Source organism: Comamonas brasiliensis (assembly GCF_018292285.1).
Classification (GTDB): Bacteria; Pseudomonadota; Gammaproteobacteria; order Burkholderiales; family Burkholderiaceae_C; genus Comamonas; species Comamonas brasiliensis.
In genome coordinates this window covers 56,981-168,310 of record NZ_JAANES010000007.1, presented here as the reverse complement: position 1 = coordinate 168,310, position 111,330 = coordinate 56,981, and the positions used below count along the sequence as shown (strand labels likewise).

At 63.5% G+C, this 111,330-nt stretch carries 103 protein-coding genes and 1 riboswitch (2 of these 104 only partly in view); of the genes, 43 read left to right on the top strand and 60 right to left on the bottom strand.

What is annotated here, in order from left to right; genetic code table 11:
- On the top strand, positions 1–94 hold the 3' portion of the coding sequence (locus DJFAAGMI_RS23310; protein ID WP_211459540.1) for an LrgB family protein. Its footprint begins 647 nt before the window's first position; only the last 94 of its 741 coding nucleotides appear in the window; its start codon lies beyond the left edge, outside the window; it ends in the stop codon at positions 92–94.
- 49 nt (positions 95–143) lie between these two features.
- Here the strand turns inward: DJFAAGMI_RS23310 and DJFAAGMI_RS23305 are convergent, their stop codons facing one another.
- Positions 144–986, bottom strand: coding sequence for a DMT family transporter (locus DJFAAGMI_RS23305; protein ID WP_419095627.1), 843 nt, complete (start codon positions 984–986; stop codon positions 144–146).
- Between the two features lie 174 nt (positions 987–1,160).
- On the opposite strand from DJFAAGMI_RS23305, the gene DJFAAGMI_RS23300 reads away from it, so the two are divergent.
- Entirely contained in the window at positions 1,161–2,114 is a 954-nt protein-coding gene (locus DJFAAGMI_RS23300) for a LysR family transcriptional regulator (RefSeq protein ID WP_211459536.1), read from the top strand.
- A 365-nt stretch (positions 2,115–2,479) separates the two neighbouring features.
- Here the strand turns inward: DJFAAGMI_RS23300 and tenA are convergent, their stop codons facing one another.
- Both tenA and DJFAAGMI_RS23290 read right to left on the bottom strand, forming a co-directional pair.
- Positions 2,480–3,151 carry a thiaminase II gene (tenA, locus tag DJFAAGMI_RS23295; RefSeq protein ID WP_211459534.1) on the bottom strand — a complete coding sequence of 224 codons (672 nt, stop codon included), beginning with the start codon at positions 3,149–3,151 and terminating at the stop codon, positions 2,480–2,482.
- A 126-nt stretch (positions 3,152–3,277) separates the two neighbouring features.
- The gene (locus tag DJFAAGMI_RS23290) at positions 3,278–4,243 is read right to left on the bottom strand and encodes a LysR family transcriptional regulator (RefSeq protein ID WP_043008342.1); all 966 of its coding nucleotides are present in this window, start codon (positions 4,241–4,243) and stop codon (positions 3,278–3,280) included.
- 197 nt (positions 4,244–4,440) lie between these two features.
- Here DJFAAGMI_RS23290 and DJFAAGMI_RS23285 point away from each other — a divergent pair, with 197 nt between their 5' ends.
- The 3 genes from DJFAAGMI_RS23285 to DJFAAGMI_RS23275 all read left to right on the top strand — a co-directional run bounded on the left by DJFAAGMI_RS23285 (position 4,441) and on the right by DJFAAGMI_RS23275 (position 8,195).
- Entirely contained in the window at positions 4,441–5,634 is a 1,194-nt protein-coding gene (locus DJFAAGMI_RS23285; RefSeq protein ID WP_211459532.1) for an acyl-CoA dehydrogenase, read from the top strand.
- Between the two features lie 256 nt (positions 5,635–5,890).
- The gene (locus DJFAAGMI_RS23280) at positions 5,891–7,153 is read left to right on the top strand and encodes a CaiB/BaiF CoA transferase family protein (protein WP_211459530.1); all 1,263 of its coding nucleotides are present in this window, start codon (positions 5,891–5,893) and stop codon (positions 7,151–7,153) included.
- A gap of 73 nt (positions 7,154–7,226) precedes the next feature.
- The gene (locus tag DJFAAGMI_RS23275; RefSeq protein ID WP_211459526.1) at positions 7,227–8,195 is read left to right on the top strand and encodes a tripartite tricarboxylate transporter substrate binding protein BugE; all 969 of its coding nucleotides are present in this window, start codon (positions 7,227–7,229) and stop codon (positions 8,193–8,195) included.
- Positions 8,196–8,317: 122 nt separating this feature from the next.
- Here the strand turns inward: DJFAAGMI_RS23275 and DJFAAGMI_RS23270 are convergent, their stop codons facing one another.
- The 4 genes from DJFAAGMI_RS23270 to DJFAAGMI_RS23255 all read right to left on the bottom strand — a co-directional run bounded on the left by DJFAAGMI_RS23270 (position 8,318) and on the right by DJFAAGMI_RS23255 (position 12,049).
- Positions 8,318–9,367: a porin gene (locus tag DJFAAGMI_RS23270; RefSeq protein ID WP_003052664.1), complete on the bottom strand. Its 1,050-nt coding sequence runs from the start codon at positions 9,365–9,367 to the stop codon at positions 8,318–8,320.
- Positions 9,368–9,439: 72 nt separating this feature from the next.
- The gene (locus DJFAAGMI_RS23265) at positions 9,440–10,660 is read right to left on the bottom strand and encodes a sugar transporter (protein ID WP_211459521.1); all 1,221 of its coding nucleotides are present in this window, start codon (positions 10,658–10,660) and stop codon (positions 9,440–9,442) included.
- Positions 10,661–10,737: 77 nt separating this feature from the next.
- Positions 10,738–11,229 carry a DUF2127 domain-containing protein gene (locus tag DJFAAGMI_RS23260; protein WP_211459520.1) on the bottom strand — a complete coding sequence of 164 codons (492 nt, stop codon included), beginning with the start codon at positions 11,227–11,229 and terminating at the stop codon, positions 10,738–10,740.
- Between the two features lie 160 nt (positions 11,230–11,389).
- A complete protein-coding gene (locus DJFAAGMI_RS23255) occupies positions 11,390–12,049 on the bottom strand; it encodes an NAD(P)-dependent oxidoreductase (RefSeq protein ID WP_211459519.1) in 660 nt (219 codons plus the stop codon).
- A 108-nt stretch (positions 12,050–12,157) separates the two neighbouring features.
- Between DJFAAGMI_RS23255 and DJFAAGMI_RS23250 the strand changes: the two genes are divergently transcribed.
- Positions 12,158–13,069 (top strand): LysR family transcriptional regulator, encoded by a 912-nt coding sequence (locus DJFAAGMI_RS23250; RefSeq protein WP_211459518.1) that lies wholly within the window; start codon positions 12,158–12,160, stop codon positions 13,067–13,069.
- 140 nt (positions 13,070–13,209) lie between these two features.
- Here DJFAAGMI_RS23250 and DJFAAGMI_RS23245 read toward each other — a convergent pair whose 3' ends face one another.
- The gene (locus tag DJFAAGMI_RS23245; RefSeq protein WP_003052646.1) at positions 13,210–14,346 is read right to left on the bottom strand and encodes a branched-chain amino acid ABC transporter substrate-binding protein; all 1,137 of its coding nucleotides are present in this window, start codon (positions 14,344–14,346) and stop codon (positions 13,210–13,212) included.
- Between the two features lie 240 nt (positions 14,347–14,586).
- Positions 14,587–15,129, bottom strand: a complete 543-nt coding sequence (locus DJFAAGMI_RS23240; protein ID WP_043006880.1) for a 6,7-dimethyl-8-ribityllumazine synthase — start codon at positions 15,127–15,129, stop codon at positions 14,587–14,589.
- A gap of 90 nt (positions 15,130–15,219) precedes the next feature.
- A riboswitch (FMN riboswitch) is annotated at positions 15,220–15,388 on the bottom strand.
- Positions 15,389–15,636: 248 nt separating this feature from the next.
- Between DJFAAGMI_RS23240 and DJFAAGMI_RS23235 the strand changes: the two genes are divergently transcribed.
- Complete coding sequence (locus tag DJFAAGMI_RS23235) at positions 15,637–16,236, top strand: hypothetical protein (protein WP_249334747.1); 600 nt, start codon at positions 15,637–15,639, stop codon at positions 16,234–16,236.
- An 87-nt stretch (positions 16,237–16,323) separates the two neighbouring features.
- Complete coding sequence (locus DJFAAGMI_RS23230; RefSeq protein ID WP_211459517.1) at positions 16,324–17,007, top strand: DUF4124 domain-containing protein; 684 nt, start codon at positions 16,324–16,326, stop codon at positions 17,005–17,007.
- Between the two features lie 119 nt (positions 17,008–17,126).
- Here the strand turns inward: DJFAAGMI_RS23230 and DJFAAGMI_RS23225 are convergent, their stop codons facing one another.
- The gene (locus tag DJFAAGMI_RS23225; protein WP_419095626.1) at positions 17,127–18,014 is read right to left on the bottom strand and encodes an NAD-dependent epimerase/dehydratase family protein; all 888 of its coding nucleotides are present in this window, start codon (positions 18,012–18,014) and stop codon (positions 17,127–17,129) included.
- 169 nt (positions 18,015–18,183) lie between these two features.
- Here DJFAAGMI_RS23225 and DJFAAGMI_RS23220 point away from each other — a divergent pair, with 169 nt between their 5' ends.
- Both DJFAAGMI_RS23220 and DJFAAGMI_RS23215 read left to right on the top strand, forming a co-directional pair.
- Positions 18,184–19,230 (top strand): CDP-6-deoxy-delta-3,4-glucoseen reductase, encoded by a 1,047-nt coding sequence (locus tag DJFAAGMI_RS23220; protein WP_211459513.1) that lies wholly within the window; start codon positions 18,184–18,186, stop codon positions 19,228–19,230.
- Positions 19,231–19,350: 120 nt separating this feature from the next.
- Complete coding sequence (locus DJFAAGMI_RS23215) at positions 19,351–20,319, top strand: Bug family tripartite tricarboxylate transporter substrate binding protein (RefSeq protein WP_003052626.1); 969 nt, start codon at positions 19,351–19,353, stop codon at positions 20,317–20,319.
- A gap of 114 nt (positions 20,320–20,433) precedes the next feature.
- On the opposite strand, the gene folK is transcribed toward DJFAAGMI_RS23215, so the two are convergent.
- Genes folK through hda form a run of 4 tightly spaced genes read right to left on the bottom strand, consistent with a single transcriptional unit; the run spans position 20,434 to position 23,958 of the window.
- Positions 20,434–20,946, bottom strand: coding sequence for a 2-amino-4-hydroxy-6-hydroxymethyldihydropteridine diphosphokinase (gene folK / locus DJFAAGMI_RS23210; RefSeq protein WP_211459511.1), 513 nt, complete (start codon positions 20,944–20,946; stop codon positions 20,434–20,436).
- Entirely contained in the window at positions 20,939–22,504 is a 1,566-nt protein-coding gene (gene pcnB / locus DJFAAGMI_RS23205) for a polynucleotide adenylyltransferase PcnB (protein ID WP_211459508.1), read from the bottom strand. Before pcnB ends, folK begins: the two co-directional genes overlap by 8 nt.
- On the bottom strand, positions 22,501–23,202 hold the full coding sequence (locus DJFAAGMI_RS23200; RefSeq protein ID WP_043006895.1) for an HAD family hydrolase: 702 nt from the start codon (positions 23,200–23,202) through the stop codon (positions 22,501–22,503). Before DJFAAGMI_RS23200 ends, pcnB begins: the two co-directional genes overlap by 4 nt.
- A 57-nt stretch (positions 23,203–23,259) precedes the next feature.
- A complete protein-coding gene (gene hda / locus DJFAAGMI_RS23195) occupies positions 23,260–23,958 on the bottom strand; it encodes a DnaA regulatory inactivator Hda (protein ID WP_003070849.1) in 699 nt (232 codons plus the stop codon).
- 357 nt (positions 23,959–24,315) lie between these two features.
- Here hda and purM point away from each other — a divergent pair, with 357 nt between their 5' ends.
- Both purM and DJFAAGMI_RS23185 read left to right on the top strand, forming a co-directional pair.
- Complete coding sequence (purM, locus tag DJFAAGMI_RS23190) at positions 24,316–25,368, top strand: phosphoribosylformylglycinamidine cyclo-ligase (protein ID WP_043006897.1); 1,053 nt, start codon at positions 24,316–24,318, stop codon at positions 25,366–25,368.
- 37 nt (positions 25,369–25,405) lie between these two features.
- Positions 25,406–26,464, top strand: a complete 1,059-nt coding sequence (locus DJFAAGMI_RS23185; RefSeq protein ID WP_043006899.1) for an AI-2E family transporter — start codon at positions 25,406–25,408, stop codon at positions 26,462–26,464.
- Between the two features lie 11 nt (positions 26,465–26,475).
- Here the strand turns inward: DJFAAGMI_RS23185 and DJFAAGMI_RS23180 are convergent, their stop codons facing one another.
- Entirely contained in the window at positions 26,476–27,324 is an 849-nt protein-coding gene (locus tag DJFAAGMI_RS23180) for a SirB1 family protein (protein ID WP_043006901.1), read from the bottom strand.
- Positions 27,325–27,428: 104 nt separating this feature from the next.
- Positions 27,429–28,994: a murein biosynthesis integral membrane protein MurJ gene (gene murJ / locus DJFAAGMI_RS23175; RefSeq protein WP_211459506.1), complete on the bottom strand. Its 1,566-nt coding sequence runs from the start codon at positions 28,992–28,994 to the stop codon at positions 27,429–27,431.
- Positions 28,995–29,229: 235 nt separating this feature from the next.
- On the opposite strand from murJ, the gene rpsT reads away from it, so the two are divergent.
- From rpsT to DJFAAGMI_RS23160, 3 genes are all read left to right on the top strand, one after another.
- Positions 29,230–29,523, top strand: coding sequence for a 30S ribosomal protein S20 (rpsT, locus tag DJFAAGMI_RS23170; RefSeq protein WP_003052598.1), 294 nt, complete (start codon positions 29,230–29,232; stop codon positions 29,521–29,523).
- Between the two features lie 324 nt (positions 29,524–29,847).
- Positions 29,848–31,542 (top strand): malate dehydrogenase (quinone), encoded by a 1,695-nt coding sequence (gene mqo / locus DJFAAGMI_RS23165; RefSeq protein WP_211459505.1) that lies wholly within the window; start codon positions 29,848–29,850, stop codon positions 31,540–31,542.
- Between the two features lie 110 nt (positions 31,543–31,652).
- Positions 31,653–33,029, top strand: a complete 1,377-nt coding sequence (locus tag DJFAAGMI_RS23160) for an MATE family efflux transporter (RefSeq protein WP_211459503.1) — start codon at positions 31,653–31,655, stop codon at positions 33,027–33,029.
- A gap of 83 nt (positions 33,030–33,112) precedes the next feature.
- Here DJFAAGMI_RS23160 and DJFAAGMI_RS23155 read toward each other — a convergent pair whose 3' ends face one another.
- A complete protein-coding gene (locus tag DJFAAGMI_RS23155; RefSeq protein WP_003052588.1) occupies positions 33,113–33,439 on the bottom strand; it encodes a DUF3579 domain-containing protein in 327 nt (108 codons plus the stop codon).
- A gap of 236 nt (positions 33,440–33,675) precedes the next feature.
- Here DJFAAGMI_RS23155 and DJFAAGMI_RS23150 point away from each other — a divergent pair, with 236 nt between their 5' ends.
- From DJFAAGMI_RS23150 to DJFAAGMI_RS23135, 4 genes are all read left to right on the top strand, one after another.
- On the top strand, positions 33,676–34,872 hold the full coding sequence (locus DJFAAGMI_RS23150; protein ID WP_211459501.1) for an aspartate aminotransferase family protein: 1,197 nt from the start codon (positions 33,676–33,678) through the stop codon (positions 34,870–34,872).
- Between the two features lie 17 nt (positions 34,873–34,889).
- A complete protein-coding gene (argF, locus tag DJFAAGMI_RS23145; RefSeq protein ID WP_043006915.1) occupies positions 34,890–35,810 on the top strand; it encodes an ornithine carbamoyltransferase in 921 nt (306 codons plus the stop codon).
- A 214-nt stretch (positions 35,811–36,024) separates the two neighbouring features.
- On the top strand, positions 36,025–36,288 hold the full coding sequence (locus tag DJFAAGMI_RS23140) for a hypothetical protein (protein WP_167011224.1): 264 nt from the start codon (positions 36,025–36,027) through the stop codon (positions 36,286–36,288).
- 121 nt (positions 36,289–36,409) lie between these two features.
- The gene (locus DJFAAGMI_RS23135) at positions 36,410–36,775 is read left to right on the top strand and encodes a YkgJ family cysteine cluster protein (RefSeq protein WP_034353569.1); all 366 of its coding nucleotides are present in this window, start codon (positions 36,410–36,412) and stop codon (positions 36,773–36,775) included.
- Between the two features lie 139 nt (positions 36,776–36,914).
- On the opposite strand, the gene DJFAAGMI_RS23130 is transcribed toward DJFAAGMI_RS23135, so the two are convergent.
- Genes DJFAAGMI_RS23130 through DJFAAGMI_RS23120 form a run of 3 tightly spaced genes read right to left on the bottom strand, consistent with a single transcriptional unit; the run spans position 36,915 to position 39,386 of the window.
- Positions 36,915–37,109, bottom strand: a complete 195-nt coding sequence (locus DJFAAGMI_RS23130; RefSeq protein WP_211459499.1) for a hypothetical protein — start codon at positions 37,107–37,109, stop codon at positions 36,915–36,917.
- Positions 37,110–37,122: 13 nt separating this feature from the next.
- Complete coding sequence (gene feoB, locus DJFAAGMI_RS23125) at positions 37,123–39,057, bottom strand: ferrous iron transport protein B (protein WP_211459497.1); 1,935 nt, start codon at positions 39,055–39,057, stop codon at positions 37,123–37,125.
- Positions 39,054–39,386: a FeoA family protein gene (locus tag DJFAAGMI_RS23120; protein WP_019042650.1), complete on the bottom strand. Its 333-nt coding sequence runs from the start codon at positions 39,384–39,386 to the stop codon at positions 39,054–39,056. Before DJFAAGMI_RS23120 ends, feoB begins: the two co-directional genes overlap by 4 nt.
- 258 nt (positions 39,387–39,644) lie before the next feature.
- Between DJFAAGMI_RS23120 and DJFAAGMI_RS23115 the strand changes: the two genes are divergently transcribed.
- Positions 39,645–39,965, top strand: a complete 321-nt coding sequence (locus DJFAAGMI_RS23115; protein WP_211459495.1) for a YkgJ family cysteine cluster protein — start codon at positions 39,645–39,647, stop codon at positions 39,963–39,965.
- A gap of 28 nt (positions 39,966–39,993) precedes the next feature.
- On the opposite strand, the gene DJFAAGMI_RS23110 is transcribed toward DJFAAGMI_RS23115, so the two are convergent.
- Complete coding sequence (locus DJFAAGMI_RS23110; RefSeq protein ID WP_211459752.1) at positions 39,994–40,725, bottom strand: Stp1/IreP family PP2C-type Ser/Thr phosphatase; 732 nt, start codon at positions 40,723–40,725, stop codon at positions 39,994–39,996.
- A gap of 235 nt (positions 40,726–40,960) precedes the next feature.
- On the opposite strand from DJFAAGMI_RS23110, the gene DJFAAGMI_RS23105 reads away from it, so the two are divergent.
- The 5 genes from DJFAAGMI_RS23105 (at position 40,961) to kynU (ending at position 46,113) form a co-directional block, all read left to right on the top strand.
- On the top strand, positions 40,961–41,587 hold the full coding sequence (locus DJFAAGMI_RS23105) for a LysE family translocator (protein ID WP_211459493.1): 627 nt from the start codon (positions 40,961–40,963) through the stop codon (positions 41,585–41,587).
- 10 nt (positions 41,588–41,597) lie between these two features.
- Entirely contained in the window at positions 41,598–42,398 is an 801-nt protein-coding gene (locus DJFAAGMI_RS23100; RefSeq protein WP_211459491.1) for an AraC family transcriptional regulator, read from the top strand.
- Between the two features lie 100 nt (positions 42,399–42,498).
- Positions 42,499–43,878: an amino acid permease gene (locus DJFAAGMI_RS23095; protein WP_211459750.1), complete on the top strand. Its 1,380-nt coding sequence runs from the start codon at positions 42,499–42,501 to the stop codon at positions 43,876–43,878.
- A gap of 131 nt (positions 43,879–44,009) precedes the next feature.
- A complete protein-coding gene (kynB, locus tag DJFAAGMI_RS23090) occupies positions 44,010–44,642 on the top strand; it encodes an arylformamidase (RefSeq protein WP_211459489.1) in 633 nt (210 codons plus the stop codon).
- A 163-nt stretch (positions 44,643–44,805) separates the two neighbouring features.
- Complete coding sequence (gene kynU / locus DJFAAGMI_RS23085) at positions 44,806–46,113, top strand: kynureninase (protein WP_211459479.1); 1,308 nt, start codon at positions 44,806–44,808, stop codon at positions 46,111–46,113.
- Between the two features lie 36 nt (positions 46,114–46,149).
- Here the strand turns inward: kynU and DJFAAGMI_RS23080 are convergent, their stop codons facing one another.
- Positions 46,150–47,559: an L-lactate permease gene (locus DJFAAGMI_RS23080; RefSeq protein WP_211459477.1), complete on the bottom strand. Its 1,410-nt coding sequence runs from the start codon at positions 47,557–47,559 to the stop codon at positions 46,150–46,152.
- A gap of 97 nt (positions 47,560–47,656) precedes the next feature.
- On the opposite strand from DJFAAGMI_RS23080, the gene DJFAAGMI_RS23075 reads away from it, so the two are divergent.
- Positions 47,657–48,229, top strand: a complete 573-nt coding sequence (locus DJFAAGMI_RS23075) for a helix-turn-helix domain-containing protein (protein WP_043006940.1) — start codon at positions 47,657–47,659, stop codon at positions 48,227–48,229.
- A 35-nt stretch (positions 48,230–48,264) separates the two neighbouring features.
- Here the strand turns inward: DJFAAGMI_RS23075 and DJFAAGMI_RS23070 are convergent, their stop codons facing one another.
- Entirely contained in the window at positions 48,265–49,254 is a 990-nt protein-coding gene (locus DJFAAGMI_RS23070) for a DNA-3-methyladenine glycosylase 2 (protein WP_211459475.1), read from the bottom strand.
- A gap of 93 nt (positions 49,255–49,347) precedes the next feature.
- On the bottom strand, positions 49,348–50,226 hold the full coding sequence (locus tag DJFAAGMI_RS23065) for a methylated-DNA--[protein]-cysteine S-methyltransferase (RefSeq protein WP_211459473.1): 879 nt from the start codon (positions 50,224–50,226) through the stop codon (positions 49,348–49,350).
- Between the two features lie 155 nt (positions 50,227–50,381).
- On the opposite strand from DJFAAGMI_RS23065, the gene kynA reads away from it, so the two are divergent.
- Both kynA and DJFAAGMI_RS23055 read left to right on the top strand, forming a co-directional pair.
- A complete protein-coding gene (gene kynA / locus DJFAAGMI_RS23060; RefSeq protein ID WP_043006945.1) occupies positions 50,382–51,257 on the top strand; it encodes a tryptophan 2,3-dioxygenase in 876 nt (291 codons plus the stop codon).
- 110 nt (positions 51,258–51,367) lie between these two features.
- Positions 51,368–52,633 carry an MFS transporter gene (locus tag DJFAAGMI_RS23055; protein ID WP_043006947.1) on the top strand — a complete coding sequence of 422 codons (1,266 nt, stop codon included), beginning with the start codon at positions 51,368–51,370 and terminating at the stop codon, positions 52,631–52,633.
- A gap of 36 nt (positions 52,634–52,669) precedes the next feature.
- On the opposite strand, the gene DJFAAGMI_RS23050 is transcribed toward DJFAAGMI_RS23055, so the two are convergent.
- The 6 genes from DJFAAGMI_RS23050 to DJFAAGMI_RS25205 all read right to left on the bottom strand — a co-directional run bounded on the left by DJFAAGMI_RS23050 (position 52,670) and on the right by DJFAAGMI_RS25205 (position 55,681).
- The gene (locus DJFAAGMI_RS23050; RefSeq protein ID WP_211459471.1) at positions 52,670–53,860 is read right to left on the bottom strand and encodes an FAD-dependent monooxygenase; all 1,191 of its coding nucleotides are present in this window, start codon (positions 53,858–53,860) and stop codon (positions 52,670–52,672) included.
- Positions 53,861–53,979: 119 nt separating this feature from the next.
- Positions 53,980–54,270: an H-NS histone family protein gene (locus DJFAAGMI_RS23045; RefSeq protein WP_003052529.1), complete on the bottom strand. Its 291-nt coding sequence runs from the start codon at positions 54,268–54,270 to the stop codon at positions 53,980–53,982.
- A 34-nt stretch (positions 54,271–54,304) separates the two neighbouring features.
- The gene (locus DJFAAGMI_RS25220) at positions 54,305–54,616 is read right to left on the bottom strand and encodes a transporter associated domain-containing protein (protein ID WP_349305265.1); all 312 of its coding nucleotides are present in this window, start codon (positions 54,614–54,616) and stop codon (positions 54,305–54,307) included.
- Positions 54,616–54,885: a CBS domain-containing protein gene (locus DJFAAGMI_RS25215; protein WP_349305272.1), complete on the bottom strand. Its 270-nt coding sequence runs from the start codon at positions 54,883–54,885 to the stop codon at positions 54,616–54,618. The genes DJFAAGMI_RS25220 and DJFAAGMI_RS25215 overlap by 1 nt, the downstream gene beginning before the upstream one ends.
- Before the next feature lie 226 nt (positions 54,886–55,111).
- A complete protein-coding gene (locus DJFAAGMI_RS25210; RefSeq protein WP_349305264.1) occupies positions 55,112–55,468 on the bottom strand; it encodes a CNNM domain-containing protein in 357 nt (118 codons plus the stop codon).
- Between the two features lie 63 nt (positions 55,469–55,531).
- Entirely contained in the window at positions 55,532–55,681 is a 150-nt protein-coding gene (locus DJFAAGMI_RS25205) for a hypothetical protein (RefSeq protein WP_349305263.1), read from the bottom strand.
- A gap of 24 nt (positions 55,682–55,705) precedes the next feature.
- Between DJFAAGMI_RS25205 and DJFAAGMI_RS23035 the strand changes: the two genes are divergently transcribed.
- The gene (locus DJFAAGMI_RS23035) at positions 55,706–56,560 is read left to right on the top strand and encodes a symmetrical bis(5'-nucleosyl)-tetraphosphatase (RefSeq protein WP_211459469.1); all 855 of its coding nucleotides are present in this window, start codon (positions 55,706–55,708) and stop codon (positions 56,558–56,560) included.
- Between the two features lie 56 nt (positions 56,561–56,616).
- Here DJFAAGMI_RS23035 and DJFAAGMI_RS23030 read toward each other — a convergent pair whose 3' ends face one another.
- The 3 genes from DJFAAGMI_RS23030 to DJFAAGMI_RS23020 form a co-directional block, all read right to left on the bottom strand.
- Positions 56,617–58,038, bottom strand: coding sequence for a DEAD/DEAH box helicase (locus tag DJFAAGMI_RS23030; RefSeq protein ID WP_043006953.1), 1,422 nt, complete (start codon positions 58,036–58,038; stop codon positions 56,617–56,619).
- A 210-nt stretch (positions 58,039–58,248) separates the two neighbouring features.
- Positions 58,249–59,118, bottom strand: a complete 870-nt coding sequence (gene ypfJ / locus DJFAAGMI_RS23025) for a KPN_02809 family neutral zinc metallopeptidase (RefSeq protein ID WP_043006955.1) — start codon at positions 59,116–59,118, stop codon at positions 58,249–58,251.
- 143 nt (positions 59,119–59,261) lie between these two features.
- Complete coding sequence (locus DJFAAGMI_RS23020; protein WP_043006957.1) at positions 59,262–59,582, bottom strand: hypothetical protein; 321 nt, start codon at positions 59,580–59,582, stop codon at positions 59,262–59,264.
- Between the two features lie 156 nt (positions 59,583–59,738).
- Between DJFAAGMI_RS23020 and DJFAAGMI_RS23015 the strand changes: the two genes are divergently transcribed.
- From DJFAAGMI_RS23015 to nadB, 3 genes are all read left to right on the top strand, one after another.
- Positions 59,739–60,698: a delta(1)-pyrroline-2-carboxylate reductase family protein gene (locus DJFAAGMI_RS23015; protein ID WP_211459468.1), complete on the top strand. Its 960-nt coding sequence runs from the start codon at positions 59,739–59,741 to the stop codon at positions 60,696–60,698.
- Positions 60,699–60,902: 204 nt separating this feature from the next.
- Positions 60,903–62,045 (top strand): quinolinate synthase NadA, encoded by a 1,143-nt coding sequence (gene nadA, locus DJFAAGMI_RS23010; RefSeq protein WP_419095625.1) that lies wholly within the window; start codon positions 60,903–60,905, stop codon positions 62,043–62,045.
- Positions 62,046–62,060: 15 nt separating this feature from the next.
- Positions 62,061–63,587 (top strand): L-aspartate oxidase, encoded by a 1,527-nt coding sequence (nadB, locus tag DJFAAGMI_RS23005; protein ID WP_211459463.1) that lies wholly within the window; start codon positions 62,061–62,063, stop codon positions 63,585–63,587.
- 73 nt (positions 63,588–63,660) lie between these two features.
- Here the strand turns inward: nadB and dcd are convergent, their stop codons facing one another.
- The 3 genes from dcd to DJFAAGMI_RS22990 form a co-directional block, all read right to left on the bottom strand.
- Positions 63,661–64,227: a dCTP deaminase gene (gene dcd / locus DJFAAGMI_RS23000; RefSeq protein WP_003052512.1), complete on the bottom strand. Its 567-nt coding sequence runs from the start codon at positions 64,225–64,227 to the stop codon at positions 63,661–63,663.
- 63 nt (positions 64,228–64,290) lie between these two features.
- Positions 64,291–65,583, bottom strand: coding sequence for a guanine deaminase (gene guaD / locus DJFAAGMI_RS22995; protein ID WP_211459461.1), 1,293 nt, complete (start codon positions 65,581–65,583; stop codon positions 64,291–64,293).
- Positions 65,584–65,825: 242 nt separating this feature from the next.
- Positions 65,826–66,722 (bottom strand): LysR family transcriptional regulator, encoded by an 897-nt coding sequence (locus tag DJFAAGMI_RS22990; RefSeq protein WP_211459459.1) that lies wholly within the window; start codon positions 66,720–66,722, stop codon positions 65,826–65,828.
- A gap of 104 nt (positions 66,723–66,826) precedes the next feature.
- On the opposite strand from DJFAAGMI_RS22990, the gene glaH reads away from it, so the two are divergent.
- The 3 genes from glaH (at position 66,827) to DJFAAGMI_RS22975 (ending at position 69,585) form a co-directional block, all read left to right on the top strand.
- Positions 66,827–67,750: a glutarate dioxygenase GlaH gene (gene glaH, locus DJFAAGMI_RS22985; protein ID WP_211459457.1), complete on the top strand. Its 924-nt coding sequence runs from the start codon at positions 66,827–66,829 to the stop codon at positions 67,748–67,750.
- 100 nt (positions 67,751–67,850) lie between these two features.
- A complete protein-coding gene (locus tag DJFAAGMI_RS22980) occupies positions 67,851–69,092 on the top strand; it encodes an alpha-hydroxy acid oxidase (protein ID WP_211459455.1) in 1,242 nt (413 codons plus the stop codon).
- A 52-nt stretch (positions 69,093–69,144) separates the two neighbouring features.
- On the top strand, positions 69,145–69,585 hold the full coding sequence (locus DJFAAGMI_RS22975) for an HIT family protein (protein ID WP_211459453.1): 441 nt from the start codon (positions 69,145–69,147) through the stop codon (positions 69,583–69,585).
- Between the two features lie 79 nt (positions 69,586–69,664).
- Here DJFAAGMI_RS22975 and DJFAAGMI_RS22970 read toward each other — a convergent pair whose 3' ends face one another.
- Genes DJFAAGMI_RS22970 through DJFAAGMI_RS22960 form a run of 3 tightly spaced genes read right to left on the bottom strand, consistent with a single transcriptional unit; the run spans position 69,665 to position 74,347 of the window.
- A complete protein-coding gene (locus DJFAAGMI_RS22970; protein ID WP_211459451.1) occupies positions 69,665–70,975 on the bottom strand; it encodes a cytochrome c in 1,311 nt (436 codons plus the stop codon).
- Entirely contained in the window at positions 70,968–71,537 is a 570-nt protein-coding gene (locus DJFAAGMI_RS22965; protein WP_211459449.1) for a (2Fe-2S)-binding protein, read from the bottom strand. Before DJFAAGMI_RS22965 ends, DJFAAGMI_RS22970 begins: the two co-directional genes overlap by 8 nt.
- Positions 71,537–74,347: a xanthine dehydrogenase family protein molybdopterin-binding subunit gene (locus DJFAAGMI_RS22960; protein WP_211459447.1), complete on the bottom strand. Its 2,811-nt coding sequence runs from the start codon at positions 74,345–74,347 to the stop codon at positions 71,537–71,539. Before DJFAAGMI_RS22960 ends, DJFAAGMI_RS22965 begins: the two co-directional genes overlap by 1 nt.
- 306 nt (positions 74,348–74,653) lie before the next feature.
- On the opposite strand from DJFAAGMI_RS22960, the gene DJFAAGMI_RS22955 reads away from it, so the two are divergent.
- Positions 74,654–75,685: a LacI family DNA-binding transcriptional regulator gene (locus tag DJFAAGMI_RS22955; RefSeq protein WP_211459445.1), complete on the top strand. Its 1,032-nt coding sequence runs from the start codon at positions 74,654–74,656 to the stop codon at positions 75,683–75,685.
- Positions 75,686–75,771: 86 nt separating this feature from the next.
- Here DJFAAGMI_RS22955 and DJFAAGMI_RS22950 read toward each other — a convergent pair whose 3' ends face one another.
- The 12 genes from DJFAAGMI_RS22950 to xdhC all read right to left on the bottom strand — a co-directional run bounded on the left by DJFAAGMI_RS22950 (position 75,772) and on the right by xdhC (position 90,972).
- Positions 75,772–76,818, bottom strand: coding sequence for an adenosine deaminase (locus DJFAAGMI_RS22950; RefSeq protein WP_211459443.1), 1,047 nt, complete (start codon positions 76,816–76,818; stop codon positions 75,772–75,774).
- A 186-nt stretch (positions 76,819–77,004) separates the two neighbouring features.
- The gene (locus DJFAAGMI_RS22945; RefSeq protein WP_211459441.1) at positions 77,005–77,979 is read right to left on the bottom strand and encodes an aromatic ring-hydroxylating dioxygenase subunit alpha; all 975 of its coding nucleotides are present in this window, start codon (positions 77,977–77,979) and stop codon (positions 77,005–77,007) included.
- Positions 77,980–78,160: 181 nt separating this feature from the next.
- Positions 78,161–79,318 carry a BMP family ABC transporter substrate-binding protein gene (locus DJFAAGMI_RS22940; RefSeq protein WP_003052487.1) on the bottom strand — a complete coding sequence of 386 codons (1,158 nt, stop codon included), beginning with the start codon at positions 79,316–79,318 and terminating at the stop codon, positions 78,161–78,163.
- A 194-nt stretch (positions 79,319–79,512) separates the two neighbouring features.
- The gene (locus tag DJFAAGMI_RS22935; RefSeq protein WP_043006985.1) at positions 79,513–80,658 is read right to left on the bottom strand and encodes a BMP family ABC transporter substrate-binding protein; all 1,146 of its coding nucleotides are present in this window, start codon (positions 80,656–80,658) and stop codon (positions 79,513–79,515) included.
- 52 nt (positions 80,659–80,710) lie between these two features.
- Complete coding sequence (locus tag DJFAAGMI_RS22930; RefSeq protein WP_211459440.1) at positions 80,711–81,631, bottom strand: ABC transporter permease; 921 nt, start codon at positions 81,629–81,631, stop codon at positions 80,711–80,713.
- A 3-nt stretch (positions 81,632–81,634) separates the two neighbouring features.
- On the bottom strand, positions 81,635–82,729 hold the full coding sequence (locus DJFAAGMI_RS22925) for an ABC transporter permease (protein WP_211459439.1): 1,095 nt from the start codon (positions 82,727–82,729) through the stop codon (positions 81,635–81,637).
- Positions 82,722–84,281 carry an ABC transporter ATP-binding protein gene (locus tag DJFAAGMI_RS22920; protein WP_211459438.1) on the bottom strand — a complete coding sequence of 520 codons (1,560 nt, stop codon included), beginning with the start codon at positions 84,279–84,281 and terminating at the stop codon, positions 82,722–82,724. Before DJFAAGMI_RS22920 ends, DJFAAGMI_RS22925 begins: the two co-directional genes overlap by 8 nt.
- Before the next feature lie 76 nt (positions 84,282–84,357).
- A complete protein-coding gene (locus tag DJFAAGMI_RS22915) occupies positions 84,358–85,290 on the bottom strand; it encodes a LysR family transcriptional regulator (RefSeq protein ID WP_043006990.1) in 933 nt (310 codons plus the stop codon).
- A gap of 154 nt (positions 85,291–85,444) precedes the next feature.
- Positions 85,445–87,520: a sensor domain-containing diguanylate cyclase gene (locus DJFAAGMI_RS22910; protein WP_211459437.1), complete on the bottom strand. Its 2,076-nt coding sequence runs from the start codon at positions 87,518–87,520 to the stop codon at positions 85,445–85,447.
- Positions 87,521–87,768: 248 nt separating this feature from the next.
- On the bottom strand, positions 87,769–88,407 hold the full coding sequence (locus tag DJFAAGMI_RS22905; RefSeq protein ID WP_211459435.1) for a Crp/Fnr family transcriptional regulator: 639 nt from the start codon (positions 88,405–88,407) through the stop codon (positions 87,769–87,771).
- Between the two features lie 116 nt (positions 88,408–88,523).
- A complete protein-coding gene (locus DJFAAGMI_RS22900) occupies positions 88,524–89,849 on the bottom strand; it encodes a urate hydroxylase PuuD (protein WP_211459434.1) in 1,326 nt (441 codons plus the stop codon).
- 292 nt (positions 89,850–90,141) lie between these two features.
- Positions 90,142–90,972 (bottom strand): xanthine dehydrogenase accessory protein XdhC, encoded by an 831-nt coding sequence (gene xdhC, locus DJFAAGMI_RS22895; protein ID WP_211459433.1) that lies wholly within the window; start codon positions 90,970–90,972, stop codon positions 90,142–90,144.
- A gap of 265 nt (positions 90,973–91,237) precedes the next feature.
- Between xdhC and DJFAAGMI_RS22890 the strand changes: the two genes are divergently transcribed.
- Positions 91,238–91,648, top strand: coding sequence for an energy transducer TonB (locus tag DJFAAGMI_RS22890; RefSeq protein WP_019043604.1), 411 nt, complete (start codon positions 91,238–91,240; stop codon positions 91,646–91,648).
- A gap of 85 nt (positions 91,649–91,733) precedes the next feature.
- Here DJFAAGMI_RS22890 and DJFAAGMI_RS22885 read toward each other — a convergent pair whose 3' ends face one another.
- The 3 genes from DJFAAGMI_RS22885 to DJFAAGMI_RS22875 all read right to left on the bottom strand — a co-directional run bounded on the left by DJFAAGMI_RS22885 (position 91,734) and on the right by DJFAAGMI_RS22875 (position 97,773).
- Positions 91,734–94,886, bottom strand: coding sequence for an efflux RND transporter permease subunit (locus DJFAAGMI_RS22885; protein WP_211459432.1), 3,153 nt, complete (start codon positions 94,884–94,886; stop codon positions 91,734–91,736).
- 3 nt (positions 94,887–94,889) lie between these two features.
- On the bottom strand, positions 94,890–96,167 hold the full coding sequence (locus tag DJFAAGMI_RS22880; RefSeq protein WP_211459431.1) for an efflux RND transporter periplasmic adaptor subunit: 1,278 nt from the start codon (positions 96,165–96,167) through the stop codon (positions 94,890–94,892).
- Positions 96,168–96,279: 112 nt separating this feature from the next.
- Complete coding sequence (locus DJFAAGMI_RS22875; RefSeq protein ID WP_349305262.1) at positions 96,280–97,773, bottom strand: efflux transporter outer membrane subunit; 1,494 nt, start codon at positions 97,771–97,773, stop codon at positions 96,280–96,282.
- 405 nt (positions 97,774–98,178) lie between these two features.
- Here DJFAAGMI_RS22875 and DJFAAGMI_RS22870 point away from each other — a divergent pair, with 405 nt between their 5' ends.
- Together DJFAAGMI_RS22870 and DJFAAGMI_RS22865 are read left to right on the top strand one after the other, a co-directional pair.
- Entirely contained in the window at positions 98,179–98,874 is a 696-nt protein-coding gene (locus tag DJFAAGMI_RS22870; protein ID WP_211459429.1) for a response regulator, read from the top strand.
- Positions 98,867–100,225, top strand: coding sequence for a sensor histidine kinase (locus tag DJFAAGMI_RS22865; protein ID WP_211459427.1), 1,359 nt, complete (start codon positions 98,867–98,869; stop codon positions 100,223–100,225). The genes DJFAAGMI_RS22870 and DJFAAGMI_RS22865 overlap by 8 nt, the downstream gene beginning before the upstream one ends.
- A 140-nt stretch (positions 100,226–100,365) precedes the next feature.
- On the opposite strand, the gene DJFAAGMI_RS22860 is transcribed toward DJFAAGMI_RS22865, so the two are convergent.
- On the bottom strand, positions 100,366–100,950 hold the full coding sequence (locus tag DJFAAGMI_RS22860) for a BPSL1445 family SYLF domain-containing lipoprotein (RefSeq protein ID WP_043374513.1): 585 nt from the start codon (positions 100,948–100,950) through the stop codon (positions 100,366–100,368).
- A 326-nt stretch (positions 100,951–101,276) separates the two neighbouring features.
- On the opposite strand from DJFAAGMI_RS22860, the gene DJFAAGMI_RS22855 reads away from it, so the two are divergent.
- On the top strand, positions 101,277–101,666 hold the full coding sequence (locus DJFAAGMI_RS22855; RefSeq protein ID WP_003052449.1) for a DoxX family protein: 390 nt from the start codon (positions 101,277–101,279) through the stop codon (positions 101,664–101,666).
- A 135-nt stretch (positions 101,667–101,801) separates the two neighbouring features.
- Here DJFAAGMI_RS22855 and uraH read toward each other — a convergent pair whose 3' ends face one another.
- On the bottom strand, positions 101,802–102,152 hold the full coding sequence (uraH, locus tag DJFAAGMI_RS22850; RefSeq protein WP_003070903.1) for a hydroxyisourate hydrolase: 351 nt from the start codon (positions 102,150–102,152) through the stop codon (positions 101,802–101,804).
- A gap of 325 nt (positions 102,153–102,477) precedes the next feature.
- Between uraH and ggt the strand changes: the two genes are divergently transcribed.
- Positions 102,478–104,313 (top strand): gamma-glutamyltransferase, encoded by a 1,836-nt coding sequence (gene ggt / locus DJFAAGMI_RS22845; protein WP_211459419.1) that lies wholly within the window; start codon positions 102,478–102,480, stop codon positions 104,311–104,313.
- 96 nt (positions 104,314–104,409) lie between these two features.
- On the opposite strand, the gene glxR is transcribed toward ggt, so the two are convergent.
- From glxR to gcl, 3 genes are all read right to left on the bottom strand, one after another.
- Complete coding sequence (gene glxR / locus DJFAAGMI_RS22840; RefSeq protein ID WP_003063991.1) at positions 104,410–105,321, bottom strand: 2-hydroxy-3-oxopropionate reductase; 912 nt, start codon at positions 105,319–105,321, stop codon at positions 104,410–104,412.
- Between the two features lie 84 nt (positions 105,322–105,405).
- Entirely contained in the window at positions 105,406–106,209 is an 804-nt protein-coding gene (hyi, locus tag DJFAAGMI_RS22835; protein ID WP_043008768.1) for a hydroxypyruvate isomerase, read from the bottom strand.
- Positions 106,210–106,358: 149 nt separating this feature from the next.
- Entirely contained in the window at positions 106,359–108,149 is a 1,791-nt protein-coding gene (gene gcl, locus DJFAAGMI_RS22830) for a glyoxylate carboligase (protein WP_211459417.1), read from the bottom strand.
- A 109-nt stretch (positions 108,150–108,258) separates the two neighbouring features.
- Between gcl and DJFAAGMI_RS22825 the strand changes: the two genes are divergently transcribed.
- Positions 108,259–109,176: a LysR family transcriptional regulator gene (locus DJFAAGMI_RS22825; protein ID WP_003052436.1), complete on the top strand. Its 918-nt coding sequence runs from the start codon at positions 108,259–108,261 to the stop codon at positions 109,174–109,176.
- Positions 109,177–109,320: 144 nt separating this feature from the next.
- Here DJFAAGMI_RS22825 and DJFAAGMI_RS22820 read toward each other — a convergent pair whose 3' ends face one another.
- Positions 109,321–110,673, bottom strand: a complete 1,353-nt coding sequence (locus DJFAAGMI_RS22820; RefSeq protein ID WP_211459415.1) for a glycerate kinase type-2 family protein — start codon at positions 110,671–110,673, stop codon at positions 109,321–109,323.
- 212 nt (positions 110,674–110,885) lie between these two features.
- Between DJFAAGMI_RS22820 and DJFAAGMI_RS22815 the strand changes: the two genes are divergently transcribed.
- On the top strand, positions 110,886–111,330 hold the 5' portion of the coding sequence (locus tag DJFAAGMI_RS22815; RefSeq protein WP_019043607.1) for a GntR family transcriptional regulator. It continues 233 nt past the right edge of the window; 445 of the gene's 678 nt are visible here — the first part of the coding sequence; the start codon lies at positions 110,886–110,888; the stop codon falls past the right edge of the window.

Here is a 111,330-nt window from a genome sequence, read left to right as displayed (position 1 = left end):
GGCCGGCGCGTTCTCCGCTCTGGCCATGGGCCTGAACGGCGTGGCCACGGCCGTGCTGATGCCACTGGTGCTGGCCATTACCCCCTGGATTTAAAAACAATAGCTACCAGCGCTTTATACATAAGCGCTGGTAGCCATTTTCACTAGGTTTTTCGCTCGCTGCGTCGGTAGGCTGCAAGCGCACCCAGAATCATTGCCATGCCCAGCCACTGCACCGGCTGCGGCCTGGCGCCAAACCAGATCAGGTCCACCAGCAAGGCCATGACAGGGTAGATGAAGGACAGGCCGGCGATCGCCTGCGCCTGCAGTCTTTGAAATGCCGTGTACATCAATGTGTACATCCAGGCCGTATGCACCAGCCCCAGCACCAGCACCGCACCCCAGGCCCTGAGGCCGAAGACCGCCTGGTCGCGCAGTTCCCACACCCAGGGCAGCAAGCTCAAAGATCCCGCCAGCATCTGCAACATGGCAATCTGCGCCGGTGCGATCCGCTTGAGCCGCTGGGTGGCCAAAGTGGCCAAGGCATAAAGCCCGGCCGCCAGCAGCGCCAGCCCGATACCCAGCAATTGCCCTTGCGATGCGCCCTGGCCAGCCAGTCCCAGCAAGCCGCTACTCAGACCCACGCCAACCAACGCCAAAACCAGCCAGGGCAGGCGATTGAGCGGTACCGGCTCACGCTGAAGCAGTGCTGCCAGCAGCAACAACAAAAAGGGCTGCACGTGATAGACCACTGTTGCGATGGCAATGCCGCTGTATTCATAGGCACGGAACAGGCACAGCCAATTGACGATGAGCGCCGCCGCGCCAAGCAGCAGCCAACCCCACTCGCGCCAGCTCAGCCGTGACCACTGACCCGACCACCCGACCCAGGCCGCCAGCCCCAGACCGCCAAGCAAACAGCGCAGCCACACTACCCACAGCACGGGCAGGCCACTTTCCACCACCAGCAGACCGATGGTGCCGGACAGCGCCATGGCCAGCATCATGCGCCAAGTGCCACCAGACGGCGGCGCGGCGGCCAAAGCCGGCCTGGAAGCCGGCGCTTGCAAAGAGGAGGAGATCTGGGAAGTCATGACGGCATCGTCCATCAATCACATTCATGCATCAATACATCCCCATTCCACTTACTATTACCTGCCAATCAACAATCAAGTCGACCCATGAGCACAGAACCCGGTCTGCTCCCTGAAATGCTGGTTTTCGCCAAGGTGGTGGAGCTGCGCAGCTTTGCCGCCGCTGCGCGCCAACTTAATCTGACCACCTCGGCGGTCAGCCGCAGCGTGGGGCGGCTGGAAGCCCATTGGGGCGTGCAGTTGCTGCACCGCACGACCCGCTCCCTGTCCCTGACCGAGCTGGGTGCCGAGGTCTATGCCGCCTGCAGCCAGCTGGCGCAGACGGCCAGCGATATCCACGCCATTGCCGGCCATTACAGCGGCGTGCCGCGCGGCACGGTGCGGCTGACGGCACCGACCATTTTTGGTGAAATCTGGCTCAGTGCCCAGCTGCCTGCGCTGCGCCGCCAATGGCCGGAGCTGGAGATCGCCGTCAGTCTCAGCGACCAGATGCAGGATCTGGCCCAGCAAGGTCTGGATCTGGCCATTCGCCTGACCCGCCCGGAACAGCTGCCACCCCATATGGTGGCGCGCGAGTTGCGCCAGGTGCGCTATATCGCCGTGGCCTCGCCCGCCTACCTCCAGGGCCTGCCCAAGCCGCCCGGCCATCCGCTGGAGCTGGGCCGCCAGCATGGCGTGGCATGCATCACGCTGGGCTATGGCGACTTTCAGAGCCGACTGCAATGGCTGCACGGCCAGGATCGCAGCCCGGTGCCTGCCGTGACCGAAGTCGCCGTTCACGCACCTTTGTCCATGGACAGCAGCACGGGCATCATCAATCTGGCACTGCAGCACCAGGGCATAGGCCTGGTGGCAGACTTTGCCGCCCAGGCCGTGCTGAGCAGTGGCGCGCTGGTACAGGTTCTGCCCGACTGGCAGTTGACGGGCAACTACGCACCGCGCACCGCCTACGCGCTGTACATGCCTTCGCGTCACCTGCCGCTCAAGGTGCGGGCGCTGATCGACCACCTGGTCGAGGCAGGCCGGCGCCAGCGCTTCTGAAGATCCGGCGCTGCCGTCCACACAGGAGCGAGTTCTCCCCACCCGGGCACTACAAGCTTGTGGACAAGACTCGACAGTGAGCGGGATAAGCAGATCAAGCCATTGTTTTCAAATGATTTTCAGGAACCCGCCCATTTTTTAGGCAAACCACACCCTGCAAGACCCGGAACCCTCAAACTCTGCATTTCATAGCAGCTCAGGCAAGTCTGAATTGGGCTGCAGAGCAGTTCTCCCCAACAAATCGCTACAAGCTTGTGGACAACCCCCGGCAACGCCTTGAATAAGCGACCCAAGTCCCTGTCGGCATTGAATAATTCGAGTACTGATTATTTTTTAATCAACACACCATCGGCATCACCTGGCTCTCAGCGCAGCGGCCCTTGCCAATCGGCGAGGCGATAGGCACTGTCCCAGAACAGCCATTCCAGCCGGGCCGCATCCTTGTAAGCCGCATGCATGGCCGCGCGCGTGGTCTCGGTGGCCTCCTCGGCCAGGCGATCCACCGTGGCGCAGACGCCGCGCACTGCCGCATGAAACTCCTCGCTGGCATAGGTATCCACCCAGGCCTGATATGGATTGTCTTTGGCCGAGCGCGCATGAATGTCGCGCCCCACCTCGGCATAGATCCAGAAGCAGGGCAGCAACGCGGCCACGGCCACCGGGTAAGTGGCGCTCCAAGCCGTGGCCAGCAGATAGCTGGTGTAGTGATGGCAGGCCGGCGTCAGCGGCGTGGCCGCAAACTGCTCGGGCGTGATGCCGAAGTCGCGCATGAAGCCGCCATGCAGGGCGCGCTCCACCACCACAGCCTCATTGGCGGCATTGGCAAACTGCACCACGCCTTCGGCGTTATCGGATTTGGCCGCCGCCACGGCCAGCGCGCGGCCATAGGCGACGAGGTAATGCGCATCCTGAATCATGTAGTGGCAAAAACGCTCCCGGCTCAATGTGCCGGCCACCAGTTCCTGGTTGAAGGGCAGCTCCAGGGTGCTTTGAAACAGCGCCTGATTGGCATTCCACAGGCTTTGGCTGAAAGACATGATTCGACTCTCCACTGCAAGAATTCATAGCAGCCAGCGCTTTGCTGACTGGGCAAGCAACCATTCTTGCTGAGATACATGCTTTTGCAGCCCAAAGCCCGGCAGATATCCGGTCAAAGCTGTATTTCAAGGCTGGCGCTCTGGCTTGCGGCCAGCGGCTTCCTGCGCCTTGTGCTGCAGCCACTGACTGAACACCCGCAGCGCCGGCGAGGCTTGCGCTTCGGCCGCCAGCTCGGGAGTGACCAGATAGTAGGCGCGGTTGCCACGCAGCGGCTGCGGGCAGGCGACGATGAGATCGCCACGTGCAATCTCCTGCTCGATCAGCATGGGCGGGATCAGCGCCACGCCCAGCCCCTGGCTGGCGGCCACGGCCAGCATGGAGAAGAGTTCAAGCCGCATGCCGTCGAGTGCCCGCGGCGCATCGACATGCATCGCGTCGAACCACTGGCGCCAGCCCTGTGGACGCGTGCTTTGCTGCAGCAGCGGCAGGCGCGCGATCACCTCGGGGCCCACCGGCAGCCAGGCACGGCCCGGATCGCGCTGCTGGGCCGTGGCCAGCAACTGCGGGCTGCACACGGGCACGACTTCCTCGTCCATCAGCCACTGCGCCTGCACGCCGGGCCAACGTTCCACCTGCCCGGGCGTGCCCGCATAAAGAGCCGCATCGAACACGGTGTCGGCAAACAGAAAAGGCCGGGTCTGCACATCAATGTGAACGGTGATATCGGGGTGCTGCTGGGCCAGCTGCGGCAGGCGTGGCAGCAGCCAGCGGGTGGCAAAAGTAGGCACGGCCGCCAGATTGATGGGGCCGCCCTCGCCCTGGTGGCTCATCAGATCCAGGGTGTCACGCTCCAGCCCCTGCAGCCAGCGCCCGACCTGGGTGGCGTAATGCCGGCCCGCATCGGTGAGCAGCACGCCATGGCGCGTGCGCCTGAACAGGGCCAGCCCCAGAAACTCCTCCAGCGCAATGATCTGGCGCGAGACCGCGCTTTGCGTCAGCGACAGCTCCTGTGCGGCCTTGGTGTAGCTGATATGGCGGGCAGCCGATTCGAAGCAGGCCAGGGCCTGGGTGGAGGGAAGCACTCTGCGCATATTACGTATTCCTTGGGCGCATTCATAAAAAGCAGATCAAAGTCAAAACCTGACCTATTCAACTTATACATGCATTTTTCTCATCCATAGATGATTATTCATCGTTTGCCAGCCTCTATTTCGGCCACCTAAGATGTGTGCAAGCACTCAGGCGAGAAAGCGCCTGCAGCCCGACACCTTGCATTCAGGAGACGAACATGGCCAATGGCTACCAGTGGGACGACTGCTTCCAGCTCGACCAGCAACTGACCGAAGACGAGCGCATGATCCGCGACGCCGCACGCGAGTACTGCCAGGACAAGCTCAAGCCCCGCGTGCAAGCCATGTTCCGCAATGAGTCGGTGGACATCAGCATCTTCCGCGAGATGGGCGAGCTGGGCCTGCTGGGCCCCACCATCCCCACGCAGTACGGCGGTGCAGGCCTGAACTATGTGAGCTACGGTCTGGTGGCGCGCGAGATCGAGCGCGTGGACTCCGGCTACCGCTCCATGGCCTCCGTGCAATCGTCCCTGGTGATGGTGCCCATCAACGAGTTCGGCACCGAAGCCCAGAAGATGAAATACCTGCCCAAGCTGGCCTCGGGCGAATTCATCGGCTGCTTCGGCCTGACCGAGCCCGACCACGGCTCCGACCCTGGCTCCATGGCCACGCGTGCCTACAAGGTTGACGGCGGCTATCGCCTCAAGGGCAACAAGATGTGGATCACCAACAGCCCCGTGGCCGACGTGTTCGTGGTCTGGGCCAAGGAAGTCTCCGAGGACGGCACCGTGGGCCAGATCCGCGGCTTTGTGCTGGAAAAGGGCATGAAGGGTCTGTCCGCCCCCGCCATCCACGGCAAGGTGGGCCTGCGCGCCTCCATCACCGGCGAAATCGTGATGGACGATGTGTTCTGCCCCGAAGAAAACGCCTTCCCCGATGTGCGTGGCCTCAAGGGCCCGTTCACCTGCCTGAACAGCGCCCGCTTCGGTATTGCCTGGGGCGCGCTGGGTGCGGCAGAGGACTGCTGGCACACCGCCCGCCAGTACACGCTGGACCGCAAGCAGTTCGGCCGCCCCCTGGCCGCCAACCAGCTGATCCAGAAGAAGCTGGCCGACATGCAGACCGAAATCACGCTGGGCCTGCAGGCCGCGCTGCGCGTGGGCCGCATGAAGGACGAGCACCAGAACGTGATCGAGATCACCTCGCTGATCAAGCGCAACAACTGCGGCAAGTCGCTGGACATCGCCCGCATGGCACGCGACATGCTGGGCGGCAACGGCATCAGCGACGAGTTCGGCGTGGCCCGCCATCTGGTGAACCTGGAGGTGGTCAACACCTACGAAGGCACGCACGATGTGCATGCACTGATCCTGGGCCGTGCCCAGACCGGTATTGCGGCGTTTGCGAACTGATAGCTCCCCCTGAGCGGCTACGCCTAGGCGGCCCCGCCGCTTCCCCCTCTCTCTTCGGGAGGGGGACGGCAGCTTCGCCGCGAGGCGGCTCTTGCTGGCTGCCCTTACCTCGGGGCGATGCCAACCACCGCTATTCATTTGTTAGCTAGTACCGCTTGATTTGTCTGGGTTTTGAATAGTTTTCAGCTCAGAACCCAGACAAATAAAGCGCAAGCAGCTATTTATTTCATTGTTTCGCTTTACGGGATCATCCGACATGAACGCAAGCTCCACCACTCCCACAGGCGCATTGGCAGGCATCAAGGTGCTGGATCTGTCGCGCGTGCTGGCGGGTCCATGGGCCACGCAGATGCTGGCCGATCTGGGGGCCGATGTAGTCAAGGTGGAGCGCCCTCTCGCCGGCGACGACACACGCCACTGGGGGCCTCCGTTCCTCAGGGACGACGCGGGCAACGATACGCGCGAGGCCAGCTACTTCACGGCCTGCAACCGCAACAAGCGCAGCATCACCGTGGACATGGCGCACCCCGAGGGCCGGGCGCTGCTGCAGCGCATGGCGCAAGAAGCCGATGTGGTGGTGGAGAACTTCAAGACCGGGGGACTTGCGCAATACGGTCTGGACTATGAGAGTCTCAAGGTGCTGAACCCGCGCCTGGTGTACTGCTCCATCACGGGCTTCGGCCAGGACGGCCCCTATGCCGAACGCGCGGGCTATGACCTCATGGTGCAGGCCATGTGCGGACTGATGAGCATCACCGGCCATGCCGATGGCGAGCCCGGCGGCGGCCCCTTGAAAGTGGGCGTGGCCGTGATCGATGTGTTCACGGGGCTGTATGCCAGCAACGCCATCCTGGCCGCGCTCAATGCCCGCGACAACGCGAGAAATGGCAGCGGCCAGGGTCAGTACATCGATATGGCGCTGCTGGATGTGGGCATGGCCGTGCTGGCCAACCAGGCCGCCGGCTTTCTGGCCACCGGCCAGGCGCCGGGCCGCGCCGGCAACACCCATCCCAGCTTGGCGCCGTATCAGGACTTCCCGACGCTGGACGGCAATGTGCTGCTGGCCATCGGCAATGACGGCCAGTTCGCGCGCTTTTGCGCAGCGATCGGCGAGCAAGCCTGGGCGCAGGATGCGCGCTTTGCCACCAATACCGCCCGCGTGCACAACCGCACGGCGCTGCTTGAGCTGATGAAGCCGCAGATGCGCCAGCGCAGCACCGCCGACTGGATTGCGCTGCTGGAGGACAAGGCCGTACCCTGCGGCCCCATCAACACCATCGCCCAGGCTTTTGACGACCCGCAGGTCAAGGCCCGGGGCATACACAAGACATTGCCGTCGAGCGCAGGCCATGGCATCTCTGCCATGGCCACCGTGGCCAGCCCCATGCGGCTGTCCGCCACGCCCGTGACCTACCGCAATGCACCGCCCGCACTGGGTCAGCACACTGATGAGGTGCTGCTGGAGTTGGGGCTGAGCCCTGCCGATCTGACGTTGTTGCGGGAGCGCGGCGCGATCTGACACCCTTTTCACATGGGCAGAGCACGGCATAGATCGGTGCCTGCCTTTCACACATCACACCAAGGAGACAAACATGTTCAAGTTCACCGCCACCGTCGTGGCCGCCCTCGCCGTTTGCGGCGCAGCCCAGGCGCAGAGCAACTACCCCAACAAGCCCATCAGACTGCTGGTGCCCTTTGCCGCCGGCGGCACGACCGACCTGATCGCCCGCATCATTGCCGAGCCTCTGAGCCGTGAACTGGGCCAGTCCGTGGTGGTGGAAAACAAGGGCGGCGGCGGCGGCAGCATCGGCGCCTCCGAAACCGCACGCGCAGCACCCGATGGCTACAACCTCGGCATTGCCACCGTCTCCACCACGGCGACCAATCCGGCCATCAACCCCAAGATTCCCTACAACGTGGCCACCGACTTCACGCCCATCGTGAACATTGCCGCCACGCCCAACATCATTGCGGCCAACCCCAAGTTCGCCGGCAAGGACTACAAGAGCTTCCTGGCCGAGATCAAGAACCAGCCCGCCAAGTACTCCTACGCATCGCCCGGCCTGGGCTCCATCACCCACCTGATGATGGAAATGTTCAAGCTGGAAACCAAGACCGAGATGACCCACGTGCCCTACCGTGGCTCGGGCCCTGCGCTCAACGACACCGTGGCCGGTCAGGTGCCGCTGATTTTCGACAACCTGCCCTCCACTCTGCCCTTTGTGAAGGAAAAGCGTCTCACGGCCCTGGTCGTCGCCGCTCCGCAGCGCATTGCAGCCCTGCCTGATGTGCCGACCTTCAAGGAAGTCGGCCTGCCCCAGGTCAACCGCATGGCGTACTACGGCATCGTCGGCCCCAAGAACCTGCCCAAGGACGTCGTGGCCAAGATCAACGCTGCCGTGCGCAAGGCAGTGCTGGACCCCAACGTGAAGAAGCGCATCGAGGAAAGCGGCTCCATCATCATGGCCGACACCCCCGAAGCCTTTGCCAAGCAGATGGCCGAAGAGCTGGCCGTCTACAAGAACGTGGTGCAGAAGCAGAATCTGAAGATGGACGAATAAGCGTCTTTCGCACATGAAAAAAGTCCTCGCCGGCACATACCGGCGAGGACTTTTTCTTTGCCCCGCCTCATGCACAAGCCAGGTGCTCATGCATGAAACTGGTGCAATGCAAGACCTGTTTCTCAGAAACGGTGGCGGATACCCACCAGGGCGCTGGTGCCGGACTTGTTGGGAATGTCCATGCTCACGCGGTCATACATGGCCACGGCGTAGACATCGGTGCGCTTGGACAGGAAATGGTCGTAGCCCAGGCTGACGGTGGTGCGTGTGCCGCTGACGTTGCCCACTTCCGACTTGGTGCGTGCAGCCGCTGCCTTGAAGGTACCGGGCGTGCCGCTGACGGGGATGTCCAGACCCAGCGAGTAGGTGGTGTTCTCGCGATCCTGGGCGTTGATCTTGGCCTGGCCGTAAGTGGCATAGAGCTTGGCCACGCTGAAGTCGTAGCTGCCGCCCACCATCCAGTTGCTCTTGGTCGGCATCACTGCCAACGATACCGGGTTGTTGATCTGCGCACGCTCGTAGAACGCGGTCAGGCTCAGCGGTCCGCCCGAGTACATCAGGTTCAGGCCCACATTCTTCTTGCCCTTGTTGCCGCTGCTGGTCTGCTCGCCGAACTGGTAATGCACATTGGCCCTGAGACCGCCGAAACTGGGCGTGGAATACAGGATCTGGTTGCTCCAGCCGGTGTTGGAGGCCGTGGTCAGGCTGTCCGTTCCCCAGGCCGCGGTCGTCATATTGGCATGCAGCACCAGCGGCGAGACCGTGAAGGAGTCGCCAAACGGATTGGTCAGCACCGTGGGCAGGAAGTTAGGCGCCAGACCACGGCCCAGGCTTACGCGGCCAAAGCTGCCAGCCAGACCCACATTGGCATCACGCGAGAAAAAGGGGTCGGCATCAAAGCGGCCGGGGGTACCGGTATCGGCACGGAAAAAGCTCGTGATATTGAAGTCGGCCTTGAGGCCGCCGCCCAGATCCTCCACGCCCTTCACACCCCACCAGGAAGTGGTCAGACCGCCGGAGCCGACCGAGGCCACGCGCTGCTGGCCTGCCAGCTTCATGGAGCCGGCATAGCTGTCGATCGTGCCGGTGAGCTGCACGGAGCTCTGGGCCTGGGCCGACAGGCTGGCCGCAGCCAGGGCGATGGTGGTGAAGGTAGCGGCAAACGCTTTCATGGGTGGTTTCCTCTCTAAAAAAGTTTGAGACAAACCACCCATGCAAGAGTCAGGCCAGTTTTGTATACAAAACTAGGGCTTCAAACGAAAGCTGTCGGCCAGCTTCAGCATCATGAACAGCCAGAGCGCACCGCCCAGCGCAATCAGCAGCCCGCCCACCAGACCGATATGCGTCATGCCCCATTGCTGGCTGACGATGCTGCCCAGCAGTGCGCCGCCACCAATACCGATATTGAAAATGCCCGAGAACATGGACATGGCCACGTCGGTGGCATCAGGCGCCAGATTCAGTACCTTGGACTGCATGGACAGCGCAAAGCAGATCATGGCAATGCCCCAGACCGAGCTTTGCAGATACAGGCTCCAGACATGCGTGCTGCTCATGACCAGCAGCAGCAGGCTCAGCGCCAGCACACCGATGGACGCCAGCAGAAAGCCGCGCGGAAAGCGCATGCCGAACCAGCCGAACAGCACGCTGCCCACAATGCCCATGCCGCCATACAGCAGCAGCACGGCCGTGGTCACATCGCCGGCATGGCCGGCAATGTCCTGCACAAAGGGCTCGATGTAGCTGTAGGCCGTGAACTGACCGGTAATCACCACCACCAGCAGCACATAGATACCGACCAGGGCCGGGCGCCTGAACAGCATGGGCACACTGGACAGTGAACCGGCGTTCTCGCTGGGCAGCAGAGGCAAGAGCTTGCCCAGCACCAGCATCACCGCCGCCGCCACCCCACCGATGGCCAGAAACGTCATGCGCCAGCCCAGCCATTCACCCACGATGCGACCCAACGGAATGCCCAGCACCATGGCCACGGAAGTGCCCGTGGCCAGCAGGCTCAGCGCCATGGCCTTCTTGCCCGGCGGCGCCACGCGCACGGCCAGCGAGGCGGTGATGGACCAGAACACCGCATGCGACAGCGCAATACCGATGCGACTGATGACCAAAGACGCATAGCTCCAGGCCACGCCCGAGAGCAGATGGCTGAGCACAAACACCGCGAACACGCCCATCAGCAGCTTGCGCCGCTCCACCTTGCGCGTAAGCAGCATGAAGGGCAGCGAGGCCAGCGCGACCACCCAGGCATAGATGGTGAGCATCAGCCCCACCTGCTCCACCTGCATCTCGAAGCTGGCGCCAATGCTGCTGAGCAGACCGACGGGCACGAACTCGCTGGTGTTGAAGACAAAAGCGCCCAGCGCCAGCGCAATGACGCTGAGCCAGGCCTGGGCGGGGGATCGGGCGGGAGATATCGAGGTAGAGGTCGGAGAGGCTAAGGGCTCTGTCATGAATTCGCAGCTTGCTGCAACGCAGCATAAAGACCGAATTGTGCGCGTCCATGCGTCAAACAGGGCGCGCAGTCCGCTTATTCCGCAGCCATTGCAGGGACGAGGGCCTGCCTGCGCTTCTGAATGAGCCTGGCCAGCAGCACCAGAACCAGTGCAATATTGAAGGCCAGCACCAGCATCGCCTGCCAACTGCTGCGATGCAGCAGATGGAGCAGCTCAAACGGCAGGTACACGGTGCTGGCCAGTACGCCGAACCACTCGCCCCAGGCCCTGTCCCGCCACAGACCCCAGGCCTCGATGAAGCGCACGGCCGCATAGAGACAGCCAAGCAGCACCAGCGTACTGACCGGCGTGACGTTGAGGGCATCTGCGGCCTGCAGCAGCAGGGCCGGATAGCGTTGCAGAGGCGACAGGCCCATATGGCCGATCAACTCCAGCACCAGGCGATGAATATCGTGGTGCAGCAGACTCAGCACGCCCCACAGCCCCAATAGCGCCGCAACGCCTTTGGTGGCCTCGAACACGGCCATGGCCTTAACCGCAGTGCGCAGTGACGACTGTGAACTCATGGGCGTTTCCGTCGCTGAAAGCACCACTATAGAAACAACTGCCGGATAGCGCTTGCGCTCGCCTTATGCAGACACGCACCGCCATCCGCGGCAGCTCAAGTGCCCCCCGGGCGCTTGCACCCAGGTAAAGCTCAGGCCCAAGCTGCCGCAGAATCCAGAATCAATAGGCCACCGTGAAGCGCTCACGCACATGGAGGCCCTGCTCCAGTGCATCGATCAGCGCCACGGCCAGGTCTTGCACCGAAATATCGCCTGGCTGACCGTCAGCCTGCATCAACGGCTCGTCCTTACCCGTGCGGTACTCGGCAGTGCGGCCCCTGGATTGCGCAGCCGAGCCGCCATGAAAGCCCACGGCCGGGCTCAGCATGGTCCAGTCCAGAGCGACTTCCTTTTGCAGCTCGGCAAACATGTCGCGCGCCGCCGAGGCGCCGGGCTTGATGAACGCCGGAAAGTCGGGTGAATCCACCAGTTGCTGGCCATTCACGTACAGGCTGCCGGCGCCGCCCACGACCAGATAGCGCTTGATGCCCGCAGCCTTGACGCCTTGCACGATGGCACGCGAGCCCCGCATGAAATCGTCATAGATATTGGGATTGTTCCAGCCCGCGTTATAGGCGCTGACCACCGCGTCGCAGCCGGTCACGGCGCGCTGCACCTCGTCGGCATTGAGCACATCGGCCTTGACGAACTGCACATGCTCGCGTGCGGCAGCAGCTTCGGGCTTGCGTACCAGGGCCACGACTTCATGACCGCGACGCAGCAGCTCATCCAGCAATCCGGCACCGACAAAACCCGTGGCACCAATCAATGCGACTTTCATTGGAAAACTCCTTGTATCTTCAACAGAGCTAAAGATTAATCGGCATTAATCGCGAGAAAAACCCCTTTCAGCCACCATGACCTTGAAGCAGCACTTCAAAATATCCTCATGGAAGATTTCAGACGCATGGCCATTTTTGCCGCCGTGGTGGAGCGCGGCAGCATGAGCGCGGCCGCCCGCCAGCTCGATATGACGCCCTCGGCCGTCAGCCAGCACATCCGTCAGCTGGAGCAGGAGGCCGGCCTGACACTGCTGCACCGCTCCACGCGCCAGCTGACGCTGACCGATGCCGGCCAGCGCTTCTACACGCATTGCGCCGCCATGTGCGAAGCCGCCAGCCGGGCTCGCGCCGAGCTGGCCGCCGAGCATCAGCGCCCTAGCGGCGAGCTGCGCCTGGCCGCCCCGGCCGGCTTTACCCAACATGCTGCCCCGGCGCTGGGCAAGTGGCTGGCCATGCATCCTGAGCTGCGGCTGCGCCTGCTGATGGACGACGCGCCCATAGATCTGATCCAGGCGCGCGTAGATCTGGCGCTGCGCTTCGGCAATCTGCAGGACTCCAGCTGGGTGGCCCGCCATCTGGGGCGCAGCGCCACCGTGCTCTGCGCCTCGCCAGATTGGATCAAGGCTCATGGCAACACGCCTCGACACCCCGGCGAGCTGGCACAGCTGCCCTGGCTGGAGATGAGCCGCAGCGACGATGCCCAGGCCGACTTTCTCTGGCGGCACCAGGGTACGGCCCAGGAGTTCCGGCTGCAGGTGCGCCCGCTCATGGTCAGCAACCACCGCAGCGCCGTGCAGCAGTTCTGCGAAGCGGGTCTGGGCCTTGCCCTGCTCTCGGCCCATGACGTGGCGGCCAGTCTGGAGTCAGGCAGACTGGTGCGCCTGCTGCCCGACTGGAATATGGGCATGCTGGACATCTGGGCCGTCACCGCCAGCCGCGACACCCTGCCCGCCAAGGTGCGCGAGGCCATCGAGGTGCTGCGCGAGTATTTCGGTCAGCTCCAGGGCATGCAGAACTAGCGCAATCCTCAGGCATGCGAGGACCTGGCAGCCATCCAGGTCTGCCGCCCAGGCGCTGGATGCAAAAAAGCCTGCAAATGCGAAGCACCTGCAGGCTTTGCAAAACAGGCCACACCACATGGCCCTGCGCACTCAAACCATCATTTCAGATCGATAGGCGTCTTGTTGCCGTTCACATAGCGGCTCAGCGTATAGCTGGGGTTCTTCATTTCGCCGTTCTTCTCGAACTGGATCTTGGAGGTCACACCCGAGAAGTCGGACTTCTGCAGGAAGGGGATATAGACCTTGGGGTCCCAGGAGTTGGCACGCTTCATGGCGTCGGCCAGCAGCATGGTGCCGTCATAGAAATAGGGGCTGTAGACCTGGAACTGGCCCGGATACTTGGCGTCATAGCGTTTCTTCCACTCCGTGCCGCCAGGCATCTTGGCAATGGAGGCACCGCCGTCGGCGCAGACCACGTTCTCCAGCGGCTTGGCGCCCGCTGCCACCTTGGCCAGCTCGGTCACGCAAATGCCGTCGCCGCCGAACATCTTGACGTCATTCATGCCCAGTTGGGCCATCTGGCGCAGCATGGGGCCGGCCTGACCGTACATGCCGCCGTAGAAGATGGCATCGGGCTTCTTGGCCTTGATGGAGGTCAGAATGGCCATGAAGTCCGTGGCCTTGTCGTTGGTGAACTCGTTGGCAACGATCTTGATGCCCTGCTTTTCGGCATCCTTCTTGAACACATTGGCCAGACCCTGACCATAAGCCGTGCGGTCGTCGATCACGGCCACGTTCTTGAGCTTGAGGTTCTTGGCCGCATAGGTAGCGAGTGCAGCACCCAGGGCGTTGTCGTTGGCGATCACGCGATAGGTGGTGTTCCAGCCTGGCTTGGTCAGGTCGGGGTTGGTCGCCGCGCCCGTGATCATGGGAATGCCGCAGTCCTGGAAGACCTTGGACGAAGGAATCGCCACGCCGGAATTCACAAAGGCCACGGCACCGGCGACCTTGTCATCGCAGAGCTTCTGCGAAGCGGCCGTGCCCTGCTTGGGATCGGCCACATCGTCTTCGGCCACCAGCACGAACTTGACCTTCTTGCCGCCGATTTCCATGCCCTTGGCGTTCAGGTCCTCGATGGCCATGCGCACGCCGTTTTCATCGTCCTTGCCGAAGTGAGCCTGAGGGCCGGAGGTCGGGCCGATGTGGCCGATCTTGATGATCTGCTCCTGGGCCATCACCCCGCCTGCCATACCTGCTACGACTGTCGCGATACACAACTTGCCAAAATTCTTCATTGCGCACTCCACTCGGTTGAGACAAGACGCAACCTTATGCCCCACGGCAGGCAATTGGCAATGAGGCAATCACATAGGTGCAGGGAGTGCTACACCGGCACAACAATCAGTGTTTTCAGGGATCGGCAAGTGCGCCGGGCTGTGCTGGAAAAAGCCGCCGCCGCCCCATGCTCGCGAAATGGCAGCAGGACCCAAGAAGAACGCCCCAGACTGGGGCGTTCCTTTATCAACAAGTGCCGCTCAGGCTGCCTTGGCCTGCAGGAACGCATCCACCTTGGCATGCTGGTCCAGCGTACTCAGGCAGGCATGGGCCACTTCCACGCCCTTCTTCACGAAGTGCTGGCGGAAGAACTCCACATGATCGCCATGTTCGTGGAAGTCGCGCGGCGTCAGCACGGCGGAGAACACGGGCACTTCGGAGTCCATCTGCACGCGCATCAGCCCGTCGATCACGGCCGTGGTCACGAATTCATGGCGATAGATACCGCCGTTGACGATCAGTGCAGTGGCGATCACTGCATCGAAACGACCGCTTTGTGCCAGCTTCTTGGCCAGCAGCGGGATTTCAAAGGCACCGGGCACGCTGAAATGCGTGATGTTGCCTGCCTGCACGCCTTGTGCCTGAAGCTCGGCCTGGGCGGCATCGCGGGCCTGGTAGACCACTTCGGTGTGCCAGCTGGCACTGATGATGGCAATGCGGCTGCGGCCGGCCACAGCCTTCCAGGGCGTACCGTCGGAAGTCGCGTGAGTGGCAAAGTTCATGGAGATGGGGGTCTGATTCATGGTGGTATTTCCAGAAAATTCCAATGAATCAGGGCGTGCGCAAGAACACCTGCCCATGCGGCAGCGACAGCTGCACCACGGACCAATGCTGCGCGATCTCTTTCATCCGGACTATGACCGTCGGCTCTGGCATCTCACCAGATCTGCTGACCCTGCAGTCTCTGGCGAGACTGCAGGCGCTCGCGGGCTGCTGCAGTCAATGCAAGGCATTGCCGCAGATACCGCCGGTGGGGAATTGCACCCCGCCCTGAGAACGCTGCTTTGCAGTGAACCTGAATTCACCACAAGACGAAGTCATTCTAGCGAGGCTTTGGCTGCGCTTTTGACAAAAGGGTCACTATGGCGTCAATCTGAAAAATCAAGACAAAACTGCCCTAATCTCTCGTCCACAAAGCGAAGCAAGCTCTCATTTGATGAGCACTTGGCATCATGAAGTCAACCCGGAGCAGCCGCCGGACGTTGAGAGCACAAAGCCTTGTTTCCACCCCCACCTCCAACCGACCCGCCATGAAGTCATCCCTGCAGGCAATGATGTCCACCTCCACACGCTGGGCCAGCATGGGGGCTTTGGCGGTGCTGTGCACTGCCTGCGCGGTTCCCGGCGAGTACGACTCCGGCTATGGCGGCGGCTACGGTGGCAGCTATGGCTCCACCACCATCTACAGCACCCAGCCTGCTTATCCAGCCTATCCCGCCTACCCGGTGTACCAGGGTCAGGACCGCAATGACTGGGCGTGGCGCGAACGTGAACGCCGTCAATGGGAGCGCCAGCGCGAGCTGGAACGCGATCGCGCCCAGAACATGCGTGATCGCGAGCAATGGCAGCGTCAGATGGAGCGCGATCGCGCTCAGCAACAGCGCGACCGGGATCAGCAGCGCCGCGACTGGGATCGTCAGCAATCCCAGAATCGCCGCGATCAGGACCAGATGCGCCGCCAGCAGGAACGCGAGCAGCAACAGCAATCGCAGCAGCGCGAGCGTGACCGCATGCAGGCCGAACGCGACCGCCAACAGCAAGACCGCGAACGTGAGCGCGATCAGCGCCAGCAGCAACGCCAGCGCGAAGGCCAGCAGCAAGGCTTTCCTCCTCGCGGTGACTGGCGCTGACCCGATGCTGGGGCACGGCACCGCTTCTGCTTTTCCTGCCGCCACTTCATAATTTGCAGGCACTCAAACGCCTTTGAAGGAGCGGTCATGTCAGAGCCCCTATCTCCCACCGTCATCATGCGCAAGCTGCCGCTGGGCTTGCTGCTGGGCTGGGCGCTGATCGCAGGCACGGCCCAGGCTCAGGTCATGCGCTGTGTCGATGCCAAGACCGGCGAGGTGACCTATACCAACGGCCGCTGCATCTCGGGCGAAATGAGCACGCAGATTCAGGCGGCGCAAAGCGCCGAGGAAATTGCGTCCGAGCGTGCCAATGCCAGCCAGGCGCGGGAGCGCAGCAAGGCCCAGATGGCGCGCGACGATGCCCAGCGCCGTCAGCGCGAAGAGCAGGAGCGCAAGGAGCGAGAAGCCGCCGAGAGAGCCCAGGCCCGGGCCGGCGCCAATCTGGAAAACACGGCCGCCTGCCGCCAGGCCCGAGAGCGCTACAACGCCATACTGGCCGAAGCGAGCCCCGATCCGGCCACCTGGGGAGAGCGCAGCCAGGCGGCCCAGGCCCAGATGGAGATGAGCTGCCTGGGCGCAGCCGCCTACCAGCAGCTGCAGCAAAGCCGGGCGCTGCAGCCCAATGCCATCAACCGCCCGCAGTGGGGCTATGGCTACCCCAACCGCTACCCGCCGGCACGTCCCACGCCATCGCAGCCACCCGCCAAGATCGTCAACTGCAATGTCTTCCGCTGCTATGACAACCGCGGCGGCGTGCATCCGATACCGTAATCCCCCTGAGGCGCTGTGAGCCTTCCCCCTGGGAGCGGCAGCTTCGCTGCGCGGCGGTGCTTGCTTGCTGCCCAATGCCTGACCGCGCCAATTTGGGACGATCCTGCTCTAGGCCCTGCCTAGCCTTGCAGGCCTTCTGTCACCGTGGGATAGCGCAGCCTGAGTCTCAACTCGCGCTTGAGCCGTCGATTCGACAGCCGCCGCGACTCGCTCATGAAGCTCAGCAGACTTGCAGGCAGTTCGGTCTGCGCCTGCTCGCGTGAAATGCGCGGCGGCCTGGCCAGGCCGTAGAGATCGGCCGCCAGATCGAAGTAATCCCCCATCTTCAACTGCGTGTCGTCGCTGGCGTGATAGATGCGCTGCGCCTTGCCGCGCCACAGCGCAAGCAGGCAGGCACGCGCCAGGTCATCGGCATGAATATGGTTGGTATAGACATCGTCTTCGGGCTGCAGCACGGCAGTGCCACGCTGCAGCCGGGTGCGGGGCGTACCGCCCTCCCGATCCGGGGCATAGATGCCGGGAATGCGCAGCAGGCTGGCCCGCAGACCCGAGCGCCCTGCAAAGCGCACCGCGAGCTCGGCATTCACGCGACGCTGAGCTCTGGCAGTCGTCGGCGCGACGGATCGGGTTTCGCTCACCCACTGCCCCTGGCAATCGCCATAAACGCCCGAGGTCGATGCATAGACCAGGCTACGCGGCAGGCTGCGCAGGCGCAGTGCCCGCAGCAGCGCCATGGTACGGGTGTCCAGCCACCAGCGTTCATCCCCGGCAGCCGGTGCCGGAGGCGGCGCCAGGTGCAGCACACGCGTCGCGATACCTGCCAGTCTGCGCAGGCTGGCCGGATCATCCAGATCCCCCCACAAAGGCCTCACGGCCTGGGCATGCAGCAAACCGGCCCGCTCGGGATTGCGGCTCAAGGCCAGAACCTGGACGGCCTGCCTGCCGCGGCCCGAAGCGAGCAGCAATCGGGACACGCGCTGACCCACATCGCCGTAGCCGACGATCAATAGACGTTCACGACGAAAGCGCGCTGGCAGCGCGCCCAATGGGCTTTGGTTTGAGGGCAAAATCGGGACCTGGTGCGTACAAGTTCTAAGGAGCCGCTGGCGTTGCTGCGACAGCAGCAGCGCCGACAAAAAGGCTGCCGGATACGCCTTCAAGGATAACCAAAACGTCATGACCGAGATTGCCCACGCTTCGTTTGAAATTACCGTCCAGCCCAGCGGACGTGCTTTTGCCACTCAGGGCGCTGAAACCATTCTGGCTGCGGCGATTCGTACCGGCGTCGGCCTGCCCTACGGCTGTAAGGACGGTGCTTGCGGCTCCTGCAAGTGCAAGAAGCTCAGCGGCGAAGTCAGCCACGGCACGCACTCGGACAAGGCTTTGAGCGCCGAGGAGGAAGCCAGCGGCTATGTGCTGACCTGCTGCGCCACACCCCACAGCGATGTAGTGCTGGAGTCGCGCCAGGTCACGGACGCCAGCTCCTTCCCCATCAAGAAGATGCCCGTACGCGTGGCTACGCTCGAAAAGAAGTCGCATGACGTGATGCAGGTGCGCCTGCAATTGCCGGCCAGCGAGAAGTTCCAGTACCACGCAGGCCAGTACGTGGAGTTCATACTGCGTGACGGCGCCCGCCGAGCGTATTCCATGGCCACCGCGCCTCATGTACAGGAGACGGCGCCCGGCATCGAGTTGCATATCCGTCACATGCAGGGCGGCAAGTTCACCGACCATGTCTTTGGCGGCATGAAGGAAAAGGAAATCCTGCGTGTGGAGGGCCCGTTCGGCAGCTTCTTCCTGCGCGAGGACTCGGACAAGCCCATCATCCTGCTGGCCTCGGGCACGGGCTTTGCCCCCATCAAGGCACTGATCGAGCATATGCGCCACAAGGGCATCAACCGCCCCATCACGCTGTACTGGGGCGGCCGCCGCCCCTCCGATCTGTACGACGCCAGCTGGATTGCCGAGCACACGGCCACCATGCCCCAGTTCAGGTATGTCCCCGTGATCTCCGACGCCCTGCCCGAGGATGCCTGGACAGGCCGCACCGGCTTTGTCCATCAGGCCGTGCTGGACGACTTTGCCGACCTGTCCGGCTATCAGGTCTATGCCTGCGGTGCCCCCATCGTCGTGGATTCGGCTCGCGCCGCTTATACCAGCGAACGCGCCCTGCCTGCCGAAGAGTTCTACGCTGACGCCTTCACCTCCGAAGCGGACAAATAAGAGCGCTGTTTTTCGCAAACCCCGATGCATTCCATGACGCATTAGGGTTTACGCGCAATTTTCTTGCACAAGTAACCGCCAGCTCCGGAGCCGATGCAATTTTTTGCACAATAGAGCTCTATGAACCGTAGAAACAGCCTTCTCTCGGTCATGGCGGCCGTTGCTGCCTTGGCCTCTCCCCTCTCCCAGGCCCAAGAACCCATCCGTCTGATCGTGCCCTATGCGCCCGGTGGTCCGCTGGACATCACCTCCCGCGCTCTGGCAGAGCGGGTGCGCGATTCTCTGGGCGTCGTCATCATCGACAACAAGGCCGGTGCCGGTGGCAATATCGGCGCCGATGCCATTGCCAAGGCCCAGCCCGACGGCCTGACCATAGGCCTGGCCGCCACGGCCACGCATGCCGTCAACCCCTGGCTCTATACCAAGATGCCCTATGACGCGGGCAAGGACTTTGCCGGCATCACCCAGATGGTGCGCGTGCCCAATGTGTTGGTGATGAATGCCGCCAAGGCCGAGCAGCTCAAGATCCATAGCGTGGCCGATCTGATCACCTACGCCAAGGGCCATCCCGGCAAGCTCAACTACGGCAGCGGCGGCAATGGCTCCGCAGGCCATCTGGCCGGCGAGATGCTCAAGCAAAAGGCCGGCATCTTCGCCCTGCACGTACCCTACCGTGGCGCCAACCCCGCCCAGCTGGCCCTGCTGTCTGGCGAGGTGGACTTCAATATCGACAACCTGGCTGCAGCTGCGCCCAATATCAAGAGCGGCAAGCTGGTGGCACTGGCGGTGACTTCGCTCAACGCCTCGCCGCTGCTGCCCGGTGTGCCCGCGCTGTCCAAGACCTACCCCGGTTTTGCCATCGACACCTGGTGGGGACTGGTTGCCCCGGCCGGCACCCCCAAGCCGGTGCTGGACAAGCTGAGCAAGGCCTTCAATGATGCCCTGCACGCACCGGAAACCAAGACCCGCTTTAACGCCCTGATGGCCGAACCCGTGGGCTCCACGCCTGCAGAATTCGACAAGTTCATGGCCGCCGAGCGCGCCAAGTACCAGCCCATCGTCAAGGCCTCCGGCGCCAAGGTCGACTGACGGGCTCTGGCACGGATAAAAAAAGCCCCGGCAGCCTGACGGCCCCGGGGCTTTTTTAGGTGGTTTCAGCCTCAATCGCTTGCCAGGCAAGCGCAAGAAGCTATCAAATCTGAACTACGCTGACTGCTCTATCCACCAGCCCTGACCCAGGCTGCGTTCTATGCCCTGATCTGCCACGGCCTGCAGCTGTTCGGCGCTCACGCAGCCGGGCGCAATTTCGGCCAGTGGCACCAGCACAAAGGCGCGCTGCCACATGCGCGGGTGGGGAAGAATCAGCTCGGGAGCCTGCGACTGCCTGTCGCCCCATAGCTCGATATCCAGATCCAGCGTGCGCGGTGCATTGCGGTAGGGGCGCTCGCGTCCGGCCTGCAGCTCGATCGCCTGCAGCGCATGCAGCAGACTCAGCGGCTCCTGTTCGGTGCGCAGGAGTGCCACCGCATTCAGATAGTCAGGCCCGGAAGAATCAATGGGTTTGCTGCTGTAGAGCGAGGACACGGCCAGCAGCTCGGTCCGGGCCAGCCCGGCCATCGCCGCCACGGCCCAGGACAGGGTCTGGCGCGCATCGCCCAGATTGGCCCCGAGACCGACGGCAACCGTATCGGCCGCCAGGGCAGGCGGTCTATTCATCGCCACCCGCGGTAGGAGCAGCGCCAGCGGATGGTTTGCGACGACGGCGGCGGCGCTTTTTGGGCGCGGCGGCATCGCCTTCTGCGGCGACCTGATCCAGCGGGCTGTCCTGGTCGCCTTCGGCTTTTTTCTTCGCTACGCGATGCACCTTGGGTGTCGTTTGCTGCTGGGCGCGCTGGCGGGCACGCTGCTCGTCGCGGGCCTGGGCAATCAGGTCATCGCGCTGGGCATCATCGGCCTGCTGGAACTCCTGCCACCAGCTGGCCAGGCTTTCCTCAACCTCGCCGATATCGGCACGCAGGCGCATGAAGTCAAAACCGGCCCGAAAGCGCGGCTGCGCCACCATGGAGTGCGGGGTGGCACCGGTGCGCTTGTCAAAGCGTGGCTGCATGACCCAGATCTCGCGCATATCGGCAGCCAGCTTGCCCCGGCCTGAGACATCGCCGATACGCTGATCGAACACCTCGTCGATCGACTCCTGCAGTGCAGGGAAAGGGTGATAGCTCTTGGCCAGACGCTTTTCCCAGCCCTGCTTGACGTCCTGCCACAGCACGCAGGCCAGCAAGAAGCTGGGCGCCACAGGCTTGCCTTCGGCCACGCGGCGGTCGGTATCCATCAGTGCGGCCTGCACGAAGGGATGGTCGGCGCGCTCCATGACCACGTCCAGCAGCGGATAGATGCCGCGCGACAGACCCAATTCCTTGAGCTGAGCCACCGAGGCCAGCGCGTGACCGGTCTGCAGCAGCTTGAGCATTTCGTCGAACAAGCGGCTTTGCGGCACTTCCTGCAGCAGCGGCTCGCACTCGACCAAAGGCTTGGCGGTCTTGGCTTCGAGCTTGAAGCCCTTGCTGCTGAGCTTGGCGGCAAAGCGCACGGCACGAATGATGCGTACCGGGTCTTCACGGTAGCGCGTGGCCGGATCGCCGATCATGCGCAGCACCTTCTTCTTGGCATCCGCAATGCCGCCGTGATAGTCGACCACGATCTGTGTCTCGGGGTCGTAGTACATGGCGTTGATGGTGAAGTCGCGGCGCGTGGCGTCCTGATCCTGCGGGCCCCAGACGTTGTCGCGCAGAACGCGGCCGCTGGCATCCACGGCATGTTTCAGCCCTGCGAGCTGATTCTTGCTGGTACGTTCATTGCCGCTGACCTGCTCGGCCGCACTGTTGTCCAGAAAGGCCCGGAAGGTGGACACTTCGATGACTTCGTTTTCACGGCCGCGGCCATAGACCACGTGCACGATCCGAAAGCGCTTGCCGATGATGAAGGCGCGGCGAAACAGATTCTTGACCTGCTCGGGCGTGGCATCGGTGGCCACGTCGAAATCCTTGGGGCGCAGGCCCAGCAGCAGGTCGCGCACGGCGCCGCCGACGATATAGGCCTCGTGGCCAGAGCGCTTGAGCGTCTGCACCACGTCGATGGCGCGACGGTCCACCAGGTTCGGGTCTATGCCATGCACCTGAACCGGCACTTCCTCACGCTTGCCGAACTTGGGCTTGCGCGAGCGGGGAGCTGCGGGCGCCTTGCCCAGCAGCTTGTCAATAATGGTCTTGATCATGGTGCTTCGCTAAATAGGTCCACGATGCGCCAGCCGCGTTCCTCGGCCAGGGCACGCAAGCGCGCATCGGGGTTGGTGGCCACCGGGTGATCCACTTTTTCAAGCAGCGGCACATCGTTCATGGAGTCGCTGTAGAAGGTCGCCTCGACGTCCTCCCAGCGCAGGCCGCGCTGGGTCAGCCATTCGGTCATGCGCACGACCTTGCCCTCGCGCATATTGGGAGTGCCGGCGATCTCGCCGGTGAACCAGCCGCTGCCATCACGCACCAGCTCGGTCGCCAGCAGATGATGCACGCCGAAGGCCTGGGCGATGGGACGCGTCACAAACTCGTTGGTGGCCGAAGTGATGACCACGGTATCGCCCGCATCCAGGTGCTGCTGCACCAATGCCAGGGCGGCAGGCTTCATGGCGGGGCGAATCACTTCGTCCATGAAACGCTGGTGCGCAGCCGTGGCCGCTGCCTCGCCGCGCTGAACCACGGCAGCCGTGGCAAAGCGCACATAGTCGGGGATGTTGAGACGGCCGGCCAGATAGTCGTCAAAAAAGGCATCGTTCTGGCGCCCGAACTCCTCGCGGTCGCACCAGCCGATGGCGATGGAGAACTCGCCCCAGCCATGGTCGGAGTCCAGCGGCAGCAGCGTATGGTCCAGGTCAAACAGGGCCAGCCTGGGCTTGATAGCCAATTCAGAAGTCGACATTCAAATCCAACAAAAAATGCTGTGGCATGGCCAAAGCGGGGAGCGTGACCGGAGGCCTCACTCGGTTTCCAGCATGGTCTTGAGCAGCGGGATGGTGATGGCGCGCTTGTTGCGCAAGGCAAAACCGTCCAGCATGTCCAGCAGCTGCATCAGCGAGCCCAGATCGCGAGAAAAGCGCCTGAGCATGTAATCCATCACTTCGTCGCTCAGAAACACGCCACGGGCATCGGCTTCCTGACGCAGCACGGCACGCCGTGCCGACTCGTCGAGCAGATGCAGCTGATAGACATGACCCCAGCCAAGACGGGTGCGCAAGTCCTCACGCATCTTGAGATCGGCGACTGGCAGCTGGCCCGCAGCCAGCACCCAGCGCGGCAGGCCGGTGGCGGGACTGGTGGCATTCACAAACCAGTTGAAGGCACGCGCCTGCTGGAACGGTGTGTAGATATCCACATCGTCCATGAGCACGGCGGCCCAGCGCTCGTCGAACTCGGGCGGGAATGGCGTGGATGCATCCATCCAGCCCACCATCGCGCCTTGCTCGCGCAAAGCTTCTCGCACCGCCTTGAGCAAATGACTCTTGCCGGACCCAGCCTCTCCCCAGAGATAGGTGGGCACAGGCGTGCGCGACTGCTGCAGCTGACCATCGCCCACCCAGTGACGCAGATGATCGATCAGCGCAGCATTCGGGCCGACGAAGAAACGCGCAAGCGTCGGGCCGGGCGCCATGCTGATATCCAGAGCCAGCTGCTTCATCTGCGACATACGCGCAGCGCCCCCTTTCCTGGGCATTCAACAGCCCATGCGGCGAAATCTGGCAGGAGATTCATCAGCATCAATGGTGGAAGATACAAAGGCCCGGACGCGCATTTAGATCAGGCCCTGCAATATGCCCTAGCGTGATCACTCGGTAACAAAAGCACCAATTTTAGTCTGCACTCGCAGCCCCCGAGCGGCTTCGGGCTGATTTTGCCTACTGCCGTTGTTGTAGTCAGACCATGAATGCTCCAGCAAAACCCTTTGACGCATGTCCGGCCGCCCCCGCTGCACGGGCAAGCGCCGTAGAATCCCGGGGTTTCCGCCCAGCAGGGCGCCCCCGCACCGGATCCATCGATGAGCTCTTCCGCACCCTCCTCTACTCCCATTTCCTACAAAGACGCCGGTGTTGACATCGACGCAGGCGACGCCCTGGTCGAACGCATCAAGCCCCTGGCCAAGAAAACCATGCGCGAAGGCGTGATGGCCGGCATCGGCGGCTTCGGCGCCCTGTTCGAGGTGCCCAAGCGCTACAAGGAGCCCGTGCTGGTGTCCGGCACCGACGGCGTGGGCACCAAGCTCAAGCTGGCCTTCGAGTGGAATATGCACGACACCGTGGGCATCGACCTGGTGGCCATGAGCGTGAACGATGTGCTGGTGCAAGGTGCCGAGCCCCTGTTCTTCCTCGACTACTTCGCCTGCGGCAAGCTGCATGTGGACACGGCCGCTGCCGTGGTCGGCGGCATTGCCAAGGGCTGCGAGCTGTCCGGCTGCGCGCTGATCGGTGGTGAAACCGCCGAAATGCCCGGCATGTACCCCGATGGCGAATACGATCTGGCCGGCTTTGCCGTCGGCGCGGTCGAGAAGTCCAAGATCCTCAGCGGTCAGAACGTCAAGCCCGGCGACGTGGTGCTGGGTCTGGCTTCGCACGGCGTGCACTCCAACGGTTTCTCTCTGGTGCGCAAGTGCATCGAGCGCGCCGAAGCCCAAGGCAGCCTGCCCGAGACCCTGGACGGCAAGCCCTTCAAGGCCGCCATCATGGAGCCCACACGCCTGTATGTGAAGAACGTGCTGACCGCACTGGACAAGCACCCCATCAAGGCCCTGGCCCACATCACCGGCGGCGGCCTGCTGGAAAACATCCCCCGCGTGCTGCCCGAAGGCACGGCGGCCCATCTGAAGGCCGGCAGCTGGCCCCAGACCGAGCTGTTCGCCTGGCTGCAAAAGACTGCTGGCATTGACGATATCGAAATGAACCGCACGTTCAACAACGGTATCGGCATGGTGGTGGTGGTGGCGGCCGAAGACGCCGAAGCCACGGCAGCCACACTGGCCGAGCTGGGCGAGAAGGTCTTCAACATCGGCGCCATCACGGAAATCGGCTCCGGCAAGCCCGTTGAAGTGCGCTAAGCAGGTCTTCATCACAGCCCCTCTACCCCGAGCCTGAATGACGCAGCATTTGCCCGCCCCCATCACTACGCAACCGGGTGCCTCACCCAAGGTCATACTGGCCAGTTACATATTGATGGGAGCAGCACTGCTGCTCGTCATGCATCAGGGGATTCTTCCCGGACTGCTGTGCGTATGCGTGGGTTTCATGCTGACCCGCGCCCTCTCTCGCCTGCTGTCCCGGCTCAATCCTCGCGCCTTTGCCCGCAATCAGCTGCCGCACTGGGCCCAGGTGGTGGCGACCACCGTCGTGATTCTGGCACCCCTGGCCCTGCTCAGCGGCGCCCTCTCACAGACCCGCACCTACATCACCGAGGCACCTGCCCAGTACAAGGAACTGCTGGACTACCTGGCGGCCACGGTGCTGGAGCTGCGAGAGAAACTGCCCTCGGACATTGCCGACCAGTTGCCTGACGGCGCCCAGGAAATTCAAAGCAAGCTGGCCGGCTATCTGGCCGCCAAGGCCGGCGTGCTGGCCACTGCAGGCCGCGCCTGGCTTACCGGCCTGCTCTACGCCTATGTCGGCCTGATCATCGGCGCTCTGGCCGCCGTGCGCCCCATCGCCACGCGCCACCCGCCGCTGGTGCAGGCCCTGCAGCAGCGCATCGGACACTTTGCCCTGGCCTTCAAGCAGATCGTGGCCGCCCAGTTCTGGATCGCCGCCTTCAACACCTTGCTGACCTCCATCTTCCTGCTGGCCATATTGCCGATCTGGAAGCTGCAGCTGCCCTACACCCCCGCGCTGATCACGCTGACTTTCATCGCCGGCCTGATCCCCATCGTCGGCAACCTGCTGTGCAACGCCGTACTGACGCTGGTCGGCCTGTCGGTGTCGCCCGTGGCCGCAGCCGCCTGCCTGGGTTTCCTGATCCTGATCCACAAGGCCGAATACGTGATCAACGCCAAGGTCGTGGGAACGCGCACACACATGGGCGTATGGGAGCTGCTGGCCGTGATGTTCGTGGCCGAGTCTGTCTTCGGCCCCGCCGGCCTGGTGGCAGCGCCGCTGTTTTATGCCTATCTCAAGAAAGAGCTGGAAGCCGCACAGCTGGTGTAGGCCGGCAGCTTTCAGCCAGCGCGGCGCAGCCGGGCGATGGTCTTGACGATGTAATCGGCCTCCTGCCCTTGCGCAGCGGGCGCATAGCGCTCCAGATCCGATAGCGCTCTTTCAACCACCCCCCATTGGGCATAGGCCATGCCTCGGTCCCGGTACAGCTCTTCACGACCGGGCTGCAGCAAAATCAGGCGATTGAGCACGGCCACCAGCATGGGCCAGTCCTTCTGGACCTGATGAATCTCCTGCAGATTGCGCAGCATGCGCGCCACGACATCACGCGGATGGGCTGCCTGCAGATACAGACCCAGCGGCGGCGCATCGTCGGGCGTTATGCCTGCCTGATCGAGAAACGGCTGCAGGCGCTCCGCCAGCGCACTTGCGGAATAAGAATCGCCCGTCAGCGGGTCCTGCACCACCTGGCCCTGCGGCAGCATGGCCTTGACCAGAAAATGCCCCGGAAAGCCTATGCCCTCCACCGTCAGACCGATGCTGGCAGCCAGTTCCAGCCAGATCAGCGCCACGCTGATGGGAATGCCGCGCCGCGTCTGCAGCACATGGTGGATATAACTGTTGGCGGGGTCGTAGTAGTTGTTGAGATTGCCGGCAAAGCCCAGCTCGCCATAGAAGAACTTGTTGAGCGCACTGAGCTTGTGCAGGCCATCTTCCTCACCAGCCAGACGCTGCACCAGACGCACCTGCAGCCTGTCCAGATCGGCCTGCACGGCCTGCAGGTCAAGATCAGGCTCGGCATCCTGGGCAATGCTGATGGCCGCTTCCATCAGGGCAAAGTTATCGTCGCTCTGCACCAGGGACGCAAAATACTGCAGGGCCGTGGGGTACTCGTCAATCGTCCAGCTCATAAACCGGTTTGTAAGCCGCCTTGGCAGGCCACGCAAGCGGAATGCCCTTGATACGCCTGTAAAAACTGCGCTGGCCGCTCACTTTTCCAATAGCAGCGCGAGCTCTAGCGGCGCAGCAACTGGCGCAGATTCAGGCCTGACAACCTCAGGGCGCCGAAGTAGAGCACGGCGGCCCCGGCCATCATGGCGGCCAGCAGCGCTGCACGCAGCAAGCCATTGCTGCGCAGACCCACCCAGTCGAAGTGCTGACTGCCCCAGAGCAGCAGCACCGCCAGCAAGGCACTGGCAGCGATCACCTGCAGGATGAACTTCAGCCACCCCGGTCCGGGCCTGTAGGTGCCGCGACGCAGCAGGCCGATGAGCAGCCAGGTCGCATTGACCAGCGCAGCCAGGCCGATGGACAGGGCCAGACCCGTGTGCTTGAGCCAGGGAACCAGCACCAGATTGAGCAACTGCGTGATGACCAGCACCACGATCGCGATCTTCACGGGCGTGCGGATGTCCTGGCTGGCGTAGTAGCCGGGCGCCAGCACCTTGATGGCCACCAGGCCCAGCAGGCCGGCGCCGTAGCCCATCAGCGCCAGGGCGATCTGTCCCACATCGCTGTCATGCAAGGCGCCACGATGGAACAGCGTGGCCACCAGCGGCGTGGCGAAGGTCAGCAGGCCCACGGCGCAGGGCACGGCCAGCAGCACCACCAGTCGCAGCCCCCAGTCCAGCATATTGGAGTAGCGCTCGCCGTCACCGGCCGCCTTGGCGGACGCCAGCTGCGGCGTCAGCACCACACCCAGGGCCACGCCCAGCAGGGACGTGGGAAACTCCATCAGACGGTCGGCATAGAACAGCCAGGTCACGCTGCCGGGTGCCATATAGGAAGCTATCTGGGTGTTGATCATCAATGAAACCTGGGCAACGCCAACCCCCAGCAACGCCGGCCCCATCAGCGCCAGGATACGGCGCACGCCTGCCTCGTCCCAGGCTGCGCGAATGGCTGCAGGCGAAAAGCCGATCCGGGGCATCAGCCCCATGGAGCGCAGCGCAGGAATCTGCACCGCCAGCTGCAGTACGCCGCCCAGCATCACGCCGCCGGCCATGGCGTAGATGGGCTCTATACCCTGCTTTTCGAACCAGGGGGCTCCCAGCAGAGCCGTCACGATCATGCTGAGATTGAGCAGCACTGGCGTGGCGGCCGATACCGCGAACTTCTTCCAGGTATTGAGAATGCCTGCCGACAGCGCCACCAGCGACATGAAGCCGATATAGGGGAACATCCAGCGCGTCATCACCACGGCGGCGTGATAGCCGTCGGGCGACTGGCGCATGCCGCTGGCCAGCAACCAGACCAGCAGCGGAGCGCCGATCACGCCCAGCACGCAGACCACCAGCAGCGCCCAGAACAGCAGGGTTGCGACATGACTGATCAGGTGGCGCGTGGCCTCCTCGCCATCCCGGGTCTTGCTTGCGGCCAGCACCGGCACAAAGGCCTGACTGAAAGCGCCCTCGGCGAACAGACGGCGAAAGAGATTGGGAATTCTGAAGGCGACATTGAAGGCGTCGGTCAGCGCATTGGCGCCGAACATGGAGGCCATGAGCAGATCGCGTACCAGCCCCGAAATACGGGAGGCCAGCGTCAGAAGAGATACGGTGGAGGCGGCTTTGAACAGTGACACGCAGCGAAGTGTATGCGTTCATGCCAAGCGCTGCAGGCTGATTTGCGGCGCTTTTCACTCTGTAGCAATCCAGCGATCTCAAACCAGACACGGCCCAACACAGAGACATCGAGCAAGGGCCGCCCCGCCGCGAGGATGTCGCCCCCCTTAAAGGGGGAAGCGGCAAAGCCGCACAGGGGATGATACAATCCATGGTTTTGCTGACATCATCCTCAGACACACAAGGAAATAAATCATGGCAACTAAAGCCAAAAAGAACCCCCGCCTGGCTTCTGGCCGCAAGCGCGCCCGCCAGAACGTCAAGCTGAATGCTGCGAACACTTCGCTGCGTTCCAAGTACCGTACTGCTGTCAAGAATGTCGAGAAGGCTGTTGTGGCCGGCGACAAGACCAAGGCAGCTGAACTGTTTGCCAAGGCTCAGTCCGTGATCGACGCGATCGCCGACAAGGGCATCTTCCACAAGAACAAGGCAGCTCGCGATAAGAGCCGCCTGTCCGCCAAGGTCAAGACCCTGGCTCTGGCTGCTTAATACCAGCCTCCCTCAAGCACGGATGACTTCGGTCATCTGCCGTTTGTAACGGGTGCGCTGTCAGCAAAAACATCAAAACCGCCTTAGGGCGGTTTTTTTGTTGTCCGCGCTCGACAGATGACTGATTGATCAGCGCATGCGCACACCGCCTCCCCTCTAGCACAAAGCGCCCTAATACGAATTGATTAGCGTCAGATTTTGACTTCCCTAGGACAATCCCCAGGTCGGGGAGTCTCATGTCTTTTATAGGACTTGCCCCGTATCTTCGCAAAAAGCCTGCTGCCTGCCCGCAGGCTTTTTTGATACTCAAGTCTAGAAAAAGTCATGAAAAAGTCGATCAAAGCAGGACTGGGAGCCGTCGCGGCCCTGGTCCTGGCCGCGCTATTGTTTTTATTTTGGCCAATATTTCCTCGCTCCGTCCCCAAGGCCGAGAACGAGCAGCCCGTCGATGTGGTGATGGTGGGCGCCGGTGTGATGAGCACGACGCTGGCCACCTACCTGCAGGAGCTGCAGCCCGACTGGAAGATCGAGGTCTTCGAGCGCCTGGACGGCGTGGCCCTGGAAAGCTCCAACGGCTGGAACAACGCCGGCACCGGCCACTCGGGCTTTGCCGAACTCAACTACACGCCCCAGCTGCCCGATGGCAGCGTGGAAACCAAGCGTGCCGTGGGCATTGCCGAGCAGTTCGAGGTCACACGCCAGTTCTGGGCCCACCAGGTCGGCCGCGGCCACCTGCAGTCGCCCGAGACTTTCGTGAACGCCACGCCTCATATGAGCTTCGTCTGGGGTGATGACAACATCGCCTTCCTCAAGAAGCGCCAGCAGGCCCTGGTCCAGAACCCGCTGTTCTACGGTATGGAGTACTCCGAAGACCAGGCACAGATCAAGAAGTGGGCCCCGCTGATGATCGAAGGCCGTGATCCGGCCCAGAAGATCGCCGCCACCTACATGCCCCTGGGCACCGACGTGAACCATGGCGTCTGGACCGAGCAGCTGATGGCCTCGCTCCAGAAGGGCCCCAACTTCCAGCTGCACCTGCAAAGCGAAGTCTCGGCCCTGCGCCAGAACGCCGACAAGACCTGGAACGTGACCGTGGCCGATCTGGCCAAGGGCGGCCAGGAAAAGACTGTCAAGGCCAAGTTCGTCTTCGTCGGTGCCGGCGGTGCTGCACTCAAGCTGCTGCAGGCCTCGGGCATCCCTGAATCCAAGAACTACGCCGGCTTCCCCGTGGGCGGCCAGTTCCTGGCCATCGAGAACCCCGAGCTGGCCAAGCGCCACGACGTCAAGGCCTACGGCATTGCCTCCACCGGCTCGCCTCCCATGTCCGTGCCCCATCTGGACGCCCGCCAGCTCGACGGCAAGCCCGTGGTGCTGTTCGGCCCCTTTGCACTGGCCACCACCAAGTTCCTCAAGAACGGCTCCTGGTGGGACCTGTTCTCCTCGGTCACCCATGACAATCTGATGGGCATGCTGCGCGTGGGCATCCACAACCTGGATCTGGTCCAGTACCTGATGCAGCAGGCCGAGCTGACCGACGCAGACCGTCAGGCCGTACTGGCCCAGTACTTCCCCGAAGCCAAGCGCGAGGACTGGAAGCTGGTCACCGCCGGCCAGCGTGTGCAGATCATCAAGCGCGATCCCGAAAAGGGTGCTGTGCTGCAGTTCGGCACCGAAATCGTGGGCTCCGAAGACGGCAGCATTGCCGCCCTGCTGGGCGCCTCGCCCGGTGCCTCGACCGCTCCCCACATCATGCTGAACCTGCTCAAGAAGTCCTTCCCCGAGCAGATGGCCAGCGCCGAGTGGAAGAGCCACATCCAGCAGATCGTGCCCTCCTACGGCCGCAAGATCAACGAGGATGCCGCCTATACCAACGAGATCCGCCGGATGACCAGCTCGGCCCTGAAGCTGCCCTATGTGGATGTTCCTGCCGATCTGGGCAAGAAGGCCGAAGCGGCTCCCGCGCCTGCCGCAGCTCCTCAGAACCCCACCCAGCTGAACAAGGAAATGCAGGCGCTCTAAGCCTGGCTCTCCCCGCACCGGCCCGCCGGTGCCCACCCCGCCGGCCTGTGCCGCGCGGGGTTTTTTCTTGCACAGCCCGCCGCTTGGGGCTCTGCAGCCTCCTTCACCCCATGCACCAGCCACTGACTCACGCACCGATAGGCCGCGCCCTGCTGCGTTTTTCCCTGCCCCTGTGGGGCGGCTATGTGCTGCAGTCGCTCAATACCTCGGTCAATGCCTTCTGGATCGGACGCCATCTGGGCGAGAGCGCACTGTCTGCGGCCGTGCATGCCAACAATCTGCTGTTCGCACTGATCGCTCTGGTCTTCGGTATCAGCCAGGCCGCCAATCTGCTGGTGGCTCAAGCCGTGGGCGCGGGCCGCTGGGCCCTGGCCCGCCGCATCACAGGCACCAGTGCCAGCCTGTTTCTGGGCATATCCCTGCTGATGGCCGCCCTGGGCTGGCCGCTGGCCGCTCCCATGCTGGGCGCCATGGGGGCCGAGCCTGCCACCGCCGCGCTGGCCGTGGATTATCTGAGAGTGCTCTTTCTCGCGCTGCCGCCCATGCTGCTGCTGATCTTCGTGGCCGCCGTGCTGCGCGGCACGGGCGACAGTCGCACGCCTTTCGTGGCCCTGCTGGGCGTGGCGCTGGGCGATGCACTTCTCAACCCCTTGTTCATCTTCGGCGCCGGCCCCCTGCCCGGCCTTGGCATGGCAGGCTCGGCACTGGCCACCCTGGTGGCTAACAGCCTGGGCCTTGCGGGCCTGCTGGCCTGGCTGCGCTGGCAGCGCCTGCCGCTGTGGATAGGCTGGCGCCAGCGCCGCCATTGGCGGCCTGTGCCCGAGCTGCTGCGCTGCCTGGTCATCAAGGGCCTGCCGATGGGGCTGCAAATGCTGGTGGTCTCGCTCTCCCTGGTGCTGATGCTGGCCCTGATCAACACCCATGGCACCCAGGTTTCGGCCGCCTACGGCGCGGCCCTGCAGCTATGGGCTTATGTGCAGATGCCGGCCATTGCGGTGGCCTCGGCCTGCACCACCATCGCCGCCCAGAACGTGGGCGCCGGTCACTGGTCGCGCGTGGCGCGCACGGCGCGTGCCGGCGTGGCCTGCCACCTGCTGCTGACCGGCGCCTGCGTGGCCCTGGTGCTGGCCTGCGACCAGTCCGTGCTGGCCCTGTTTCTGCCTGAGGGCAGCACGGCTCTTGAGCCCGCGCGCCACCTCAACCGCATCGTGCTGGGCTCGTTCGTGCTGCTCGGCGTAAGCAGCGTGCTGGCCGGCGTGGTGCGTTCCACAGGGGCAGTGCTGGCTCCTCTGGTCATCCTGGCCCTGGCGCTGTGGGGCCTTCGCCTGCCTCTGGCCTGGGGGTTGCAACCTCTGTGGGGGCAGGATGCGCTGTGGTGGAGCTTTCCGCTCAGCGCGCTGGCATCCATGCTGCTGTCCATCGCCTACTACCGCTGGGGCCCGTGGCGCCGGTCACGGCTGCTGGACGACACGACAGCGCAGAACTAGCCCCGCCCGCAGCACACGGATACAAAAAAAGCTTCCCGTGGAAGCCTTTGTCGTTTGCGCGGCGCCCCTTGGCACCTGAAAAATCACTTCTTGCCGGCTGGCAGCTTGTCAGGCAGCAGGCAGGCCTCGGCCACTTGCAGATCGTTGTCCTTGGCGAAATTCAGGCAGAAGTCCCAGGCCATGGGTTCGTAGTCGCGCAGATCCCGGTTGATGACCACGCATTTGGTGCCGTTCATCACCGTGGGCACGCACCAGGGAGAGTAGCTCAGATGGCTTCCGGCGCAGGCACCACCAGGGCGAAACTGACTCATGACACCGGCCAAGCGCTCGGCCCAGTCGCTGGGTCGAAAGGTTTTTCCGGCATGGGTCATACCCATGATGAACAGTTCTTTGCTGGAAGGGGTAACCATCAAATATTCGCCAAAAAGATCCGGCAACCAGGCGGGATCCCCGCCAACATGCCTAAACGAGCATTCTAACTCTTGTATAAGAGCCATGCTGTCAACCCCACAATGGCGTAGGTTGATTGCATGGCAGCGATGCGCAATCCGCAATGTTGGGGTTATCCGGGCACTCTAGAATCAAAGCTCTCATTTTTCAGGTGCCGCCGTGCACCGTTGACCTTCCTTCTCAGGAGATTCTTGCAATGACCGCTTTCATCGAGGCAGCTTCGCCCCACGTTATGCCCACTTACGGCCGCGTACCCATCGCGCTGGAGCGCGGCCAGGGCTGCCGCGTTTGGGACGTGAACGGCAAGGAATATCTGGATGCGCTGGGCGGCATCGCCGTCAACACCCTGGGGCACAACCACCCCAAGCTGGTGCCCGCGCTGCAGGATCAGCTCGCCAAGCTGATCCACACCTCCAACTACTACCATGTGCCCGGCCAGGAGACCCTGGCCAAGCTGCTGACCGAGCGCTCGGGCATGACCAATGTGTTCTTCTGCAACACCGGCCTGGAAGCCAACGAGGCGGCCATCAAGATCGCCCGCAAGTACGGCGTGGACAAGGGCATCGCCAAGCCAGAGATTGTGGTCTACGACCATGCCTTCCATGGCCGCTCCATCGCCACCATGAGCGCCACGGCCAACCCCAAGGTACGCAACGGCTTTGGCGATCTGCTCGCCGGCTTCACCCGCATCGCACCCAATGATTACGAAGCCCTGATCGACGCGACCGAAGGCAACCCCAATATCGTCGCCATCATGATGGAGCCCATTCAGGGCGAAGGCGGCCTGCACCCCATGCGCGCCGACTACCTCAAGAAGGTGCGCGAGCTGTGCGATGCCAAGGGCTGGCTGCTGATGATGGACGAGGTGCAGGCCGGCATGGGCCGCACCGGCAAGTGGTTTGCCCACCAGTGGGCCGGCATCACCCCCGATGTGATGACCCTGGCCAAGGGCCTGGGCTCGGGCGTGCCCGTGGGTGCCGTGGTGGCGCACAAGGCGGCTGCCGAAGTGCTCAAGGCCGGCAACCATGGCTCCACTTTTGGTGGCAACCCGCTGTCCATGCGTGCCGGCGTGGAAACCATCCGCATCATGGAGGAAGACGGCCTGCTGGCTCATACCACGGAAGTGGGCGAATATCTGAAGGCTAAACTGCAAGCTGAACTGGGCAGCCTCGAAGGCTTTGTCGAAGTGCGCGGACAGGGTCTGATGATTGGCGTGGAGCTGACCAAGCCCTGTGGCGAGCTGATTGGCCAAGCCGCAGAAGCCGGCCTGCTGCTGAGCGTGACCGCCGACACGGTAATTCGCCTCGTGCCGCCGCTGATCCTGAGCAAGCCCGAAGCCGATGAAATCGTCGCCAGGCTCAAGCCCCTGGTTCAAGCCATCCTGGCCGCCTGATCCTCAAGGAATACTGCATGAAGCATTACCTGCAATTTAGCGACTTCACCGCCGACGAATACGACTACCTGCTGGAACGCGCAGCCCTGATCAAGAAGAAATTCAAGGGCTACGAAAAGCACCACACGCTGACCGACCGCACCATGGCCATGATCTTCGAGAAGGCCAGCACGCGCACGCGCGTGAGCTTCGAAGCCGGCATGTACCAGCTCGGCGGCTCGGTGGTCCATCTGACCACGGGCGACAGCCAGCTGGGCCGCTCCGAGCCCATCGAGGACAGCGCACGTGTCATCAGCCGCATGACCGATCTGGTCATGATCCGCACCTTCGGTCAGGACAAGATAGCGCGCTTTGCCGAGTACTCGCGCGTGCCCGTCATCAACGGTCTGACCAACGAGTTCCACCCCTGCCAGATCCTGGCCGACATCTTCACCTTCATCGAGCACCGCGGCTCGATCAAGGGCAAGGTGGTGGCCTGGGTGGGTGATGGCAACAACATGGCCAACACCTGGCTGCAGGCCGCCGATCTGCTGGGCTTCACGGTCCATGTCAGCACGCCCGGCGGCTACGAGGTGGACGAGCAGCTGGCCTTCAACGGCAAGCCCGTCAATCCCGGCTGCTACAAGGTGTTCAAGGACCCTCTCGAAGCCTGCAAGGGTGCCGATCTGGTCACCACCGATGTCTGGACCAGCATGGGCTACGAGGCCGAGAACGAAGCGCGCAAGAAGGCTTTTGCCGACTGGTGCGTGGACGCCGAGATGATGGCCTCGGCCAAGGCCGATGCCCTGTTCATGCACTGCCTGCCCGCCCACCGCGGCGAGGAAGTGGAGGCCGAAGTCATCGACGGCCCCCAATCCGTGGTCTGGGACGAGGCCGAAAATCGCATGCATGTGCAAAAGGCACTCATGGAGTACCTTTTGCTCGGTCGCGTGGACTGATGGCGCAGACATCGGTCCACATGGCGGCTCGCCAGAGCCGGCATGCGATTGCGGCGCAGGCTCATACCCGCTTTGCGGGTGTGAAGCGGCAGCATGCCGCGTGCCAAAGCCAAAATCGCATGCATGTGCAAAAGGCGCTCATGGAGTACCTGCTGCTGGGCCGCCAGCCAGGCTGATTCGCCGCGTCCGGGCTCATCTGCATACCTTCACCTCCATGCACCTGAGCCACATCACATCCCCACACCGCCAGCGGGCCCTGCGCCAGCTGGCGGTGTTTCTGTTTCCGCTGCGCCCCACCCAGGGCGATGCGCGCTACGGCCAGCGCGGCGGCCTGCTGGCGCTGCGCCAGCCCCATATGGCACGCCACACGCGCGTGCCATCCGTCTTCGGCCCGCGCAAATCCTTTGCCGCGCGCGTGCGGGCGCTTTATGTGCGCATTCACACCTTCTATCTGAAGTTTCTTCAAGGCCACACCTAGTGGCCCGGCACCGGAAGCCGCAGGCAGCCCTGCGCGCCGGCTTCTTCCCTCGACCTCCAACAGCCGTCCTCACCCGAGGAGGACGGCGTGACCCCGATGCCTGAATCCTTGAAGAAACACGATGTCCGAATCCGTCCACCCCTGCCTGAACTGTGGCGCCTGCTGCCAGAACTACCGCGTGGAATTTTCCATTTACGAGCTGCAGTCCATGGGCGGCACTGTCCCCGACGAGCTGGCCCATGAAGTGCCCGGCAAGGGCAACCGCGCGCGCATGAACGGCACGGAACGTCACCCGGTGCGCTGCGTGGCGCTGCGCGAGCTGCCCGAGGTCGGCGCAGGCTGCATAGGCTGCGGCATCTACGAACAGCGCTCGCGCCCCTGCCGCGACTTTCCGTTTGCCTCCTACGGCTGCCACGACACGCGAGAGAAGTTCGGCCTGTCGGCACTCAGCGACGAGGAAGTCCAGCCCTGGCTGGAAGCCGCCTGAGCTTTCGACAAACCAACAGGCGCTATCAAATAAAAAGCTGCCTGCGCTTGCCACTTAAGCATTTCAGATACAAAAGCATCTGAAATTCAGAGATGACAAGCGCAGGCAGCTATGTTTTTATGTAAGGTCGGTATCCGCCTCAAGCCTTGCGCGTATCCGAGCAGCTATCGCCGCCACAGGCACTGCAACCGCCGCAGCTGCCGCTCTTGGCTGCCGGAGCCAGCGAAGGATGAGCCCGCGTCAGCCTGCGGCGCAGACCGGCCGGCATGAAACGCCAGGCCAGCGATACGGCGGCCACCAGGACGATGGCGCCCACTATCAGTTCCTGCCACATAGACAATCCTTTCTCAACCCCAGCCCAGGGCCACGGCGACGCGATAGGTCACGAAGCTGGCCAGATAGGCCAGACCAAACAGATAACCGGCCATCAGCAGCGGATAACGCCAGCCATTGGTTTCGCGCTTGACCATGGCCAGTGTGGAAATGCACTGGGGCGCAAACACGAACCAGACCAGCAGCGACAGCGCAGTCGCGATCGACCAGCTGCTGGCGATCAGCGGGCTCAGTTGCTGGGCCATGGCGTCATCGCCCACGGCCGACAGCGCATACACCGTGCCGAGCGCACCCACCGCCACCTCGCGCGCGGCCATGCCGGGCACCAGCGCAATGGCGATCTGCCAGTTGAAGCCGATGGGCGCCAGCACCACTTCCAGCGCACGGCCGATCTGGCCCGCGAAGCTGTAGCGAATCGCACCTTCGGTCACTCCCTCGGGGGCGCCGGGGTAGCTGGAGAGGAACCACAGCACGATGCTGACGGTCAGGATGATGCCGCCGACGCGGCGCAGGAAGATCATGGCCCGCTCGTACAGACCCAGCACCAGGCTGCGCAGGCTGGGGATGCGGTAGGAAGGCAGCTCCATCAGCAGCGGCGTGCGGGTCTTGACCTTGGCGGCCAGCTTGCCCACCCAGGCCACGGCCATGGCACTGACGATGCCTCCCACATAGAGGGCAAACAGCACCAGGCCCTGCAGATTGAAGAATCCGGCCACGGTCTGCTCGGGGATGAAGGCACCGATCAGCAGCGTGTACACGGGCAGCCGTGCCGAGCAGGTCATCAGCGGCGCGATCATGATGGTCAGCAGACGGTCGCGCCAGCTCGAAATCGAACGCGTGGCCATGATGCCGGGCACGGCGCAGGCAAAGCTGGACAGCAGCGGAATGAAGGAGCGTCCGGACAGGCCCACGCTGCCCATGATGCGGTCCAGCAAAAAGGCGGCGCGCGGCAGATAGCCCGAGTCTTCCAGCACCAGGATGAAGAAGAACAGAATCAGGATCTGCGGCAGAAAGACCACCACCGAGCCGGTGCCGGCGATCACGCCGTCGACCAGCAGACTGCGCAGCACACCATCGGGCATCACGCCATGCACCCATTGGCCGAAGGCGCTGACCAGGCCTTCAATGCCGTCCATCAGGGGCTCGGCCCAGCTGAACACGGCCTGGAACATCAGGAACAGCGTCACCACCAGCAGCAGCGTGCCCCACAGCGGGTGCAGCACCACGGAGTCGATGCGATCGTCACGCTGCGTGGGAGCTGCGGGCTCCTGCACGGTCTGGCGCATGATCTCGGCCACCTGCTGGTGCAGGGCCAGCAGTTGGGCGCGCGAGTTGCTGCCCGTCACGGGCTTGAACTGGCCTTCGAGTGTCGGAGCCTTGAGCTGTCTGGCCTGATCGCTGTCCAGCCAGGCCAGCAAATCCTTGGCGCCGGACAGATGTACGCCCACGCTCTCCACCACGGGCACGCCCAGCAGCTCGCTGAGCTTGGCCTTGTCGATGACCAGTCCCTGGCGACGCGCCATATCGCTCATATTGAGCACCACCACCATGGGCAGGCCCAGGGCGCGTGCCTCCAGCACCAGACGCAGGTTCAGGCGCAGATGGGTAGCATCGGTCACGCAGACCAACAGCTCGGGCGGCGCTTCGCGCGGGTGCTGACCCTTGACGATGTCGCGCGTGATGCGCTCGTCCTCGCTGTGCGCATCCAGGCTGTAGGTGCCGGGCAGGTCCAGCACGCGCACGCGGCGCTTGCCGGGCGTGCTCAGCCAGCCTTCCTTGCGCTCCACGGTCACGCCTGCGTAGTTCGCCACCTTCTGGCGGGCGCCGGTCAGCAGATTGAACAGCGCCGTCTTGCCGCAATTCGGGTTGCCCAGCAGCGCGGCGCGCAGGGGCGCCTGCTCCGCAGCTTGAGGGCTCATCATGGTGATCTGGGATTCGCGCGCGTTCATGCTGCGGCCTCCAGCTGCACCAGTACCTGGGCCGCCTCGTGGCGGCGCAGGGCAAAAGTCGCCTGACCTATGCGCACGGCCAGCGGGTCGGGGCCGGGAAAGCCGGTGGCGACGACGCGCACGGACTCGCCAGGCAGAAAACCGATTTCCATGAGTCTGAGCAACAGGCTTTCATCCTCGCCTTCGGAGGAAGCCAGATCCACCACCCGGGCTGGCTGATTCACCACCAGCTGATCCAGGCCCATGACGGGCCCGGTTGCGGCGGCCGTGGCTGCAGCGCTGGAAGATGGCACGCCGGATTCAGACGCTTGAACTGAAAAAGCATTCATGGACGAAGTAACTGACACTGCCTCAGACCTCGCCGAGGGGGACTGCAAAGAACTCATAGCGCATTATTAATTGATTTTGATTCTCATTTTCCATTTACTGTAGGCGATTGGTGCACAACGGTGGCGAATTGACACCAGCAGCATGGATTATTGGGCGGGTATTGCGCAACGCGGTTGACAAATCGGCAGCCCGGCACAACCCAAGGATTTGCACAGCTGCGAAAATCACCGCCCCACCGGAAAAATTCCGCCTCTCCCATGACTCATCCCTGCCTTAGCTGCGGCGCCTGCTGCGCGTCCTTTCGTGTCGACTTCTCCGTGCACGAGTCCCAGGAGCATGGCGGCAGCGTCCCCGCAGGACTGGTCGAGGAGGTCACCGACTACACCTGCCGCATGCGCGGCACGGACTGGGCCAGGCCGCGCTGCGCCGCCCTGGTGGGCAAGGTGGGAGAGAAGGCCTATTGCGGTATCTATGAATGGCGCCCCTCGCCTTGCCGCGAGTTCGCCGCGGGCTCGGATGCCTGCAACCGCGTGCGTCGGCGCCACCAGCTGCCTGTGCTGGAAAGCGGCCTGATCTAAGACGAAGAGTCCTGGCCAGATCCGTGCATCAGGCGTCCTGCTCGATCAGCACCACGCCGATATTGTCCTTGCCGCCTGCGGCATTGGCCGCTTCGATCAAGGCCTCCTGCAATCGCGCCAGCGGCAGGTTTTCATCGAACAGGGATTCAAGGCTGGCGTCGCTGAGCATATCCGTCAGGCCATCCGAGCACAGCAAAATGCGATCCCCCTGCTGCAGCAGCCAGTGACTAAGCTCCGGCTCCACCTGGGGCATCACCCCCAGGGCTCTGGTCACCAGATGGCCGTAGCGCGAGGTCCTGGCATCTGCCTCGCTGATCAGGCCGGCATCGATATCCTGCTGCACCAAAGAATGATCCCGCGTCAGGCGCTGCAGCCGGCCGGCACGCCAGGCATAGGCCCTGGAGTCGCCCAGATGGGCGATCAGCACCTCGCTCGCCAGCACCAGGGCGGCCACCACCGTGGTGCCCATGCCGCTGCAACCGGGTGTAGACTGCGCGGCCGCATAGATGGCCGTATTGGCCATGTGCAGAGCATCCGTCAGCTCGCACTGCGCAGCCAGCATGGATTCATCGGCAGCCGGGCCGTGCTGCACGCTGGTCGTGATCAGCTCCACGGCCATCACGCTGGCCACCTCGCCCGCGTTATAGCCGCCCATGCCGTCGGCCAGCACGGCAACCGGCCAGGGCCGGGCCTGCGGCTCCAGCCCCACCGAGTCCTCGTTATTGCTGCGCTGGCGCCCCATATCGGCACGCCCCACCATGCGTACGGCCGGCCAGATTCGGGATGGGCTAGAAGCTGCTGCGGATGACATGAAGATGGAGACGGGAAGCTGGAGGGCGGATTCGCGAAAAGCATTCAAGCGTAACGCAAGTCCCCTTCCTGTGTCGGTCGAAAAGAGCCGTTTTGCACTTGTTAACCAAGCCAAGGCGCAATTTTGTTCAATACCCGGGTGAGCCCAGGGCTCAGACTGGCGGCCTCTTGTTTCGGGTTTGCCCATGCTTTCTTCTGTTCTGGCCATGGCCGGATTTGCACTGGCCGGTGCCATCACGCCGGGCCCGGTGAACGTGCTGGCCTTGCGCCATGGCAACGGCCGCGCTGTGGCCGCCTTCTGCTACGTGCTTGGCGCCAGCGTCAGCTATGCCGTCATCGTCTGGCTGATGGGCCAGAGCGGGCAATGGCTGCTCAAGCAGCCAGAGCTGCTGCGCTGGGCGCCGCGCGTCTGTGCGGCCTATCTGCTCTGGCTAGCCTGGCAGCTGGCAAAGGCCCCCGGGGCCCATGGACAGGCGGCCAGGGAGAGCGCCCCCGCATCGCTGCCGGTCGGCCCAGGCGGAGCATTTGTGCAGGGCATTGCGATTCAAAGCCTCAACCCCAAGGCCTGGCTGGTGGCGCTTTCGGGCATCGGCATGTTTGTGGCCCCGCTGGCTGCGCAGCAGGTTTCGCTGCCAACCGCCTTGCTGCTGTTTTGCGCCGTCTCCTTGCTGGCCTGCCTGCTCGGCGTCGGCTGCTGGGCCGCGCTGGGCCACGCACTGACCCGGTGGCTGAGCACGCCATTGCGCCAGCAGCGACTGAACCAGGCCCTGGCCATGGTGCTGGTGGCAAGCGTAGTCAGCATGCTGGCATGATGACGCTGCCATGCCAGCCCCCAGCCACCGCTTCCACCGCCACCCGGCCCTGCCCTGGGTCGAGCTGCGCATCAGCCGCCAGTCCTGCTACAGCTACCGGCTGCATGCACATGCGCAGTACTCCATAGGCATTGTGGATGAAGGCGAGACCCTGTTTCTTCACGACGATGGCCCAGAGACTCTGAGCGCGGGCAGCGTGGTGCTGATCGAGCCCGGCCACTGGCATGCCTGCAACCCCGAGACATTGCAGCCCTGGTCCTACCGCATGCTGTTCGTACAGGCCGACTGGGTGCATGAGCGGCTCGGTGTCGGCGCCCTGCGCTTTGCCCGGCGCGCGCTGCACGAGCCTGCCATCTCGCGCTGGGCCGACAGTCTCTGCCAGCCCCTTGCCCGCAGCGCCACGGACTCCGACCTGCAGCAGCACGGGCAATCGCTGGCGGATTTCCTGCAGCTGCTGGGCCACGCTGCCGACTCCGCTGCCCCAGTGCCGCAGCCCGCCGATGCAGTGCTTCCCGCGCTCCAGCACATGCACCGCAGCCCCGAAGACGAGACCAGCGTCCAGGCCCTGGCCCTGCGCTGCGGCATGAGCCCGAGCCGTTTCATCCGCCGCTTCAGGGCCGTCACCGGCGTCACGCCCGGGGCCTACCGCCTCAACCTGCGGCTCAATGGCGTGCGCCATCTGCTGGCCCAGGGCGAGCCCCTGGCCTCGGTCGCGCAACAGATGGGCTTTGCCGACCAGGCCCATATGCAGCGCGCCTTCAAGGCCCATCATGCGCTGACGCCCGGCAACTACGCCAGAATGCCGCGCTGAGCCGGCTGGGCCTGCGCCAAGGACATTCGCCGCCACGCCGCTGCAGCCGGTCATTCGCGGGATACTTGCCGCTTCGATTTTTCGCATGCGCAAGTCAGCAATGGCCAACTTTGACAGTATTCAGCAACGCGAGACAGGCTTGCAGCAGCACCTGAACTCCGCCCAGATGACCATGATCGCCATCGGTGGCGCCATCGGTACCGGCCTCTTCATGGGCAGCGCCTTTGCCATCGGCTTTGCCGGCCCCAGCGTGCTCATCAGCTACGCCATCGGCGCCTTCATCGGCCTGCTGCTCATGGGATGCCTGGCCGAGATGACCGTGGCCCACCCCACCTCGGGCTCCTTCGGCGCCTATGCCGAGCACTACATCAGTCCGCTGGCCGGCTTTGTGGTGCGCTATGCCTACTGGGGGGCCGTGGTGCTGGCCGTGGGCATGGAGGTCACGGCCGTGGGCAAGTACATGGCTTACTGGTTCCCGGCCGTGGACCCATGGATCTGGGTGGCGCTGTTCTCGGTCCTGCTGGCCGCCGTCAACGCCACCAGCGTCAAGGCCTTCGGTCAGGTCGAATACTGGTTCTCCATGGTCAAGGTGATTGCCATCGTGGCCTTTATCCTGATCGGCGCCTATGTGGTCTTCGGCACCCGGCCCGAGGGCGTGGGTTTCGACAACTACTTTGTCGACGGCGGCTTCTTCCCCAACGGCTGGTGGGGCACCTGGGTGGGCGTGATCGTGGCCATCTTCAGCTATCTGAGCCTGGAGTCCATTGCCATTGCTGCCGGCGAAGCCCAGAACCCCAAGCAGGCCGTGACCCGTGCCTTCCGCACCACGGTGCTGCGCCTGGTGCTGTTCTATCTGCTGTCGCTGGCACTGATGCTGGCCATCGTGCCCTGGAGCCATGCGGGCACGGACAAGAGCCCGTTCGTCAAGGTGATGGAGATTTTGCAGATTCCCGGCGCGGCCGCGGCCCTCAACTTCGTGGTGCTGCTGGCGTCGCTGTCGGCCATGAACAGCCAGCTCTACGTCACCTCGCGCATGATGTTCAGCCTCTCGCGCGGCGGCTATGCCCCCAAGGGACTGAGCAAGCTCAGCAAAAGCGGCGTGCCGCTGGGCGCGATTGCCGTCTCCTGCCTGGGCATGGCCGTGGCCATGGTGCTCAACGTGCTCAAGCCCGAGCAGTCGCTGGAGCTGATGATGTCGATCGCCATGTTCGGTGCCATGTTTGCCTGGTTCATGGTGTTCGTGACCCATCTGTTCTTCCGCCCGCGCTGGCAGCGCGAGCATCCTGGCCAGAGGCTGGAGTTCCGCATGTGGGGCTTTCCCGTGCTGACCCTGATCGGGGCGCTGCTGATGGCGGGCGTGATCGTCACCACGCTGTTTACCAAGGAGTTCCACACCACCGTGCTGGTGGGCGTGCCGTTTCTGATCGTGCTGGTGCTGGTCTATGCTCTTTGGTATAGAAAGAAGAAGGTCACCCCCTGAGCGGCTTTGCCTTGGCGGCCCCACCGCTTCCCCCTCTCTCTGCGCGCTGTGCGCTACGGGAGGGGGACGACACCATCGCTGCGGGGCGGCCCTTGCTTGGTGTCCCCTGTTTAGCCCGCTACTCACCACTTATGACACGCCAGATCTGGGATATTTCTCCTGCCATCCATCCTGCCGCACCGGTGTTTCCGGGCGACACGCCCTATAGCCAGGAATGGGTGGCCAACATTGGCCCGGGCTGCCCGGTCAATGTCAGTGCCATTCATCTCTCGCCCCATGTGGGCGCGCATGCCGATGCGCCGCTGCACTACGATCCGCAGGGCGCAGCCATCGGTGCCGTCGATCTGGATGCCTTTCTCGGCCCCTGCCGCGTGATCCACGCCATAGGCTGCGGGCCGCTGATCGAATGGCGCCACATCGCGCACGCCATCGATGCCGGCCTGCCCGCGCGGGTGCTGGTGCGCACCTACGAGAAAGCGCCCACCGGCTGGGATGCCGACCTCGCCGCCTATGCCCCCGAGACCGTGCAAAAGCTGGCCGACCTGGGCGTCAAGCTGATCGGCATAGACACTGCCAGCATCGACCCCGCCAGCAGCAAGAGCCTGGACAGCCATATGGTGATCCGCCAGCGCGGCCTGCGCGTGCTGGAGAACCTGGTGCTTGACGAGGTCAGCGAGGGTGACTATGAGCTGATCGCTCTGCCGCTCAAGCTCACCGAAGCCGATGCCTCGCCGGTGCGTGCCGTGTTGCGCAGCCTGCGCTGAAGCGCTGGGCGCAAAGAAACCGATGTCCTCGCTGCGAGGCGGCCGGGCCGCCCCGGTCTCGGACACAATAAGCGGTTCCCGGTCCCGCCAGATTTGAATCAAAACCCGCTTCAGCGCAGACACAATCAGCGTCAGAAGCTATCAAAATGAGAGAAGGAAGACAATGACCACTTTGCAGGACTGCCAGGCTCTGGACGCCCAGGACCCGCTGCGCGCGCTGCGCGAACGCTTTGCCCTGCCCCAGGGCGTGATCTACCTGGACGGCAATTCTCTGGGCGCCCAGCCCAAGGCCGCCGCCGCGCGCGCGGCCGAAGTGGTGACGCAGGAATGGGGCCAGGACCTCATCACCTCCTGGAACAAGGCCGGCTGGATCACGCTGCCCGAGCGCCTGGGCAACCAGTTCGCCCCCTGGCTGGGCGTGGGCCAGGGCGAGCTGGTGTTCACCGACACCACCTCCATCAATCTCTACAAGGTGCTGAGCGCTGCCGCGCGCATCGCCCGCGAAGATGCGCCCGGCCGCAAAAAGCTGATCAGCGAGCGCAGCAACTTCCCGACCGACCTCTATATCGCCCAGTCCGTCTGCCAGGAATACGGCCTGGAGCTGGTGCTGCTCGAGCCCGAGGAAATCGCCGGCGCGCTGCAGACCGACGTGGCGATCTCCATGCTCACCCATGTCAACTACCGCACGGGTGCCATGCACGATATGGCAGCCGTCACGGCTGCCGCCCATGCCAAAGGCATTCTCTGCGTCTGGGATCTGTGCCATAGCGCAGGTGCCGTGCCCGTGGACCTCAAGGGCGCCGATGCCGACTTCGCCGTGGGCTGCAGCTACAAATACCTCAACGGCGGCCCCGGCGCACCGGCCTTTGTCTGGGCACATCCACGCCTGATCAACCGCTTCTGGCAGCCGCTGTCGGGCTGGTTCGGCCACGCCGAGCCTTTCAAGTTCGTGCCCGACTACCACCCCGCCCAGGGCATCCAGCGCTATCTCTGCGGCACCCAGCCCATGATCAGCATGAGCGTGCTGCAATGCGGCATCGACATCTACACCGAGGCCGAGACTTTCGGCGGCATGGCCGCGCTGCGCAAGAAATCGCTGGCGCTGACCGATCTGTTCATCCAGCTCGTGGAAGAACGCTGCCAGGGCCACGGCCTGGGTCTGGCGACACCGCGCGAGCATGCAGCACGCGGCTCCCAGGTCTGCCTGACCCGGGAAGAAGGCCTGGGCCTGGACGGCCAGAACAGCGGTGCCTACGCCATTGTCCAGGCGCTGATCGCACGCGGCGTGATCGGCGACTTCCGCAAGGGCGACGGCGGCACGGGCAAGCACAAGGACATTCTGCGCTTCGGCTTCACACCGCTGTATGTGGGCTTTGCCGATGTCTGGAACGCCGTCGAGCATCTGCGCCAGGTGCTGGAATCGGGCGAATGGCAACGGCCCGAGTTCAATACCGTGCATGCGGTGACCTGAGGCTTGCGGCCCAGGCACGGGCCGGTCGGCACCCGGTCAGGCCCGTGCCCAGCTCCAATTGAGTACGCCCATCAGCGCCACGGCAGCCAAGGCCAGCATCAGCACGCTTTGCTGCACCCAGCGCCGCTGATCAGCCCCCTGCGCCAGCAGTTGCACGGCCATCTCCACCTTGCCGGGCGAAGCCATGAGCAGCAGCGAGGCACTGACGTTGTGCACGGCCATGAATGGCAGCAGCGGCGCGCCCAGCGCACGGGCGATCTCGGCCTGCGTGGCCGCAAACATGGCATTGGCCCCGGTGTTGGAGCCGGTCACGAAGCCACCCAGCGCTCCCACAAACGGTGCGGCCACCAGATACAGCGGCCCGCTGCCGGCCAGCGCCTGCGCCAGTTGCGCGGCCATGCCCGAAACCGCCATCAGCACGCCCAGCACAATGAACAGCGCCGTGACCGGTGCCACCTGCAGCCAGGAGCGCCAGACCTTTGCCAGCGATGGGCGCGCCGGCCGGCCGCGTGTGAAAAAAACCGCAGCCACCAGCAGCCACAGTCCCGGCGAAGCCAGCCCATGCCAGGCAGCGGGCAGATCCAGGGCGCGCAGCAGCGCTGCCGCCGCCAGCACGCCGCCCAGCAGCAGCGCATAGGCGGCCAGCGCTCGCCGCCCCGGTGCGCTCAAGGGTGGCTTGTCCGCGTCCGCTTGCGACACGCGCAGGCGCAGCAGATGCCAGCCCACCACCAGCAACGCCCCGAGCGCCCCTGCGGGTGCCGTGCCGGCCAGGGTATTCATCAGAGCCACGGCCGCCGTCAGCAACAGACCCGACAGCAGGCCCTGCAGCAGCGCCGGCCAGCGACGACCCGGCGCACTCGCCAGAGCCGCCGCCGCCATGCCGGTGATGACAAACGGAATCACGCTGACCAGGGCCGAAGCCTGACCCAGCTCCTTGAACGGCAGACCCGCCATGGTGGCCGCCACCAGCGTCCCCGGCCCCATGGAGCCCCAGGGCACGGCGCAAAGGCCCAGCAGACCGATGAGCACCACCTTGCGAGGCGGCAAACCGAAGTGCGCGAGCAGCGGAATGCCGATGGTCACGCCCACGCCGAAGCCGGTGACCGACTCGGCAAACGGCGTGATGCCATGCACCACCAGCAGCACGGCGCCCGTGCCACTGCCGGCCCTGGCCAGCAGCCAGTCGGCCAGGGCCTTCTGCGCTCCCGACGCGCGCAGCACCTCGGACAGCAGCAGCCCGCCCCCAACGATCAGCAGCACTTCCAGCAGCACCGGCGCCCAGTGCATGCCCGCGGCCAGCCATGTTGAAGCGGGCTGCGCGAAGGCTGCAGCAATCACCAGCAGCGCCACCACCACGCCCAGCGCTGCGGCATGCAGCGAGCGCCAGCCCGCCAGCAGGACGGCGATGACGGTGGCCACGGGCAAGGCACTGATAAACATGTACATTGCATTCATCCTCGAAAAATAATTTCCTATACGCAAAATTATTTTCTCATAGGAAAATTCTCAACACAAGAACAGACGCCATGAAAAGGAGCCGGACTTGAACTCCACCACCGCATCGCAGGCATCGGAGCAGGATGCGCTTTTCGGCGCCGCCGTCCGCGCACGCCGCGCCCAGCTGGGCATCACACTGGATCAGCTGGCCCAGGCCAGCGGCGTCTCACCGGGCGCGCTGTCGCGTGTGGAGCGCGGCCTGCTGGCCACCAGCCTGCGCAATGCCATGGCGATTGCACAAGGTCTGGGCTGCGAGCTTGGCGAGCTGGTGCAAAGCGCACCCAGCGCGCAGATCACGCGCGCCGGCGAGAATCTGCGCTTTGTCGACGAGGCCAGCGGCGTGGAGCGCCTGGCCCTGGCCAGCCCCAGCGCGGGTGTGAACCTCGTGCATTACCGCTTTCCGCCGCATGCGGTCTCCAGCCATTTCGCGGCCCATCGCGCAGGCACGCGCGAGGTCTTTCATGTGCTGGAAGGCAGCATCGAAGTCTTCACCGCCCAGGAGCAGGTGCTGCTGCACGCGGGCGACACGGCCACGCTGGTGGTGGACAGCGAGCACCGGCTGGCCAACGCCTCGGGCCAACCCGCACGTTTGTTGCTGCTGGTGCTGTCGCCGCTCTGAAGCGCTGCCGCCTGTCGCCTCTCAATAGTCGCCTCTCAATAGGCGCTGTCGGCCAGCGAGGCCCACAGGTGCGCGGCCACCAGCGCGCGCCAGGGCTTGAACTGTTCCAGCCAGTCGCTGGCGGCCCGCGCATCGGGCTTGTCGCTGCCGGTAAGCAGACCGATGGCCCGGCGCACCGCCACATCTCCGTGCAGACTGCCGTCGGGCCAGCCATAACCGCGCAGCAAGGTGTAGTTCACCGTCCACGGCCCGATGCCCTTGACCGCCACCAATTGCGCCGAAGCAGCGGCCACATCCTGCTCCTGCCACTGGCCAGCGGCGCTGCGGGCGGCCCAGTCGTCCAGCGGCAGCTGCCCCTCGGCAACGGCCTGGGCCACGGCCAGCAGGGTCTGGGCCTTGGCCTGGGAAAAGCCCGCGCCGCGCAGCGCGTCCAGCTCCAAGGCTGCCACGCGCTGAGCATCGGGATAGGCATGCAGCGCCGGCATGCCCCCTTCTTGCGCCAGCGGCTCGCCTGCCAGCGCGATCAGCTTGCGCCGCAGCGAAACCGCCACGGCCACCGTGATCTGCTGGCCGGTGATGGCCCAGGTCAGCGCCTCGAAGGGCGTGGGCGAGCCGGGTACATGCAGGCCGGCCTGGCGCGACAGCAGCGCGCCCAGCTCGGGGTGGTCGCCATGCGCCATCTCCAGCTGGCCGGGCGCGTAGATCAGCCCCAGCATGCGTTTCACCATGGCCTGCAGCGCGGCCCGGTCTGCCTCGGCGGGCTCTGCCTGCGCTGCATGCAAGCTGGCCTGCACCTGTCCGCTCTGCCATTGCAGCTGCAGCAAGGCGGGGCTGTGCTTCCACATGATGGCCTTGCGCAGGCTGCGCGCGCCGGCATCGACCCGCTCGGCCAGTTGCTGCTCGTCGCGATCATGGAAATGCACGAATTCGTCAAAGCGGTAACGCGCGGGCAGGGCAATGGAGACTTCAAGCAGCATGCGGTTTTCTATCACAGCGGGCTGCACCGGAGCGCGCCTGTGCTTCATTCATTAAATTCATAGCTTCTATCGCTCATCAATCAATGATTTCAGATAGATATCTATCCAAAAACGTTGAATAGCATGCGATAGCAGCTCTCTTTAAGAGAGCTTGAGCTGGGCCTGCTGGGCCTCGCGCAGCAGCAGCGCACGCTTGCGCTCCACGCCCCAGCGATAGCCCGAGATGCTGCCGTCGTTGCGCAGCACACGGTGACAGGGCACGGCCACGGCAATCGGATTGGCCGCCACCGCGCTGGCCACGGCCCGCGTGGCGCTGGGCTGGCCCAGATGCCGGGCCAGCTCGCTGTAGCTGACGGTCTGCCCGGCGGGAATGCTCTGCAGCGCCTGCCAGACGCGCTGCTGAAACGCCGTGCCCTGAATATCCAGCGGCAGGGCCAGCCCCAGCCGGGGCTGCTCCATCAGGGCCACCACCTGGGCCACGGTCTGTTCATACCGGGCATCGGCCCCGATCAGCTGCGCCGCCGCAAAACGCCGCTGCAGATCGTCGACCAGCGCATGCGGGTCATCGCCCAGCAGCACGCAGCACACGCCCTTGTCGGTGCTGGCCACCAGCAGGCTGCCCAGCGAGCATTCGGCCAGGGCAAAGCGGATGCGCTGGTCCTGGCCACGCCTGCGATAGGACTGGGGCGCCATGCCCAGCATGGCCGGCGCATCCTTGTAGAAGCTGCTGCTGGCTTCGTAGCCGCTCAGATAGGCCGCGTCAGTGACCGAATCGCTGGCCTCCTGCGCCAGCGCGGCACGCACGTGCCTGCCGCGATGGGCCTTGGCATAGGCCTTGGGCGTCAGCCCCGTGGCACGCTTGAAGCTTCTGTGCAGCTGCCAGGGGCTGAGCCCCAGCCGCTGGGCCAGCTCATCCAGCGCGGGCATGGGCTCTTCGCTCTCCAGCCATCGGCAGCACAGGACCATGCGCTCATCGATTGGCGGGTTGGCGGCGGCTGTAGAGGGCAGAGGACTGGACATGGCTTGAATCTCGGCTGAGTGCGTTTTCCGTCACGGGTCTGTGACTGGCCTGACTTTACGCAAAGCTTTGGCAGCTTGCATCCACGTTCTTGCAGGCTTTGCGGGCCCGGATTCGGTTACGCTGCGCGCACCGATCCAACAAACATGATTTCACCATGACGAACGAATCCTCCGGCTGCCCTCTGCATGGCGGCGCAGCCATCGTCCGCGACGAGAAAGCCCAGCTCGACTTCAGCCGCGACATGAGCTATGGCGACTATCTGCATCTGGACCAGATTCTCACGGCCCAGCACCCGCTGTCGCCGGCCCATGACGAGATGCTGTTCATCGTGCAGCACCAGACCAGCGAGCTGTGGATGAAGCTGATGCTGCACGAGGTGCGCGCGGCCACCGCCGCCATTGCCAATGCCTCGGGCGCGACCAAGCCCGATGCCTTCAAGATGCTGGCGCGCGTCTCGCGCATCATGGAGCAGCTGGTCAGCGCCTGGACCGTGCTGTCCACCATGACGCCGCCCGAATACTCGGCCATGCGCCCCTATCTGGCCAACTCCAGCGGCTTCCAGAGCTACCAGTACCGCTGCATCGAGTTCGCGCTGGGCAACAAGAACGCGGCCATGCTCCAGCCCCACGCGCATCGCTCGGACCTGCTGGCCCAGGTACAGGCTGCCTACGAATCGCCATCGCTGTACGACGTGGCCCTGCAACTGCTGGCGCGAGAAGGTATCGCCGTGCCTGCCGACCGCCTGCAGCGCGACTGGACCCAGCCCTATGAAGCCAGTGAGGGCGTCAAGCAGGCCTGGATCACCGTCTACCGCGATCCGCACAAGCACTGGGATCTGTACCAGCTGGGCGAAAAGCTGGCCGATATCGAAGACGCCTTCCGTCTCTGGCGCTTCCGCCACCTGACCACGGTGGAGCGCGTCATCGGCTTCAAGCGCGGCACGGGCGGCACCGGCGGCGTGAGCTACCTCAAGAAGATGCTGGACGTGGTACTGTTTCCCGAGATCTGGAGCCTGCGCACCGAGCTGTAAGCGGGTCCGGCCATCGCCACTCAGGCTGCCCCTGCTGCTCTTTCGTGACAGCGCGGGCAGCCTGAATTATTTAGGCTCCGTGCAAAACCTAACATCACAACTAACTGCCCATGCCTTCCGATCACAGCGCCGCCGAGGCTGCGCCGAACCCCAGCCCGAAGCCCGACTCCTCCGCCTGGGCCATGCTGGTCTGCCTGCTCACGGGCTTTGCACTGAGCCAGGCCTTTCGCACGGTCACCTCCATCATCGCCGACGGTCTGCGCACGGACTTTGGCCTCTCCGCGCAGTCCCTGGGCTCGTTTGCCGGGCTGTTTGCGCTGTCCTTCGGCGTGGCGCAGCTGCTCATGGGCATAGGCATGGATATCTACGGCCTGCGCCGCACCGTGCTGCTGGCCTTTCCGCTGTCGATTGCGGGGGCTGCGCTGTCCGCACTGGCACCCAGCTATTCCTGGCTGATGCTGGGCCAGTTGCTGATCGGCGTGGGCTGCTCGCCCGCCTTTCTGGCCAGCACCATGTTCATCGCCCGCCACTTTCCGGCCGATAAATTTGCCTATCTTTCGGGCATAGGCCTGGGTCTGGGCGGACTGGGCCTGCTGTTCACCGGCACGCCCATGGCCTGGCTGGTGCAGCATCTGGGCTGGCGTGCCGGCTTTGCGCTGCTGGCGGTGCTGAGTGTGTTGTCCTGGCTGCTGATCTTCTTCAAGGTGCACGAGCCCGAGCTGCCCGGCGACGCCCTGCCCAAGCCCGGTTTCATGCAGGCGCTGCAAGGTTTCGGCAGCCTGCTGCTGCTGCCCCACACCTGGGGTATCGTGCTGCTGGGCATGGTCAGCTATGCCTCGTTTCTCACCGTGCGCGGCCTCTGGCTCAGCCCCATGCTGATGGACCGCTACCAGTTCTCCCTGGTCACCACCGGCAACGTGGCCCTGGCCTGCTCCGTCATTTCACTGTTCGTGCCCTCCATGTTCGGCCGACTCGATCCGGGACCTGCCAGACGCCGCCAGCGCATCGCACGCTTTGCGCTGCTCATGGCCGGCATTTTTGTGGCCCTGGCCCTGGTCCACCAGTCCGTGGGCAGCGTGGTTCTGCTGCTGGTCATGAGTGTGCTTTCGGGCTACGGCACGCTGATCTATGCCGATGTGCGCTCCTCCTACCCGCCGGCCACGACGGGACGCGCCCTGTCCATCTTCACCATGGCCATGTTTCTCGGAGCCGCACTCATGCAGTGGCTGTCGGGCCTCGTCGCGGGAGTTGCAGAGCGCCAGAATGCCGACATCTACCAGGCCGTCATGCTGATGATTGCCGCCATGCTTGGTGGCGGCGTGCTGGCCTACCGGGTCATCAAGCCCTCGCCAATGCTGCTCAAGGCCGATCACTAGAGCACTGCTGGCGCAGCGCTGGAAGCTGCGCCCGCGCTAGAGCGCGTTCTCGTAGAGCCAGGGCACATCCATAATGCGCCCCCCCAGAGCGCGCAGCGACAGATCGCGTCCCCAGCGCAGCGGCCCTGTCGCATGGAAGATGCGGCCATTGCGCAGCGAGCGTTCCTGCACCCTGGCATTGCGCTGCCAGCGATTGAGCGCATAGCGCCGCAGCCGCAGGCTGACATCAAGATCATGCATGGACAGAGCGCTTTGCAACTCGGCCGCATCCTCGATGGCCATGCCGGCGCCCTGGGCCAGATAGGGACGCATGGGATGGGCGGCGTCGCCGAGCAAGGCCACCAGCCCCTGTGCCATCTGGGCCTGTGACGACAGCGGCTGGCGGTCGGCCACCGGCCACAAGCGCCATTCGCCGCCCCCGCCGGGCACATGCTGCACCAGATCCTGCAGATAGCCACAAGTGCCCTGAAGATGCTGCAGCAGATCGGGCAGATTGGCGGAATGGTCCCAGTGGTCGAGATCCTCAGGCGCCGGACCCTGGACGATGATCACCAGATTCTGCAGCTCGCCCCGGCGTACGGGGTACTGAATCGCGTGCAGCTGCGGCCCCAGCCATGCCGTGACCTCGCTGGTGCGCAAGCGCTTGGGCAGATTGGCCTGATGCACCATGGCACGATAGGCCAGATGTCCTGTCACTCGCGGAGGTCCGTCGCCCAGCATCTGGGCCCGCATGGCACTGCGCACGCCGTCGGCTCCGATCAGGGCATCGCCCTCGATGAGCTTGCCGGAGCTGGTGCGGATGGTGACCACGCCGTCCTGCTCGCTGTAGCTGCTGACGGCCTGGTTGAGGTTGAGGTGAACCTCGGCCAGACCCTGCAGGGTCTCCAGCAGGATCCCGTGCAGATCGGCGCGATGAATCGTGAGATAGCTGGCCCCGTAGCGCTGCACCATATCAACGCCCAGTGGCAAACGGCCCAACTCCTGCCCTGTCACGGCACTGCAGGCACGCAAGGCCTGGGGGGATGCCACGACCTGCTGCAAGGATCGCTGCAGCCCCCAGGCCTGAAGACGGCGCACCACATTGGGCCCGAGTTGAATGCCGGCCCCGACTTCCGAAAACTGCGCGGCACGCTCGAACAAACGTACCCCCCAGTCGGCACGTACCGCCCCTATGGCTGCGGCCAGACCACCGATACCGCCACCTGCAATCAACACCTGCTTGTTCATGGACTCTTATTGTGCCGCCTAGTCAGCTGCATCGACGAGAACTCCGATTTGCGCTGCCGCAAACTTTGCCCCATGAAAAAAGCCCGCCAAGGCGGGCTCTTTCAACGTGCGCAAGCAGATCAAATAGCGAACTTTTCACGGTCCTGGTCTGCAATCCACTTTGGTGGCTTGCCGCGGCCGGTCCAGGTCTGACCCGTTGCAGGATCACGATACTTGGGAGCCACCTTGGCGCCAGCATTGGCGGAAGAGCGCGCGCGAGCGGGAGGGAAAACATCTTCAGCAGTCAAGCCGTACTCAGCAATCAGGCCACGAACCTTGCTCACGGCTTCGGCCAGTTCACGCGAACGAGCTTCGTTGATTTGCTGCTCCAGCTCTTCTCTCTGCTTCAGGAGTTCCTTGTAAGTGCTCATGATTTGCGCTTCTCGGTTGATTAAAGTGGATTCATTATAAATGCGGTAATTTCAAATTCATCTTTTTCCGAGTAAGCAAAAACCACAATTCACAATATTTTATAAAATGCAACCATGTGTTAATAAATAGCCATTCTCTCTGGGTAAGCGCCAATATCCTGTCAATGCGCTTGCCATCCATATCAACGACTACCAATATCCAGCCGCTAGACCAGACCTTCTCGGCCAGAACGGGCAAATGACCGCTTTCGGCGAGGCATAAACCGGCCAGCGCGTTATAGATGGCTTTGTCTTCATCGGGCAATACCCGAATCGCCAGTCTTGTCTTCAATTCGGCGACAGGCATCAGATCAGCCAGGCCCCGTCCTCTCTTCGGGTTGCCCAGGCCTTGGCGTCCTCTACGGAGCGAAGCTCTGCGGTAATCGCCTCCAGCAAATCAGGTGGCGTCATGATGCCCTGAACCACGCCATATTCATCGACCACAAACACCACGCGTCCTGTTTTGGCGCGCAGTTGCTCAAGCAGCTCCATCCGGGTCAGGGTTTCAGGCAGGAACGCAGAAGCCAGCACATGCTCTCTCAGCAGGTCGCTTGATCTCTCGCCCAGCGCCAGCATCCTGGGCACGCTGAGATGCCCAGCACCTCATCCAGCGAACCGCTGGCATACCGGATACCAGGAATGCCCGCCCATCGCCCTGCCTTCGGCGCAGGCCAGCAAGCCTCGGATATCGTCATTCCGACACCCAGTCAATGCACATCGGCGTGATGGACCATTAAATATGTGAGAGACCTATCGTCTAAATGCAAAACATCTTGCACCATCTGGTGCTCATGCGTCTCAATCAAACTCGCTTGGTGCCCTCTTCCAAACTGGCCCCGATTTCCTGCTCGATCACCGCCGTGCTGGCAGATTCATTAATACTGAGCAGGGTCAAGATGACAGGCGTAGAAAATGCCAACAAACGCACAAAGGGCTTTGCAACATGGGCAACCCGGGCCACAAGTCGCTGCGCCAATACCGAAACCGGCTTGGGATGGAGCTGCCCTATACGCGTTGGAACCAGTTCGCCTAAGATAATCGTTATAAATGTAATAGCAGTTACGACGATAGACGTTGCCGAAATGGCGAAAACCCTTTCCGATATTCCCGGCGATACCAGCCAAACTGCCAGCCCTTCGCTGAAGGCAGCCTCGCCCAAATGCCGTTGCGCAGCCCGATGAAAGTAATCCCCACTTGCACGGACGACAGAAATTGCGTGGGGTTATCGAGCAGTTCCAGCGCATCCTGCGCGCCCTTGCCCCGCCTGCGCCAAAGCCAGCAATCTGGCCTTGCGACTGGAGGTCAATGCCGATTCCGACATTGCAAACACCCGTTTGAGCAGCGCCAGCAATGCAATCAGCAGAAAATCCATGACTCGTCCATCAGAAAGAAGACCATGGCACTTTACTGTATCGGGGACATTCAGGGCTGCGACGACGCTTTCGAGCGCTTATTGCAGACCGTTGATTTCTCCGCAAGTCGGGACACACTTTATGTGCTCGGCGACCTTGTCAATCGCGGCCCCAAATCCGCCGAAGTATTACGCCGCTGCATGCAGGCCGGCGATGCCATGCGCCCGCTGCTCGGCAATCACGACCTCCATCTGCTGGCCGCAGCCCAGGGTCTGCGCCGCCAAAGCAAGCGCGACACATTGGCCCAGGTTCTGAGCGCACCCGACTGCGATACTCTGCTGCACTGGCTGCGCCAGCAGCCCCTGGCTCGCCTGCATGCCAATGCCTCGGGCGAGCAGCTGCTCATGGTGCATGCCGGCGTGCTGCCCGCATGGAGCGTGCAGGACGTCACAGCCTTGAGCGCCGAAGTCGAGACCGTGCTGCAATCCGCCGGGCACGCGCGCTTTTTGCAGAACATGTACGGCAACCAGCCCGATCGCTGGTCCGCCGAGCTGCAAGGCGACGACCGGCTGCGCTGCGTCGTCAACGCCTTTACCCGTCTGCGCTTTTGCAGTGCCGACGGCGTCATGGACTTCGAGAGCGCGGAATCCGCCGATCAGGCGCCTGAAGGCCTGATGCCCTGGTTCGATGTGCCGGGGCGGCTCACGGCCGGTACGCCCATGGCTTTCGGCCACTGGTCCACGCTGGGCCATGTCAACCGGCCCGATCTGATGGCCATGGATACCGGCTGCGTCTGGGGCGGCTGCCTCAGCATGATGAAAATCGGCGAGCGCATGGACGAACGAGAGCTGATACAGCTGCAGTGTCCGCAAGCCCAGGTACCCGGCGCCAAGGGATAGGGCAAAGAAAAACGCCTGCATATGGCAGGCGTTTTTCTGGGGCGATCACCGTGCGCTCAGGAAGCCACGACAGGCGCTCTGAACAAGGCCGCGACCTTGCGCTTGGGCTTGATGCTCGCGCTCTTGACCGGGGCGACATGCTTGCTGTCCCAGGATGCGGTCTCGGCCACGCTGCTGGCCTCATAGGGCTTGTCGAAGAAGGGATCCACGTTGACAGGGCGCTGGGCCATGCGCGATGGGCGGTGCGCATAGCCGCCACGGGGCGCTGCATCGAACTCGCGTTCGCGACGCGGACGATATTCCTCATCGCTGCGGCTGCGACGTGCCGGACGGAAGTCCTGCATGGGCGCGGGTTCCACGTCGATCTTCTTCTTGGTGAGCTTTTCGATGTCGGCCACATTGCGGCTGTCATGGTCGGTCACCAGGGTCACGGCCAGACCCGATGCGCCGGCGCGACCGGTACGGCCGATGCGGTGCACATAGTCTTCGGCGTTGAAAGGCACGTCGTAGTTGAACACGGCGGGCACGTCCTTGATGTCCAGACCGCGCGCGGCCACATCGGTACAGACCAGCAGATCCACTTCACCGGCCTTGAAGGCTTCCAGCGCCTTCAGGCGTTCGTCCTGGCTCTTGTCTCCATGCAGTGCGGCGGCGCGCAGGCCGTCACGCTCCAGGGCACGCGTCAGGCGCGCACAGCCCAGCTTGCTGTTGGAGAAGATGAAGGCCTGGCGAATGTCGCGCTCCTTGAGCACGGAACGAATCGCATAGCGCTTGTCGTCATCCGTGACCTTGTAGAAGCGCTGCTCCACCGTGGATGCCGTCTCGTTGGGACGAGCCACCTCGATGGTCACGGGGTCCTGCAGATAGCTGCCGGCCAGACGCTTGATCTCGGGCGAGAACGTGGCCGAGAACAGCAGCGTGGTACGGCTCTTGGGCAGATAGGAGAGGATGCGCTGCAGATCGGGCAGAAAGCCGATATCCAGCATGCGATCGGCCTCGTCCAGCACCACGTATTCCACCTGGTTGAGCACCACATTCTTGGCTTCGATGTGGTCCAGCAGACGGCCGGGCGTGGCCACCAGCACCTCGACGCCTTTTTTCAGCTCGATGGTCTGGGGCTTCATGTCCATGCCGCCAAACACCACGGTGCTGCGCAGCTTGGTGTGCTTGGCGTACAGGGCGATCTGTTGTGCCACCTGATCGGCCAGCTCACGCGTGGGCAACAGCACCAGGGCGCGCACCGGATGGCGGGCAGGCGACGCGGAAGCGTTTTCATGGCGCATCAGGCGCTGCAGCAGGGGCAGGGAGAAAGCCGCCGTCTTGCCTGTGCCGGTCTGGGCTGCGCCCATGACGTCCTTGCCGGTCAATACCACCGGAATGGCCTGCGCCTGAATCGGAGTCATGGACTCATAGCCCATGTCGGCCACTGCGCGTGCCAGGGGCTCAGCCAAGTGAAGATTGGAGAAAGAGCTTGTCATTGAGGGCGTTATTGTCGCACCGAGTGGGTTTTTCGCGTTGGCTTTGTGATTTTCTGCAGACGGAAAGCCTTCGCCCCCTCTGTTTTCACGCTTTAGAAGCCTTGCCAATATCCCGTGCAATCTATCGGGATAACCCGGATTTTCACATTCTGCCGCCCCAAAAACAAAGGCGTGTGACAAAGCACACGCCTGCATCCGGGGGCTCGTGACTTACAGCGACTGGGCCGAGAAGGTGTCGCAGGCCCTGACGCTGCCGGTCTTGTAGCCCTGGGTGAACCAGCGCACACGCTGGGCGCTGGAGCCATGGGTAAAGCTGTCGGGACGCACCGTGCCCGTGGCTTCACGCTGCAGCTTGTCATCGCCGATCTGCTGGGCGGCATTCACGGCCGACTCGATATCGCCCTGCTCCAGCCAGCTCTTGGCCTGCTGCGACTTGTTGGCCCAGATGCCGGCCAGGCAGTCGGCCTGCAGTTCCAGGCGCACCGACATGGCGTTCTGCCGGGACTCGCTGATGCGGCCGCGCATGGCATCCACCTTGCCCGAGATACCGAGCAGGTTCTGCACATGGTGTCCCACCTCGTGGGCAATCACATAGGCACGCGCGAACTCCCCGGGCGCGCCCAGCTGGCGGCTCATGGTATTGAAGAAGTCCATGTCCAGATAGACCTTGCGGTCGCCCGGGCAGTAGAACGGCCCCATGGCCGACTGCCCCGTGCCGCAGGCCGTGGGCGTCACGCCCGTGAACAGCACCAGCTTGGGGTTCTGATACTGACCATTTTCCTCGCGGAAGATCTGGGTCCAGACATCCTCGGTCGAAGCCAGCACCGTGGAGACGAACTTGGCGCCCTGGTCGTCTGCTGCCGGACGATGCGCGGGCGCCTGCTGTACCTGGGGCGAGCCTCCACCGGAGAGCACGCCAATGGTGGTCAGCGGGTTGATGCCGAACACGCCCCAGCCAATCAGCGCCAGCACCACGGTGCCGATGCCGATGCTGCGGCCACCAATGGGGAAACCACCGCCGCCACCGTCTCCACGGCGGTCTTCGACGTTGTCCGACTCGCGGTTACCTTCCCATCTCATGGTGCTTTCTCCTTTGCTATGTTGCACGCGGCCTGCGCCGGGTGGCGATATTAAGGGCTGCGGCTGCCACCGGAGGTATCAAGCTGTGCTTTTGCCGCGCCGGTCAAGCTGCAATGCAGCATTGTTGACTTTTGGCCCGGTTTTCAGCGGCCGGCAGGCACGGAGATCAGGGTCATGCCCGGCGTGGACTGGGGCTGGTTGCGGGCGACCTGTTCCTCCACCACATCGACCATGCTCAGAAACAGGAAAGCCACTGCCAGCAGGCCCACCACGGCCAGGACGGCCGATGCCCAAAGCCGGGCGGAAGAAGATTTGCGCGGCGTTGCTGCTTGCTGCTGGGTAGGCTCATAGGACGCGGCCGAGCCGCCATCCCGCCAGACAGGCTCGACAGGACCGCGGCTGGAAGGCGCCTGTGTCCAGGTAGGGTCCTTGCGTTGCCCGGAGCGGGAAGAAAAGCCAAACATGAGTGCACAGAATCGATGAATAAGACAGTGGCTATTGTGCGCTCTGCCAGCCCTTGCTCCCGGCGTCTATGCAGCGACCTGCTGTCGGCCAACACCGGGCCGGGCTTGCAATTCTGTAAGCTCGAAGCCCTGTCCGCTGCCCTCATACGACTGCCCATGAATGCCCTGACCCAGCCCTCTACAGCGTCTCTCGATGCCCGCGCTACTGCCGCACTGCTGCCATGGACCGCCCTGGCCGATGAAATCGAAACACTTTTGCTCCAGCTGCAAAACAGTGGCGGTGTCACTGTTCCGCCACGCATCGTCATGCCCACGGCTGCGGACAACTGTCTGTTCTGCATGCCGGCCACCGATGGTCAGGTGGTCATGACCAAGCTCATCAGCTTCACGCCCGGCAATGCCCAGGCAGGCAGACCCACCATTCAGGGCGATATCGTGATCTTTGACGCAGCCACCGGAGAGCGCCAACTGATTCTGGACGGCCCCACCGTCACGGCCAGACGCACCGCCGCCGTCTCGCTGCTGGCTGCGCGTCGCCTGGCCCCTCAACCCCATGGCCCGCTGCTCATCGTCGGCGCCGGCGTGCAGGGCAGCGCCCATCTGCAGGCCTTTGCCCAGGGCCTGGGCACGCAGGAAGTCTGGATTCACTCGCGCAGCGCCGACAGTGCGCAGCGGCTTGCAGACCAGGCCCGGGACCTGGGTCTGCAGGCACGCATCACCGACGACCTGGAGGAAGCTACCCGGCACTGCCCGCTGATCGTGACCTGCACGCCCGCACAGGCCGTGGTGCTGCACGAAGCCGCACGGCCCGATGCCTTTGTCTGCGCCGTGGGCGCCTTCACCCCAAAAATGGTGGAGCTGGCTCCGGCGCTGTGCCAGCGCTTTCTGCGTGAAGGCCGGATCGTCGTCGACACCGAAGATGCGCTGCACGAGGCCGGCGACCTGCTGCAGGCCGGCATTGACGTCAGCACCCTGCCCACACTGGCCACCGTGGTGCAGCACAGCTGGTCGCGTCCCACGACCCCTGTACTCTTCAAATCCTGTGGCTGGGGTGGCTGGGATCTGGCTGCCACACGCCTGGCACTGCGCCAGCATCAGCTGGGCCGCCTCGTTTAGGCAGCATTCACTCGCTCATTTATCAGAAGCATCAATCCATTGACGGATAAGCGTCACAGCGACTTTTCGTAATTCCCTGCTGATCACCGCCCCCGCCAAAAGGCGGCGGTCGACCTTCTGATTTGTCTCTCAGGTGACAAACGTCAAAAAAGCGGCTCTAATAATACTCAGATTGAGTATAAATATTTAACAGCACAACTCAGGATGGAGACGATGACGATCAGAACCGTGGAATTCGACCAGCCCGCACCGGGCAGCAGCACCCAGTGCAGCACAGGCCAGGCCTGGGCCAGGGTACTGCCGCCGCAGGACCGCCAGCAGCAGCGCGAGACGGCGCAGCGCATCAAGGCCTTGCTCAGGGAACGCAATGCCGTCATGGTCGCCCACTACTACGTGGACGGCACACTGCAGGATCTGGCACGCGATACCGGAGGCTGTGTGGGCGACTCGCTGGAGATGGCGCGCTTTGGCGCCAACCACCCAGCCAGGACCCTGATCGTGGCCGGCGTGCGCTTCATGGGCGAGACCGCCAAGATCCTGAGCCCCGAAAAAACCGTGCTCATGCCCGACGGCGATGCCACCTGCTCGCTCGATCTGGGCTGCCCGGCCGACGAATTCAGCCGGTTCTGCGATGCCCATCCCGATCGCACCGTGGTTGTCTATGCCAATACCAGCGCCGCCGTGAAAGCCCGGGCCGACTGGGTGGTCACCTCGTCGGTAGGACAGGACATCGTGGCCGCCCTGCATGCCCGCGGCGAAAAAATCCTCTGGGCGCCCGACCGCCACCTGGGCAGCCATATCCAGCAGCAGACCGGCGCCGACATGCTGCTGTGGCAGGGCAGCTGCGTGGTCCATGACGAATTCAAGGCCGACGAGCTGCAGGCCCTGGCCAACGCCCACCCCGGGGCCGCGATTCTGGTTCACCCCGAATCGCCGGCCGCCGTCACGGCGCTGGCCGATGTGGTGGGCTCCACCACCCAGCTGATTGCCGCCGTGGGCAAGCTGGCCACCGACAGCTTCATCGTCGCCACCGATCAGGGCATTCTTCACGATATGCGCCAGCGCTATCCGGGCAAGCGTTTTCTGGCAGCCCCGACGGCAGGCACGGGCGGCAGCTGCAAAAGCTGCGCCTTCTGCCCCTGGATGGCCATGAACAGCCTGCCCGGTGTGGAGCGGACGCTGCAGCAAGGCAGCGGCGCCATCGAGCTTGACGCGGCCCTGGGCCGGGCCGCCCGCAAGCCCATACAGCGCATGCTGGACTTCGCGGCGGCCCAGCGCCAACCGGTACGCGCCAGCGGCGAGCTGGAACGCGACGCGGCCCTGTTCCAGAACTTCGGTCCGGCCTGAGAGAGGACAAGCACCATGCCCCAATCCCCGACCGGCAGCGATGTGCTCATCATCGGCTGCGGACTGGCCGGCCTGACGCTGGCGCTCAGCCTGCCCAGCAGGCTGCGCGTCACCGTGCTCAGCAAAAGCCGTGCCGACGAATGCGCCAGCGCCTGGGCGCAAGGCGGCATTGCCGCCGTGCTGGACCCCGCCGACAGCCTGCAGTCCCATGTGCAGGACACGCTGATCGCCGGCGCCGGCCTCTGCGACGAAGCTGCCGTGCGCCGCATTCTGGAGCAGGGCCCCCAGGCCATCGCCTGGCTGCAAGCGCTGGGCGTTCCCTTCAGCACCGATGCCGAAGGCAGCCTGCACCTGACGCGCGAAGGCGGTCACAGCGCGCGACGCATCGTGCATGCGGCCGACCGCACCGGGCAGGCCGTGCACCAGACCTTGCTGCAGGCCTGCCAGCGCCTGAAGCACATCACCTTGCTGCAGCATTGCTGCGCCGTGGAACTGCTGCAGGACGCTCAGCAGCGCTGCGTAGGCGCCAGCGTGCGCAATGCCGACGGCCAGCAGCAGAACATGCTGGCCAGCCATACGGTGCTGGCCACGGGCGGCATGGGTCAGATCTACCCCAGCACCACCAACCCGGCCACGGCAACCGGCGACGGCATCGCCATGGCCTGGCGTGCTGGCTGTGTGGTGCGCGACCTGGAGTTCATGCAGTTCCACCCCACGGCCTTGCAGGTGGGCGGCCGGTCCGTGGGCCTGGTCTCGGAAGCGCTGCGCGGCGAAGGCGCCCTGCTGTGCCTGCCGGACCGGCACGGCCAGCCTGGCGAGCGCTTCATGCTGCGCCACGACCCGCGCGCCGAGCTGGCGCCGCGCGATATCGTGGCCCGTGCCATCGATGGCGAAATGCGTGCCCACCAGTTGCCCCATGTGCTGCTGGACATCAGGCACCGCAGCCGCGAATGGCTGGCCCGGCATTTTCCCGGCGTCATGGCACTGTGCGCGGAGCACGGCATAGACATCGCCACCCAGCCCATTCCTGTCGCGCCCTGTGCCCACTATGCCTGCGGCGGCGTGCAGGCCCATGTGGACGGCCGCACCGCCGTGGCCGGGCTGTGGGCGATCGGCGAAGTGGCCCGAACCGGCCTGCATGGCGCCAACCGGCTGGCCAGCAACTCGCTGCTGGAATGCGTGGTCATGGCCAGGTCTGCCGCCCTGCGCATGACCGAGCAGCCACTGCACAAGCCTGCGGCGATTCATGACAGGCCGCGCAAGTCCGGCAAGAGCCTGAGCGCTGAAAGCCAGCAGGAGATGCGCCAGGTGCTGCAGCAGCTCATGCTGCACAACGTGGGCATCGTGCGCAGCAACCACAGCCTGATTGCGGCGGCCAAGCAACTGGTACTGTGGCGCGCCCAATGGCGCGGCGCCGACCCGGCACTTCGCAACCAGCTGGCCCTGTGCAGCCTGATGGTGGATGCGGCGCTGCAGCGCCATGCCAGCGTGGGCGCGCACTGCAATCTGGACTGGCCGGCGCTCGAAGCGGCAGCCGCCTGATCTGGTCCGGCAGACCAGGAAAGCAAAAAGCCCGCTGTATCCGCAGCGGGCTTTTTTGACGAAGCAACAGGCCTCAGGCCTTGGGCAGGGTCACGCCATGCTGGCCCTGGTACTTGCCGTTGCGGTCCTTGTAGCTGACTTCGCATTGCTCGTCGCCCTGGAAGAACAGCACCTGGGCGCAACCTTCGCCTGCATAGATCTTGGCCGGCAGCGGTGTGGTGTTGGAGAACTCCAGCGTCACATAGCCTTCCCACTCGGGCTCGAAGGGCGTCACGTTGACGATGATGCCGCAGCGCGCATAAGTGCTCTTGCCAAGGCAGACGGTCAGCACGTCGCGGGGAATGCGGAAGTACTCCACCGTGCGGGCCAGAGCAAAGCTGTTGGGCGGGATGATGCAGTAATCACCCTCGAAGTCGACAAAGCTTTTCTCGTCAAAATTCTTGGGGTCCACCACCGTGCTGTGGATGTTCGTGAAGACCTTGAATTCGCGGGCGCAGCGGATGTCGTAGCCATAGCTCGATGTGCCGTAGCTGATGATCTTCTTGCCGTCGACCTGGCGCACCTGGCCAGGCTCGAAAGGCTCGATCATGCCGTGCTGCTCCGCCATCTGACGGATCCATTTGTCGCTCTTGATGCTCATTAGAAGTCCTGTATCGCTTGATTTTTCATAGCGTTGTGCGCTCACAAATCAAGCGCAAGACCGCTATTTTGCTTGAGAAACAATGGTTTGCTCAATCAGGCGGTCATCTCCGAGGATGATCATGGCAAACAGCAGCTCGTCCAGATTGCGTGCCTGGGCCGTCTTGCGCGCCAACAGCGGCGTGCAGCCGGGGTTGATGACAACCAGGTCAGCCTCGCAGCCGGGCTGCAGATTGCCGATAACACCCTGCAGGCCCAGCGCACGTGCAGCGCCTGCCGTGTGCTGCCACCACAGATTCTGCGGCGACAGGCTCTGGCCCTGCTTGGCATGGCCCTCACGTCCCACCACATAGGCGGCCTGCATGGTGCGAAACGGCGAGAAGCTCATGCCGCCGCCCACATCGCTGGCCAGGCCGTAAAGCATGCCGGCCTTGTCGGCCTTGAGGTAGTCGAAATAGCCGCTGGCCAGAAACTGGTTGCTGGTCGGGCTGATGGCCGCTGCCGAGCGCGTGTCGTGCATGAGCTGGCGGTCGGTTTCATCGAGCCAGATGCTGTGCGCATAGACGGCGCGCTCGCGCATCAGGCCGAAGTCGTCGTAGACGGCCAGATAGCTGCGCGCGGCGGGGAACAGCTCCTTGACCCAGGCAATCTCGTCGAGGTTCTCGGCCACATGGGATTGGATCCAGACATCGCCATACCTGGCTGCCAGCTCGCCCGCACCGCGCAGCTGCTCGGGCGTGCTGGTGGGCGCAAAGCGCGGCGTGATCGCATAGCCCAGGCGGTCCACGCCATGCCAGCGCTGGATCAGCGTTTCGGTGTCGATCAGGCTTTGCTCGGTGTCGTCGCGCACGCCATCGGGGCTGTTGCGGTCCTGCAGGACCTTGCCGGCAATCATGCGCATGCTGCGCTTTTGCGCTGCCGTCATGATGGCATCCACCGATGCAGGATGCGAGGTTGCGAACGCCAGCGCCGTGGTCACGCCGTTGCGCAGCAGCTCGTTCATGAAGAAATCTGCCACGCCATCGGCATATTCGCGATCGTGGAAACGCGACTCGTGCGGGAAGGTGTAGTTCTCCAGCCAGGGCAGCAGGCCCGGGGCCGGTGCGCCGATCACATCGGTCTGCGGGTAGTGGATGTGCAGATCGACAAAGCCCGGTGCCAGCAGCTTGCCGGGCAGGTGAATGACTTGCACGCCTTCGCGCTCGAGATACTGGTCGGCCAGCGCCTGCCAGCTGCCCGCAGCCACCACACGCTGCACGCCCGCGGCATCGGGAGCAACCGCCAGCAAGGCGTCGGAGTCATAAACCGCTTGGCCGTCATCGGCGAAGCGCAGCAGGGCACTACGATAGATTTTCATGGACCAGAGCTTACGCGCCTGCTCTCGCCTGCGGAACACGGCAGCGCTTATAGAGGCTATACGGCTGCGCGCAGGCCAGGGCTTGCGCTATCAATAACAAAGCTTGTTGCGCTTTTCAGGTATTGATTTCAATGCAATTCATATCCAAAAACCAATATCAGCAAGCGATAAAAGCTATCATTTTAGGTAGTTAAACATCCGAAACCCGGCGCTGCAACACCGCCCTGCCCGCAGCCGCGTAACTAGGCGGCGCAGCTTCTGGCCACGGCCAGAAAGGCGCGCACCGCGGGCGAGTTCTCGCGCTCGCGGTAGGCCAGCGCCATGTGCACGTTTTCCTTGAAGTCGCGCAGCGGCCTGAAGGCCACGCCCGGCTGATTGAGCAGGCGGTTCGACTCGGGCAGCACCACAATGCCATAGCCCGCGGCCGCCAGGCTGGTTGCCGTGACGAAGTCGTTGACGCGATAGGCCTCGCGAGCCGAAAACCCGGCCGTCTCGGCCAGCCGCGCCAGCACCTCGGCAAAGCCTTCGCTTTCGTTGATGAACTGCGGCGCAATAAAGGTCTGGCCGCGCAGATCGGCCACGCTGATGGATTCATGGCGTGCCAACGGGTGGTTCTCGGCCAGTGCCACCATGAAGGGCTCGCTGTGCACGATGACGGCCTTGACCCCCTCGGGGTAGCGACGGCGCGGCCGCAGCAGACCGGCATCGATCTCGCCCTGCTGCAGCGCCTGCAGCTGGCGCGGCGTCTCCATGGCCAGCACCTGCATATGCACCTGCTCATGGCCGGGGCGGAACTGCGTGAGCATGCGCGCCAGCACACCCGAGGTCACGGACGAGGAGATATAGCCCAGCTTGACATGGCCGCTCATGCCCTGGGCCGCCAGCTGCCCGATCTGCTGGGCCCGTTCCATATGGCGCAGCACGGCAACGGCTTCGTCATAAAGCAGCTCGCCCGCATCGGTCAGCTTGATGGGCTTGCGCTTGTTACGCTGCAGCAGGCGCACGCCCAGCTGCTGCTCCAACTGCTGCACCTGCACGCTGACGGCGGACTGGGCCACGCCCAGCTTGTCGGCGGCACGCGAGAAATGCAGCTCCTGGGCGACGGTGACGAAGTGCTCGAGTTGGCGGTAGCTGAGCATGGCTTTAATCTGAAATTCTTATTAAAAAATGCATTTAACCCCGTAGATCGTATCAAACAAGAAGTATTCAATCACACCATTCCTGATTGAAGTACCCGCCCACCATGAACGCTACGACCCCCCAGCAACTGATTCAGCCTGCCGCCTACGAGATCACCTCTCACCCCGAGCATCCCCGCCTGCTGAAGCTGACCCTGAACGCCGATGCACTGAACGCATTCCTGGCCGATGTGCGCGATATCGACGTGCAGAACCTCGAATACGTGCCTTTCATGCGCTTTCATCTGGCGCGCCGCCTGAAGGCGCACATGGGTGCCGACTTTGGCGAGACCCTGGTGAACATCATCAAGGACCGCAAGCATGGCGGCTTTGTGCTGGGTCTGGAAGGCGTGAGCCAGGACAGCGACGACTACGTGAAGTTCGGCACCGCCATCGGCCATATCCTGGGCCCGGCCAACCACGACTCCATGTCCAACAAGTACTACGCACGTTTCCTGGTCAAGCACACCGACGCCAGCGACTCCTATCTGCGTCAGGCCTATCGTCTGTTCACCATGCACACCGACGGCACCTTTGTGACCGAAGCCACCGACTGGCTGCTGATGATGAAGTTCGACGAGCAGAACGCCGTGGGCGGTGAGTCGCGCTTTCTGCACCTGGACGACTGGAGCGAGCTCGACTGCTTCGTGCAGGACCCGCTGGGCGCCAGGCCACTGCTGTACAAGGCCCCGGGCTCGAAGAACGTGAACGAGCGCGTGGAACGCCCCGTGTTCTTCCACGGCGAGTTCGGCCTGTCCATCTCCTTCATCGACCAGTTCGTGCAGCCCGCCAACGACGCCGAAGCCGAATATCTGCAGAACCTGTCCGAATCGATGGAAAATTCGCCCGGCACCCGCACCGTCAGCCTGCCCGCCGGCGACCTGGTGGTTCTGAACAACTACTTCTATGTGCACGGCCGCGCACCGTTCGAGCGTAACGAGCAACTGCACCGCGAGCTGATGCGTCAGCGCGGTACATTCGCTCAGTAAACCTTGAACACCTGATGTTTCTGTCACGCCCCCGTGCACCGCAAGTGTGCGGGGGCGTAGCCAGTTAAACCCCTGAATTTCGCTCCTGAGGCGCCCTACCATGGCATCGTCACAAGCCCCTGCTGCAAACGCAGCCTCCGCCCCCAAAGCGCAAGCCGCCTACGGCCAACGTGCAGGGCTTCCCCGCCATCTGCAGAACATCCTGTCGCTGCAGGACTTCGAGGCCGCAGCGCGCAAGCACCTGCCCCGCCCGCTTTACGGCTATGTCTCCGGCGCGGCCGAAGACTGCGTCTCGCTGCAGGCCAACCGCGACAGCTTCAGGCAATACGGCTTCAGCTCCAGGGTCATGGTGGATGTGTCGCAACGCCATCAGAAAGTGGAGCTGTTCGGCCAGACCTGGGACTCGCCCTTCGGCGTGGCCCCCGTGGGCATCAGCGCCATCTCGGCCTATCGCGGCGATCTGGTGCTGGCGCAGACGGCAGCAGCGAATCGCATTCCCGCCATCATGAGCGGCACCTCCCTGATCCCCATGGAAGAAGTGGCCAAGGCCGCGCCATCGACCTGGTTCCAGGCCTATCTGCCCGGCGACACCACGCGCATCGACGGCCTGATCGAGCGCATCGAGGCCGCCGGCTTCGGCACCCTGGTGATCACGGTGGACATCCCGGTCTGGGCCAACCGCGAAAACAATGTGCGCACCGGCTTCTCCATGCCGCTGCGCCCCTCGCTGCGCCTGGCCTATGACGGCATCACCCGTCCGCGCTGGATGGTGGGCACCATGCTGCGCACCCTGATCAACCACGGCATGCCGCACTTCGAGAATTCGTTTGCCACGCGCGGCGCGCCTTTGCTGTCGGGCACCGCCATTCGCGATACCACGGGCCGCGACCACCTGAACTGGAAGCACATCGAGCGCATCCGTCAGCGCTGGCAGGGCAACCTCATCATCAAGGGCATCCTCAACGAAGACGATGCCGTGATGGCAGCCGATATCGGTGCGCAAGGCATCGTGGTCTCCAACCACGGCGGCCGTCAGCTCGACGGCGTGGTTGCCCCGCTGCAAATGCTGCCCTATGTGGTGGACCGAGTGGGCCACCGCACGGCCGTGATGATGGACAGCGGCATTCGCCGCGGCAGCGATGTGCTCAAGGCCGTGGCCCTGGGCGCGCGCATGGTGTTTCTGGGCCGCCCCTTCATGTACGCAGCCGCAGTTGGCGGTGCACAGGGCGTAGACCATGCCATCACCTTGCTGCGTGACGAGGTGGACCGCAATATGGCCATGCTGGGCGCGACATCCATGGCCGAGATCACCCCAGACTGCCTGCGCGCGACGCGGGCCTGAAACCGCTCAGCCTCTAAGATAGGACGCTTGAACCATAAAAAAGGAGAGCGTCATGCCCATGTTTGTAGACCACTCGCCGGCTGGCGAGTGCATTTTCTGCAAGCTCGTCAAAGGGGATATTCCATCGGCCAAGGTCTATGAGGATGATTTGACCATCGCCTTCATGGACATCGGCCAGGCCACGCGAGGCCATGTGCTGGTGGCCAGCAAGCGCCATGCCGTCAATCTGCTGGAGCTGACGCCCGAGGAATCCGGTGCCGTGATGCAGACGGCCCAGCGCGTGGCGGCCGCGGTGAACAAGGCTTTCGATCCCGATGGCATCAATATCTTCCAGGCCAATGGCGCGCCGGCGGGTCAGACGGTGTTTCACTTTCATCTGCATGTACTGCCGCGCTTCGAGGGCGATGGACTGTCCGTGGTCTGGCAGCGCGAGGAACCGGGCTTTGCCGTGCTGGGCGAGCTGGCCGAGAAAATCAAAGCCGAATTCGCTTAAGTCGAATCACTATTAAAAAAAGAGCTTCCAGCGCTTGATGGATCAGCGCTGGAAGCTCTTTTTACTTGAAACCCCTGCTTTAGTGGGATTCGGCAGTCCTGATGACATCGGCTACTTGCGCCGGCGTCACATCACCCTTCTGGCGGCCCCAACGCAAGCGCATGTAATTGACCAGATCGGCCATGTCTTCATGGCTGAGCTGATCGGCAAAGCCGGGCATGGCCTGCATGCGCTCGCCATGGGCCAGATCACGCTCGGGCAGGCCTTCGCGGATCACGCGCACCAGATTCAGCGGCGTGGGGAACATGGCCGTGGTGTTGGTATCGAGTCGCAGCGAGGAATGTGGCTGGCCCTGGCCATCGACGCCATGACAGCCTGCGCACAGACCGATATAGACGCGCTCGCCATTGGCAGAGACCTGGGTCTGAGGCGCTTCGGCAACCGGTGGCCTGGATTCAGGCTTTTCACCCTGCATCAGATAGGCAGCCATGTCCTTGAGATCGGCCTCGGCCATGTGCGAGCTGGAGTGCTGCAGCACGGGGAACATGCCCATGGTCATCACGCCCTGTTTGGACAGGCCGGTGCGCAGAAACTGCACCAGGTCCTGCTCGCTCCAGCCGCGTGCGGCCAACGATTTGGGGCGTAGGTCGGGGGCGTATGCGCCTTCGATCACATTGCCCGCCAGCGACTGTTTGAGGTCCATGGCAAAGCTGGCGGTACGCGGGGTGTGGCATTCGCCGCAGTGGCCCAGCGTGTTGACCAGATAGGCACCACGGTCCAGCGAGTTGGCGGCCTCAGGTGCGCCGCCGGGGTGTTGCTCACCCGAGGGGCGCTCCAGCGCATTCCATAGCGCAAGACCGGGGCGCACGCTGAAGGGAAAGTTCATGTCCGGCTTGCGGTTGGGTGCTTCCACCGCAGGCTGAGCCTGCAGCCAGACCCAGAGCGCATCGACATCGGCGCGCGTGATGTCGTGATAGCTGGCGTAGGGCATGGCGGGATAGAGGTTCTTGCGCCCCGGTGCCATGCCGCGCGCCACGGCGCGGTAGAGATCGTCGGCCGACCACTTGCCTATGCCGTGCTCCCTGGAGGGCGAGATATTCGTGCCGTACAAGGTGCCCATGGGCGTGACCATGGCCATGCCTCCGGCCAGCTCGGCGCCCGTGGTGGGCGAGCTGTGGCAGGCCGCGCAGTCGGCAGCGCGAAACACCTGCAGGCCCCGATCGAACAGCTTTTGCTTTTGTTCGGCGCTGATGTTGGCAAAGTCCACCGTGGCAGGCGGCACGCTGCCGCTGGAACTGCCCGCGATATACATGCCGCCCAGCACCACCACGGCTGCGGCGGCAATGCCTGCGGCGATCCTGGTGAGTTTGCTGCGTTGAGCTTTATCCATGACGGCTGACCTCCCGCGTACGCTGGCCCGTGGTCAGGCCCGGCGTGGCCAGAATCAGGTCGCGCACGGCGTGGTAGTAGCGCACATAGCCGGTGCAGCGGCAGATATGTTTGTCCAGCGCAGCTTCCACGGCTTCTTCTACGGCGTTGGCATCCACGGGCCTGGCCTGCAGCTGCTCCATCAGCACGGTGGCCGAGTTCACAAAACCCGGTGTGCAATAGCCGCACTGAAACGAGAAATGCTCCAGAAACGCTTTTTGCACGGCAGAAGCCGTGATCCGGCCGGTGTCATCGGTGCTGGCCGCACCTTCGATGGTGCGCAGGCTTTTGCCATTGAGCCAGGCCACGCCGGTCACGCAGGCGGGCACGGTGTGGGGGCCCTTGCCGGGCTCGTCCACGATGATGGTGCAGGCGCGGCACACACCCTGGCCGCAGCCCAGGCGGGTGCCCGTCAGGCCCTGGTACTCCTGCAGAAACTCGATCATCATCAGGTCCTTGGGCAGCTCATGCGGACCGGTTTTCTGGCCGTTGATGGTGGCGGAGAACTGGATACGTTGCTGCATCACAATGCCTTCTTGATTCGTTCCGCGCTCAGCGGCAGTTGATAGAAACGCTTGCCGGTGGCATGGGCCACGGCGTTGGCGCAGGCAGCGACGACGGGGATCATCACCACTTCGGCCATGCCCTTGGGCGGGTCGGTGCGCGAGACCGGAGGCAGCACATGGCCCTCGGCCGTCCACACGGCCAGCTCGCTGGCGCGCGGCAGGTGGTAGCGGTTGAAGCTCCAGGTGCCGTTGCCGGGGCCGCTCGGCCCCAGGGGCAGCTCTTCGTACAAAGCGTGGCCGATACCCATGGCCACGCCGCCCTGCAGCTGGCCCGAGACCAGCTCGGGCACGATTTGCGAGCCGCATTCCAGCCAGGTCTTGTGCCCCAGCAAGCTCACCTTGCCGGTGCCTGTGGATACGGCCAGCTCCACCAGCGTGGCACAAGGCGTGTAGTACACCGCGCCCGCCGCCAGACGGTGCACCGGCGGATAGCTGACCTTGACGCGCGGCTGGAAGGCATAGCCGGCGCTGTCCATCGCGGCCTTATGGGCCGCATCGGCACCATTGCCAAAGCGAACGGACAGCGCATCGATCTCGGCGGCAAAGCGCTTGCCGCCCAACTCGAACTCGGCACTGGCCCAGGAGCGGCGATTGAAGGTGTGGACACAGACACCGGTTACCAGGCCCAGCTCATGGGCGCGTGCGGCCAGGCGTTCCAGCGTCAAGGGCTCCATGGCTCCGGCCACCAGCTTGCCGTCCTTCCACTCGGCTTCATCGAGCGAGACCGGCATGCCCTGCAGCGGCCCGCCAAACGGGTTGCCCCAGATCGACAGAGCCGCAGGCCACAGACCATGGGCCAGCAACAGCTTGGCGGCCTGGCGCGTGGTGTGGGTGAAGTAGTAGGCCGAATTGGAGGCCGATTGCGGCGAGGTGAAGCTGGGTACCCAGTACGGGTCCTGCGACTGGCGATCCTCATCGGCCTGGGGCGTGGAGTTGGGTTGCTCCTGCGTGTGCACGGGCATCTCGGGCCATTTCTGCGCCGCAAACTCCACCTCGTCCACAGGGCGGCCGAGAAAGGGCTCTGCCGCCAGCATCTGCGCCGTGGTGGTGCCGGTGCCGATTTCTGCCGTGATGTGCTTCATCTTGAGCTTGCCTTCGGGCGATAGCTCGATCAATGCCAGCGCGGCTTCGCCGGCGGTACCAAAGCTTTTTTGCACCGAGGCAAAACCCACGCCGTAGCGCATGCCGGGATGGGCGGCCTCGTACTCGGCCTTGCGTTGGGCACGGTTCACCCACACCGGATCCTTGGCGGCCAGAGCCAGAATCTCGCCGATGCGCAACTGGCCCGCAGGCACGGCGCCCTGGGTGTTGCGCAAACCTGTACGCAGCATGTTCTTCTGGCGAAGCGCGATGGCATCCATGCCAATCTGCTCGGCAATTTCATCGACCAGCATTTCGGTCGGAGCCATGGACTGCAGCGTGCCGTAGCCGCGCACCGACCCCGCTGTGACCTCGCTGCTGGGGAAGACGGCCACCGACAGATCGCTCTTGGGAAAGTAGTACACCGACTGCGAGGAAGCGACGCCGAGCGTTCCCACCGAAGGGCTGAAGTTTATGGTGCCGCCGCCATCGCCGCGCATGTCCACCGAGAAGGCCTGGAACTGTCCCTCTGCATCCACGGCAATCGTGGTCTTGAGGTCGAAAGGGTGGCGCTTGAGCGCGAACTGGAAATGCTGCCAGCGATCCAGCGCCAGCCGCACCGGGCGGCCTTGCGCATACAGCGCCGCCAGACCCACATAGAAAGGAAAGGAGTGATGCTCCTTCTGCCCGTAGCCCACGGTGTAGGCGCTCAGGTAATCCATTTCCTTGAGCGCAAAGCGGCTGGCCTTGACCATGCCGACCACATGGCCCGCTGTGGCGTAGGGCGCCTGGGTGGCGCCCACCATATGCATCACGCCCCTGCTCTCTTCATACCAGGCCAGACCGTTTTCGGGCTCCAGAGCGGCGGGCTCCATGGACTGGCTATGGTAGTCGCGGGAAAAGACCTGGGTGCCCTCGGGCGGCTGCCTGAGCAGTTGCTGGATCTGGGCCGAATACTGCATGGCCTTGCCATGCTTGGGATCGTCTGCGCCAGGCCATTGCACCTCGGGGCCGGTCAGCTGTGGGCGCACGATACCGTTGTACAAAGGCGCGTACAGATCGGGCTCGTCGTTCTTGTCGGCTCCCATGCGCACATAGCGCGCAGCCACATAGGGCTTGCGTTTGGGTGGTGTGGCGACTGCGCCCCACTGGAAGATTCCGTCATTGAAACGCAGCAGGCGCACGGCTTCGCGGTAGCGCTCGTAGTCATGCCAGATCCCCATGGCCACGGGCTGACCCAACATGGGCGAGACCTGGCCCTTGGGCAAGAAGTAGCTGCCGTAAAAACCCGGCTCGGGCATGTGCACGCCATCGGCCTCGGCGCGCTCGGCGTCCACCAGCACATCGGGGGCAAAGTCCTTGCCCAGCACGGACAGATCCAGACCTTCGTAAATGCGGTCGGCACGCGGAACCATGATCAAAAGCGCATAGGACTGCTTGTCGGGCCAGCCCGCCATGTCGCGCGCGCGCAGGTCGATGGCAAACAGCTTCTGGCCCGTGACCTTGGCCATGCCGTCGCGACGGTAGCGCAGCCGGCCACCGTCCATCCAGGCAGCGTCCTGAGTGCTTGCCGGCTCGACCATCTGCGCCAGCGCCTGCTCCAGCGGGCGCACTCCGGCAAGCACTCCCAGGGCGGCTGCGGCCTTCAAAAAGCTGCGCCGGCTCAAATCCGATTTGGGCACATTCATTCTCCAGTGAGCAAACCGAAGCGGCGGCAGGCCAGCACCCCGGTCGCAATTGACTCGCAGCGCTGCCCGACAACCAGGGCAACGCTCGGATATCTGCACATCGGCCGGCACTGCGGCCGGCCGGCATGGCGATATCGCTTTCAAAAAGAAAATCGATTTGGTATCTGGATTACTTCAATCTTCTTTATGAATAATTGATGCAAAGCCAAAATAACCAAATCGATTTGGGCGAAGTAAAGTATACAAAAACTTCTGCAATGCCTGCCGCGCGCTTCGCAATGACCGCCCGCACTCTTGAGGAATTCCATGGCCGACACGCCCAGCCAACGCATCACCATCTCCGACGTGGCCCGCGAAGCCGGTGTTTCACGCACCACGGTCTCGCACGCGCTCAATGGTCGCGGTCAGGTCGACCCGGCCACACGCCTGAAGGTGGAGGAAGCTGCGCGCAGCCTCGGCTACCGGCCCAATCGTCATGCGCAGCGCCTGCGCACAGGCGGCGCCAGCATGATTGCGCTGATGTCGTCCATGCCATTCACGGTCTCGGGCGGCCCCTCGCGACTGGGGTTCTTCATGGAAGTGGCAGCTGTTGCGGCCTCGTCGGCGCTTGAACGCGGCCTGGTCATGGCGCTGGTTCCGCCTCACCGACCCGGCCAGACTTCGCTGAACCTGCTCGATATCGACGGAGCCCTGGTCATAGAGCCGCAGGCCGGCGACCCCCAGCTGGCAGAGCTGCTGCAGCAGGGCCTGCCGGTGGTGTCCATCGGCCGCCCGGGTGGCGACGATGTCAACGTGCCCTATGTCGATCTGCTGTCGGGTCCGGCCACGCAGATGCTGCTCACGCATATGCTGGCGGCCGGAGCCAGGCAGATCGGGCTGGTGGTCGGCGCCTCGGAGCGCACCTCCTACAGCCAGGCCGAGCAGGCCTATGCCGCCATGGCCGCAGGTCATGGCATGCAGCCTGTGGTGCTGCGCATGGACGAAGCCGAGGGCGAGGACGGCGGCCATGCCGCAGCCCAGCAGTTGCTGGGCGAACACCCCGAGCTCGATGCACTGCTGGTCATGGTGGATGCCTTTGCCGTGGGCGCTGCCCGCTACGCCCAGCAGGCAGGCCTGCGCATTCCCGAAGACCTGATGCTGGCCACGCGCTATGACGGACTGCGTGCGCGCAGTTGCGAGCCGCCACTGACGGCACTGGACCTACATCTGGAAGACATCGCCCAGCAGGCGGTCGATCTGCTGTTCGAGCATCTGCGCGGCGACACCACGCGGCGCATGGCCACCGGACCTATGCCGGCCCTGGCGCTGCGGCGCTCCACGCAAAGAAAGCCCGGTTGAATCACTTCAACCGGGCTTGCAATCGTCGGAACCCAGGCTATCGACGCTGGTGAAGACGGCTACTGCGCCGCTCCGAAGTCACTTCATCACGCTGCGGCATATTGCCGAAACACTTCGTCGAGGCCTGCAATCCATTCCTGCTTCTGCGCCTCGCTGGCAAAGCTCGCTTCCAGGCTGTTGCGCGCCAGCTGATAGGCCTCGGGCGCGCCCATGCCCGTGGCGGCAAATAACTGGGTGTAGTTCTCGTTGACATAGCCGCCGAAATAGGCAGGGTCGTCCGAGTTGATCATGACCTTGAGCCCGGCCGCCAGAAGGCGCGGCAGATTGTGATCGGCCAGGTCCTTGATCACGCAGAGCTTGAGATTCGACAACGGGCAGACCGTCAGCGGTATCTGCTCCTTGATCAGCCTCTGCATCAGCAGCGCATCCTGCTCGGACTGCACGCCATGGTCGATGCGCTCCACGTTCAGCACATCCAGTGCGCCCCAGATATAGGCGGGCGGCCCCTCCTCTCCCGCATGGGCCACCAGACGCAGGCCCAGTTGCTTGCAGCGTTCAAACACGCGGGCGAACTTCTCGGGTGGATTGCCCAGCTCGCTGCTGTCCAGCCCCACGCCGATAAAGCGATCACGCAGCGGAAGCGCGGCCTCCAGCGTCTGCAGGGCGCTTTCCTCGCTCAGATGGCGCAGAAAGCTCAGGATCAGCGAGGAGGAAATGCCCTGCTCGATCTGCGCGTCGCGGCAGGCGCGGTAAAGACCGTTGATGACGGTCTCCATCGCCACGCCCCGCTCGGTATGGGTCTGCGGGTCAAAGAAGATTTCCGTGTGCACCACATTGTCGGCCACGGCACGATCCAGATAGGCACGCGCCATGTCGTAGAAATCCTGCTCATGCAGCAGCACGCTGGCACCCGCGTAATAGATGTCCAGAAAGCTCTGCAGATCGGTGAAGGCATAGGCCGCGCGCAGAGCTTCCACGCTGTCATAGGCCAGAGGTATCTGGTTGCGCTGCGCCAGCGCAAAAATCAGTTCGGGCTCCAGCGAGCCCTCGATATGCATATGCAGCTCGGCCTTGGGCATGGCGCGCAGCAGCTCGGGCAGACGGGCAACATCTACAGCAGGCACGGTGTTCATCTTTATTCTCCTTGGCGCTGCGCGCCATTCAATGTCTAGCCTATCAAACCGGCACAGCTCAGGCCATATGGCCAGCCCCGACAGGTCTGCGACTTCGGCCTTTCAGCCACAAGCCCATGGCGCAGCCTCCCTGCGAGCCCAATGGACGCTCTGCCGGGGCAGGCTGCAAAGCCTCTCAGGCCGGTCTCAGCAGGTTCCGAAGCCTATCGCCTGGGCCTTCAGGAAGCGGCGATAGGCCGACGACATGCGGTCGGCCGCCGAGTGCATTTCCGCGCGAGGGTCCAGCGGCAGTGCCTTGGGCAGCTGCGACTCCAGCACCGGCTGGTCCTGCACAAAGATGGTGTGCTGGAAGGTCTGCAACTGCTCGTCGGTCGATTCGAAGTCCGCGACCGCCAGACGGAACCAGACGCGGCTGGTTTCGGGAGTGACAGGGCAGATGAACAGGCCGATCTGCTCGCGCCAGCCTTGCTTGGAGCTGCCCTCTTCGGGAATCTTGGTCAGCACGGCGGTGTAGGCGGCAGTCACCTCGTAGGTGTATTCCACCTCGGCCGCCTGGGTGGAATGCAGATTGGACTGGGGTTGCACGGCCTTGCAACCCGTCGCCAGCACGCCGGTGGCGGTGGTCTCCACCTTGTAGGCGGCAATGGCCGTGGCGTCGCGGCTGCCCAGCCAGCCTTCGTGCACAAAGCCGAAGTGGGACATGTCGAGAAAGTTCTCGATGATGCGCGGTGCACTGGCCGCCACATCGTAGGGCCCGCAGTTCACCTTGCGCAGATGCTGGTCCGTTTCGGCTGCGAACACGGGCAGCTGGCTGTCGGAAGGCTCAAGTCGCACCCAGATCAGGCCATAGGCCTCCTGCACCTCGAAGGCCTGCACGCGCTGCGATGCAGGGGGCGTGAAATCGGGCACGGCGGGCACTTTCACGCATTGGCCTCCCGACGAGAATTGCCAGCCGTGATAAGGGCATTCCAGGTGTCCGTTTTCCACGCGCCCCATGGACAGGCGTGCACCGCGATGCGGGCAGCGGTCCACAAAGGACTGAACCAGTCCCTCGGCATTGCGCCACAGCACCAGCGGCTGTTCCAGCAGCAGCACGGAAAACGGCGCGCTCACTACATCGGAGGATTGGGCAACAGGATGCCAGAGGGTACGTTCAGTCATGGGGATACTCGTCATTATCGAAATACAAAGGGCCGCTCTGCGGCGGCCCTGTCGCTGCAAGTCGTGTCTGGACGACTGTTAGCAGCCAACACTACACGGCAAACCAGGGGTCTGCCTTGAAGACATGCGCCGCAAGCCGCAATCGGAGCGACAAGGCGGCGCGATGCCTGATCGGCAGTGCTTACTTGGCGTCGCCGCCGGGCACTTTGCCTTCCACGCCCTTGACGTAGAAGTTGATGCCTTTGAGGAAGCCGTCGTCGGCAACCTTGTCGGCAGCGATCAGTTCCTTGCCGTCCTGGCCGGTGATTGGGCCCTTCCAGATGGTGAATGTACCTTCCTTCAGTCCCTTTTTCACGTCCTCAACCTTTGCCTTGATCTCGGCGGGAATGTCGTCGGCCAGAGAAACAATGTCGATCACGCCTTCCTTGACGCCCCACCAGGTCTGGCGGCTGCTCCACTTGCCGTCCAGCGCGCTGCGCGTGGAGTCGATGTAGTAAGGCGCCCAGTTGATGATGGACGAGCCCAGGTGAGCCTTGGGGCCGTAAGCCGTCATGTCCGAATCCCAGCCGAAGGCACGCTTGCCTTTTTCCTCGGCCGTCTTCAGCACTGCTGGCGAATCGGTGTTCTGGAACAGGATGTCGGCGCCGCCGTTGATCAGGCTGGTTGCAGCTTCGGTTTCCTTGGGTGGGCTGAACCATTCGTTGACCCAGACCACCTTGGTCTTGATCTTGGGGTTCACGGACTGGGCACCCAGCGTGAAGCTGTTGATATTGCGGATGACTTCGGGAATCGGCACCGAACCCACCACACCCAGGGTGTTGGACTTGGTCATGCCGCCGGCAATGATGCCGGCCAGATAGGCGCCTTCGTATGTGCGGCTGTCATACGTGCTGACATTGGCGGCGGTCTTGTAGCCGGTGGCGTGTTCCCACTTCACGTCGGCGAACTCGGGGGCCAGCTTCTGGATCACGTCCATATAGCCGAAGGTGGTACCGAACACCAGTTTGTTGCCCTGCGACGCCATGTCGCGCAGCACGCGCTCGGCATCGGCACCTTCGGGCACGCTCTCCACGTAGCTGGTCTTGATCTTGTCACCGAACTCTTTTTCCAGGGCCTTGCGGGCCTGGTCATGGGCAAAGGACCAGCCACCGTCGCCCACCGGGCCGACATAAGCAAAAGCAATCTTCAGAGGTTCCGGAGCTGCGGCGGCAGGAGCGGCAGCGGGGGCAGCAGCTGGCGCCGGTGCTTCTTCCTTCTTGCCGCAGCCCACGAGAGCGGCCGAGGCCACAGCCGTCAGTGCGGCGACCTTGATCAATGAACGCTTGTGCAAATCAGTCATTAAAGTTTCCTTGGAACAAAGAGTGAGGTTTGAAACCGGCAACAGCGCAGTACCTGGGATACCGGTTACACCTTGGGCAATATATGCATAAACCGAGCCAAATTGCAGCCCGGTATCCTGAAAACGACAGCGCAAAAAGAAAGGCCCCGAGGGGCCTTTGATTGGACGTCGGTCAGGCGTCCCGCAAACAGCGTTTATTTGGCGCCGGGCACCTTGCCCTCGATACCGTTCACATAGAAGTTGATGCTGCGCAGCCAGGCGTCATCCGCCACCTTGCCGGCTTCCAGCAACTCCTTGCCGGTGTTGTCCTTGATGGGACCGGTCCAGACGGCGAAGGAGCCGTCCTTCAGGCCGGCGCGGGCCTTCTCCACCTTGTCCTTGATTTCCTGGGGCACGTCGTCGGCGATCTTCTTCAGATCGATGGCGCCTTCCTTCACGCCCCACCAGAAGTTGCCGGTCTGCCACTTGCCCGCCAGCGTGTCTTCCACCACCTTGCTGTAGTAGGGAGTCCAGTCGATCACGGCAGAGCCCAGATGGGCCTTGGGCGCGAAGCCGCTCATGTCGCCGTCCTTGCCGAAGGCCCGGGCACCGCGCTCTTCGGCCGTCTTCAGCACGGCGGGAGAGTTGGTGTTCTGGTACATCACGTCCACGCCACCGTTGATCAGGCTGTTGGCGGCTTCGGATTCCTTGGGAGGAGCGAACCACTCGTTCACCCAGACCACCTTGGCCTTGATGGAGGGATCAATGCTCTGGGCGCCCAGCACAAAGCTGTTGATATTGCGCACCACTTCGGGAATGGGCACCGAAGCCACCACGCCCACGGTCTTGGTCTTGGTCATGGCGCCCGCCACGATACCGGCCAGATAAGCGCCTTCAAAGGTCTTGGTGTCGTAAACCGCAGCGTTGTCGGCCGTCTTGTAGCCGGTGGCGTGTTCGAACTTCACATCCTTGGCGTCAGCAGCGACCTTTTGCACAAAGTCCTGATAGCCGAAGCTGGTGGCAAAGACCAGCTTGTTGCCCTGGCCGATCATGTCACGCATCACACGTTCGGCGTCGGCAGACTCGGGAACGCTCTCGACCATGGAAGTCTCGATCTTGTCGCCGAACTTTTCCTGAATGGCCTTGCGACCCAGCTCGTGCTGATAGGTCCAGCCGCCGTCACCGATGGGGCTCACATACATGAAGCCGATCTTGAGCTTGTCGGCAGCAGGTGCTGCCGCAGGTGCGGCGGCAGGCGCTGCAGGAGCCTCTTCCTTCTTGCCGCAAGCGGTCAGCACCGCCATGGAAACAGCCGACAGGCCGATCATCTTGATCAGAGCGCGTTTGCCCAGAGTCGTCATTGGAGTTGTCCTCTCGTTATTTTTGAAAAGCGGATTGCACCACATTTGGGCATCACGCTCCAGGGTAGAAGGGTTTTCCCAGGGAAGCCGGCATATTGGCCCGAATCCAGGTCGGATTACGCGAGATCAGCACCAGCACCACGATGGTGGCCAGATAAGGCAGCATGGACAGAATCTGGCTGGGCACCTGAACACCCGTGGCCTGCAGATGGAACTGCAACATGGTCACTCCGCCAAACAGATAGGCACCCAGCAGGACGCGGGCCGGCCGCCAGGTCGCAAATGTCGTCAGCGCCAGAGCGATCCAGCCTCGACCCGACACCATGTTCTCCACCCACAGCGGCGTGTAGACCACGGAGATGAAGGCGCCCGCCAGACCGCACATGGCTCCGCCAAACATCACGGCCATCAGGCGGATGCGTCGCACGGGGTAGCCCAGGGCATGGGCCGAGGATGGCGACTCGCCGACCGAGCGCAACACCAAGCCCGCACGCGTGCGGTACAGAAACCAGACCATCAGGGCGGCCAGCACGATGGCACCGTATACCAGCGGGTGCAGCGTGAACAGGGCCGGGCCCACGACCGGCAGATCTGCCAGGCCAGGAATCGAGTACTTGGGCAGCTCGGGCAGCTTAGCCTGTACATAGCCCAGCCCCACAAATGCCGAGAAGCCCGCGCCGAACAGCGACAGTGCAAGACCGGTTGCGTACTGGTTGGTGTTGAACCAGATCACCAGCCCGCCAAAGATGGCGGCCAGCAAGGCCCCGGCCAGCATGCCCGCGCCAAAGCCCATCCAGGTACTACCGGTGTGCACGGTAGCGGCAAAACCGGCAATGGCGGCGCAAAGCATCATGCCTTCGGCGCCGAGATTGACGATCCCCGATTTTTCATTGATCAGCAGGCCCAGGGCCGCCAGCGCCAGAACAGTGCCGGCGCTGAGGGTAGAGCCCAGCAGCAGTGCATAGGATTCCATGGATCAGGCTCCCTTCACTGCAGAAATGGCACCGCCGACCTTTTTCGCCACCCAGCGGATGCGATAGGCCACCAACGTGTCGCAAGCCAGCAGCGCGAACAGCAGCAGTCCCTGGAAGACGCCGGTCAGCGCCTTGGGCAGGCCCAGACGCGACTGCGCCAGCTCGCCACCGATATAAAACATGCTCATGAGAATGGCCGAGAAAATCATGCCCACAGGATGCAGGCGCCCCACAAAGGCCACGATGATGGCCGCAAAGCCGTAGCCAGCGGGCACATAGGGCGTGAGCTGACCCAGGGGGCCAGCGACTTCCAGCGCCCCCGCCAGACCGGCCGTAGCGCCGGAAATCAGCAGCGCCGTCCACAGCGCCTTGCGCGAGGAAAAGCCGGCATAGCGTGCCGCCGACGGCGCCAGGCCGCCTACCTGCAGCGCGAAGCCGGCGCGCGTGCGAAACAGGAATGCCCACAGCAGACCGGCACCCAGCAGCGAGATGATGACGCCGATATTCATGCGCATGCCCTGCACCAGCCGAGGAATCTGCGTGACGCGCTCGAAGCTCTTGGTCTGCGGGAAGTTGTAGCCCATGGGGTCCTTCCAGGGACCGTAGACCAGATAGCCCAGCACCAGCGTGGCCACATAGACCAGCATCAGGCTGACCAGGATTTCGTTGGCGTTGAAGCGGTCGCGCAGCAAGGCGACGATGCCCGCCCAGACCATGCCGCCCAGCATGCCGGCAATCAGGATGGCCGGCACGATCCAGGGTCCCGTGGTCTTGTCGGCCAGCAAGGCAATGCCGCCCGCAGCCACCGCACCGATGACGAACTGGCCTTCGGCACCGATATTCCAGACATTGGAGCGAAAGCATACGGCCAGCCCCAGCGCGATCAGCAACAAAGGCGTGGCCTTCACGGCCAGCTCGCCCAGGGCATAGCCCGATTTGATGGGTTCCCAGAAAAAGGCCTGCAAGCCCTTGACCGGATCCTTACCCAGCAGCGCGAACAGGCAGACCCCGACCAGCACGGTGATCAGTAATGCCAGAATCGGCGAGCCATAAGTCCAGAATCTGGATGCCTGGGGGCGTTGTTCCAGCTTAAGCATGGGCACCTCCCTGCACCGCAGCCGCATCCCACAGGCCGCTCATCCATTCGCCAATCTGCTGCACCGTGGCAGCCGCTCTATCCACCGAAGGACTCAGGCGGCCCTTGGCCACCACATGCAGGCGGTCGCAAATCTCAAACAACTCGTCCAACTCCTCACTGACCACCAGCACGGCGCAACCCTGGTCGCGCAGCTTGAGAATCTCACCCCGGATCTGCGCCGCAGCCCCAACATCCACCCCCCAGGTGGGCTGAGAGATGATGAGCAGACGCGGCTTGGCATCAATTTCACGACCCACGATGAACTTCTGCAGATTGCCGCCCGACAGCGACTGCGCAGCCGAGTTCGGACCGCCGGCCTTGACGTTGAAGCGGCCGATGATGTCCCGCGCCTGCGCCTGCAGCGCCGCCATGCGAATCCAGCCACCCTTGCCAACTGCGGTCTTGCGCGTCAGCAACAGGTTGTGGGCCAGGCCCATGCTGGGCACGGCTCCGCGCCCCAGTCGCTCTTCGGGCACAAAATGCAGGCCCATGCCACGGCGCCGACTAGGCCCCATGCGTCCGACGCCCTTGCCCATCAACTGCACGGCCTCTGCCTCGGAACGTGTGTCCTCGCCGGACAGCGCATACATCAGCTCTTTCTGGCCGTTGCCGGAGACGCCTGCAATACCGACGACTTCGCCCGCACGCACCTGCAACGCAATGCTTTGCAGATCGACACCGAAGGGGTCCTGGCTCCTGAGCGACAACCCCTGCACACGCAGCACGGTATCGCCGGTATTCGCCGTGCGGTGCTCCAGCTCCGGTGGCTCCGAGCCGATCATCATGCGCGACAGCGAAGCATTGGTCTCGTTGGCCGGGTTGCACTCCCCCGTCACCACACCGCCGCGCAGCACCGTACAGGCCGTGCACAGCGAGCGGATTTCATGCAGCTTGTGGCTGATATAGAGGATGGAGCAGCCTTCCGCAGCCAGGCGGCGCAGCACCACAAACAGCATCTCCACCGCCTGGGGCGTGAGCACCGAGGTGGGTTCGTCCAGAATCAGCACCCGGGGATTGGTCAGCAGGGCACGGATGATTTCCACACGCTGCATTTCGCCGACGGAAAGCGTATGCACGGGGCGATGCGGGTCAACTTCCAGACCGTAATCGCGGGCCGTGGCCTGAATGTTCTCGATCACCTTGGCCAGTGCGATGCTCTTGTCCAGGCCCAGCCAGACGTTCTCTGCCACGGTCAGCGTGTCGAACAGGCTGAAATGCTGGAACACCATGGCAATGCCCAGTGCCCGGGCTTCCTGCGGGTTGCGGATCTGCACCGGCTTGCCGTCGACCAGGATAGCGCCCTCGTCAGGCTTGACCGCACCATAGATGATCTTCATCAGCGTGGACTTGCCAGCGCCGTTTTCGCCCAGGATGGCGTGGATCTCGCCGGGCTTGACTTTCAGCGATACCTTGCTATTTGCAACCACAGCCGGGTACCGCTTGGTAATACCCTCCAGCTGCAAGCGCGCAGGCGCACTCTCAGAGGGGGAATGTGTCGGGGGGGGATTCATCGCTGGATTGTCTCTCAATTCAAATAACAAATTGACTCAAACAGGCTCTATGCGCTGAACAGGAATACGATACAAGCTATTGATTTCGCAGCGTTAGTGCAACATTGCGAACCACCTCTCGCAGCCAGCGTGTGGCGGCACCAGCATGCGAACGCGCATGCCAGAGCTGGTAATAGACCAACGGGGGGAATTCCACAGGGCAAGGCAATATGGCCAGGGACAGACGTTCGCTGAAACGCTCGCAGAACAATCTGCCCGAGGTCATGACAAGCAAGCTTGATGCCACCATGTCAGGTATCAGACTGAAATGCGCGCAGCGCGCCACCACCTGGCGACTCAGACCCATGCCCGCCAACTGCTCGTCTATCACGCCCAGGGCACCGGGATAGGCCGGCGTTGGCGCAATGTGCTCGGCCTCCAGCCATTGCTGTACATCCCAGCCCCTGCGCACTGCCGGATGCTTGGGACTGACCAGGCAGACCACCTCGTCCTCGAACAGCTTGGCCATGTGCAAACCTTCCGGAGGCTGCGGCCAGTTGCCGATGACCACATCGATCTCGCCATCGGCCAGTTGCCCCTCGTAATGCGCCTCGGCGCTCAGCGGCAGAAAGTCCACCGGACAATGCGGGGCCTGCGCTTTCATCGCCGACATCAGCCGCGGCAGGAACTGGGGATCCAGATAGTCGCTGGCCGCAATACGGAAAGTACGCGTCGAGGTACGCGGGTCAAAATGCCGCGCATCGCTGAACAGTCCTTCGGCGGCACGCAGAATGTCTGCCGAAGGCTGGACCATGCGCAGGCCCACATCGGTAGGCTGCATCTGTGCCCCGGACCGCACCAGCAGAGGATCGCCCGCCAGTTCGCGCAGACGCCGCAGGGCCGCCGAAACCGCCGGCTGGTGCATACCCAGCCGCAGGGCCGCCCTGGAGACGCTGCGCTCCGTCAGCACCGTGTGCAGCACCCTGATCAGGTGCAAATCTATCTTGTCGAACAAGGTCTGGTCGCGCATAGGTCACGGCCATCCGGGCACTTGGCACGGCCAGCCTCATCCATTTTGTATACAAAGCAGCCGCAGAGCGTAACTCAGTCAGCCCCTTTGAGCAGCCAAGGGATTGCCCTCTAAGCCGTCATATCTGCCTTGAATTCAGCATGCTCAATCCGGCTCAGACCGCCGCCGTCATCACTTCCACGCGGTTGCGCCCCTTGCGCTTGGCGGCATAGCAGGCCATGTCGGCCCCCTTGAAGGCGCTGGCCGCGGTGTGGTAGCTGGCATCCAGAAGCAACATGCCGATGCTGGCACTCAACATATAGCGCTGCCCCTGGTAGGAGCCCTCCCAGTCCTGGATGGCCATGCACAGCAGTTGCGCATGGCGCATTCCTTCTTCCCGGCTGATTCCGGCCATGAGAATCGCAAATTCATCGCCCCCCACCCTGGCGACCCAGCCATGGGGGCGCACCGTGGACTCGATCAACCGGGCGATATGACCGAGCACCTCGTCGCCCACCTCGCGCCCTCCCTGACGATTGACCTGGGAAAAGTGGTCCAGATCCACATACAGCACGATGCCATGCACCATGGGTTCGCTCTGCGAGCGCGCGATCGCATTCGCACGCCCCATGCTTTCCAGATAATCGCGGCTCGTATATTCCTGCAGCCATTCCTTGAGCCGCAGGGCGAAAGCCGTGCGGTTGGGCAGGCGCGTCAAGGGATCGTGCATGGCTTTCCAGCTCGATTGCTCGCGCAGCTGGCGCTGAGTGGTCACATCCTCGAGCTCCCAGACCAGATATTGGCCATCCAGCGCCTTTCCCGACTGTTCCCAGGCCCGATGCATGCGCAGCATGCTCTGGCCGTGAATTCGCACCCATATCGGCCTTGAATCTTTGCGCATCAGGCAGACTTCGCCATCAAACTGTCCGTAGGTATCCAGTGCCCGCCGGACCCGTCCCATCAAATCCTCATAGTCGGCCTCGCTGGCACACAGGTCGCGCACGGCCAGGCCCTGCATTTCCCGAGGCTGATAGCCCAATACCCTGGCGGCCTGCATGCCCACACGCTGCACCGTGGAGCCATGCGTCACGATCAGCCCCACGGGGGCATAGTCCATCAAGGTCTGCAGCTGCATCTGCAGTTCACGCTCCTGCTCGCCATGCGCCTCGTATCCTCCGCCCAGGGCCTGCAAGGCAGAGCGCAGAGTCTGGGCCTCTCCCCAGTCATGATCGGACAGGCCATGCCACCAGTTGGCGCCCCGGGTGGACGAATCCATCTCCAGCATCAAGCCGCGCCGGGAGGCCCGCTCTGCCGAGCGAAACAAGGCCGTCAACGGATAGGCGATCAGGCAAAGCACCACACCCAGCAGTCCGGCCAATGCCAGCAAGGCCGTGGCCAGCCAGCCCATCATCCTGGCCGAGACTCCGGGCACCCATTCCTGAACATCGCTGACCTTCAGCAAAGTCCATTGCGCCCAGGGCAAGGGCATGGCGCTCCAGAGCTGGTTGTTTCTCTGCTCGCTGACTGCACCGGCCTGCGCCATCTTGAGCCAGGCCCGATCGATTCCGCCCGGCAGCACGGCATCGCCCGCAGCGGCCGGCAATTGCCACTGTCCCTTGCTGCTGAAAGCCAGCGGACGCAGATCGCGATCAATCAGCAGCAACTGACCACCCGCTTCGGCAGAAGTGGATTCCAGCGAAAACAAGACCGACAAGGGTGCCCGGTAGCTGCCGCCAAGAACCCCCAACAGCTTGCCTTGCGGATCGCGCACCGGCACCACGTTCTGAAACTCCAGCTGCAGCCCTGCATCACCGGGACGTACCCAGGCCTGAGTAATGGGCTTGCCCTCTGCCAGCGAGCGCTTGAGCACTTCGCGCAGCGGCTCGTCGAGCTGCTCTGCGGAAAGCGCCTGCTCCTGGCGCAGATTGACCAGCAACTGTCCCTTGCCATTGGCAAGCTGGATCTGCTCGTACTGCTGCGCCATGGATGCGGGCTGCCTGAGCAAGGCCTCCAGAGACTCCTGGGAGTCGTGCATATGCCCCGCCAGCACAGCAGACAGAGCATGCAAGGGTTTTTGCTGCTGTTCGACCCTGAAGGCCAGCGAACGCGCCGCGTACTCCAATGCCTTGGTCTGCGCCGGCAAGGCTCCATCCGTGACGGCCCGGCGCAGGGAGTAGGCCACCCAGCCCGCAGCGCCGGCACCGGCCAGCAGCACAGCGATCATGGCAACCAGCACCATGCTGCGCAGCATGGGCCCGGGCCCTCTGCGTACCCGGCCAGCGTCTGCTGCGGCTGCAGCCTCCTCTGGCTGCGGCGGCGCAACCCAGGGAGGCTCTGATGGCAGTGAGAGGACAGCATCTGACATGGGCCTCAATATAGAGAGCCGATGTCTGCAACCCAACGAGAGGAAACCCCGGAGGTTGTCGATAAATGCTACGCCGAGCGGCTCCAGTCAGCGCATTGCCAGACGTTGCGGGGGCTCAGGGCCCGGCCCGGTATTTACCCCAGCGCCAGCACTTCCAGTGCGCCCGGCCTGGGCAATTCAATGACATTGCCCCGCCCGGCAATCAGACCATGCTCCCGCAACTGCCTGAGTACTCGCGAGAAGGTTTCCGGTGCGATCCCCAGCTGGGCGGCAATCATGCGTTTGCGCGCCTTGAGGGTGACACGCAAGCCAATGCCGTTTCCAGCCGGACTGGCATGGTTCAGCAACCACTGGGCACAACGGGCTTCTGCATCCTGCGCCAGGCGGCTGACCGCCAGGTCGGTCTGCGAGCAATAGGCCTTGGCCATATCCTTGAGCAGGTACTGCACGGCCGGAGCCAGCTCCGCCACAGCACCGAGAAAGCGTGCCAGAGGAATGATGTAGATGCGCCCTGCGGTCTGTGCCTGCATATCGAGGCAGGAAGGGCGATCCTGCAGCGCAAAAGCCGCGTCCAGCCAGGCCGGCCCGTCCACCTGTCCGAGGTGATGGCGCATGGCTGAATCCTGTCCCACACCCAGCATCACGCTGCCGCTTTCCAGGTACAGCACCGAATCGAGGGATTTGCGACGTTGCCTGAGCCAGTAGCCTGGAGCAAAGCTCTCGGGCTGCCCAAACGTGGAAGCGATTTGCGACATGGAGGGCATGGTGAACATAGAATGCACTGTGCCGGTCTTTTCGCCGATTCATGTTGAGCCACGTCAACAAGACATGGTAAGCAACAAAAAAGCCGCAGTGAAAACTGCGGCTTTTACGCTTCACAAGCCCATACTCAGTTCACGGCGGCGCCGGACTCGTACCAGGTCTTGATCAGATTGCGCTCGTCCTCGGACAGTGCGCCAGGGTTGCCGAAAGGCATTTTCTTCAGCTGCACCACCTGTTGGTAGATCTGCTGGGCGTGCGACTTCACAGCTTCGGGCGAGTCCAGACGGACAGCCTTTTGCTGGATGGCCGTGCCGTGGCAGACCACACAGTGCTGCTGGAAGATGGCATTGACCTTGGCGAAGCCTTCGCCACCAGCGGCAGCCGGTGCTGCGGCTGCAGGTGCCGTGGCTGCGCCTTCGGCGGCGGGAGCTGCTGGCTCGGCAGTGGCAGTCACAGCGGGCGCTGCAGGAGCAGCAGTCGCGGCCGGAGCAGGAGCGGCAGGCGCTGCAGCAATGGGAGCGGGAGCGGGCTTGAGCCACACAAAAACGGCCAGCAGAGCAGCCACACCGACAGCAGCGTAAGGCCAGGGGTGGTTGTTGCGACCCAGCTTGTAACCGTGGCGCATCACGAAGAACTGGCGAATGGCAGCGCCGGCAAACATCATGCCGATCAGCACCAGCCAGTTCATCTTGTGGCTATACAGCCAGCCATAGTGGTTGGACAGCATGGCGAACAGCACCGGCAGCGTGAAATACGTGTTGTGCACGCTGCGCTGCTTGGCACGTTGGCCGTGACGCGGGTCCACGGGCTCGCCAGCCTTCAGGGATGCCACCACCTTGCGCTGGCCAGGAATGATCCAGAAGAACACGTTGGCGCTCATGGAGGTCGCGATCATCGCGCCCATCAGCAGGAAGGCAGCCTGGCCGGGGAAGATGTGGCAGGCCAGATAGGCTGCGATACACACCAGCACCAGAACCATGGCGCCGACCGTGGCATCGCCATTCTTCTTCTGACCGAAGGTGCGGCAGATGAAGTCATACAGCAGCCAGAAGACCACCAGGAAGCCCAGAGCCGAAGCCACTGCAGCGCCGGTGCTCATGGCATTGGGGTCGCCGGGAGTGACCAGATAGATGTTGGCGTTCCAGAGGTAGGAGACCGTCAGCAGGGCAAAACCGGACAGCCACGTGGTGTAGCTTTCCCAGTAGAACCAGTGCAGGTGATCCGGCATCTTGGGAGGAGACACATTGAACTTCACGGGGTGGTAGAAACCGCCACCGTGCACAGCCCAGAGTTCGCCGTTGACGCCCTGCTTTTTCAGGTCGTCATCCACGGGCGGCGTCAAGCTGCTGTCCAGGAACACAAAGTAGAAGGAGGAACCGACCCAGGCGATCGCGGTAATGACGTGGAGCCACCGCAACAGCAGGCCGGCCCAGTCGAGAATGTAGCTTTCCATAGCTCTCAACCTTGGCAGCGTGGGGCTGCCGAACAACCTGCTCACCACTGCGGGCGCTCTGAGCAGAAGAAAAGGCCGCGCTCCCGGACGTTACACACGGGGCACCGCTGCGACCATTCTGTCGACCGAAAGTGTATGCAATTTTTGCTGCTACAACTCTCGAATTCGGGATAAACCACCCTAGAGATTTCCCTAGTACGAGAATCATGAGCAAGTATCGGGCCTGCTTTTTAGGGCATGCAACCGGCTGTCTGCATGCCCAATGCACCAAATCAGGGCATACCCCGCACCATCAGCTCGCAGGCAGACGCTGCAGAAGCTGTGCCGCCACCGCGACCGCAATCACCTCGGGCTCCTTGCCGGTAATGCCCGGCACGCCGATCGGGCAGGTGATGTGAGCCAGCTCCTCGTCGCTGAATCCTCGCCTGCGCAAGCGGCTGCTGAAGCTGGCCCACTTGGTCTTGCTGCCGATCAGCCCCACAAAAGGCAGGTCTCCTCGCTCGCGCTGGCGCAACAGGCATTGGGCCACCACTTCCAGGTCCTCGGCATGACTGAAGCTCATGATCAGCACCTGCGACTGCGGCGGCAGCTGCGCCACTGCGGCCTGGACCGGATCGGAATGCTCGCACTGCACGCCAATCTGCTCCTGCACGGGAAAGACTGCATCGCGGCTGTCCACCCAGATCACCCGATACGGCAGGCTGCGCAGAATGCGCACCAGCGCATGCCCCACATGGCCCGCACCAAACAAGGCCACGCATTGCGAGGGCTCTGGCATCAAGGCCCGCAGACGCTGGGCATCGCGGGCCTCAAACCATTCGAAGTGCAGCTCCAGAGCACCGCCACAGCATTGGCCCAGGCTGGGGCCCAGGGCATAGCGCTGGACATGCTCGCGCGAGGCGGCGCAATCCTCGTCCCACTGCACCAGCAACTGGCGCGCCAGTGCAATGGCCTGCCATTCCAGATGGCCCCCGCCTATCGTCCCCATCACCTCATCGGCAAACACAGCCATCCAGGCCCCCTCTTCACGGGGCACGGAGCCACGGGTGGCCTGCACCTGCACCCGGCACAGCGGCTGCTGCGCCAGACGGTTCAAGATTCCTTGCTGTGTTTCGCTCCACATGACTGAACGCCGATTGCTTTGATGACCGATATTCATGCATTTTCCGGTCCGCAATAGACAAACAAGCGTATGAGCACCTTAATCGGATGCATATCCGGGCCCTGTCTGACGAGTGGTTGCAGATTTTTCACGGGGCGGCATCGGAATTCAGCCCCAAGGCTGCGGCCCCCACCCATTTACGGCTACGCTTGGCGTCATGTCCGAAACCCACGACCCCTCCCGCGCCAAACCAGCCCGCCGTCCCCTGAACTGGCTGCGGACCGGGATGATGGCTGCCGTTGCCGCAGTGCTGACTGCCTGCCAGATCGCGCCTCAAAGCCCATCCATAGGCACGACGCCTGCCGACAAGGCCAGTCCAAGCTATCGCAAGCAGGCCGCCCAGCATCTGTACGAGCGCAACTCGGGCCGCATCTACAAGGGCATGCTGCCGCCCATGCTGTATGCAATCGGCGTGCTGCAGGTCCAGCTCGACGGCCAGGGCCGTGTGAAAAACCTGCACTGGATGCGCAAGCCCAGCCACGCTCCCGAAGTGGTGGCCGAGATCGAGCGGGCCGTGCGCTCCGCCGCCCCCTTTCCTGCGCCGGGTCGCAGCGTGACCTATACCGACACCTGGCTGTGGGACAAGTCGGGACGCTTCCAGCTCGACACCTTGACCGAAGGTCAGCTGGGCGAGTAACCCTGCATGGCAAGCGGCCCGCTCAAACAGCGGGCCGAAGTGCCGGCGCTGCGCCGGCTGCTCTCCTGGTTCATGGCGCTAGGAATCACCCGGCCATTGCAGCGCTGCGGTCCCTGCGCGAGAACAGCAAAATAAGTACCGGGAAGACGATCAGCACCAGCAGCGGCGCCATGCTGATACCGCCGACCACCACCAGTGCCAGCGGGCGCTGTACCTGTGAACCGATGGCCGTCGAGAAGGCTGCCGGAAGCAACCCCACGGCGGCCGCCAGGCAGGTCATCATCACGGGACGGAATCGCACCTCGCAGGCCTCGAGCACCGCAGCAGAGCGTTCCCGCCCGCGCGCCATCAGCTGGTTGAAGTACGACAGCAGGATGATGCCTTCCATCACTGCGATACCAAAGAGCGCGATGAAGCCAATCGCCGCCGAGACACTGAAAGGCGTGCCCGTGACGAACAGCGCAAACACACCGCCCACCATGGCCATGGGAATCACGCTCAGGCCCAGCATCGTGTCCGTGAACGAGGCGAAAGTGGCATACAGCAGCAGCGCAATCAGGACCAGCGTCACCGGCACGATCACAGTCAGACGATCGATGGCGTCCTGCAGATTGCCGAACTGACCGGCCCATTCCAGCCGATAGCCCGGTGGCAGGTTCAGTTTGGCGATGCGCTCCTGCGCCTCGTGGATGGCTCCGCCCAGGTCGCGGTCGCGCACGCTGAACTTGATGGGAATGTAGCGCTGCTGGCCTTCGCGGTAGATGAAGGCCGGGCCCGAGACCAGCTCCACCTTGGCAATCTCGCTCAGAGGGATCTGATGGACGCGGCCTGACTCTTCGTCCTTGGCGCCCACAGTCAGACGCTTAATGGCCTCTATGTCGTTGCGGTACTCGGCCGCCAGTCGCACCCGGATCGGGAAGAAGCGGTCACTGCCTCGCTCGAACAGATTGCCGGCCTCCGTACCACCTATGGCCGCCTCGATGGCGGTATTGATTTCCCCGGTGCTCAGGCCATGGCGACCCGCCGCGAGCCGGTCCACCTGGATATTGAGCGTGGGCTGGCCGAGCAACGTATACACACTCAGGTCAGTGATCCCCGGCACCTCGCTCATCACCTCCTTGATCTGCTCCGAAGTCGCCTTGAGCTGGTCCAGGTCGTAGCCGAACACCTTGACCGTGTTCTCGCCCTTCACGCCCGAAATCGACTCGGCCACGTTGTCCTGCAGGTACTGGGAGAAATTGAACTCCACGCCGGGGAACTCCTCCTCCAGCTGCGCCCCCAATTCGCGGATCAGGCGCGGCTTGTCCATGCCGGGACGCCAGTGCGCCCGGGCCAGCAAGGGCACATTGAACTCGGCGTTGAAGAAGCCGTTGGAGTCCGTGCCGTCATCGGTGCGGCCCTGTTGCGAGACCACGGTGTCGACCTCGGGCAGCGCCGAGATCTTGCGGCGGATGCGGTTCACCGTGTCATTGCCGGCCTCCAGCGAAATCGAAGACGGCATGGTGGCACGCACCCACAGATTGCCTTCCTCCAGCGTCGGCAGAAATTCCAGCCCCAGTCCGCGGATGCCGATCAGCGAGGCCAGCACCAGCACGGCAGCCCCGGCCACCGTGGTGAACTTGTTCGCCATGGCGGCGCGCAGCGCCGGCAGGTAGATGCGGCGCAGCTTGCGCACAAACCAGGTTTCGCGGTGCTCGGCGTTCTCCGACAGCAGCAATGCGCTCAGCGCCGGAGCCACCGTGAAGGTGGCGATCAGGCCGCCGGCCAGTGCATAGGCATAGGTTTGTGCCATGGGCCCGAAGATATGGCCTTCCACGCCGCTGAGCGTGAACAAGGGCAGGAAACCGGCCAGGATGATGATGGCCGCGAACAGGATGGGCTTGCTCACCTCGGTCGAGGCGCGATAGATAGCAGCCAGCTTGCCGGTAAAGCCGGCGGGCACGGGCGCCAGCGGTGCCTGCGAGTCTCCATGCTCGCCGTCGTTCGCATGGCCCGACAGATGCCGGAAGATGTTCTCCACGATGATCACCGTGGCATCGATGATCAACCCGAAGTCGATCGCCCCCAGCGACAGCAGATTGGCCGACTCGCCTCTGAGCACCATGATGCCGATGGCAAAGAAGAAGGCGAACGGAATGGCCGACGCGACCACCACGGCACTGCGCAGATCGCCCAGAAACAACCACTGCACGCCGAACACCAGCAGCACACCGAACAGAATGTTGAACAGCACCGTCCTGGTGGTGATTGCGATCAGCTCGCTGCGGTCGTAGATGCGTTCGATGCGAACGCCCGGCGGCAGCAGGTCGGATGCGTTGATGCGATCCACTTCGGCTTTCACGCGGGCCATGACCGGCGTGCTCTTCTCGCCGCGGCGCATCAGCACCGTGCCTTGCACGATGTCGTCGTTGTCGTCACGCCCTGCAATGCCGAGACGCGGAAGCTGGCTGACCTTGACCTCACCGATGTCGCTCACCCGCACCGGATTGCCGTTCGACTGCGTGAGCAGCGTATTGCGGATGTCGTCGATATGCTGGATCAGGCCCACGCCGCGCACCACGGCCGACTGCTGACCCACGTTGACGGTCTGGCCTCCCACGTTGACATTGCTGTCATTGAGTTTTTCCACCAGCTCCGACATCGTCAGGCCGAAGGCCGCCAGCTTGCTGGTATCGACCTGGACCTCGAAAACCTTGGTCTTGCCACCCCAGCTCGACACGTCCAGCACGCCGGGCACGGCCCGAAAGCGCCGCTCGACCACCCAGTCCTGCAGCGTGCGCAGATCGAGCACGCTGTAGCCGGGAGGACCCACGAGCTGATAGCGGTACACCTCGCCAATCGGGCTCCAGGGCGAGATCTCGGGCTGCACGCCGTTTTGCAGCGGCGGCAGCTGGGCCAGCAGGTTCAGCACTTTCTGCAGTGCTTCCTCGTAGGTCAGGTCATAGGTGAACTGCAGGCGCACGTCGGACAGGCCAAACAGCGAGATAGAGCGGATGGCGCTCAAATGCTGGGCCGTGGTCAGTCCGGTCTCGACCGGAATGGTGATGTAGCGTTCGATATCCTCGGCCGACTGGCCTTCGTTCTGCGTAATGACCTGCACGGCAGGCGGCACAGGGTCCGGGTAGGCCTCGATGTTCAGCTGGGTGAAGGCAATCACGCCCACTCCCAGCAACACCAGGAACATGGCGATGACCAGGCCCCGCAGTTGCAGGACCGATTTGATGAGTGCGTGGATCATGGCTTACCTGTTGTCTGCTGCAGAAGCCAGCGCGGCTGCGCGGTCGATGAACAGACTGCCCGCTGTGATGACCTGGTTGTCGGGCTGCAGCCCTTCGAGCACCTGCACCCAGCTTCCATTGACCAGGCCGGCCTTGAAGCTGCGCAGCTCGGCGCTGCCGTCGGCATTCAGGATCCAGACACGGGTGGCATCGCCCTCGTGGATCACGGCCTCGCGCGGCACGGCCAGGCTGGGCGCGGTTTCTCCTGTCAGGATGCGCACCTGCGCGAACATTTCGGGCTTGAGCAGGCCGTCGCGGTTGTCCACCACGGCGCGCACAAGCAGGCGGCGGCTGTCGCCGTCCAGCGCGGAGCCCACATAGCTGACCTTGGCACTGAAGGTCCGACCGGGCAGCGTCAGCACCGTGAAGTCCACGGGCTGCTGCAGGCGAACGGCTGCGGCATCGCTTTCGCGCACATAGGCCAGTAGCCAGATCTTGGAGATGTCTCCGATCAGCAGCGGCGCTTCACCATCACCCGAGCCGCCGTCCACGAACTGGCCGGGGCCCACATTGCGTTGCAGCACCACGCCGCCGATGGGGGAGTAGACCGGGGCGTCCGATGAGATGACACCGGTGTTCTCGAATTTCTGGATCTCGGCCCGCGTCTTGCCCAGCAGCTTCAGGCGGCTGCGCACGGCCTGCAGCGCAATCTCGGCCGAGCGCAGGTCGCTTTGTGCGGCAAGCAGGGCTGCACGCGCCTCATCCCAGTCCTTTTTCGATGCGGCTTCGTCCTTGTGCAGGGCGTTGAGCCGGGCCTCCACCGCCGCGCTCAGCTCGAGCTGGGACTTGGCCTTGCGGTAGTCGCCCAGGGCGGCGATGAAGTCTTTTTGCGTCTCGATGGAGTCCGAGGCTTCCACCGATAGCAGCTTCTGCCCGCGCTGCACCTTGTCCCCGGAATTGACCAGCAGCTCGGTCACGCGTCCGCCAAATGGCGAATAAATGCGGGTGAGGCGGTTTTCGTCCAGGGCGATCTTGCCTTCGGTCACCACCTCGGCATGGAACGGCCTGCTCTGCACCTGCTGGACGGTGAAGGCCGCACGCTGCTTTTCGCTGGGATGGAACAGATGCTGACGCGTCTTGGCTGCAGAGGCCTGCGTCGCAGCCGCCGCGGCAGGCATGCGCTTGCTTCCCCCCTGCCACAACAGCACCCCGCCGCCCAGCACCACGCAGGACGCCAGGATGGCCAGAACGGTGGCTTTGGGAGATAAGCGCAAAACAGGGTTGTGGTGATGCTTGTCCATATCAGTCGCTAGTTCCAGAAATATCGGTTCTCATCTGCCGCACGGCAGCCATCCGGCAAGGAAAGGCCCGGAGGCTTGGCTGTCGGGCCGCGTCCTGTCGGTTGTGCCGGTGCTAATCCTTGGATGCCACCGTGTCGGCCCTGGCCTGGTTCCACCAGCCGCCGCCAAGCGCCTGGAAGAGCGCAGCGGTATCGGCCAGCCGGGCTGCCTGGGCCTGTACACGCGCGATCACCGCTTCCTGGTAAGCCTGCTGGCTTGCCGTCAGGGCCAGCGCGTCCACCTCGCCGGCGGCGAGTTGCTTTTGCACCAGCATCAGTGCGCGCTGCGTGGCACGCTCGGTACGCACGGCCGCGTTCAGCGCTTCGGCGTCCGACTTCAATGCATACAGCGTATTGGACACATCCTGGAATGCGGCGATCACCGCCTCCTTGTAGAGCGCCGCAGACTGATCGAAGGCTGCTTGTGCAGCCTGGCGCTCATACATCAGCGTGCCGCCCGCAAACAGCGTCTGACTCATCTCGGCAACGATGCTCCAGAACGGATTGCCTGTCGCAAACATCTGGCCGAAAGCGGCCGCTGCTCCGCCGCGTGCAGCCGTGAGCGAGAACTGCGGCAGCATATTGGCCGTGGCGACACCGATCTGCGCACTGGCTGCCTGCAGCTCGGCCGCCGCCACGCGCACATCGGGACGCTGCTCCACCAGCCGGGAAGGCAGACTCAGCGGCAGCTCCTGCGGCAGCTTCAGCGAATCGATGCTGAACTGATGCTCGGGAGCCTCGGCCGGCAAGCGGCCGATCAACGCAGCCAGGGCGTTGCGCGATTGCTCCAGCTGCTTCTCGAGCTCTGGCAGCTGCTGCTCGCTCTGCGCCAAGGCGGCTTCCACCAGAGCGACATCCAGCCCGGCCACCTGGCCCACTGCCAGCTGGCGCCGCAGAATCTCCAGCGCTCTTGTATTGGCGAGCACAATGGCCCGGGTCGCGGCAATCTGATCGCGCACCGACGCCTGCTCGACAGCAGTCGTCACCACATTCGCAGCCAGCGTCAGATAGGTGGCTTCCAGCTGAAAGCGCTGCGCTTCTGCCGAGGCACGCAGGGCCTCGACCGCACGCCGGTTGCCGCCAAAAACATCGGGCGTGAAGCCGACCGACACCTGCGCCGTATGCAAGGTGAAGGGCGACTCGCCGGCATCCTTCTGGCGACTCGTCGTGTATCCGGCCTGCACCCTGGGCAGGTAGGCACCGCGCTGCGCCTTCACCATGGCCTGAGCCTGACGCAGCGCGGCCTGCGCCGCCGCCACGGTCGGATTGGCCTTGAGCGCCTCCTGCACCAGGGCATCGAGCTCGGGCGACTGGAAGTGCGTCCACCAGCGATCCGGCACATCGACTCCCGCCAGAAACTGCTGCGCCTGCCCGGTGCTTCCGGGCGCAGCGACGGTGGCGGCCGGGAACGCTTCGCGGGTGAACGCCGCATTGGCGGGCGGTGGCGGCCGCTGGAAATCGGGGCCGACCGCGCAGCCTGTCAGCAGCACCGCCCAGACCGGCAAGGCGAGGAGTCGCCGCCCCGTGGGAGCCAAGCTGCTGCTCGTTCTGAATACTATGGGGCTCACTCTGGAAGTGCTCCTTCCCAGTGCCGCAGGCCTGGGACAAAAAAGGTTCTTACGACAGGGCCGGCACCATTGCCAACTCTGCATCCCACTTATGATCGGCAGCTGCCGGGAGAGTCCCCCAACAGTGCCGACCAGGCCAGGACAGACGGTGTTCTGCAGCGCGTGAGGCTGCGTGACTTCGAAGCAGAACACAGCCGATCAGGCGCGGCTCAGGCGTCTGCGCAAAGCAGCAACGCCATGGAATCCACGGGCCTTGTTTCCATCGAAGCGCCATGTTCGATCACCATCCGCATTGGTTGTTTTCCCTCTCCGATGTGACAATCGCGGAAGACTTTTTGACTCTAGCAATCGAAGCTTGATCCAGCCCTTCCCCAAGCTTTCTTGAACCTTTCCGGATGACTTGCCATGCGCCTGCTTTTGATCGAGGACGACCTGGAACTGGCCAATGGCCTGGTGAACAGCCTTGCGCAATCCAACTACGCGGTGGACGCGGTGCACACCGGCCACGCCGCCACAGAGGCCTGCAAGACCACGGCCTATGAATTGCTGATCCTCGACCTGGGACTGCCGGACGAGGACGGCCTCAGCGTGCTGCGCCGTCTGCGCAGACAGGGCGTCGCGGCGCCCGTGATCATCCTCACGGCCAGATACGATCTGCAAGATCGCATCTCCGGCCTGGACGCGGGCGGTGACGACTATCTTCCCAAGCCCTTCGCACTGGGCGAGCTGGAAGCACGCATTCGCGCGCTGCTGCGGCGCGGATCGTCCAGCGGCGCCAGCCTCACGCTGGGATTTGGAGACCTGATGCTGGACCCTGCGGCACGCATCGCCACCGTGCACGATCATGAACTGATGCTCACGGCGCGCGAGATGGCGGTGCTGGAGCTGCTGCTCAGGCGCCAGGGCCGCATCATCAGCAAGCAGCAGATCATCGAGTCGCTCTACACCTGGGCCAGCGACATCAATCCCTCCTCCATCGAGGTCTTCGTGAGCCGCCTGCGGCGCAAGCTGGAGGACGCCGGCGCCGGTGTCGGCATTCGCATGCTGCGCGGATTGGGCTACCGCCTGGAGCAGCAGCCCCGCTCTCAAACCCATGAGTAAGTCGACCCGCTTCAGCCTGCGCAGACGCCTGCTGGTGCGCCTGTTCGGGCCCTTGTCCCTGACCCTGATCTTTGGCGCGCTGGGCACCATCTGGCTGGCCAGGCATATCGCCGCCGTCGTCTACGACCGCTGGCTTTACGACGCCGCCATGACGCTGGCCCAGCAGATCACGCATGACGGCGAGCGCTCCATACTCGACCTGCCCAAGGCGGCCAAGGAGATGTTCGAGTTCGACAGCATCGATGAGATCTCGGAAGAGGTGCGCTCGCTCAAGCATGGCGTCATGCTGCACAACGCCGACTTCCCGCTGCCGCCTAGCGGCCTGGCACTGAACACGCCTTATTTCTACGACGGCAGAATCGGCCCGCGCCAGGTTCGCATCGTGGCGGTGCGCCTGCAATACCCCAACGACGAGTTCCTCATCCAGGTGGCACAGACCCGGCGCAAGCACGATTCCATCATCGAGGAAATCCTGCGTTACGCCGTGCCACTGCTGGCGCTGGTGCTGATGCTGGCAGGTGTCGTGGTGTGGCTTGCCGTGGATTCCGGCCTCAAGGTCATTGATCGGCTCACGCGCAATCTGGATCGCTACGAACCCGAGAAGCTGGCACCGCTGGACAAGACAGAGGGCGTGCCGACAGAACTCGAACCCCTGCTGAACGCCCTGGATCAGCTGATCGCAAGAGTGGCGAACTCGCAGGATGTGCAGCAGCGCTTCATCGCCAACGCAGCCCATCAATTGCGCACGCCGCTCACGACCTTGCAGATACAGGCGGAGCGGGCCGTGCGCGAGCCCGACGAAGCCCGGCGGGCCGAAGCGTTCACGCATATCCTCACCGCCGTGACGCGGGCACGCCATCTCACCCACCAGTTGCTGACGCTGGCGCGCTCCGAGCAATCCACGCCGATGACGCCGGTGGACCTGGCCGCGCTGGCGCGCGACGAACTCGAACGCTGGGCCGATGCGGCCATTGCCCGCCACATCGACCTGGGCTATGAAGGTCCGGACCATGGCGTCTGGGTGCTGGGCACGGCGGTGCTGCTGCGCGAGCTGATCGGCAATCTGGTGGACAACGCCATCCGCTATGGCCAGTCAGGCGGCAGGGTGACCCTGAGCCTGCAGTCATCTCCCATCCTGCTGACCGTGGACGACGACGGCCCCGGCATTCCCGCACAGGAAAGGCCGCTGGTGCTGGAGCGCTTCTATCGCGGCCAGGACGGTCGCGGCGATGGCTGCGGCCTGGGTCTGCCTATCGTCAAGGAAATCGCTGCAAGGCATGGTGCGACGCTGAGGATTCTCGATCATCCGCGAGGCCGGGGAACCTGCATCGAAATCGCGTTTGCGCAGTGAGTCGGCGGGCTGCAGAGCACGGCCTGCGCGCTTGCTGCACGACTCCCGGGTCCGGCGCGCATACAGCGCATGCATGCTGCTGCGGCAGACAACAAAAAACCGGCCGAGGCCGGTTGTTTGTGGCAGCAAGCCAGTAAGGCTTATTCGACCACCTTGGTGATCTTGGTGCCCTGCAGCGATACGCCGGCCTCCAGGCCCGCATTGGTCAGCACATAGCTGGTGACGGGAGCCTGAGCAGTCGTGGTGTCCACGCTGCCGTTGGCGCCAATCCTGCCAGCGGCCACGGTGGCATCGGCGCCCACCGACCAGCCATCGCTATGCAGGAACTTGTCCAGCGCTTCCTGTGTGTTGAACACATAGATCACAGCCTTGGACTGACCACCCGCCTGCCAGCCGATGGAAGCCGCCGTGGTGCTGTAGAAGCCACGGTTCTGACCGCCCACGCGCAGCACGCCGCGGCCGTGCTCGACCCCCACCACAAAGCTGCCGCCAATCACCGACGGGAAGATCAGCACACCCTTGGCGCGTTGCACCATTTCCTTGGATCCTGGTGCGGTCTGGTACAGACGCTCCAGCGCTGCATTGGCACGCGTATTGATCGTCGTGGCATCAGCACGGGGCGCCGCTGCGGTTTCAGGCTTGGTCGTGGTGCAGGCCGTCATGGTCATGGCACCGGCAGCCAGTGCGGCAGCCATCGCAACAGAACGCAGAGAAATTTGACGCATACCTATATCCTTTCATGGGATGAATGTGTAGACACATTTCAGAGGCAGAAGGTCCTGCGGTCCGACATTGATTCGCTTTTGCACATCCCCCCGATGCAAAGCTGTCAGATGCAGGGTTGGCTCGATGCTAGTCGGCAGCCTTGCCGATAAAACTCGGCAGTTACAGCTTGCGCCATTGGCCTACAGAAGACAAGCGCAGGTGTCGAAAAATACCTACAACAAGGACATGCGCCAGGACCGGGCCTGATCTAAGCGCGATCAACCGAGAACACTGAAATAGGCGCTAGCATTGTTGATGTAGCCATAGCTCGGACGACAGGAAGTTCATGAAGTTCTGGAATTATTTTCACCACCCCAAGGCAGCGCTGGTTGTGCTGCGTGTCACGCTGGCCTTGCTCATGCTGCTGCACGGCTGGGCCAAGATTCGCTATGGCATCGGCAGCATCGAGGCCAAGATCGAGAGCCTGGGCGCGCCGGGCTTTCTGGCCTATGCGGTCTATCTGGGCGAAGTGGTCGCCCCCTTGCTGCTGCTGGTGGGCCTGTGGGTGGTGCCGGCAGCCCTGGTGATTGCGGTGAATATGGTGGTGGCATTTGCGCTGATGCACACCCGGCAGATTCTGATGCTCAACAACACCGGCGGCTGGGCGCTGGAGTTGCAGGCTTTTTACTTTGTGAGCGCCCTGGTGGTGGCCATGGCCTATTCCAAAGGCAAATAAGTCATTAAAAACAGGAGCGGCTTGCGCCTGTCATCTCTTGGTTTCAATGCCTTTTCATGCTGAAACCGTGAAATGACGTGCGCAAGCCGCTCTTGTTTTTGCCATGTCTCCCGCTTCGAGAGACTTACGTCCCGCTCAGGAGCCGCGATAAGTGGAGTAGCTCCAGGGGCTGACCAGCAGCGGCACATGGTAGTGCTGCTCCACATTGGCCACGCCGAAGTCCAGGCTCACCTTGTTCAGAAAGCTGGGTTCCGGCAACTGCACGCCACGGGCCTTGAAGTAGGCCGCAACGTCAAAGGTCAGGCGATAGGTGCCGACCTTGAGCGTGTTGTTGTCGAACAGCGGCGCATCGGTACGGCCGTCGTGATTGAGCACCAGGCTCTTGATCAACGTGGCCTTGTCGCCTTCGGTGGAAAACAGCTCGACGGCCATGCCTGCGGCGGGGCAGCCATTCATGGTGTCGAGAACGTGGGTGCTCAGGCCCATGGAAATCTCCTCACAGGCAGTTTGCCACTGCCCTTGGTTGTATCAAACACACGACTTGCGCAAAACGGGTTCAGGCAGGACGTCTGCCTCGGAAGGCAGGCCGTTGTTGCATTCTTGTCTGCGCAAGTCCTAAAACATCTATGCCATCACAAAGTCTGCCCGCGTGCGAGCGCAGCGCTTTGATTTCTAAAGTGTATACAGTTTCTGTACTCCATCAAAGGCTTTTCTGCCTTGACTTTCAGGCACATAGCCAGGTCTGCCCGGTTGGCTTCTTTTCCAGCCTCTATACACTGGTCCGACTCATCAAGCGAACAGGAGACAACGCATGCAATTGCGCACCACCGCCCTGGCAGCCAGCCTGCTCATCGCTCTGACCGGCCTGAGCGCCTGCAGCAGCACCGCAGCACCGGAGGCCGCCCGCATGGACGGCACGGCCCAGGCCAGCGGCAACGATGCCAAGGCCCAGGCCGCAGCGCCAGCCGTCACCCAGACTGCCGCCGCCCAGGCTGCCGCTGCCGCCTACGACTTTGATCTGGATGTCTTTCACCCCGTCATCGCCAAGAACGGCATGGTGGCCTCGGAGCAGGAGCTGGCCACGCAGATCGGCGTGGACATTCTCAAGGCCGGCGGCAATGCCGTCGATGCCGCCGTGGCCGTGGGCTTTGCCCTGGCCGTGGCCCTGCCCAATGCCGGCAATATCGGCGGCGGCGGCTTCATGATGGTGCACGATGCAAAGAGCGGCAAGGACATTGCGCTGGACTTCCGCGAAGTGGCCCCCAGGGGCGCGTCACGCACCATGTACCTGGATGCCGATGGCAAGGTCATAGACGGCAAATCGCTCCACACCCACTACGCCGTGGGCGTGCCCGGCACCGTGGCGGGCATGACGCACGCGCTCTCGCGCTGGGGCAGCATGCCGCTGGCCAGGGTCATGGCGCCGGCGATTGCGCTGGCAGACAAGGGCTATCCCGTCAGCGTCACCCTGGCCAAGACCCTGGAGCAGGAAAAAAAGCAGATGGGCCGCTGGCCGGCCACCCAGGCCGTTTTCTGGAAGAACGGAGCGCCGCTGCAAACCGGCGAGCGGCTGGTGCAAAAGGATCTGGCGCAGTCCCTGCGCCTGATCAGCCAGCAGGGCGCCAAGGCCTTCTATCAGGGAGCGATCGCGCAGAAGATCGCTGCTGAAATGGCGCCGCATGCCAATGCCATCACCCTGCAGGACCTGCGCGATTACAAGGTGGCCGAGCGCGAGCCCGTGCGCGGCAGCTACCGTGGCTACCAGATCGTGACCATGCCTCCGCCCTCTTCAGGCGGCGCGCATCTGATTCAGATTCTGAACATGATGGAGCGCTGGCCCATGAATCAATGGGGCGCCAACAGTGCACAAAGCGTGCACTACATGACCGAGGCCATGAAGCTTGCCTATGCCGACCGCTCGGAATACCTGGGCGACCCGGACTTCGTGAAGATTCCGCTCAAAGGACTGATCTCCAAGAACTATGCTGGCGAACTGGCTGCCAGCATCAAGCCCCAGCAGGCCAGGCCCAGCCAGGACATCCGGCCCGGCCGGCCCCAGGCCTATGAAAGCGACCAGACCACCCACTACTCCGTGATGGACAAGGCCGGCAATGCCGTGGCCGTGACCTATACGCTGAATACCAATTTCGGCAGCGGCATCGTCGCCAGGGGCACGGGCATTCTGCTCAACAACGAGATGGACGATTTCTCGGCAAAGCCCGGTGTGGCCAATGCCTATGGTCTGGTGGGCGGCGATGCGAATGCGGTGCAGGCCGGCAAGCGGCCGCTGTCGTCAATGACGCCGACCCTGGTGCTCAAGGACGGCAAGCCGGTCCTCGTCACCGGCAGTCCGGGCGGAGCGCGAATCATCACCACGGTGCTGCAGCAGATCGTCAATCACATCGACTTCGGCATGAACCCGGCCGAGGCAGCGTCCACGCCGCGCTTTCATCACCAGTGGACGCCTGACGAGCTGCGCGTTGAAAAAGGCTTCAGCCCCGATACGCTGGCCCTGCTCAGGCAGTGGGGCCACAAGGTGGCACTGAAGGCATCCATGGGCCGCTCGCAGACCATCGAGGTCCGTGACGGCCTGCTGCGCGGTGCCTCGGACCCGCGCAATCCCGATGGAAAAACCATGGGGTTCTGACGCTGAACAAAAAAGCCGCGCTCCCCCGAGCGCGGCTTTCACTTGAGGCGGCTGCTGGCCGTATGCGTGGCCAGTGGCCGCCCTCCCCACCTCTCTTTATTCAGCCTTCTGACCGATTTCGAAGTTGGCCTGGATTTCCAGGGCACGCACCATGCCCGAATGATCCCAGGCTGCGCCTCCGTGGGCCACGCAGCTGTTGAACAGTTCCTGTGCCTGTGCCGTGTTGGGCAGAGACACGCCCAGCTGACGTGCGCTGGACAGCGCCAGGTTCAGGTCCTTCTGATGCAAGGCGATGCGGAAGCCGGGATCGAAGGTGCGCTTGATCATGCGTTCGGCATGCACTTCCAGGATCTTGGAAGAGGCAAAGCCGCCCAGCAGGGCTTCACGCACGCGGGCTGGATCGGCACCGGCGCGCGATGCGAACAGCAGGGCTTCGGCCACGGCTTCGATGTTCAGCGCCACGATGATCTGGTTGGCCACCTTGGCCGTCTGGCCGTCGCCGTTGCCTCCCACCAGGGTGATGTTCTTGCCCATCTTGTCGAACAGGGGCTTGACGCGCTCGAAGGCTGCATCGGGGCCGCCGACCATGATGGACAGGGTGCCGTTCTTGGCGCCGACTTCGCCGCCGGAGACGGGAGCGTCCAGGTACTGGGCGCCAGCGGCTTCGATGCGCTTGGCGAAGTCCTTGGTGGCCACGGGCGAGATGGAGGACATGTCGACCACGATCTTGCCGGAGCTGCCCTTGAGGCCAGCTGCCACGCCGTCTTCACCGAACAGCACCTTCTCCACGTCGGGAGTGTCGGGCACCATGATGAAGATGATGTCGGCACGCTCGGCCACACCGCGAGCGGTGGTGCACTGGGTGGCGCTGGTTTCGGCGATGTTGGCAGGCACCTTGCCCACGGTGTTGACGAACAGCTGGTGGCCGGCCGCAATCAGGTGGCCGCACATGGGCGCGCCCATGATGCCCAGACCGATAAAGCCCAGCTTGAGAGACGATGCGTTCATGGTTGTACTCCTCAGTTTTCTTGATACTCAAATTCGGGGGCCGATGGCGCTTTGCGATCAGGCGCCACGGGCCTTTTCATCCGTTCAGGCAGCCACGGCGACCTTGCTCCAGCCGCCGATCTTCTGCAGCCAGCCCAGGCCGGACTCGGTGCCGTTGGCGGGCTTGTATTCGCAGCCGATCCAGCCGTCGTAGCCGATGCGATCCAGGTGTGCGAACAGGAAGGGGTAATTGATCTCGCCGGTGCCGGGTTCGTTGCGACCGGGGTTGTCGGCCAGCTGGATGTGACCGATGCGGTGCAGCTGCTTTTGCATGGTGGCAGCCAGCTCGCCTTCCACGCGCTGGGCATGGTAGATGTCGTACTGCACAAAGGCGTTGGGCGCACCCACTTCGTCCAGGATGGACAGCGCTTCATCCGTGCGGTTCAGGTAGAAGCCGGGGATGTCGAAGGGGTTGATCGGCTCGATCAGCAGGCGGATGTTGGCGGCGCTCAGGGCGGCGGCAGCAAAACGCAGGTTTTCCACGAAAGTGCGGCGCACCACGGCAGCGTCGACACCGGCAGGAACCTTGCCGGCCAGGCAGTTGAGCTGGGGCACACCCAGGGCGTGGGCATAGGTCACGGCCTTGGCCACGCCGGCGCGGAACTCGTCCACGCGCTTGGGGTCGCAGGCAATGCCGCGCTCGCCCGCATCCCAGTCACCAGCGGGCAGGTTGTGCAGAACAATCTTCAGGCCGGTGGCGTCCAGACGCTCCTTGATCTCTTCCACGGTATGAGCGTAGGGGAAGAGAAATTCCACGGCTTCAAAGCCTGCGTTTGCGGCACGCTCAAAACGCTCGAGGAAAGGCACCTCGGTGAACAACATGCTCAGGTTGGCTGCAAAACGGGGCATGATAAAAGTCTCCGGTAATCGTTAATAGTTGCAGGCGCTAGACGCCAAGCAAGGGCCTAAGGCGGCCGCGCCGCCCCTCAGCGAAGGTGTCGTCCCCCTCCCGCGCAGAGAGGGGGAAGCGGCAGAGCCGCTCAGGGGGAGTTTTCCTATCAGTCCAGCAGAGCCAGTGCGCTGGGCGCGTCGGCCTTTTCGGTTGCCAGGTCTTCGAACTCGACCACGTTGTCGATTTCGGCGCCCATGGAGATGTTGGTCACACGCTCCAGGATGCACTCGATCACCACAGGGGTCTTGTGCTCGGCCATCCAGGCTTCGGCCTGCTGCATGGCGGGGGCAAAGTCTTCGGCGCGATGAACGCGAATCGCCTTGCAACCCAGACCTTCAACGACCTTAACATGGTCAACACCGTAGCCGCGGGTCGCATCACCCTCATCCATGTTGATATTGTCGAACGCCAATTGCACGCAATAGTCGATCGAGAAAGCGCGCTGTGCCTGACGGATCAGACCCAGATAGCTGTTGTTCACCAGCACGTGAACATAGGGCAGCTTGAACTGCGCGCCCACGGCCAGCTCTTCGATCATGAACTGGAAGTCGTAGTCGCCGGACAGCGCCACGATCTTGCGCTGGGGATCGGCCACGCGCACGCCCAGAGCGGCGGGAGTGGTCCAGCCCAGAGGGCCGGCCTGGCCGCAGTTGATCCAGTTGCGGGGCTTGTACACGTGCAGGAACTGGGCACCGGCGATCTGCGACAGACCGATGGTGGACACATAGGTGGTGTCGCGGTCCAGCGAGTTGTTCATGCACTGGTAGACGCGCTGGGGCTTCATCGGCACGTTGTCGAAGTTGGTCTTGCGCAGGTACTCGACGCTGTTCTTGCGACCCTGGCACTCGGCCACCCAGGCCTTGCGGCACTTGAGCTTGCCGGCAGCCTTCCACTCCTTGGCGACGGCAACGAATTGCTCCAGAGCCGCCTTGGCGTCGGAGACGATGCCGTAGTCAGGCGCGAACACGCGGCCGATCTGCGTGGGCTCGATGTCCACGTGGATGAACTTGCGGCCCTTGGTGTAGACCTCGACCGAGCCGGTGTGGCGGTTGGCCCAGCGGTTGCCGATGCCGAACACGAAGTCCGAAGCCAGCATGTTGGCATTGCCGTAGCGGTGGCTGGTCTGCAGACCGCACATGCCGACCATCAGGGGGTGGTCGTCAGGGATGGTGCCCCAACCCATCAGCGTGGGGATCACGGGCACGTTCAGTATCTCGGCCAGCTCGACCATCAGGCCGGAGGCATCGGCGTTGATCACACCGCCGCCGGAGACCAGCAGGGGACGCTCGGATTCGTTGAGCATCTCGATGGCCTTCTCGGCCTGCTTGCGCGAAGCAGCTGGCTTGTAGGCAGGCAGGGGCTCGTAGGTGTCGATGTCGAATTCGATCTCGGCCAGTTGCACGTCGATGGGCAGATCGATCAGCACGGGGCCGGGACGGCCGGAGCGCATCAGGTGGAAAGCCTGCTGGAAGGCACGTGGCACCTGGGCGGGTTCCAGCACGGTGGTGGCCCACTTGGTCACGGGCTTGGCGATGGAGGCAATGTCCACGGCCTGGAAGTCTTCCTTGTGCAGACGCGAGCGGGGAGCCTGGCCGGTGATGCACAGGATTGGAATGGAGTCGGCGCTGGCCGAGTACAGACCAGTGATCATGTCGGTGCCGGCGGGGCCGCTGGTGCCGATACACACGCCGATATTGCCGGCCACCGCACGGGTGTAGCCTTCGGCCATGTGGCTCGCGCCTTCCACGTGACGGGCCAGAATGTGACCGATGCCGCCGTGGTTCTTCATTGCAGCGTACAGCGGGTTGATGGCCGCGCCGGGCACACCAAACGTCACGGTTACACCTTCTTTTTCGAGCACCAGGACTGCGGCGTCGATTGCTTTCATTTTGGCCATGAGGGTCTCCTAAAAACTTGGTTGAACTTTAGTCAAGACCTTTGCTTGCTGGAAGGCGCTCTCAGACCATAAAATTTATTCCACCCAAGAATAAATAGGAGACAAATCCATGGACAGACTCGACGCGATGCACATGTTTGTGCGCGTGGTGGAGACCGGCAGCTTCACCAAGGTCGCACAGGAATTCGCCACCACCCAGCCCACCGTCACCAAGCAGGTAGCGGCCATGGAGGCGCGCCTCAAGGTGCGCCTGCTCAACCGCAACACGCGCGGCGTGAGCCTGACCGAGGCCGGCGCGCTGTACTACGAAAAGTGCAAGATCATCGTCAGCGACGTGGCCGAGGCGGAGAACGTGGTCAAGGTGCGCCAGACCCAGGTCCAGGGTCAGCTGCGCATCGGTAGCTCGGTGGCCTTCGGACGCCGCGTACTCATTCCGCTGGCCATGGATTTCATGAAGCACAACCCGCAGGTGCAGGTCGATCTGAGCTTCGAGGACCGCTACACCGATCTGGTGGCCAACGGCATCGACGTGGCGCTGCGCCTGGGCAAGCTGGCCGACTCTTCACTGGGCGCGCGCATGCTGGGCGTCAATCCCTGGGTGCTGGTGGCCTCCAACACCTATCTGCGCAAGCACGGCACGCCGCGCCGCCCCTCGGACCTCAAGGAGCATTCCACACTGATCTACAGCAGCGTGCAGGGCAACGATATCTGGCGCCTGCGCAATGCCAGCGGCGAGCCGGTGTCGATTCCGGTCACCGGGCGGCTGCGCTCCAACAATCTCTCGGCCCTGCTGGCCGCTGCCCGCTCGCACATGGGCATTGCGGCCCTGCCGCGCTACGTGGCCCAGGACTCGCTCAAGGACGGTCGCGTGGTGGAAGTGCTCAAGACCTGCCGCCTGCCCGAGCAGGAGATCCACGCCGTCTACCCCTCGCCGCGTCTGGTGCCGCAGAAGGTGCAGTCCTTCATCGCCTTCCTTCAGGGAAAGTTCGACGATGCCTGGTGGGAGGATCTGCCACGCGGCGGGTGATTGCATATTGATTCTGCAAAAGAATCAATCCCTGCACATTGCTATCGAAAAAAAAGCAGCTACCGCCCTCTGGTTGCCAATTTCATTATCGATAGAGCCTGAAATCCTTGATGATCAGGCGCAAGCTGCTATCGATACAGCGGATCAGAGCACCAGGATGGCGCGGAAGTCGTTGACATTGGTGTGCGTGGGGCCGGTGATCACCAGATCGCCCAGTGCCGAAAAATAGCCATAGGCATCGTTGCGATCCAGGTGATCGCTGATGCGCAGGTTCAGCTCTGCCGCGCGCTTGAGCGTGCAGGGAGAGACACGGGCTCCCGCGTTGTCCTCGACACCGTCGATGCCGTCGGTATCCGCGGCCAGCGCCCAGACCTTTTCCTGACCCTGCAGGGCCTGGGCCAGACCCAGGCAGAACTCGCCGGCACGCCCACCGCGCCCCTTGGCCGCACCGGGTTGACGCGGGCGGATGGTCACCGTGGTTTCGCCACCCGAGAGAATCACGCAGGGCTTGGCAAAAGGCTGGTCATGCCTGGCCACGGCACGCGCCAGCGCTGCATGGACCTTGCCCACCTCGCGCGACTCGCCCTCCATCTCGTCGGACAGCACATGCACGGCAATGCCTGCCGCGCGGGCAGCGGCTGCCGCCGCTTCCAGCGACTGCTGGGGCGTGGCGATCAGATGTACCTCATGGCCTTCGAAGCGGGCATCGCCAGGCTTGGGCGTCTCCAGCTCGCCGGCTTGCAGCGCAGCGCGCACGGACTCGGGAATGCCGATCTGGTAGCGGTCCAGGATGGCCAGTGCGTCGGCACAGGTCGACGCGTCCGGCACCGTCGGTCCGCTGGCGATCACCGAAGGATCGTCGCCGGGCACATCGCTGATGGTCAGCGTCACCACCTTGGCAGGATGGCAGGCGGCTGCCAGACGGCCGCCCTTGATGCGCGAGAGATGCTTGCGCACGCAGTTCATCTCGCCAATCGCCGCGCCGCTCTCCAGCAGCGCCTTGTTGATGCGCTGCTTCTCGGCCAGGTCGATGCCTTCGGCGGGCAATGTCAACAGGGAAGAGCCGCCGCCGGAGATCAGGCAGATCACCAGATCGTCGGCGGTCAGCCCCTCGGTCAGCGCCAGAATGCGCTCGGCCGCAGCCAGACCGGCCGCATCCGGCACGGGGTGGGCAGCTTCCACCACCTCCAGGCGCTGGGCCAGCCCTTCGGGGCGTGGGGGAATGTGCGCGTAGCGCGTCACCACCAGACCCGACAGCGGGGCATCCTGCGGCCACAGAGCTTCCAGCGCCTGCGCCATGGAGCCACCGGCCTTGCCAGCGCCCAGCACCAGCGTGCGCCCCTTGGGCGGCTTGGGCAGATGACGCGCCAGACCCTCGATGGGCAGGGCATTGCGCACCGCCACGTCATACAGATGACGCAGAAAGCCAGCCGGGTCTTGCTGGGGAACAGGCGTTGCCGCGGCCTGCGCGCGCGAGGATGTATTCTGTGCTTGCATAGCTGCGCATTGTGCATTCGGGCTTTTTTCCCTTACAGAGGGCCCCCAGTCACAACACTGCTGATCTTTGCAATACCAATGTTGCAAGCCCTTGCTCCCATTGGGTTTGCGCGCTTGCGCACAGCTTTCTGCGCCTGAACATCGATACAAACACCATGTTTGGTGAACAGAAACTGTATACAAAACTTGTCTTCAACCGCTATGATGGATTTATGGAAACTTCCACCACCAGTTTCATTGTCGAAAGCCTGACCAAGGCCATCGTCGAGCATCGCCTGATGCCCGGCACCAAGCTGGCCGAGCAAAAGTTGGCCGACCACTTTGGAGTTTCCCGCACCCTGGTGCGCCAGGCCCTGTTCCAGCTTTCGCAGAACCGTCTCATCCGGCTCGAGCCCGCCCGCGGCGCCTTTGTGGCCACGCCTTCGGTGGACGAGGCGCGCCAGGTGTTTGCCGTGCGCCGCATGCTCGAGGCCGAGATGGTGCGCAGCTTTGTCAAGCAAAGCAGCGCCGCCAAGATTCGCGCCCTCAAGCAGCATGTGGCGGCCGAGAAGAAGGCCATGGAAGCCAATGACGTGGGCCAGCGCACCGAGCTGCTGGGCGACTTCCACGTGCGCATGGCCGAGCTCATGGGCAACGAGGTGCTGGCACAGCTGCTGG

Bases quoted from the DNA above. Each gene is read 5' to 3' on its own strand.
- DJFAAGMI_RS23305 (WP_419095627.1), bottom strand. From the start codon at position 986: ATGATGCTGGCCATGGCGCTGTCCGGCACCATCGGTCTGCTGGTGGTG.
- DJFAAGMI_RS23300 (WP_211459536.1), top strand. From the start codon at position 1,161: ATGAGCACAGAACCCGGTCTGCTCCCTGAAATGCTGGTTTTCGCCAAG.
- tenA (WP_211459534.1), bottom strand. From the start codon at position 3,151: ATGTCTTTCAGCCAAAGCCTGTGGAATGCCAATCAGGCGCTGTTTCAA.
- DJFAAGMI_RS23290 (WP_043008342.1), bottom strand. From the start codon at position 4,243: ATGCGCAGAGTGCTTCCCTCCACCCAGGCCCTGGCCTGCTTCGAATCG.
- DJFAAGMI_RS23285 (WP_211459532.1), top strand. From the start codon at position 4,441: ATGGCCAATGGCTACCAGTGGGACGACTGCTTCCAGCTCGACCAGCAA.
- DJFAAGMI_RS23280 (WP_211459530.1), top strand. From the start codon at position 5,891: ATGAACGCAAGCTCCACCACTCCCACAGGCGCATTGGCAGGCATCAAG.
- DJFAAGMI_RS23275 (WP_211459526.1), top strand. From the start codon at position 7,227: ATGTTCAAGTTCACCGCCACCGTCGTGGCCGCCCTCGCCGTTTGCGGC.
- DJFAAGMI_RS23270 (WP_003052664.1), bottom strand. From the start codon at position 9,367: ATGAAAGCGTTTGCCGCTACCTTCACCACCATCGCCCTGGCTGCGGCC.
- DJFAAGMI_RS23265 (WP_211459521.1), bottom strand. From the start codon at position 10,660: ATGACAGAGCCCTTAGCCTCTCCGACCTCTACCTCGATATCTCCCGCC.
- DJFAAGMI_RS23260 (WP_211459520.1), bottom strand. From the start codon at position 11,229: ATGAGTTCACAGTCGTCACTGCGCACTGCGGTTAAGGCCATGGCCGTG.
- DJFAAGMI_RS23255 (WP_211459519.1), bottom strand. From the start codon at position 12,049: ATGAAAGTCGCATTGATTGGTGCCACGGGTTTTGTCGGTGCCGGATTG.
- DJFAAGMI_RS23250 (WP_211459518.1), top strand. From the start codon at position 12,158: ATGGAAGATTTCAGACGCATGGCCATTTTTGCCGCCGTGGTGGAGCGC.
- DJFAAGMI_RS23245 (WP_003052646.1), bottom strand. From the start codon at position 14,346: ATGAAGAATTTTGGCAAGTTGTGTATCGCGACAGTCGTAGCAGGTATG.
- DJFAAGMI_RS23240 (WP_043006880.1), bottom strand. From the start codon at position 15,129: ATGAATCAGACCCCCATCTCCATGAACTTTGCCACTCACGCGACTTCC.
- DJFAAGMI_RS23235 (WP_249334747.1), top strand. From the start codon at position 15,637: ATGAAGTCATCCCTGCAGGCAATGATGTCCACCTCCACACGCTGGGCC.
- DJFAAGMI_RS23230 (WP_211459517.1), top strand. From the start codon at position 16,324: ATGTCAGAGCCCCTATCTCCCACCGTCATCATGCGCAAGCTGCCGCTG.
- DJFAAGMI_RS23220 (WP_211459513.1), top strand. From the start codon at position 18,184: ATGACCGAGATTGCCCACGCTTCGTTTGAAATTACCGTCCAGCCCAGC.
- DJFAAGMI_RS23215 (WP_003052626.1), top strand. From the start codon at position 19,351: ATGAACCGTAGAAACAGCCTTCTCTCGGTCATGGCGGCCGTTGCTGCC.
- folK (WP_211459511.1), bottom strand. From the start codon at position 20,946: ATGAATAGACCGCCTGCCCTGGCGGCCGATACGGTTGCCGTCGGTCTC.
- pcnB (WP_211459508.1), bottom strand. From the start codon at position 22,504: ATGATCAAGACCATTATTGACAAGCTGCTGGGCAAGGCGCCCGCAGCT.
- DJFAAGMI_RS23200 (WP_043006895.1), bottom strand. From the start codon at position 23,202: ATGTCGACTTCTGAATTGGCTATCAAGCCCAGGCTGGCCCTGTTTGAC.
- hda (WP_003070849.1), bottom strand. From the start codon at position 23,958: ATGAAGCAGCTGGCTCTGGATATCAGCATGGCGCCCGGCCCGACGCTT.
- purM (WP_043006897.1), top strand. From the start codon at position 24,316: ATGAGCTCTTCCGCACCCTCCTCTACTCCCATTTCCTACAAAGACGCC.
- DJFAAGMI_RS23185 (WP_043006899.1), top strand. From the start codon at position 25,406: ATGACGCAGCATTTGCCCGCCCCCATCACTACGCAACCGGGTGCCTCA.
- DJFAAGMI_RS23180 (WP_043006901.1), bottom strand. From the start codon at position 27,324: ATGAGCTGGACGATTGACGAGTACCCCACGGCCCTGCAGTATTTTGCG.
- rpsT (WP_003052598.1), top strand. From the start codon at position 29,230: ATGGCAACTAAAGCCAAAAAGAACCCCCGCCTGGCTTCTGGCCGCAAG.
- mqo (WP_211459505.1), top strand. From the start codon at position 29,848: ATGAAAAAGTCGATCAAAGCAGGACTGGGAGCCGTCGCGGCCCTGGTC.
- DJFAAGMI_RS23160 (WP_211459503.1), top strand. From the start codon at position 31,653: ATGCACCAGCCACTGACTCACGCACCGATAGGCCGCGCCCTGCTGCGT.
- DJFAAGMI_RS23155 (WP_003052588.1), bottom strand. From the start codon at position 33,439: ATGGTTACCCCTTCCAGCAAAGAACTGTTCATCATGGGTATGACCCAT.
- DJFAAGMI_RS23150 (WP_211459501.1), top strand. From the start codon at position 33,676: ATGACCGCTTTCATCGAGGCAGCTTCGCCCCACGTTATGCCCACTTAC.
- argF (WP_043006915.1), top strand. From the start codon at position 34,890: ATGAAGCATTACCTGCAATTTAGCGACTTCACCGCCGACGAATACGAC.
- DJFAAGMI_RS23140 (WP_167011224.1), top strand. From the start codon at position 36,025: ATGCACCTGAGCCACATCACATCCCCACACCGCCAGCGGGCCCTGCGC.
- DJFAAGMI_RS23135 (WP_034353569.1), top strand. From the start codon at position 36,410: ATGTCCGAATCCGTCCACCCCTGCCTGAACTGTGGCGCCTGCTGCCAG.
- DJFAAGMI_RS23130 (WP_211459499.1), bottom strand. From the start codon at position 37,109: ATGTGGCAGGAACTGATAGTGGGCGCCATCGTCCTGGTGGCCGCCGTA.
- feoB (WP_211459497.1), bottom strand. From the start codon at position 39,057: ATGAACGCGCGCGAATCCCAGATCACCATGATGAGCCCTCAAGCTGCG.
- DJFAAGMI_RS23120 (WP_019042650.1), bottom strand. From the start codon at position 39,386: ATGAATGCTTTTTCAGTTCAAGCGTCTGAATCCGGCGTGCCATCTTCC.
- DJFAAGMI_RS23115 (WP_211459495.1), top strand. From the start codon at position 39,645: ATGACTCATCCCTGCCTTAGCTGCGGCGCCTGCTGCGCGTCCTTTCGT.
- DJFAAGMI_RS23110 (WP_211459752.1), bottom strand. From the start codon at position 40,725: ATGGTGGGGCGTGCCGATATGGGGCGCCAGCGCAGCAATAACGAGGAC.
- DJFAAGMI_RS23105 (WP_211459493.1), top strand. From the start codon at position 40,961: ATGCTTTCTTCTGTTCTGGCCATGGCCGGATTTGCACTGGCCGGTGCC.
- DJFAAGMI_RS23100 (WP_211459491.1), top strand. From the start codon at position 41,598: ATGCCAGCCCCCAGCCACCGCTTCCACCGCCACCCGGCCCTGCCCTGG.
- DJFAAGMI_RS23095 (WP_211459750.1), top strand. From the start codon at position 42,499: ATGGCCAACTTTGACAGTATTCAGCAACGCGAGACAGGCTTGCAGCAG.
- kynB (WP_211459489.1), top strand. From the start codon at position 44,010: ATGACACGCCAGATCTGGGATATTTCTCCTGCCATCCATCCTGCCGCA.
- kynU (WP_211459479.1), top strand. From the start codon at position 44,806: ATGACCACTTTGCAGGACTGCCAGGCTCTGGACGCCCAGGACCCGCTG.
- DJFAAGMI_RS23080 (WP_211459477.1), bottom strand. From the start codon at position 47,559: ATGTACATGTTTATCAGTGCCTTGCCCGTGGCCACCGTCATCGCCGTC.
- DJFAAGMI_RS23070 (WP_211459475.1), bottom strand. From the start codon at position 49,254: ATGAAGCACAGGCGCGCTCCGGTGCAGCCCGCTGTGATAGAAAACCGC.
- DJFAAGMI_RS23065 (WP_211459473.1), bottom strand. From the start codon at position 50,226: ATGTCCAGTCCTCTGCCCTCTACAGCCGCCGCCAACCCGCCAATCGAT.
- kynA (WP_043006945.1), top strand. From the start codon at position 50,382: ATGACGAACGAATCCTCCGGCTGCCCTCTGCATGGCGGCGCAGCCATC.
- DJFAAGMI_RS23055 (WP_043006947.1), top strand. From the start codon at position 51,368: ATGCCTTCCGATCACAGCGCCGCCGAGGCTGCGCCGAACCCCAGCCCG.
- DJFAAGMI_RS23050 (WP_211459471.1), bottom strand. From the start codon at position 53,860: ATGAACAAGCAGGTGTTGATTGCAGGTGGCGGTATCGGTGGTCTGGCC.
- DJFAAGMI_RS23045 (WP_003052529.1), bottom strand. From the start codon at position 54,270: ATGAGCACTTACAAGGAACTCCTGAAGCAGAGAGAAGAGCTGGAGCAG.
- DJFAAGMI_RS25220 (WP_349305265.1), bottom strand. From the start codon at position 54,616: ATGCCTGTCGCCGAATTGAAGACAAGACTGGCGATTCGGGTATTGCCC.
- DJFAAGMI_RS25215 (WP_349305272.1), bottom strand. From the start codon at position 54,885: ATGCTGGCGCTGGGCGAGAGATCAAGCGACCTGCTGAGAGAGCATGTG.
- DJFAAGMI_RS25205 (WP_349305263.1), bottom strand. From the start codon at position 55,681: ATGGATTTTCTGCTGATTGCATTGCTGGCGCTGCTCAAACGGGTGTTT.
- DJFAAGMI_RS23035 (WP_211459469.1), top strand. From the start codon at position 55,706: ATGGCACTTTACTGTATCGGGGACATTCAGGGCTGCGACGACGCTTTC.
- DJFAAGMI_RS23030 (WP_043006953.1), bottom strand. From the start codon at position 58,038: ATGACAAGCTCTTTCTCCAATCTTCACTTGGCTGAGCCCCTGGCACGC.
- ypfJ (WP_043006955.1), bottom strand. From the start codon at position 59,118: ATGAGATGGGAAGGTAACCGCGAGTCGGACAACGTCGAAGACCGCCGT.
- DJFAAGMI_RS23020 (WP_043006957.1), bottom strand. From the start codon at position 59,582: ATGTTTGGCTTTTCTTCCCGCTCCGGGCAACGCAAGGACCCTACCTGG.
- DJFAAGMI_RS23015 (WP_211459468.1), top strand. From the start codon at position 59,739: ATGAATGCCCTGACCCAGCCCTCTACAGCGTCTCTCGATGCCCGCGCT.
- nadA (WP_419095625.1), top strand. From the start codon at position 60,903: ATGGAGACGATGACGATCAGAACCGTGGAATTCGACCAGCCCGCACCG.
- nadB (WP_211459463.1), top strand. From the start codon at position 62,061: ATGCCCCAATCCCCGACCGGCAGCGATGTGCTCATCATCGGCTGCGGA.
- dcd (WP_003052512.1), bottom strand. From the start codon at position 64,227: ATGAGCATCAAGAGCGACAAATGGATCCGTCAGATGGCGGAGCAGCAC.
- guaD (WP_211459461.1), bottom strand. From the start codon at position 65,583: ATGAAAATCTATCGTAGTGCCCTGCTGCGCTTCGCCGATGACGGCCAA.
- DJFAAGMI_RS22990 (WP_211459459.1), bottom strand. From the start codon at position 66,722: ATGCTCAGCTACCGCCAACTCGAGCACTTCGTCACCGTCGCCCAGGAG.
- glaH (WP_211459457.1), top strand. From the start codon at position 66,827: ATGAACGCTACGACCCCCCAGCAACTGATTCAGCCTGCCGCCTACGAG.
- DJFAAGMI_RS22980 (WP_211459455.1), top strand. From the start codon at position 67,851: ATGGCATCGTCACAAGCCCCTGCTGCAAACGCAGCCTCCGCCCCCAAA.
- DJFAAGMI_RS22975 (WP_211459453.1), top strand. From the start codon at position 69,145: ATGCCCATGTTTGTAGACCACTCGCCGGCTGGCGAGTGCATTTTCTGC.
- DJFAAGMI_RS22970 (WP_211459451.1), bottom strand. From the start codon at position 70,975: ATGGATAAAGCTCAACGCAGCAAACTCACCAGGATCGCCGCAGGCATT.
- DJFAAGMI_RS22965 (WP_211459449.1), bottom strand. From the start codon at position 71,537: ATGCAGCAACGTATCCAGTTCTCCGCCACCATCAACGGCCAGAAAACC.
- DJFAAGMI_RS22960 (WP_211459447.1), bottom strand. From the start codon at position 74,347: ATGAATGTGCCCAAATCGGATTTGAGCCGGCGCAGCTTTTTGAAGGCC.
- DJFAAGMI_RS22955 (WP_211459445.1), top strand. From the start codon at position 74,654: ATGGCCGACACGCCCAGCCAACGCATCACCATCTCCGACGTGGCCCGC.
- DJFAAGMI_RS22950 (WP_211459443.1), bottom strand. From the start codon at position 76,818: ATGAACACCGTGCCTGCTGTAGATGTTGCCCGTCTGCCCGAGCTGCTG.
- DJFAAGMI_RS22945 (WP_211459441.1), bottom strand. From the start codon at position 77,979: ATGACTGAACGTACCCTCTGGCATCCTGTTGCCCAATCCTCCGATGTA.
- DJFAAGMI_RS22940 (WP_003052487.1), bottom strand. From the start codon at position 79,318: ATGACTGATTTGCACAAGCGTTCATTGATCAAGGTCGCCGCACTGACG.
- DJFAAGMI_RS22935 (WP_043006985.1), bottom strand. From the start codon at position 80,658: ATGACGACTCTGGGCAAACGCGCTCTGATCAAGATGATCGGCCTGTCG.
- DJFAAGMI_RS22930 (WP_211459440.1), bottom strand. From the start codon at position 81,631: ATGGAATCCTATGCACTGCTGCTGGGCTCTACCCTCAGCGCCGGCACT.
- DJFAAGMI_RS22925 (WP_211459439.1), bottom strand. From the start codon at position 82,729: ATGCTTAAGCTGGAACAACGCCCCCAGGCATCCAGATTCTGGACTTAT.
- DJFAAGMI_RS22920 (WP_211459438.1), bottom strand. From the start codon at position 84,281: ATGAATCCCCCCCCGACACATTCCCCCTCTGAGAGTGCGCCTGCGCGC.
- DJFAAGMI_RS22915 (WP_043006990.1), bottom strand. From the start codon at position 85,290: ATGCGCGACCAGACCTTGTTCGACAAGATAGATTTGCACCTGATCAGG.
- DJFAAGMI_RS22910 (WP_211459437.1), bottom strand. From the start codon at position 87,520: ATGCTGCGCAGCATGGTGCTGGTTGCCATGATCGCTGTGCTGCTGGCC.
- DJFAAGMI_RS22905 (WP_211459435.1), bottom strand. From the start codon at position 88,407: ATGTTCACCATGCCCTCCATGTCGCAAATCGCTTCCACGTTTGGGCAG.
- DJFAAGMI_RS22900 (WP_211459434.1), bottom strand. From the start codon at position 89,849: ATGGAAAGCTACATTCTCGACTGGGCCGGCCTGCTGTTGCGGTGGCTC.
- xdhC (WP_211459433.1), bottom strand. From the start codon at position 90,972: ATGTGGAGCGAAACACAGCAAGGAATCTTGAACCGTCTGGCGCAGCAG.
- DJFAAGMI_RS22890 (WP_019043604.1), top strand. From the start codon at position 91,238: ATGATGGCTGCCGTTGCCGCAGTGCTGACTGCCTGCCAGATCGCGCCT.
- DJFAAGMI_RS22885 (WP_211459432.1), bottom strand. From the start codon at position 94,886: ATGATCCACGCACTCATCAAATCGGTCCTGCAACTGCGGGGCCTGGTC.
- DJFAAGMI_RS22880 (WP_211459431.1), bottom strand. From the start codon at position 96,167: ATGGACAAGCATCACCACAACCCTGTTTTGCGCTTATCTCCCAAAGCC.
- DJFAAGMI_RS22870 (WP_211459429.1), top strand. From the start codon at position 98,179: ATGCGCCTGCTTTTGATCGAGGACGACCTGGAACTGGCCAATGGCCTG.
- DJFAAGMI_RS22865 (WP_211459427.1), top strand. From the start codon at position 98,867: ATGAGTAAGTCGACCCGCTTCAGCCTGCGCAGACGCCTGCTGGTGCGC.
- DJFAAGMI_RS22860 (WP_043374513.1), bottom strand. From the start codon at position 100,950: ATGCGTCAAATTTCTCTGCGTTCTGTTGCGATGGCTGCCGCACTGGCT.
- DJFAAGMI_RS22855 (WP_003052449.1), top strand. From the start codon at position 101,277: ATGAAGTTCTGGAATTATTTTCACCACCCCAAGGCAGCGCTGGTTGTG.
- uraH (WP_003070903.1), bottom strand. From the start codon at position 102,152: ATGGGCCTGAGCACCCACGTTCTCGACACCATGAATGGCTGCCCCGCC.
- ggt (WP_211459419.1), top strand. From the start codon at position 102,478: ATGCAATTGCGCACCACCGCCCTGGCAGCCAGCCTGCTCATCGCTCTG.
- glxR (WP_003063991.1), bottom strand. From the start codon at position 105,321: ATGAACGCATCGTCTCTCAAGCTGGGCTTTATCGGTCTGGGCATCATG.
- hyi (WP_043008768.1), bottom strand. From the start codon at position 106,209: ATGCCCCGTTTTGCAGCCAACCTGAGCATGTTGTTCACCGAGGTGCCT.
- gcl (WP_211459417.1), bottom strand. From the start codon at position 108,149: ATGGCCAAAATGAAAGCAATCGACGCCGCAGTCCTGGTGCTCGAAAAA.
- DJFAAGMI_RS22825 (WP_003052436.1), top strand. From the start codon at position 108,259: ATGGACAGACTCGACGCGATGCACATGTTTGTGCGCGTGGTGGAGACC.
- DJFAAGMI_RS22820 (WP_211459415.1), bottom strand. From the start codon at position 110,673: ATGCAAGCACAGAATACATCCTCGCGCGCGCAGGCCGCGGCAACGCCT.